The following is a 113904-nucleotide window of genomic DNA, read 5'->3' on the forward strand; positions in this document are numbered from 1 at the left end:
TGCGCCGCTATTTTTCAGGTATCCGCTGAAAACCCCGGAAACCTTAGCTGGCCGGGCAGTCACCAGTTAGCTGGCTTTCAGCGGCAGCCTGCCGAAACCTTTATCCGGTTACGCCGCGGCGCGCGCATTTTGCCCGCCGCAGCCGACTGAACAGAACACACCCGAGGGGGAACCTTTGCAAGGTAAAGCGCTCCAAGATTTCGTCATCGATAAAATCGATGACCTCAAAGGCCAAGACATTGTCGCTCTGGACGTACAGGGCAAATCCAGCATCACCGATTGCATGATCATCTGCACCGGCACGTCGACTCGCCACGTGATGTCGATCGCCAGCCACGTGGTGCAGGAATCCCGCGCCGCGGGCATGGAGCTGTTTGGCATGAAAGGCCAGGAAGCCTCCGACTGGATCGTGGTCGATCTGGGCGAAGTGATCGTGCACGTGATGCAGGAAGAAAGCCGTCGCCTGTACGAGCTGGAAAAACTCTGGAGCTAAGCGGTGAAACTGCAATTGGTGGCGGTCGGCACCAAAATGCCAGACTGGGTGCAAACCGGCTTTATGGATTACCTGCACCGCTTTCCCAAAGATATGCCGTTTGAGCTGACCGAGATCCCGGCCGGCAAACGCGGCAAAAACGCCGACATCAAACGCATTCTGGACAAGGAAGGCGAACAAATGCTGGCGGCGGTGGGCAAAGGCAACCGCATCGTTACGCTGGATATCCCAGGCACGCCGTGGGAAACGCCGCAGCTGGCGCAGCAGCTTGAGCGCTGGAAGCAGGATGGCCGCAACGTCAGCTTGCTGATCGGCGGCCCGGAAGGGCTGGCGCCCGCCTGCAAAGCCGCTGCCGAGCAGAGTTGGTCGCTTTCTCCGTTGACACTGCCGCATCCTTTGGTGCGCGTCCTGGTGGCCGAAAGCCTCTACCGCGCCTGGAGTATTACTACAAATCATCCTTACCACCGGGAATAGCCGGTGGTGACCGTGACAGAGTGAAATAAAGCAGCGGGATGAAAATAGAACGTAACCCTTTTCGCGACTATACGGCTGAATCCGCCCTGTTTGTACGCCGCGCCCTGGTGGCGTTCTTGGTCATCCTGGTGCTGTCCGGCATCCTGATCGCCAACCTGTATAATCTGCAAGTGGTCCGCGTCGAGGATTACCGCACCCGCTCCAACGAAAACCGCATCAAGCTGGTGCCCATCGCGCCCAGCCGCGGCATTATCTACGATCGCAACGGCACTCCGCTGGCGCTCAACCGCACCATTTATCAGCTGGAACTGATGCCGGAAAAGGTCGACGATCTCAAAGCCACGCTGCAGGCGCTGCGCCCGGTGGTCGACTTGACCGATGACGACATCACCAATTTCGAAAAAGAGCGCAAGCGCTCGCGCCGTTTCGTCTCCATTCCGGTGAAAACCGCGCTGACCGAGGTGCAAGTCGCCCGTTTTGCGGTCAATCAGTTCCGCTTCCCGGGTGTGGAAGTGAAAGGCTACCAGCGCCGCTACTACCCCTACGGCTCCGCCCTCACCCACGTCACCGGCTACGTGTCCAAGATCAACGATCGCGACGTCGAGCGACTGGACAAAGACGGCAAACTGGCCAACTACGCCGCCACCCACGATATCGGCAAGCTGGGCATCGAACGCTATTACGAAGACACGCTGCACGGCAAAACCGGCTATGAAGAGGTCGAGGTCAACAACCGCGGCCGGGTGATCCGCCAATTGCACGAACAGCCGCCTTCCGCCGGTCAGGACGTCTACCTGACGCTCGATCTTAACCTGCAGCGCTATATCGAACAGCTGTTGGTCGGCAGCCGCGCCGCGGTGGTGGTGAGCGATCCGCGCACCGGCGCCATCCTGGCGATGGTCTCCAACCCGAGCTACGATCCGAACCTGTTCGTCGACGGCATTTCCAGCAAGGACTATCAGGGGTTGCTGAACGATCCGAATCGCCCGCTGATCAACCGCGCCACCCAGGGGGTCTACCCGCCCGCCTCGACGGTGAAGCCTTATATCGCGGTGTCGGCGCTGAGCGCCGGGGTGATCACCAAAAACACCGTGGTGTTCGATCCCGGCTGGTGGCAATTGCCCGGCTCGGAAAAACGCTTTCGCGACTGGAAGAAATGGGGCCACGGCCGCCTGAACGTCACCAAGGCGCTGGAAGAGTCCGCAGATACCTATTTCTACCAGGTCGCTTATGACATGGGGATCGATCGGCTGTCGACCTGGCTGACCAAATTCGGTTACGGCCAGTACACCGGCATCGATCTGTCCGAAGAGCGCTCCGGCCTGATGCCGACGCGCGAATGGAAGCAGAAACGCTATAAAAAACCGTGGTATCAGGGCGACACCATTCCGGTAGGCATCGGCCAGGGTTACTGGACCGCGACGCCGATCCAGATGGCCAAGGCGCTGAACACCCTGATCAACGACGGCACCGTCAAAACGCCGCACCTGCTGCAGAGCACCCGCATCAACGGCGCGCTGGTGCCGTTCAAACAGGAAGAAAACACGCAGATCGGCGATATTCACTCCGGCTTCTGGGAAATTGCCAAAGACGGCATGTACGGTGTGGCCAACCGTCCGAACGGGACGGCGCGCAAATACTTTGCGGACGCACCTTATAAAGCCGCGGCGAAATCGGGTACCGCACAGGTATTCGGCTATGAAACCTACAACGCCCACAAACTGGCGGAGCACCTGCGCGATCACAAACTGATGACCGCCTTCGCACCGTTCAACAACCCGACGGTGTCGGTCGCCATCATTCTGGAAAACGGCGGCTCCGGTCCGGCGGTGGGGACCATCACCCGCCAGATCCTCGACCACATTCTGCTGGGCGACAACAATACGCAATTGCCAAGCGAGGCCCCGCTGCCGCCTGGCGTAGAAGGTGACTAAGGTAGAACATGACTGAAAGCCAACAAAAAGGCTCGATCTGGACCAAAATCCACATCGACCCGACGTTCCTGCTGCTGATCCTGGCCCTGTTGGTCTACAGCGCCTTCGTGATGTGGAGCGCCAGCGGCCAGGACATCGGCATGATGGAGCGCAAGATCGGGCAGATCGTCATGGGGCTGATCGTGATGGCCGTCATGGCGCAGATCCCGCCGCGCGTGTACGAAAGCTGGGCGCCCTATCTGTATATCTTCTGCGTGATTTTGCTGATCCTGGTGGACGCCTTCGGGCAGATCAGTAAAGGCGCGCAGCGCTGGTTGGATCTCGGCGTAGTGCGCTTCCAGCCGTCGGAAATCGCCAAGATCGCCGTGCCGCTGATGGTGGCGCGCTTTATGAACCGCGACGTCTGCCCGCCTTCGCTGAAAAACACCGCCATCGCGCTGGTGCTGATCTTCCTGCCGACGCTGCTGGTGGCCGCGCAGCCGGATCTGGGCACCTCTATCCTGATCGCCGCTTCCGGCCTGTTCGTACTGTTCCTGTCCGGCATGAGCTGGAAGCTGATCGCCGTCGCCGCCGTCGCGCTGGCGGCCTTCATCCCGGTGCTGTGGTTCTTCCTGATGCACGGCTATCAGCGCGACCGCGTCATGATGCTGCTCGATCCGGAGAGCGACCCGCTCGGCGCCGGTTATCACATCATTCAATCCAAGATCGCCATCGGCTCCGGCGGCCTGTCCGGCAAGGGCTGGCTGCACGGCACCCAGTCTCAGCTGGAGTTTCTGCCGGAGCGCCATACCGACTTTATCTTCGCCGTCCTGGCCGAAGAGCTGGGGCTGATCGGGGTGCTGGTGCTGCTGGCGCTTTACCTGCTGGTGATCATCCGCGGGCTGATGATCGCCGCCAAGGCGCAAACCACCTTTGGCCGCGTCATGGTCGGCGGCTTGATGCTGATTTTGTTCGTTTATGTCTTTGTTAACATCGGTATGGTCAGTGGCATTTTGCCGGTAGTTGGCGTACCTTTGCCTCTGGTCAGTTACGGGGGTTCGGCGCTGATAGTGTTGATGGCCGGTTTCGGCATCATCATGTCGATCCACACGCATCGGAAAATGCTGTCTAAAAGTTTATAAGAGGTGAGTAATGCGTAAGGAATGGCTTTGGATCGGCGTCGCGGCGGTGTTGCTCTCCGCCTGTACCGCCCCGACCACGGAACAGCAAGCCCCTCCGCAGCCGTACAACGGCCCGGTGGTGGAAATCGGCGGCGTCGAGCCTCAATATGAACCCTATAACCCTAATAACATGCAGGATTATAAGGTTAATGGCGATACTTACCGCATCGTAAAAGATCCGCAGAACTTCTCGCAGACCGGCCTGGCGGCCTGGTATGGCGAGGAGGCCAACGGCAACACCACGGCGCTGGGCGAGCAGTTTGACCCCAACGGCCTGACGGCGGCGCATCCGACCCTGCCAATCCCAAGCTATGTGCGCGTCACTAACCTGGCCAACGGCCGTCAGCTGGTGGTGCGCGTCAACGATCGCGGGCCATATACCAAGGGCCGCATCATCGATCTGTCGAAAGCCGCCGCCGACCGCCTCAACCTGTCCAACAACACCAAGGTCAAGGTAGATTTCATCAACGTGGCGCCGGACGGCACGCTGAGCGGCCCCGGCACCATCGGCACCATCGTGGCGAAACAGAGCTACGCCCTGCCGGCGCGCCCGGATCTCGGCTCCAGCGGCATGGGCACCCCTATTCAACAGGAGGCGCCGATCGCCAGCGGCGCGGCGGTGCGCCCGATCGATAACAGCACCCTGCGCACCGACGACAACAGCGCCCCTGCAGCCGGCGGCAATGCCGCCAACGGCCGCAGCGGTTTCCTCGGCGCGCCGAGCGCGGTGCCGGCCGGGGTGCTGGAAGGTTCCGAACCTGAAGTCGCCGCGGTGGCCGCACCGGTCGCGGCTGGCGCGGCGGCTGTCGGCACGGCTGCTGCCGCCTCTTCCGGCGGCTACGTGGTGCAGGTCGGCGCGCTGAGCAGCGCCGAACGCGCCCAGAGCTGGCAACAGAGCCTGAGCCAACAGTTTGGCGTGCCGGGCAAAGTGGCGGCCAACGGCAACGTTTACCGCGTCCAGCTTGGCCCGTTCAGCAGCCGTCAGCAGGCGGCCCAGCTGCAGCAACGCCTGGCGAGCGAAGCGCAACAACAGTCTTTCGTTACTGCTGCACCCTGAGCGTTAAGCCCGGCGGGCATTCACGGCCGATAAGCGGTTATTTAGCTGAAACATTTTCTTGCAGCTAAAAGGGCACTAACCGCAATTAGTCAGATGAATGGGTAATGCCTGCCGGGATCGCATCTGCTATAGTGTGGCTCGTTTTTTAACTTTACTTTCACGGATGTTGTAGTCCCGATCATGAAACAAGTAACTTCTTTTCGCTTAATCAAAAGCATCGCCCTCGGCACCGTTATCGCAATGAGCGCAGCCTCCGTTGCGCACGCCGATGACGTTAACATCAAAACCATGATCCCAGGTGTCCCGCAGATCGATGCGGAAGCGTACATCCTGATTGATTACAACTCCGGCAAGGTGCTGGCCGAGATGAACGCCGATGCGCGTCGCGATCCGGCCAGCCTGACCAAAATGATGACCAGCTACGTCATCGGCCAGGCGCTGAAAGCGGGCAAAATCGGCCAGGACGATCTGGTGACCGTCGGCCAGGACGCCTGGGCGACCGGCAACCCGGTGTTCAAAGGCTCCTCGCTGATGTTCCTGAAGCCGGGCGATCGCGTGCCGGTCTCCAAACTGACCCGCGGCATCAACCTGCAGTCCGGTAACGACGCCTGCGTGGCAATGGCCGACTACGTCGCCGGCAGCCAGGATGCGTTCGTCAACCTGATGAACACCTACGTCAGCAAGCTGGGCCTGCAGAATACCCACTTCCAGACGGTGCACGGCCTGGATGCGCAGGGCCAATACAGCTCGGCGCGCGACATGGCGCTGATCGGCCAGGCGCTGATCCGCGACGTGCCGGAAGAATACGCGATCTACAAAGAAAAAGAGTTCACCTTCAACAATATCCGCCAGATGAACCGCAACGGTCTGCTGTGGGATAACAGCCTGAACGTCGACGGCATCAAAACCGGCCATACCGACGCGGCGGGTTACAACCTGGTGGCTTCGGCGACCGAAGGCCAAATGCGCCTGATCTCCGCCGTGATGGGCGGCCGCACCTACAAAGGCCGTGAAGCCGAAAGCAAGAAACTGCTGACCTGGGGCTTCCGCTTCTTCGAAACCGTGGCGCCGCTGAAAGTCGGTAAAGAGTTCGCCTCCGAGCCGGTCTGGTTCGGCGATGCCGACCGCGTTGAGCTGGGCGTGGACAAAGACGTCTACCTGACCATTCCGCGCGGCCGCATGAAAGACCTGAAGGCCAGCTACGTGCTGAACACGCCGGAAATTCACGCGCCGCTGGCGAAAAACCAGGTGGTGGGCAGCATCAACTTCCAGCTGGACGGCAAAACCATCGACCAGCGTCCGCTGGTGGTGATGAACGAAGTGAAAGAAGGCGGCTTCTTCAGCCGCATCGTGGACTACATCAAACTGATGTTCCACCACTGGTTCGGTTAACGGTTGAAACGGGCGAAATCGTCCCCATATAGTGAATAACACTAACTCCCGCCCCGGCGGGAGTTATACTTTATAGATTAGCTAGCACTCTGGAGCGCACGCACATGCAAAAAACTAAACTGAACGAACTGCTCGAATTCCCTTGCTCGTTTACCTACAAGGTAATGGGCCTGGCGCAGCCTGAGCTGGTTGACCAGGTGGTTGAAGTGGTGCAGCGCCATGCGCCGGGCGATTACAACCCGCAGGTCAAGCCAAGCAGCAAAGGCAACTACCACTCCGTCTCCATCACCATCAACGCCACTCACATCGAGCAGGTCGAAACCCTGTACGAAGAGTTGGGCAACATTGAAATTGTTCGCATGGTGCTGTAATTCCAGCATAAACCCCTGCTTATCAACCCGGGATGGCGCAGCGTCTTCCCGGGTTGCGCATTTTTGGTCAGCGAAAGGCTGGTCGCAGGCCGGAGCGCCCGGTATAATGGCTTTACCACTTCTGTAACCTGACGATGACTCTTTTGCAACCAGACAAGATCATTTTGCGTCAGCTGGGGTTGCAGCCCTACGCGCCTGTATCCCAAGCCATGCATAACTTCACCGACAGTCGTACCGAGACCACGCCGGACGAGCTGTGGCTGGTGCAGCATCACCCGGTGTTCACCCAGGGTCAGGCCGGCAAAGCCGAACACGTGCTGATGCCCGGCGACATCCCGGTTGTCCAGAGCGATCGCGGCGGCCAGGTGACCTACCACGGGCCGGGTCAGCAGGTGATGTACGTGATGGTCGATCTGAAACGCAACAAGGTCGGCGTACGTCAGTTGGTCACGGCGATAGAAGATACGGTTATCAACACTCTCGCCCACTTCCGCCTCGCATCGCGCGCCCGTCCGGATGCGCCCGGCGTGTACGTGGGGGAGCAGAAAATCTGTTCGTTGGGTTTGCGGATCCGCAAAGGCAGCTCATTCCACGGCCTGGCCCTGAATGTGGCAATGGATCTCAGCCCCTTCCAACGCATCAACCCTTGCGGTTACGCCGGTATGCAGATGACGCAGGTCAGCGCGCTGGCGCCCGGCGTTGGCATTGAAGACATACACCCAATCCTGGTACAGGAATTTGTTCATTTACTCGGCTACCAGACGGTCGAGCTTCGTAACTGGAACCTGCACGATTATGAGTAAACCAATTCAGATGGAACGCGGCGTCAAATACCGCGATGCTGACAAAATGGCGCTGATCCCGGTCAAAACGGTGGTCACCGAACGGCAGGAGCTGTTGCGTAAACCCGAGTGGATGAAGATCAAACTGCCTGCCGACTCAACGCGCATTCAGGGCATCAAAGCCGCGATGCGCAAGAACGGCCTGCACTCCGTCTGTGAGGAAGCCTCGTGCCCTAACCTGTCCGAGTGTTTCAACCACGGTACCGCCACCTTTATGATCCTCGGCGCCATCTGCACCCGCCGCTGCCCGTTCTGCGACGTGGCCCACGGCCGCCCGATCGCGCCGGACGCCAACGAGCCGGAAAAGCTGGCGCAAACCATCGCCGACATGGCGCTGCGTTACGTGGTGATCACCTCGGTTGACCGCGACGATCTGCGCGACGGCGGCGCTCAGCACTTTGCCGACTGCATCTCCGCCATCCGCGCCAAAAGCCCGAACATCAAAATTGAAACGCTGGTGCCGGACTTCCGCGGCCGTATGGACCGCGCGCTGGAGATCCTCACCGCCACGCCGCCGGACGTATTCAACCACAACCTGGAAAACGTGCCGCGCGTCTACCGCCAGGTGCGTCCGGGCGCCAACTACGAATGGTCGCTGAAGCTGCTGGAGCGCTTTAAAGAAGCGCACCCGGATATCCCGACCAAATCCGGCCTGATGGTCGGCCTGGGCGAAACCAACGCGGAAATCATTGAAGTGATGCGCGATCTGCGTCGCCACGGCGTGACCATGCTGACGCTGGGTCAGTACCTGCAGCCGAGCCGTCACCACCTGCCGGTGCAGCGCTACGTCAGCCCTGCCGAGTTTGACGAGATGAAAGAAGAAGCGATGGCGATGGGCTTCACCCACGCCGCCTGCGGCCCGTTCGTGCGTTCGTCTTACCACGCCGATCTGCAGGCCAAAGGGATGGAAGTGAAATAACGCGTAATAGTTTGTTACGCTATAGACGGCGGAAACGCCAAAAAACGGATGTCCGCAAGGCATCCGTTTTTTATTGCGCGCAGTCAGACGGGGTTAAACGTCTTTCTTTTCGACGCTCTGCTGAGCGGACTGGCTTTCGGCGGCGTTGTTGCCGGCGGCCGGCGGCGTGCTGTCATCGCCCACGGCTTTTTTAAAGCCTTTCAGCGCCGCGCCAAGATCGGCGCCGAGCGTACGCAGTTTGCTGGTGCCGAACAGTAAAATCACCAACACCGCAATCACCAGAAGTTTGGTAATGCTGATACCTTCCATACTCACCTTCTTATCATAGAGCGCTGCGTGAACAGCGAGAAAAACTGACCTTGCCTGCGAATATTTAGCGACTTTCCTTCGGCTCGCACAACCGCAACATGTAACAGAGTGAGATCGGTCGCAGTAATGCCACAGGGCCTCTGGACGTGAATCCCAGACTATTCTTAGTTTATCACCCGCATGATACGCTGCCATGATACTCATCAGGGAGATGCCGGATGTATATTGCCCCACCCATTTTCGATGCCCGAAAATCCGGCCTCAGCTTCGCCAAACGCACCTACCTGCCCCGCGCCGTCGGTCTGGGGCTCGGCTTTATCTGCGTCTGCGCCGCGCTCTACCCCCTGGCTCCGCCCGCGGCGGTCTGGCTATTGCTGGCCTTTCACGGCTTTCTCTGGCCGCATCTCGCCTACCGCCTGGCCCGCCGCGCCAAAGATCCGTTCAAAGCCGAAATTCGCAACCTGTTGATCGACTCCGCTTTCGGCGGCTTCTGGGCGGCGATGATGGCGTTCAACGCGCTGCCCGCCATCGTCATCCTGTCGATGATGAGCATGAATAACATCGCTTCAGCCGGCAAAACGCTGTTTGTAAAAGGATTGGCCATGCAACTGGCCACGGCGGCGTTCACCGCCGCGCTGCTCGGCTTCCCGTTTCACCCGTACAGCACGCCGTTGCAGGTCTATCTGTGCCTGCCGATGATCTACCTTTACCCGACGCTGCTCGGGCTGGTGACTTACCGCACCGCCAAGCGGCTGGCGGAAAAGAAACAGGAGCTGCAGCGCATCAGCACCCGCGATGGGCTGACCGGCTTATACAACCGTCGCCACTGGGAGCATCTGCTGCATCGTCAGTTCGACAGCTGCCGTCGCTACCAGGATAAGGCCACGCTGATCCTGATGGATATCGACCGCTTCAAAACCATCAACGACACCTTCGGCCATGCTTTGGGGGATGAGGCCCTGGCGGCGCTGGCGGAAGAGCTGCTGATCGGCTTGCGTAACGTGGATATCGTCGGGCGCTACGGCGGCGACGAGTTTGGCGCGGTGCTGCCGAACACCAACGCCGAGCAGGCGGAAATCGTCCTGCGACGCATCCAGCAGCGGCTGGATGCGGTCAGCTTCAAAGAGGCGCCGCAGCTGCGGCTGCAGATCAGCGCCGGCATCGCCAACTACCACCCCGCGTTGGGCGGCTATCTGGACTGGCTGAAAGCGGCCGACAGCGCGCTCTATCGGGCGAAGCAAAACGGCCGCAACCGGCTGGAAACGGCAGTGCCGCCAGGGGAGTAACTTACTGACTTAATAACTTGGCAAAATACTTCGGCGCTTCAACAAAGCCTTCACGCAGGTAAAACGCATGGGCCCGCTCGCGGCGACTGTGGCAATGAACCTCCAACCGATCGCAGCCGCGACGGTGCGCCAGCGCCTCTCCCTCCGCCAACAACCGCCGCGCCGCGCGCCCGATCGTCGACGCAAAAATAGCTGATGCGGCCAATGTCGCCGGCCAACGCCAGCTGCGGCAGGAAATGCAGCGACAACACGCCCAGCACCTGCGCCCCGTCCGCCGCCACCAGCAGCGCCTCGTCCGGGTGCGCCAACAGTTGCTGCATGCGCTGCGTCAGAAACGCCTCGGTGCCAGGATAGCCCAACACCGTCATCAATTCGGCGATAGCATGCCGGTCGCCCAGACGCGCCGCTCTGATTTCCATCGGTTTTACCTCGCAGGGGGTCGATACTACAAAATAGACGGCGTTAGGTGTAACATCCATCGGGTACGGTGAAAAAGGCCGTGCGGCACGCTGGAGATGACATTCCTCCCTAACCGCCTTCACAGGCTGATGATGTCTACGTAACCTCTCGGAGAGAGGCGCGTAGCGTTACGCCTGTCCCTTTCCGAGCCCGTGAATTTCTCTGTTTGAAAGGGAGTTGCCCCATGTTGAGTTCTTTACTGGCCGTCTTTATCGGCGGCGGCGTCGGCAGCGTTTTGCGCTGGGCGGTAAGCATGAAAATGAATCCGCTGAACGCCCACATTCCGCTAGGGACGCTGATGGTCAATCTGATCGGCGGTTTTATCATCGGTCTGGCGATGGCGATTTTCACCCGCATGACACACCTGGATCCCACCTGGAAACTGCTGATCACCACCGGCTTCTGCGGCGGCCTGACCACCTTCTCCACCTTTTCGCTGGAGGTGGTGTATCTGATGCAGGACGGCCGCTTCGGCTGGGCATTGGCCAACATGCTGCTTAACCTGGCCGGCTCGCTGGCGATGACGCTGCTGGCCTTCATGCTGGTGATGTGGGTCAACGGGCGCTAAGCCCTTAATGTTTCCTTAATCTTGCATGCGCATAATCTCATCCAGAACTCCTGACTGGATGAGAAATCGCTATGTTTAGCCTGCCGAAAACCACCGCCGAAGCGATCGCCGTTGCGCTGTGCGTGCTGATCGTCGCCGCCTTTATCAACGCCTACCTGTTCGCCTAAACACCTTTTCCCCGCAACGCGCGTTCATCTTGCGTCCTCCCCATCCGTTACACTACAATTGAGAATGAACGTTCACACCCAAAATTGTGAACCCGGCTCACGCGCAGCAAAGGATCGGGCAGATGCTCTCCCCCAACGACAGTAAACAGGCCAAAGTGCAGGCGCGCCGCGATCAGATCGTCGAAGCGGCGAAAACCAGCTTCCGCCGCCACGGCTTCCATGCCGCCAGCATGGCGGAGATTGCCCAGGGCTCGCAGCTCAGCGTCGGGCAAATCTATCGCTATTTCGCCAATAAAGACGCGATTATCGAAGAGATCGTCAATCGCATCATCACCAGCAAGATGCAGCGCCTGGAAAACCTTGGCGATCACATCAACCTGATCGCCGGCACGCTGGCGGCGCGCACGCTGTTTCAGCAACCGGGCGAGAGCGAAACCGATCACATGCTGATGCTGGAAGTGACCGCCGAGGCCACGCGCAACCCGGTGGTGGCCAAACTGCTCAGCGATGCGGAGGCGCGGCTGTTTCGCCACGTGTGCCACAACCTGCAGCGGCTGTATCCCGATTTCAGCGCGGAAGAGATCGCCGCGCGGGTGGAGTTTATCGCCGTCATGAGCGAAGGCACCGGTTACCGTATCCTTACCACGCAAAAAGCCGATGCGTCCCTGCTGCGCGATCTGTATCAGCAGGCCATTTCTCACCTGTTCAGGAAATCTTAATCTCCCATGACCAAACACTTAGCCAGACAACGTCTGGTGTACGCCGTCGTGCTTGGCCTGTTGGCCGCGCTGGGGCCGCTGTGCACCGATCTCTATCTGCCCGCCCTGCCGGAAATGGCGGGCGAGCTGAATACCTCCACCGCCGCCGCGCAGCTCAGCCTGACCGCCGGGCTGCTCGGCCTGGGCGTCGGCCAGCTGATTTTTGGCCCTTACAGCGACAAACTGGGCCGTATGCGCCCGCTGCTGCTGTCGCTGATCCTGCTGCTCGGCGCTTCGCTGTGGTGCGCGCTGGCGCCCACCATTGACCAACTGCTGATCGCCCGCCTGCTCCAGGGCATCGCCGGCGCCGGCGGGGCGGTGATTTCCCGCGCCATTGCTCGCGATCTGTACGCCGGCCACGAGCTGACCCGTTTCTTCGCCCTGCTGATGCTGGTTAACGGCCTGGCGCCGATCGTCGCGCCGGTGCTGGGCGGCGTCATGCTGCAGGTGATGAACTGGCGCGGCATCTTCGGCGTGCTGGCGGCCATCGCCGTGCTGCTGTTCAGCCTGTCGGCGCTGAAGCTGCGCGAATCCCTGCCGGTCGAGCGCCGCAGCCAGGGCGGCATTCTGGCGATGCTGATGTCGCTCGGCGGGTTGCTGACCCAGCGCTATTTCATGGGCCTGTGCCTGACGCAGGGCTTCGTAATGGCCGGCATGTTCGCCTATATCGGCGCTTCGCCTTTCGTCTTGCAGCAGATCTACGGCCTCAGCCCGCAGATGTTCAGCCTGTGCTTCGCCATTAACGGCGTCGGGCTGATCATTGCGGCGCAGCTGGCCAGCCGTCTCAGTTCACGTTGGGGGGAACGCCGGGTATTGAGGGGCGGGTTAACGCTGGCGGCCGTCGCATCGCTGTTGCTGCTGTTGGCCGCCGCGCTGCATGCGCCGCTGGTCGTGTTGCTGGTGCCGCTGTTCTTCTCGGTGGCGGTGATCGGCATCGTCGGCCCGACCGCCTCGTCGCTGGCGATGCAAAGCCAGGGGGACAAAGCCGGCAGCGCGTCGGCCTTGATCGGCGTGTGCATGTTCGCGCTCGGCGCCTGCGCCGTGCCGCTCACCGGGCTGGGCGGCACCTCGGCTCTGTCGATGGCGCTGACCATCGTCGGCTGCTACGCCATCGCCATCCTGCTGTTCAGCCTGTTGGCCCGCCGCAGCGACGCATAACGCGCCCAATAAAAAACCCGCTCAATGAGCGGGTTTTAAGAAATTCAGCTACGCAGCTTAGATAGCAGTAACGTTAGCGGCAGATGGGCCTTTGGCACCGTTCGTGATTTCAAATTCTACACGCTGGCCTTCAGCAAGCGTTTTGAAACCGTTGCTAACGATGGCAGAGAAGTGAACGAAAACGTCCTTGCTACCATCTTCCGGAGTAATGAAACCGAAGCCCTTGGATTCATTAAACCACTTAACGCTACCTTTAATCTTAGACATCAAACTTACCTTTAACGTGAATGAAAGACACAAAACCTGTGTCGATTACAGTACAGCAAGCAGGCAGGATTTTGTCCACCACCGCGATCACAGAAATCCGATAAAGAGTGAAAAAATCCGTGTTGTCCGGTGTAAATGAATGACACCGGTTGCAGTAAGTTACCGTTCCAGGTCAATCCTCTCCCTGCGCCGGCGAACAACGCGCGAACGCCTAAACCTGCCCCTTTCCCCCATCGTTGACGCGCCGTGCAAACACAATCGCTATGAAATATAACCAGATGGTCTTTTTGCTTCGGCGGCCCCTGCACTAGGGTTAGGGTTTATTTCCCACTGTGAGCCAAGCCTATGACCAGCCAGTTGGCAGACAAGATCATCGCCTATCGGCGTGAACTGCACCAAAACCCGGAGCTTTCCAATCACGAATTCGCCACCACCGCCCGCCTGACCCGCTGGCTGCAAGAGGCGGGCATTCGCCTTCTGCCGTTGGCGCTGAAAACCGGCGTCGTGGCGGAGATCGGCAGCGGCCAGGGGCCGATCATCGCGCTGCGCGGCGACATCGACGCCCTGCCGATCGACGAAATCGCCGACGTGCCCTTCAGCTCGCAAAACAGCGGCGTGATGCACGCCTGCGGGCACGACTTTCACACCTCGGTAATGCTCGGCGCCGCACACCTGCTCAAAGCGCGTGAAGCCGAACTGGCGGGCACGGTGCGCATCTTCTTCCAGCCGGCGGAAGAGACCTTCAACGGCGCCCGGCACCTGATCGACGCCGGCGCGCTGGATAACGTCGCGGCGATATTTGGCCTGCACAATGCGCCGGAGCTGCCCACCGGCACCTTCGCAACCCGCGCCGGGCCGTTCTACGCCAACGTCGATCGCTTCCAGATCCGCATCACCGGCAAAGGCGCCCACGCCGCCAAACCGGAACAGGGTGTCGATACCATCGTCACCGCCAGCCAGATCGTCGGCGCGCTGCAAACGCTGCCCAGCCGCAGCTTCAGCTCGCTGGAATCGCTGGTGGTGAGCGTGACGCGCATCGAAGGCGGCAATACCTGGAACGTGCTGCCGCAAACCGTCGAGCTGGAAGGCACGGTGCGCACCCACAGCGATGCGGTGCGCCGCCAGGTGCCGGATAAAATTCGCCAGGTGATCGACGGCGTTGCCGCCGCGCTCGGCGCGCAGGCCGAACTCCACTGGCAGCCGGGGCCGCCGGCGGTGATCAACGACGCCCATTGGGCGGCGTTCAGCAAAACCGTCGCCGCCGAGGCCGGCTACCGGGTCGAAGAGGCGGAGCTGCAGATGGGCGGCGAGGATTTCGCGCTGTATCTGCATCACGTGCCGGGCGCGTTCGTCAGCATCGGCTCCGCCAGCGAATTCGGCCTGCACCATCCGCGTTTCAATCCCGATGAGCGCGCCCTCTTTCCTGCCGCCCACTATTTTTCGCTGCTGGCGGAGCGCACGCTGCAGCAATTAACCCCCGCAGCGAAAAAAGCCCTCAGCAACGCCTGAATAACGTGAAATAGTATTTCCCCGACGCCGCTGATGCCGCGCCGGGGATTATTATTTTCGCTCGCCGTGATATTTGCAGTTTTCAACATTTGAATATGCTGTTTTGTTGTTTTACATCCCGCCAGCGCTCATCAATAGTGGACGCATCAGACACCGCGCGCCTTTCGGCGCATGACAGGATAATCACGATGAGCGACAACGCGAATAATCAACGGCAATTACGGCTGGGCGCCATTCTGCACGGCGCATCGGGAAATATGTCCGCCTGGCGCCACCCGGACGCCACCGCCGACGCCAGCATCAACCTCGAATTTAATATCGCCTCGGCGAAAAAAGCCGAACAAGGGAAATTCGATTTCGTCTTCGTCGCCGATGGCTTATATATCAACGAAAAGTCCATTCCGCATTTTCTTAACCGTTTCGAGCCGTTGACCTTATTGGCCGCGCTGTCCGCCGCCACCGACAAAATTGGCCTGGTGGGCACGCTCTCCACATCCTACAGCGATCCGTTCACCGTCGCCCGCCAGTTCGCCAGCCTCGATCACCTGAGCAACGGCCGCGCGGGCTGGAACGTGGTGACGTCGCCGCTGGAAGGTTCGGCCAAAAACTTCTCGCGCGCCGAACACCCGGAGCACAGCCTGCGTTACCGCATCGCCGGCGAGTTTCTCGACGTCGCCAAAGGACTGTGGGACTCCTGGGAGGACGATGCCTTCGTGCGCAATAAGGCCAGCGGCGAATTTTTCCGCGCCGGGAAACTGCACACCCTCAATCATCAGGGGGAGTTCTTCTCGGTGCAGGGGCCGTTGAACATCGGCCGCACGCCGCAGGGCCGCCCGATCCTGTTCCAGGCCGGCGCCTCCGAAGACGGCAAACGGCTGGCGGCCAAGCACGCCGATGCGATCTTCACCCATCACGACACGCTGGAGCAGGCGCAGGATTTCTACCAGGACGTGAAGCGGCAGCTGGTGGAACAGGGGCGCGAACCGGACGACCTGCGCATCTTCCAGGGCGTGAGCGTGATCGTCGGCGACGACGATGCGGACGTCGAGCGCCAGTACCAAGAGACCGCCCGTCTGGTCAGCATCGAGAACGCCCTCAACTACCTGGGCCGCTACTTCGAACATTACGACTTTTCCCGCCATCCGTTGGACGCGCCCTTCCCGGACATCGGCGATCTGGGGCAAAACAGCTTCCGCAGCACCACCGACGCCATCAAGCGCAACGCCCGCGAGCGTAACCTCACGCTGCGCCAGGTGGCGCTGGAGGCCGCCTCGCCGCGCCCGGTGTTCAGCGGCACGCCGGAAGCGGTGGCGGACGGCCTGCAACGCTGGTTCGACGGCGAAGCCGCCGACGGCTTCATCATCAGCGGCGGTACGCCCAACGCCTTCGGGCACTTCGTCGATCGGGTGGTGCCCGTCCTGCAACGGCGCGGCCTGTTCCGCCAGGCGTACCACGGCGATACGCTGCGCGAGCACCTGGGCCTGAAACGTCCGTTGAACAGATTCACCCAATAATAAGATCGTTTTCAGGGATACCCGCTATGCAGAAAACCGTTACCGCCGCTCTCGTGGCGGCCTTGCTGAGCCTGACCGGCGCCGCGCAGGCGGGCACCGGCATCGATTTGCAGGCCAATGAAACCCCTATCCATGCGCCGAAAAACCCGCAGGCGATCGCCAAGCTGCCGGCCGATTTCCGCTTCGTGAAGCCGGGCCGGTTCACCGTCGCGATCGCCGCGCTCAACACGCCGCCGCTGGCGCTGTTCGCCGCCGACAACCGGCGGCTTATCGGCAGCGAAGTGGATATCGCGCAGTTGGTGGCCGACAGCCTGGGGCTGGAACTGAACGTAGTGCAAACCTCGTGGGAAGACTGGCCGCTGGGGGTGGTTTCCGGCAAGTATGACGCGGCCATCACCAACGTCACCGTCACCAAAGAGCGCAAAACCCGCTTCGACTTCGCTACCTATCGCATCGACTCGCTCGGCTTTTATGTCAAAACCGGCGGCAAGATAGCGACGATCAAACAGCCTGCCGATATCGCCGGATTAAAGATCATCGTCGGCTCCGGCACCAACCAGGAAGCCATCTTGCTGGCATGGGACAAGCAGAATCGGCAGCAGGGGCTCAAACCCTTCCAGCCGATCTACGTGACCGACGATGCGGCCGCCACGCTGGCGATCCAGTCCGGCCGGGCCGACGCCTATTTCGGGCCCAACGTGCTGGGCGCCTATAAAGCGGCGCTGAATGGCCGTACCCGGCTGGCGGGCACGGTGGAAGGCGGTTGGCCCAAGGCGGCGCACATCGCCGTCACCACCCGTAAAGGCAACGGGCTGGTGCAGGCGGTGAATGAAGCGCTGAACGGCGCGATCCGCGGCGGACAGTACGATCAGGTGCTCAACCGCTGGGGCGAGAGCGTCGAACGCCTTGCGCAGTCGGAAATCAACCCGCCCGGTCTGGGCGATTAGGAGCGCGCGATGACGCAAGACACTTTCATTCAGACGCTGCCGACCGATCCGCTGATCGCCCCGGTGATCGAGGGGCTGTTCGGCGAATATCGTCAGCGCTACGGCGACTATTTTGGTGACCAGGAACCGGAACCGCTGGACCTGTACGCGCCGCCGCAGGGCGCCTTCATCGTGCTGCTGCGCGCCGGTACGCCGATCGCCATGGGTGCCTTCAAGCGCTATGACGGGCAAACCGCCGAGCTGAAGCGTATCTGGACGCGGGGCGATCTGCGCCGCCAGGGCCTGGCGCAACGGGTGTTGCAGCAGTTGGAAACGCTGGCGCTGGCGCAGGGTTATCGCCGACTCTATCTGACCACCGGCTTTCGCCAGCCCGAAGCGGTGGGCCTGTACCTGAGCAACGGTTATCAGCCGCAGTTCGATCCCACCGTCGACAGCGAGGTTTACAGCCGCCCGCCCTACGATGGCCGCCTGCCGTTCCGCAAAAGCCTGATTGCAGAAGACGCCTGTTGTTGCGCGTCGGAAAGGAAAATCGCCTAAGGCCCCTTTATCTGTATCAGGAGACATGACATGTCCAAACAAGAAGTCTTGAAAGTGGTGCCCGCCCGCTATCCGCTGCGGCTGATCGGCGCGCTGTTTTCGCTGTTTATTCTGGCCGCCATCGTGCAATCGGTGGCGGGCAACGCGCGCTGGGAATGGGGCGTGTTCGCCGAGTGGTTCTTCGCCCCGGCGGTGCTGGCGGGGCTGGGACAGACCCTGCTGCTGACGCTGCTCGGCACGCTGTTCAGCATTCTGTTCGGCACCCTGCTGGCCCTGGCGCGGCTGTCGCGTTCTTACCTGCTGGCGTCGCTGGCCTGGGGGTATATCTGGCTGTTTCGCTCGCTGCCGCTGATCCTGGTGCTGATCATCCTGTATAACTTTTCCTATCTGTACGATGCCATCTCGCTGGGCATTCCCTTTACCTCGGTGGTGTTCGCCAGCTACCCGACCATCGATATCCTCGGCCAGTTCGCCGTGGCGGTGCTGGGTCTGACGCTGGTGCAGTCCGCCTATACCGCCGAGATCATCCGCGGCGGCATCCTGGGCGTGGATTACGGCCAGCACGAAGCGGCGGCGGCGCTGGGCCTGCCGGGCTATCGCCGCACCTTCCGCATCATTCTGCCGCAGGCGCTGCGATCCATTATTCCGACCGGATTCAACGAGATCATCAGTCTGGCGAAAGGCACCTCAATCGTTTATGTGCTGGCGCTGCCGGAGCTGTTTTACACCATCCAGGTGATCTATAACCGCACCCAGCAGGTGATACCGCTGCTGATGGTGGCCACCGTCTGGTATCTGTTCATCACCACCGCCCTGTCGGTGATCCAATACTACATCGAACGCTATTTCGCCCGGGGTGCGGTGCGCGAACTGCCGCCGACGCCCTGGCAGAAACTGGCCGGCTGGCTAAAACGTTAGGAGACCCGCATGTCTGAAGCCATTGATTATTACGCCTTGCCCGAACAGCCGGCACGCAACCTCACCCCGGTGCCGGCGCGCGGCCTGATCGAAATCAGCAACGTCAGCAAATTCTTCGGCAAACACAAGGCGTTGGACGACGTCAGCCTGACGCTGCAGCCGGGCACCGTGACCGTGATCCTCGGGCCTTCCGGCTCCGGAAAATCGACGCTGCTGCGGGCGATCAACCATCTGGAGCGCGTCGACGAGGGCTTTATCCGCATTGACGGCGACTACGTCGGCTATCGCCGCAAGGGCAACCGGCTGTACGAGCTGAAGGAAAAGGCCATCCTCCGGCAGCGCATCAACGTCGGCTACGTGTTCCAAAACTTCAACCTGTTCCCGCATCTGACGGTGCTGGAAAACATCATCGAAGCGCCGGTGGTGCACAAGATCCACTCCCGCGAACGGGCGAAAGCGGTGGCCTATGAGCTGCTGGATACGGTCGGGCTGCGCCACAAGGCGGACGCCTACCCGCGCCACCTCTCCGGCGGCCAACAGCAGCGCATCGCCATCGCGCGCGCGCTGGCTCTGAACCCGAAGGTGATCCTGTTCGATGAGCCGACCTCCGCGCTCGATCCCGAGCTGGTCGGCGAAGTGCTGGACGTGATTAAAGGGTTGGCGGATCTGGGCGTCACGCTGGTGGTGGTGACGCATGAAATCGGCTTTGCGCGCGAAGCGGCGGATCGGGTGGTGTTTATGGTCGACGGGCAGATCGTCGAGCAGGGCGATGCCAGACAGGTGCTGGCTCAGCCGCAGCACCCGCGCACCGTCAACTTCCTCAACAAAGTACTGTGAGCGTCGGGGCGCCGATGCGCCCCGCGCAGGAGCAGGTTAGAGGCCGGCGAAACGCCGCTTCTCGGCGGCGAAATCCAACGGGCGGATCCCCTGCTGGTTTTTGTCCTCTTCGGTCAGCAACGCCGGGGGAATAAACCAGGTCACCTCAAACAGCAGCCCGTCCGGGTCGTGACCATAAATGCTTTTGTGCACGCCGTGATCCTCTTCCAACCCGAGAATGCCGCGTTCGGCCAGCTGATGGCGAATGCGCTCCAGCTCTTCCAGGCTGTCCACTTCCCAGGCCAGATGATACAGCCCGGCCGGCGGCTCATGCTCCGCCGGCGGCTCGCCGTTGGCGCGAAACACCCCGGCGCGCTGCTGGCCCAGGTTCTTGCTGAACAACGCCAAATCGTGATCGTTGTCCGAGTCGGCGGCCTGGGTAAATACCGCCCGATCGGGGCTGTCGGACGGCTTCAGCTTGAAGCCCAATACCTGATGATAAAAGTCGGCGCTCTGCCGCACGTCGCTGACGTACAGCACGGCGTGATTGAGACGTTTGATGCCCATCGCTATTCCTTTTTGCGCATTGAATAAAGTCAGCATGAACATAGCATGTCGCTGGGAAGCCGCTAAATGCCGTTATCGCATGACTAAATGCCGCCCGCGCAATCTGTCGCTGCAAGGCATTCCGCGCTATCATAAGCGCTGTATTGAACCTTTTTGTGAGAATAGCGATGAACGGCAAGATAACGACTTTTTTTGAAGACAAAGGCTTCGGCTTTATTACCGACGAGAACGGAGAAAATCGTTATTTTCACGTGATTAAAGTGCAAAACCCGGAGCTGATTAAGAAAAACGCGGCGGTGACCTTCGAACCGACCAACAACACCAAAGGCCCGTCGGCTTATGCGGTCAAAGTGTTGGCGCCCAGCAAATACATCATTATCGCCAATGAAAGAATCAAGATCACCAGCATCAAGTCTTTCAATACCTTCACCAAGGAAGTGCCGGTCAAAGCCGACGTGGATAAAGAGAACACCGTGCTGTCAGTCGGCCTGCTGATGAACCGCATTCGCCCGCAGTCCGAAGACCAGGCGCAGGCCATGCAAACGCTGCGCATGCTGACCATCACCACCTTCCAGAACACCACCCATACCTTCTCCGAGCACGAGATCGACATGGATGAGACCATCAAGGCGCTGAAAAGCCTGTAAGCCTCTGCGTACAGAAAATAACCAACGAAATGTGTCGTCGCCTGTGTTAGCGTGAGTTTTCACCTGACACAGGCTATTGATATGTCCGATTCCAGCAGCGTTAAAGGTTTTATCAACCGCTCCACCCAAATCGTCTGCCCTAAATGCGGCTATGTTACCCGGCAAAAATGCGCGGCAATGCTGCAAGACGTGATACTGATTTGCCCTAATTGCGAAACCCGCTTCGAGCCCAGGCAAGGCTGAAAACGGTTAGCGGAACAGGATATGCTCAACGCTGTTGCCGTTCACCACGTTGAACGACTCCACCCGATTACGCCCCTGCGATTTGGCGCGATACAGCGCGATATCCGCCATGTTCATCAACTGCTCCAGCGATTTCACCTCGTTCATCGCCAAACTGGCGACGCCGACGCTGATGGTGATTTTCAACGTCTGCTTGCCTTCCGCCTGCAGCTCCGTCTGCTCCACCAGCCGGCGCAGATGCTCCCCCAGCGCCACGCCCTGCGCCGCCAACGCGCGCGGCAGCATGATGGCGAACTCTTCCCCGCCCAAGCGGCCGAATAGCTGATCGTGCCGCAGCTCGCGCCGCACGATGTGCGCGAACGACGCCAGCACCTGATCGCCGGCGCTGTGGCCGTGCGTATCGTTGATCTGCTTGAAATGATCGATATCGATCAGCAGTAACGACACCGCTTCTTTGGAACGGTGCTTGTGCTCCAACAGCTCGCCCGCTTTGCGCGTCATCGCGCTGCGCGCCAGCACGCCGGTCAGGAAATCGTGGTTGGCGCTGTGCTCCAGACGCCGCATAAGCTTACGGTTGGCCGCGATGGAACTGGCGAGGATCAGCGGCCCCATCACCAGCATGGCGATACCCAATCGGGCGGACATCAGCGTGTCGAGGAAGGCATTATGGTTGTTCGGCGTTTCATACAGCACCAGGTTGGCGGAGATGCTGCTGATCTCGGACATACCGGTCAACAGCGTCAGCAACGTCACGGGGAACAGCTGGTAGCGCACCGCGCACCACAGCAGCGCCGGGATCGGGAAGGCGATCGCGCCCGGCCCGCCGATATAGACGCTGAACGCCAACGACAGCAGCAGCGCCAGCAGCGGCAGGCAGCCTTTCAAGCGCCAACGCACCTGCATGCGTAACAGCTGTTTCAACCGCGGCGCCGCCATCAGCACCGGCAACAGCAGCAGGGTCGTCGAAAACTGTTCGCTGAACCAGGCCAGCCAGGCGACCACCACCGTGTTGTTGTACAGGCTATCGTTGCGCAGCACGGACAGCGTCGACGCCACCGCCGCACCGGCCAGGCTAGCGCTGAACATATAGAGTATCGCCTGGGGTTTACCCATGCGCCGTTGAGATTGCGGCAGCATCAGCATGATGCCGTAACCGACGACGATCAGCGACATGTTGCAGGCGTTCAGCCACAGCGCCAAAGACCAGCCCTCGCCGGTGCTGAGATCGGCGGCAACCATGCCCAGGTAGGTCGTGAGCCAGCCGAGTGGCGTGGCGTAAGCGGGTTTGCGCAGCAGCAGGCCGAGCAGAATCGCATTCACCGGCCAAAATAAAGAAAGCGAGCCAATCGGCCGGCTAAGAATGCCCACCAGGGAAAGTAAAAAGGCCAGCATGAAAAGATTGATAAGCTGAACCGTAAGCGGCAGGCCATGCCTGGCGTTTATTCTGGCGTTCATCGCCTCGCCCATATTTTGCTAATAACCAGAATAATAATGTGCATACTCTCTCGCCCGGCCAGTGAGGGATAATCAACCCGGATTTCAACCAAAAAAGCCAGACAAATCAATAATAAAAAGCATTAACAATTAATTAACAGACTTTTCTTAACCTAATGTGGCGGCGGCGGACTCCCCCGCATACCGTCGGAAAATAATGCTCAGCTCTGCTGACAGCATAGCGCAAAGCGTAATAGGCCGCCGACCGACGTTAATTACATTAATAAGATTGTGGTTATTGCTCGTTGAATGATATTTGAATAACTACGCGATTATTTTCCTGCAACTGGGCCGCCCGTGCAATAACAACCTAAAAAAAGCCCGCCTAAAGCGGGCTTGCTTGAACAACAGCAAATCGACAGTTACGACACAGCCATTCATTGCATGCCTGTGCTGCCATGCAGTGTAGCGGCGAAAGCTTAAGCAGACCTTAGCAACAAAAAACCCGGCCTAGGAACCGGGAATATTTGTACGAAATGCAGCGTTAGCCCAAGCAGGCTAATAACATTTCGCAGCTTACACGCCAAATGTGCAGAGAAAATGAACGCTGCACGCGGCAAGGCCTTACGCCAGTTTGGCGGCAAAGCCCGCCACGCGTTGGCCATAGAGCTTGGCGGTCGCCAAATCGCCCGACAGCATCTCGTCCACGCCGGCATCCGACGGCGTCTGCACCAACAGCCCCACCGAACCGCCCAGGTTGTTGACATCGGTACGCTGCGCCGATTTGGTGTTGGCCGGCAGCAGCCCCAAGCTGACCCACAGGCCGCCATGTTGAGAAGCCAGCGTTTGCAGCGCAATCAGCGTAACCTGCTTGTCGCCGTTCAGGCTGGCGCTGTTGGTAAAGCCGCCGAACACTTTGTCCTGCCACTTGCGGCCGAACCAGGCTTTGGAGCTGGCGTCGGCGAATTTCTTGAACTGCCAGGACGGGCCGCCCATATAGGTCGGTGAGCCAAAGATGATGGCGTCCGCCTCATCCAGCTTCTGCCACGCTTCATCGCTGATATCGCCTTCCTGATCGATAGCGATCAGTTCGGCCCCTGCGCCTTCCGCCACCACTTTCGCCAAACGCTCGGTATGGCCGTAGCCGGAATGAAACACCACTACTGTCTTCGCCATAGAAATTCTCCACTCATTGCACAGAGGCGCCGACGACGCCCATCTCGCGTTCAATCTAATCAAGCGCGCAACGGCTGAATACTGAATAAAACTGACGGTGTTATTCAAAAAAATCGCGCTACGCGCCGCCGGGTATGCGCAGATAAAAAAAATCCCGCACAAGGCGGGATAAACTTAACAGGGATGGGGTAATACACTACAGGGAATGGATAACACACAACATCATCGGGTAGAGCTACAGTACCAATCCCAATGTATAGAACTGTCATCCCCGCGTAAGTTTGCTCGGCCAGATGTAACGCCGAATGGGAAATATGACATTCCGCTCAAGGCACCACGAACAGCCTCGACTCGAAACCGCCGCTTTTGAAGGTGCCGGTGTTGACCCACCCCGGCGGCGAACGGCCGAAGTCCAGATTGAAATCCCCGCCGCTGACCAGCCAGACCCGGCGATGGCCTTTCGCTAACGCGCTGAGGTTATCGACGTAGGTCTGCGCCGCCCGATCGTGGAAAAAGGTGCCGAAGCCATAGGCATTGGGCTTGCCCGAAATGCCGTTGGGCCTGGCGGGGGTATACAGCAAGGCGCGATAGCCCTTCTTGTTGTAATACACATAGCTCAGGTAGTTGAACATGTTGCTGACCACCACCGCATCGTTGGGCTGATAGTTACTGTTGATGTAGTTCACCATCACCTTGAACTCATCTTTCTCGACCGGATAGTCGTTGCGCACGCCGCAGCCGAACAGCAGGCTGAAGAACAGCAGCAAAGAGATCCCGCGCACCCGGCTTTTCGTACCGGCGATCAGCACGCCCAATACCAGCGGAATGCCGAGCGCGGCGGAATAAAGGTAGCGATCGACAAACAGCGGCGAACGCCAGGAAATGGCGAATACCAACGTCACCGGGATCAGCATGCCGCCAAGCAGCAGCAGCGCATATTTTCTCGGCATCTGGCGCCGCCACAGCAGCAGTGAACATAAGGCGACAAACATCGCCGGCAGCAGCCAGAGAATGATCGTGGGATAGTTGCTGCCATCATGCCCGGTGAGAAAACGCCAATACATCGCCGGCAGATCGCCCCAGGCAACCTGAGGGATCCAACCGACGTCGCCGCCGACCCGCAGTTCGGCAATATGCGCCAGCAGATTGAGCAGCACCAGCAGCCAGGGAATATAGGCCACGCCAATCGCCGCATTGGCCACCCACCACGCCGGCTGCCTGATGTAACACTCGCCTTCTCGGCGGCACGACAGTGCCAACACCACCAGCCAGTGCGCGATTAGCGTGAAAATCGTGAAGTAGTGAGTATAAAAGCTCAGCGTTATCAACAGCGCATACAGCGCCAGATATCGGCGGTTATCCGGCGTTTTCAGCCACTTCGCCAGCGCCATGGCGGCGGCGATCGCCAACAGCCCCATCAGCGCATACATGCGCGCCTCCTGGCTGTAACGCACCGCCATCGGCATGATCGCCATCAGCCATCCCGCGGTCAGCGCCGCCCGCTCGTTGGCCAACCAACGGGTAAAACGCATCGCCAGCGCCACCGTCATCACGCCGAACACCAGGCTCAGCGCGCGGGCCGCCATAATGCCGTCGCCAAACAGCACCATCCAGCCATGCAGCAGCAGGTAATAAAGCGGCGGGTGAACATCGAAGGAAGCATGGTACAGCAAAGCGCCCACATCATAGCGGCTGGTCAGCACGCTGGAGGCCTCGTCGCACCAAAAATACCGATCCGTTAAGGAAATACACCGCACGATCGCCGAAAACGCCACGATCGCCAACGCGTAATGTTTGTAACCGATGCCTTTTAAGCCGTTATTGCTCAAAGAAACATTCGATACCTGTTGCAGTGACATAACCGCATTCCGCCCAAGAGAACCACACAGTGTGGAGACGCAGCGTCATCATTGCCGACGGCGGGTAAATGGCGGGTAAATCAGTGCGAAAAAATCGGCGCAATCACCGCGGCGGCGCACGGCCCTCAGCGGATTTCAACGGTGATGTCCGGGTAGGCCTTCTCCCCGTCGCTGAGGTAATGCCCCAACGCCCGGTAAGCCATGACGTACAGCACGGCGGCGCCGCACAGGCACAGCAAGGTCACGAGAAAGAATCTGGATTTGCGCACGATAGGCTCCATGGGGAAATTTTCACCTATTGTAACGCGGCAAAATAAACGAAGGTTCAATTGGCGGCGGGTCGTTTGCCTCACGCTCATTCAGAGAGACGGCAGCACGCCATATCTTCAGCATGTAGATAAGGCGTCACCCCGGCAATGGTAACGCTGGCAGCCCTCCGTTCATAGCCATCGTCTTCAAACGTACCAAGAGTCGGTCAGTGCTTCACGAGGTTCATAGAGCGGAACAGAAAACCGTTCTCTCGATTGTTGCTGTTATCCAGCCCAACGCCTGGGAGCCCATTTCGTTGCTCCAACCTTCGTTAAGCAACGAGCCGCCGATCGCTTCCATAATGTACGCATTTTTCTCTCCGCTACTCACTGAAAGTTAGCGAAGTAACACAACATGACAACGAACGCGTCTCGTTCGTGAAGAAAGATTAAGTTACCTCGTCAAAATGACTTTGAACACAACATCACTCTACCTTGTGCCGGAGACATCTTTATATACCTGATATCTCCGGCCAGTATCATACGACAACGAATCAATCAAAAATCGTTTTGAACATCGGCACCAACAGTTTATTCCCGTATTCACTTACATGATTATCATCATAATAAATAGGGCGCCCGCTATATGTGCTTTCACATTTCCCACCACTACAAATTAGTGGTAATGGATTCAGAATTTTCACGCCACATTTTTCTGCAGCTTCGTCCTGTGCTTGCCATACGAACGAATGACGTTTCATATAGTCAGCCTCCGACAGATAAATATGCGGAGCATCCTTCCCAAACATCATGGCCCGTGACAGGGTTTTAGGGACATTAGACATCATTTCCGGCATAGGCCGCATCATGAAAACAGGATGTTTGGCCGCTAACTCACAGGCAGACTCAACCAAAGATGACTTGAATTCCGCGAGGAATTCAGGCTTCGGATTCGAGCTGACCTCAGAGAAATAGACGATCGGCGTACGCATTTTTTCTTCGACATTATGCCGTCCAAAGGCATATACCGAGGTTCTGTTGATGATCACGATAGGAATAGAACTATCCAGGCTTGCCAGTTTTTTCCGTTGCCATTGATTGAAGCCATAACAATCCTGATGATCCTCAGCTTCACCAGGTACTGTTTTTGCCCGGTAGAGCGTAGGACAACCCGCATAGGTAAGATTCAACACGCCATCGTCTTTGCTTGGCAATGCCGCTTCCACGGCTGTAACCATAGCATTACCATGGCTATCACCGACGACTACCGCCTTAATTTCACTGCCGCCGAATACGCATCCCGGGGAGGTCGTGCCCGTCGTAGCGAAGCAGTCGGCGTGCTTGGGGTTGGAATTGAGACTTTCATTAGCGATAAGATCGATCTGTTCCGGTACGCGGTTGATAAAATGGTGTTTAAACATGACGACAGTAGCGGCGCAGATAATCACCATACAGGAACCGATACTGAAAACATTCCCCCAATCGCTTTGCTTAGCTAATTTCTTACGAGCCGGATTTTCAATAAAACGCAGAGAAAGCTCACCTAAAACCAAACTGAGCAGCAATCCCCCCAGCATCCATCGCCAATCTCCCGCGGTGTTGTTGTAAGCAAGAAAAACCACTATGGGCCAATGCCAAAGATAAATAGAGTACGACGAAACGCCCACCCGCTCTGCAATATAGTTAGATGTAAAAATTGATCCCTGTCTGGCCGCAGCGAGCACCAGCATCGCCCCTGCTACTGGAACCATCGCATAAGCCCCCGGCCACGCAAGCTTAGGTGTGAAAAACACGATTGCAACAACGATTAGGATGAAACCCACCAGTTCCATTATTTGAGCTTTAATTTTCGAGAAGTGACTATTCCGAGTCAACCACCATACTGCTCCACCAGCCAACATCTCCCACGCCCTTGTCGGCAACAAAAAGAACGCGGCGCTGGGTAAGGTGACAGCTAAATAGCAAGCGAGAGCAAAGGAGAGCAAAAAACCACCAAACAGGGTGAATTTCACCCCTGACGTTTTCCAAAAACGCCACACAACCAACAAAACGACGGGAAGTGCAATATAGAATTGCCATTCAACCGATAATGACCAGGTATGAAGCAACCACTTTTCATGCGATGCAGCATCAAAATAGCCAGATTCTTTCCAAAACTTTACGTTTGAAATGAACAGTACGGCAACTAACACATGCTTTGAAAGGGTATTGTAGTCTACAGAGGTGAGGAAAAACCAACCGAGAATCAGTAGGGTAAAACTCAAAGCCAACAATGCGGGAATGATTCTGCGTGCGCGAGCCAGATAGAAACGCCAAAGGGAGAAGTTGCCACTTTCTATACCAGAAACAATTATTTGCGTCATCAGGAAACCTGAGATCACAAAAAACACATCCACCCCTACAAAACCACCAACAAAGCCAGGAACGCCAAAATGGAACAGAACGACAGCGATTACTGCCCAAGCGCGAAGCCCATTGATATCATGCCGGAAAACCCTTGCATTAGAAGACATAGCAACACTCATTAATGAAGATTTATGCAGATAGCGAAGACGTCGCATTTTGCACCATGAGTAGAATTTTACCTATAGTAGCCCTCCATTAATCGGATTTTTACCACTCCGCAGGGAACCACTTTTGATAGAGGCAGCATGGCAATGGAACCTCGTCTGAGAATAAGGGCATCCTCTTAGTGAGGTTTTCTCCTAACGCTCTCTCTGCTCGCGTATGGCGCTGCATAAAAGACTTCGACGAAGTGCTCCTCCCTCAGAGACATCAGCGATAAGTTTATTTGGGTATAACCGAGTTCCCAGTAGGGTTACTAACAGAAAATACAATAAGTTGAGGGAAAGATAAGGATAAGAAGGCTTCGTAGAGATGTGTTGACTTCAAAATGGCACGCCCTATAGGATTCGAACCTATGACCTACGGCTTAGAAGGCCGTTGCTCTATCCAACTGAGCTAAGGGCGCATTGAGATGCGGCAACCTGTGGTTGCGGGTTGCGATTATACGGTCAGAGGTTAGCGAGTCAATGCCTTTTCATGACGTTACGGCGGCGACGGTGCTTTATGGCGTTTTTTCCGCCAGCGCCCGTGCGGCGGCCCGCGCTATGCTGCGTTGCGCCAGGCCGACAGCGGTATCGCCTGGCGTGCGTTCGGCCCCTTGCCGCCCATCGCCCCGCCGCAGGCAAAGGCGCGCGGACTGAACGACCGCCGTAATGTCGCCCCAATCGGCATGCTCAACCACCTGCATGTTGCAGGTCGCCTCCCCTCTTTTCCCCAGAGCGGAGTCAGGGCGTGCGCTGTTTAAAGAAGCCTGGCTCCACGGCGCCCAAGCCAGCAATAGCGCGCACCCTATCCATGCGCTGCCGTTCATGCGCACAGCTTCCGCCACAGGGCGCTCAGGCGCGCCCGCCACGACGGCGTCGCCTGGTGCTGACAAAGCTGATGCAGCGCGGTGAGTTGCTCACTGTCCGCCGGATGCAGCGAAGAGTCGAACACCGTCTCGCCAACGTGCTTAGGCTGCGCCAGTTGCTGATCAGGCTGATGATGCAACGGATAAAGCCGGGTTATCGCTCTCATGATCCTACCCTCTTTCGCCCTGTGTATGGCCCCAGCGTATGCAAATGCCGGTAAAAATGGCGTAGAGGTTCCTGAAGCCGGCATAAAAAAAGCGTAAATCGGTCTCGCCGACGGCGGCGAGGGTGATTCTGCGCCTGACAGCGCGCTCAGCTTCTGCCAGAATAGCGGCATCCCCGCTTTTCTTAATTGATGGATTTCCACACTGATGTCAGCAAAGATTATTGATGGTAAAACGATTGCGCAGCAGGTTAGAAACGAAGTGGCTGAGCAAGTGAAACAACGTCTGGCGGCCGGCAAGCGCGCGCCAGGGCTGGCGGTTGTGCTGGTCGGCGAGAATCCGGCTTCGCAAATTTACGTCGCCAGCAAGCGCCGCGCCTGCGATGAAGTCGGCTTTCTCTCCCGCTCCTACGACCTGCCCGCTGCCACCAGTGAAGCCGAGCTGCTGGCGTTGATCGACCAGTTGAACGCCGATGAGGAAATCGACGGCATTCTGGTGCAGCTGCCGTTGCCGGCCGGCATCGATAACGTCAAGGTGCTGGAACGCATCCATCCGGACAAAGACGTCGACGGCTTCCACCCGTACAACGTCGGCCGCCTGTGCCAGCGCGCGCCCAAGCTGCGCCCATGCACGCCGCGCGGCATCGTCACCCTGCTGGAGCGTTATAACATCGATACCTACGGCCTGAACGCCGTGGTGGTCGGCGCGTCCAACATCGTCGGCCGCCCGATGAGCATGGAGCTGCTGCTGGCCGGCTGCACCACCACCGTCACCCACCGCTTCACCAAGAATCTGCGTCATCACGTCGAGAACGCCGATCTGCTGGTGGTGGCGGTCGGCAAACCGGGCTTCATTCCGGGCGACTGGATCAAACCGGGCGCCATCGTAGTGGACGTCGGCATCAACCGCCTGGAAAGCGGTAAAGTGGTGGGCGACGTCGATTTCGACGCCGCCAGCGAGCGCGCCGCCTACATCACCCCGGTGCCGGGTGGCGTTGGCCCGATGACCGTGGCTACACTGATCCAAAATACCTTGCAGGCCTGCGAGGAATATCACGACGTTCAACCTAAATAAGTAAGGCAGTATGGAAATTTTCAATCTGGACAATCATCCCCATGTCGAACTGTGCGATCTGCTGAAGTTCCAGGGCTGGTGTGAAAGCGGCGGCGCCGCCAAAGAAGTCATCGCCGAAGGGCAGGTGAAAGTCGACGGTAAGGTCGAAACCCGCAAGCGCTGCAAGATCGTCGCCGATCAGGTGGTGGAGTTCGGCGGCGGCAAGGTCATGGTTAAACCCTAACCCGCAGCCATAGAAAAAGGCGCTGAATTCAGCGCCTTTTTTGTTTCCTTCTGCCGGATTACTTACGGCGCCAGGTGGTGCCCTGCGGACCGTCTTCCAGCACGATGTTCATCTCGTTCAAGCGATCACGCGCGGCATCCGCCAGCGCCCAGTCCTTGGCGGCGCGCGCTTCGTTACGCTGTTTGATCAGCGCTTCGATCTCCGCCACTTCACCGTCGTCAACCTGTGCGCCCCCTTGCAGGAACTGCTCCGGCTCCTGCTGCAGCAGGCCAAGCACGTTCGCCAGCTTGCGCAGTTCCGCCGCCATGCCGCTGGCCGCCGCCATGTCTTCCCCCTTCAGGCGGTTAACCTCGCGCGCCAGATCGAACAGCGCCGAGTAGGCTTCCGGGGTGTTGAAGTCGTCGTCCATCGCTTCGCGGAAGCGGGCTTCGAACGCCTCGCCGCCGGCCGGCGCGGCATTGGCGTCGGTGCCGCGCAGCGCGGTATAGAGGCGCTCCAGCGCGGTGCGCGCCTGCTTGAGATTCTCTTCACTGTAGTTCAGCTGGCTGCGATAGTGGCCGGACATCAGGAAGTAACGCACCGTCTCCGCATCGTAATGGCCGAGCACGTCGCGAATGGTGAAGAAGTTATCCAGCGATTTGGACATCTTCTCTTTGTCGATCATCACCATGCCGGAGTGCATCCAATAATTGACGTACGGGCCGTCGTGGGCGCAGCTCGACTGCGCGATCTCGTTCTCGTGGTGCGGGAACATCAGATCGGAACCGCCGCCGTGGATGTCGAAGTGGGTACCCAGCTGTTTGCAGTTCATGGCGGAGCATTCGATGTGCCAGCCCGGACGGCCCGGCCCCCACGGCGACTGCCAGCTCGGCTCGCCCGGCTTAGACATTTTCCACAGCACGAAGTCCATCGGATTGCGCTTAACGTCGTCGATCTCCACGCGCGCGCCGGCCTGCAGCTGCTCCAGATCCTGGCGCGACAGCAGCCCGTACTGCGGATCGCTGTCGATGGAGAACATCACGTCGCCATTGCTGGCCACATAGGCGTGATCGCGATCGATCAGGCGCTGGGTGATCTCGATGATCTCGGCGATGTGTTGGGTCGCGCGCGGTTCGCTGTCCGGGCGATCGATCAGCAACGCGTCGAAGTCGGCATGCATTTCCGCCAGCATGCGTTCGGTCAGCTGGTCGCAGGTCTCATGATTTTCCGCCGCGCGGCGGATGATTTTGTCGTCCACGTCGGTGACGTTGCGCACGTAGTTCAGCGAATAGCCGAGATAGCGCAGGTAACGCGCCACCACGTCGAAAGCGACAAAGGTACGACCGTGGCCGATGTGACACAGGTCATAGATGGTTACCCCGCACACGTACATGCCCACTTTCCCGGCATGAATGGGTTTGAATTCCTCTTTTTGACGACTCAGGGTATTAAAAATCTTTAGCATCGGGAGATTCCGTGGTGTGCGTGATAACAAAAAAGATAACCGGGCTTCAGGTTTAACGCCCGGTAGCGTATTGAAACCTGAAGCCTGATCTATTGCAAGGTTAAGGCCATGCTTTGCTGACTTCACGCGAAGAAAAAGCGCAAAATTCGCCGGCCGGCGCAAACGTTATAATATAACACAAATACAATTACCACAGACAGTGCGCGGTTGAGCCGCTGCTGACTCGCTGGGGCGGATATGTTATAAGGGCGGTCTGAATGTTCACTCGCTTTACGTGACGTCTCACTTCACCTTGTTAGGATTAAAACTATGGTTACTTTCCACACCAATCACGGCGATATCGTTATCAAGACCTTTGCTGACAAAGCGCCGGTTACCGTTGAAAACTTCCTGAACTACTGCCGCGCCGGTTTCTACGACAACACCATCTTCCACCGTGTGATCAACGGCTTCATGATCCAGGGCGGCGGTTTCGAGCCGGGCATGAACCAGAAAGCGACCAACGCAGCCATCAAGAACGAAGCCAACAACGGTTTGAAAAACACCATCGGCACCCTGGCAATGGCGCGCACCAACGATCCGCACTCCGCCACCGCACAGTTCTTCATCAACGTGGCTGACAACGACTTCCTGAACTTCCGCGGCGAAAACGTGCAGGGCTGGGGCTACTGCGTGTTTGCTGAAGTGGTTGAAGGCATGGACGTGGTCAACAAGATCAAAGGCGTGAAAACCGGCCGCAGCGGCATGCACCAGGACGTACCGGTAGAAGACGTGGTGATCAACAGCGTGACCGTCAGCGAGTAATCGCGGCTGCATGAGTACGCTGTTCATCGCAGATCTGCACTTGTGCGCACAGGAACCGGCAATCACTGCCGGTTTTCTGCGTTTTTTACGGCGCGAAGCGGTGCACGCCGACGCGCTGTACATCCTCGGCGACCTGTTTGAAGCCTGGATCGGCGACGACGATCCCGAGCCGCTGCACGCGGAGATCGCCGCGGCGCTGAAAGCGCTGCAACAGGCCGGCGTGCCCTGCTATTTCATCCACGGCAACCGCGATTTTCTGCTCGGCAAGCGCTTCGCCCGCGCCAGCGGCATGCAGCTGCTGCCGGAAGAAAAAGTGCTGGAGCTGTACGGCCGCAGGATCCTGATCCTGCACGGCGACACCCTGTGCACCGACGATCAAGCCTATCAGCAATTCCGCCGTAAAGTGCACAACCCGCTGACTCAAAAACTGTTCCTCGCGCTGCCGCTGCGCTGGCGACTGAAGATCGCCGCCAAGATGCGCGCCCGCAGCCAGCAATCCAACCAGTACAAGTCGGACGCCATCATGGACGTCAATCCGCAGGCGGTCGAGCAAACGATGCTGCGCCACGATGTGCACTGGATGATCCACGGCCATACCCATCGCCCGGCGGTGCATCGGCTGGCGTTGAGCAACGGCGAAGCCCATCGCGCGGTGCTGGGCGCCTGGCACGTCGAAGGATCGATGATCAAAGTCAGCGCCGACGCCGTCGAGCTGATCCAATTCCCGTTCTGAGTTCCGTACTGGCGCGCGGGTGAAAATTCGCGCTTTCGCCGGTGAAAACCGGCGACGCAACCGTTTTCCTCGCCGTGCGCTCATGGTATGCTCTACGCCCTCATTCGGCCCTCAGCCGACGCCAGACAAATCACAGGAGCCTTACACCCATGGGAGCCAACGCCGCTTCAGCCGCCAATGCCGGGGCTAAAATCGCAATTGTAATGGGATCGAAAAGTGACTGGGCCACCATGCAGTTCGCCGCCGAAGTCCTGACCCAGCTCGATGTCCCCTTCCATGTCGAAGTCGTTTCCGCTCACCGCACGCCGGACAAGCTGTTCAGCTTCGCCGAGCAGGCTGCCGCCAACGGCTTTGACGTGATCATCGCCGGCGCCGGCGGTGCCGCGCATCTGCCGGGCATGCTGGCGGCGAAAACGCTGGTGCCGGTGCTGGGTGTGCCGGTGCAAAGCGCCGCGCTGAGCGGCGTGGACAGCCTCTACTCCATCGTGCAGATGCCGCGCGGCATTCCGGTGGGGACGCTGGCGATCGGCAAAGCCGGCGCCGCCAACGCCGGGCTGCTGGCGATGCAGATCCTGGCGCTGCACGACGCCGCGCTGGCGCAGCGTTTGGCGGACTGGCGTCAGGCGCAGACTGAAGACGTTTTGAACCACCCCGATCCGCGGGAGGACGCATGAAGCCGGTTTGCGTATTGGGCAACGGTCAGCTGGGGCGCATGCTGCGCCAGGCCGGCGAACCGCTGGGCATCGCCGTCTACCCTGTCGGCATCGATGCCGAACCTGAGGCGGTGCCGTATCAGAACAGCGTCATTACCGCCGAGATTGAACGCTGGCCGGAAACCGCGCTGACGCGCGAACTGGCGACTCACAGCGCCTTCGTCAACCGCGACATCTTCCCGCGTTTGGCGGATCGCCTGACGCAAAAGCAGCTGCTCGATCAGCTCGGCCTGGCGACCGCGCCGTGGCAGCTGCTGGCGAGCGCCGCCGAATGGCCGCAGGTGTTCGCTGCGCTGGGCGAGCTGGCGATCGTCAAACGCCGGGTCGGCGGCTATGACGGCCGCGGCCAGTGGCGCCTGCGTCCGGGGCAGGAAGCCGAACTGCCGGCCGATGCCTATGGCGAGTGCATCGTCGAGCAAGGCATCAATTTCTCCGGCGAAGTGTCGCTGGTGGGCGCGCGCGGCCACGACGGCCGTTCGGTCTTCTACCCGCTGACCCACAACCTGCATGAAGACGGCATCCTGCGCGCCAGCGTGGCGCTGCCGCAGCCCAATCCGGCGCTGCAGCAACAGGCCGAGCAGATGCTGGCGGCGATCCTGAACGAGCTGAACTACGTCGGCGTGATGGCGATGGAGTGCTTTATCGTCGGCGATCGACTGTTGATCAACGAACTGGCGCCGCGCGTGCACAACAGCGGCCACTGGACGCAAAACGGCGCATCCATCAGCCAGTTCGAGCTGCACCTGCGCGCCATCCTCGGCCTGCCGCTGCCGCAGCCGGTGGTGAGCACACCGTCGGTGATGGTCAACCTGATCGGCACCGCCGTCAACGAACAGTGGCTGTCGCTGCCGCTGGTGCATCTGCACTGGTATGAGAAAGAGGTGCGCCCGGGCCGCAAGGTCGGCCACCTCAATCTGAACGACCCGAGCGCCGCCGATCTGCATCAGGCGCTGCAGGCGCTGGCGCCGCTGCTGCCGGGCGAATACCAAAGCGGGCTGGCCTGGGCACAGCAGAAGCTGGCTTAACGGTTTACACCGCCGAAAAGAAGAAGGTTCAGCCCAGGCTGAGCCTTTTTTATTGCCGCAAAGATCAACGCGAGCCGATATTACGCAACGGTTTGCCGGCCATCAGATTGCGCTCAATGTGTTCCAGTGAAATATTTTTGGTTTCCGGGATCAGCGCCAGCGTGATGAAAACAAACAGCACGTTAAGCCCCGCGTAAACCCAAAAGGTGTGAGCGCTGCCCAACGAATTCAGCATGGTCAGGAACGTCGCCCCCACGATCATATTGGCTATCCAGTTAGTGGCGGTGGAACAGGTGATGCCGAAATCGCGGCCTTTCAATGGCTGGATCTCTGAGCACAGCACCCAAATCAGCGGGCCGGCGCTCATGGCAAAGCCGACGATAAACATCAGCAGCATGACGATGGCGAAATATTGCTCCGCCGCCGAGTTCATGCCGATGTTCATCATGGTGCCCAGCGCCCCCATGCCGACGGCCATCACGATAAACCCAAGGATCAAAGTGGGCTTGCGGCCCCAGCGGTCAACCAGCCCAATAGCGATAAAGGTGGCCAGCACGTTGACCAGACCGACGATCACCGTGCCCCACATCTGCTGTTCCGTACTGGCGAAGCCCGCCAGACCGAAAATCTTCGGCGCGTAATACATGGTGACGTTCATCCCGGTAAACTGCTGCATCACCTGAAGAAGAATGCCAAGGAAAACCGCGCGGCGGAAATTTTTATTGCCTTTGAACAACGCCCAACCGCTTTGCTTCAGTTTGAGGCTTTCACGAATTTCATTCAGCTCATACTGCGCCTGGGCACTGCTGTCGCGCAGCTTCTCCAACACCTGACGCGCTTGCTCATGGCGATTACGCGAGGCCAACCACCGCGGGCTGTCAGGCAAAAAGAACACGCCGACCAACAACAGCCCGGCCGGGATGGTGATGACGCCCAACATCCAGCGCCAGGCGCCGGTATAGCTGAATGCCGTATCAGACAGGTAAGCGGCCAGAATGCCGATGGTGATCATCAATTGATACATCGAGATCATGCTGCCGCGGATTTTCTCCGGCGCGATTTCAGAAAGATAAATCGGCGCGGTATAAGAAGCGATCCCCACCGCCAATCCCAGCAGAATACGTGAAACGATCAACACCTCCACGTTGGGAGCGAACGCAGAACACAGCGATCCCGCCACGAAGAGGATTGCGCCGATCATCAAACTGTATTTGCGCCCCAGCCGGAAGTTCATCCAGCCGCTGCCGATGGCGCCGACGGCGGCGCCAAACATCATTGAGCTGACCACCCACTCCTGCTGAGAGCTGGTGATCTGAAAAGTATCGGTAATAAACGGCAGGGCGCCGGCGATCACGCCGATATCAAGACCGAACAGCAGGCCGGCCAAGGCGGCTAAAAAACAGACGAAAAAAGTCATGCCGACATGAGTCGGGCTTTTCTCCGCCGGTGTCACTTTGACGGTATCGCTCATACAGCCTCCAGGAGAAAACGGTCATCAGTGTGCGACATGATAGGAGGCAATGCGTCGGAGATAAGTGAGTGCGATCACATTAGTGAAAACGGTTACATTCCATTAAATCTTTTTAGGCCGTTTTTTATGGCGGATGAATTCACTTAATACATGCGTAACCCTCTAAATCAATGCGTAAAACAGGCGAAGTCAGCCAACTATCCGCTACACCGATGACCAATGGCAAACGTATCGATATGACATAAATGTAATCGATTTCACAATGAATGGGCATGAAGAGGAATTGCGCCAGTGACGCGCGAAAGAAAATCGGCAGGCCCGGCCACGCTTGGCGGCAACGGGCCTGCGATCGCCAGATCAGCCATCATAACTGCGGAACAGCGCCCGGCCGCGCAGCAAGCGCACGCCCAGCCAGCCGCCGCACAGCGACAGCAGCAGCGCGCTGGCCAGCGGCAGCGCCCACCACAGCACCGGCGTCGGCGTCCACGGGAAGTCGAACACCCGGCTTTGCAGCAGCCACAGCGCCGCCTCGGCCCCCACCGCCGCCGCGATGCCCGCCACCAGCCCCAGCAGGGCAAACTCGCACCACAGCGTGCGGCGCAGCAGCCGTTTACCGGCGCCCAGCGTGCGATAGACCACCAGCTCCTGCCGCCGCTGACGCATGCCGACCTGCACCTGCGCCAGCAGCAGCAGGCCGCCGCACAGCACCACCAGCACCACCATCACCTCCAGCGCGCGGCTGACCTGTTGCAGCACGCCGCCGACCTGTTTCAGGATCGCGCCGATGTCCAGCAGGCTGAGCGTTGGGAACTGGCGGTTGAGCTGGGTCAACATCCGGCCATCGCCGTCGTAGCGGAAGCTGGTGAGCCAGGTCTGCGGCTGGCCGTCCAGCGCGCCCGGCGGGAAGATAAAGTAAAAGTTCGGCTTCAGGCTTTCCCAATCCACCTGGCGCAGGCTGGTGACTTTGGCGCTGAACGCCTGGGTATCGCCGCTGAAGGTCAGCGTGTCGCCCAGCTTGATCTTCAGCCGCCCGGCGATGCCTTCATCCATCGAGACTTCGCCGCTTTTCGGCGGCCAATTGCCCGCCACCAACGGATTGTGATCCGGCAGCTCGGCCAGCCAGGTCAGGTTCAGCTCACGGTTCACCGCCTCGCCGCCCGGATCGTCCTCATGCACCCGTTCGGTCGCCACCTGCTGGTTTATCTCGGTCAGGCGCACCCGGACGATCGGGTAATAGGTTTCCGGTTTGATCTGGTGCTGCTGCAGGAAAGTTTTCACCTGCGGCACCTGCGCCTCGGTCATGTTGAGTAGGAAATAGTTCGGGCTGTCCGGCGGCAGCTGTTGCTGCCAGCGTTCGAGCAGATCGCCGCGCAGCACCAACAGCAGCGCCAACAGCATGAACGACAGCGAGAACGCCGCCAACTGGCTGATGGTCACCCACGGCTGATGCAGCAGGCGGTTGACCGCCAGCCGCAGCGCCAGACTCTTGAGCGTGATGCGGCGCAACAGCAGCAGGCTGCCCCACCCTATACCGCCCAGCAGCAGCGCCAGCACCGCCATGCCCGCCAGGATCGCCCACAGCAACGTGCTGGCTCCCATCAGCAACACCAACAACGCGACCACGATCGCCGCCGTCACCGGCAGGAAGTAGCGCAGCGGCCAGACGTTGGCTGCCACATCGCGACGCAGCACCCGCAGCGGCTGGGTGGCCAGCAACTGGCGATACGGCCGCAACCCGACCAGCAGCGAAATCAGCACCAGCGCACCGAGCGCCCACAGCCACGGCCAGACGCCGGCGGCGGGCAACGCGGCCGGCAACACCGGCTTCAGCAGGCGAATCAACAGCGCCTCGAACGCCAGCCCGATCGCCCCGCCGCACACCGCCGCCAGCGCCATCACCGCCAGCCACTGGCCGACGATCAATTTGCGCAGCGCGCCGCGCCCGGCGCCAAGGGTTTTCAGCACCGCGATCAGATCGTAGCGGCTGCGGCAATAGTGGCTCATCGCCACCGCCACGGCGGCGATCGACAACAGCAGCGTCAGCAGGGCCGACAACAGCAGGAACTGTTGGGAGCGCTGCAGCGACTTGCCGAGCGCGCTGCCGGACTCCTGCAGCCCGAACCAGCGCTGATCCGGCGTCAACTGCGGCGTCAGCCGTTCTTCGTAACGTTGAATATCCGGCTCGGCGCCGGCGAACATGTAGCGGTAGGTCAGGCGGCTGCCCGGCTGCACCGCGCCGGTCTTATCGACGTCCGCCAGGTTGATCATGATGCGCGGCGCGGTCTGGAATGGATTGAAACCGGCGTCCGGCTCCTGAATGATTTCACCGGCGATGCGCAGCGTGGTGTCGCCCACCTCCAGCGAATCCCCCACTTTCACGTTCAGCAGCGCCAGCAAACGCGGCGCCACCAGCACGCTGCCCGGTTCGGGCTGGATGTTGGCCGGGCGCGTTTCCAGCTTGCCGTACAGCGGATAGGCCAAATCGGTGGCTTTCACGTCCGCCAGCTGCGGCCGATCGCCGGCATAGGTCATGGTGGTGAACGACAGCTGACGGCTCACCTTCAGCCCTTGTTGCTGCGCGTCCAGCAGCCAGCCTTCCGGCACCGGATGCGCGCTGCGCAGCACCCGATCGCCGGCGATAAAATCGCGGCTCTGCTGGCTGAGCCCTTTGTCCATGCGATCGCTGATGCTGCCCAGCGCCAGCACGCAGGCGACGGAGAGCGTCAGCGCCAGCCACACGATCAGCAGCGACGGCGAGCGCCATTCGCGCCAGAACCAGCGCCAGATCATGCTTCCTCCCACAGCTTGCCTTCGCGCAGCCGCAGCCGCCGCTGGCAGCGCGCCGCCAGGGTTTCGTCATGGGTCACCAGGATCAGGGTGGTGTCAAAATCGCGGTTGAGGGAAAACAGCAGGTCGGCGATGCGATCGCCGGTCTGACGATCGAGGTTGCCGGTCGGTTCATCGGCGAACAGCACCCGCGGTCGGCCGCTGAAGGCGCGCGCCAGCGCCACGCGCTGCTGCTCGCCGCCGGACAGCTGCGCCGGCAGGTGATCGAGCCGTTTCCCCAGCCCCAACTGCTCGAGCAGCTGCACCGCCTGCTCGCGGCTCTGTCTGTCGCTCTCGCCGCGCAACAGCGCCGGCAGTTGCACGTTCTCCAGCGCGTTCAGCGTCGGCACCAGCATGAACGACTGAAACACGAAGCCGACATTCCTGGCGCGCAGCGCGGCGCGCCCCTCTTCGTCCAGCGCGGTCAGCGACTCGCCGAGCAAGCGCACCTCGCCTTCGCTGCCGTCATCCAGCCCGGCCAAAATGCCCAGCAAGGTCGATTTCCCCGATCCGGATTCGCCGATCAGGGCGATCGTCTGCGCGGGTTTGACAAGCAGCTCGACTCCGGTAAGGATGGTGAGCTGATGCTCACCCTGACCAACGTGTTTACTAAGATGATGAACTTCAAGAACGTTTTCCGCTGGCATCTTCCCTTCCTTTTGCTGTTGGGATTATTCAGTTTACGCGCTGCCGCCGCCGATACCTTGTTGATTTTAGGCGACAGTTTAAGCGCCGGTTACCGCCTGCCGATCGAGCGGGCGTGGCCGACGCTGTTGGCCGAACAGTGGCAGAAAAAACCGGGTGCGCCGCAGCTGGTCAACGCCAGCATCAGCGGCGACACCGCCGCGCAGGGGCTGGTGCGTCTGCCTGCGCTGCTGAAACAGCATCAGCCGCGCTGGGTGCTGATCGAGCTGGGCGCCAACGACGGCCTGCGCGGCTTCCCGGCGCAGGACGTACAGCGCGATCTCGGCCAAATCATCACGTTGGTGCAGCAGGCCGGCGCGCAGCCGCTGCTGATGCAGATCCGCATCCCGCCGAACTACGGCCGCCGCTATACTGAAGCGTTCGCCGCCGTCTACCCGGCACTGGCCAAGCAGTTCAACATTCCGCTGCTGCCGTTCTATATGGAACAGGTGGTGGTGAAGCCGGAATGGATGCAGGATGACGGATTGCACCCCAATGGGGACGCCCAGCCGTTTATCGCCACCTGGATGGCGGAGCGCCTGGAGCCTCTAGTAAAGCATGAGTCTCACTAAATTAGGGTCGTACACTAGGTAAAGTTATGCAAAAAGCGGTATTGATAACCGGCTGTTCCAGCGGGATTGGCTTGATTGCGGCGCAGGATCTGCGCAACCGCGGCTACCGGGTGCTGGCCGCCTGCCGCAAGCCGCAGGACGTGGAAAACATGCGCCAGCTCGGGCTGGAAGGCATCGAGCTGGATCTGGACGACAGCGCCAGCGTCGAGCGCGCCGCCGCCGAGGTGATCGCGCTGACCGACGGCCGGCTGTACGGTCTGTTCAATAACGGCGGTTTCGGCGTTTACGGCCCGCTCAGCCGCATTTCGCGCAGCCAGCTGGAACGGCAGTTTGCCACCAACCTGTTCGGCACCCACCAACTGACCCAGCTGCTGTTGCCGGCGATGTTGCCGCACGGCGAAGGGCGGATCATTCAGACCAGTTCGGTGATGGGCCTGGTCTCCAGCGCCGGGCGCGGCGCCTACGCCGCCAGCAAGTTCGCGCTGGAAGCCTGGTCGGACGCGCTGCGCATGGAGCTGCACGGCAGCGGCATTCAGGTCAGCCTGATCGAACCGGGGCCGATCTCCACCCACTTTAGCCAGAACGTCAACCAGGCGCAGAGCGACAAACCGGTGCACAATCCCGGCATCGCCAAGCGCCTGACGCTGCCGCCGGAGGCCATTCTGCCCAAACTGCGCCACGCGCTGGAAAGCCCGCGCGCCAAACTGCGCTATCCGGTCACCCTGCTGGCGCACGCGATGAGCGTGCTGCGCCGCATTTTGCCGGGCCGCTGTCTGGATTGGCTGCTGCGCAGCAACGCTTAATTCGCCCGACGGGGTTGAAGAATGGCGGCGCGCCCCCATCTACACCCCATGGCTCCGCACGATCAGAGAGAAAAAAGATGCTAGCTCAAGCTGTTGTTGATATTAACGAAACTAACCTGCACCAGACGCTGGAACAATCGATGTCCACACCGGTGCTGTTCTACTTCTGGTCCGAGCGCAGCCAACACTGCCTGCAGCTCACGCCGGTGCTGGACAAGCTGGCGGCGGAATACGCCGGTCAGTTCATTCTGGCCAAGGTGGACTGCGACGCCGAACAGATGATCGCCTCGCAATTCGGGCTGCGTTCTATTCCGACGGTCTACCTGTTCAAAGACGGTCAGCCGGTCGACGGCTTCCAGGGCCCGCAGCCGGAAGAAGCGATCCGCGATTTGCTGCAGCGTTTCCTGCCGAAGGAAGAAGATCTGAAACTGGCACAGGCGCAGGAGCTGCTGGCCGCCGGCAACGCCGCCGAAGCGCTGCCGCTGCTGAAAGACGCCTGGCAGAGCAGCCAACAGCGCAGCGACATCGGCCTGACGCTGGCCGAAACTCAGATCGCGCTCAGCCGCAGCGAAGACGCTGAAGCGGTGCTGGCGACCATCCCGCTGCAGGATCGCGATACCCGCTATCAAGGTCTGGTGGCGCAGATTGAATTGTTGAAGCAGGCGGCGGACACGCCGGAAATCCAACAGCTGCAACAGCAGGTGCAGCAGCAGCCGGACAACGTCGAACTGGCGGTGCAGCTGGCGCTGCAACTGCATCAGGTCGGGCGTAACGAAGAAGCGCTGGAACTGCTGATGGGGCATCTGAAGAAAGATCTGGCCGCCGCCAACGGCAGCGCGCGCAAAACCCTGATGGACATTCTGGCCGCGCTCGGCACCGGCGACGCGCTGGCCGCTAAATATCGCCGCCAGCTGTACTCCCTGCTGTACTGATATCCGTCATACCTGAAGCTGCATCCAGGCGGCAAATGTGAAAAGCCCTGGGCGCTTAGATAACTAAGCGACCAGGGCTCGAACGTGCAGCCAGCTTGAAATATGACGGGGATTAGCGATAGACCCGCACCCCGCCCTCCACGCCCGCCGGGCTGAACAACACCTGCCACAGCTGAATGTTGCGCGAACGGAACGCGCCGGCGCAGGCGTTCAGGTAATAGGTGAACATGCGTTCGAAGCGCTCGGAATAACCGCCCATCAGATCCGGCCACGCCCGTTTGAAATTCTCCAGCCAGGCCATCAGCGTGCGATCGTAATCGGCGCCAAAGTTGTGCCAATCCTCCATCACGAAACGCCCTTCGCTGGCCTCGGCGATATGCCGCACCGAAGGCAGGCAGCCGTTGGGGAAGATGTATTTGTCTATCCAGGCGTCGACGTTGAGATCGGTTTGATTGGAACCGATGGTGTGCAGCAGGAACAGACCGTCGGGCTTCAGGTTGCGCGCCGCGACGCTGAAGTAGGTCTCATAGTTTTTCGGCCCGACGTGCTCGAACATGCCGACCGACACGATGCAATCGAACTGGCGATCCAGATCGCGGTAATCCTGCAGCAAGATCTCGACGTCCAGCCCGGCGCAGCGTTCCTGCGCCAGCTTCTGCTGCTCGGCGGAAATGGTCACACCGTGCACCGAGACGCCGTAGTTTTGCGCCGCAAACTGCGCCAATCCGCCCCAGCCGCAGCCGATATCCAGCAGCGTCATGCCCGGTTTCAACTGCAGTTTTTCGCAGATCATCCTGAGCTTGGCCTGCTGCGCCTGCTCCAGCGTCTGCGCCTCTTTCCAGTAGCCGCAGGAGTATTGCATATAAGGATCGAGCATCGCCCGAAACAGGTCGTTGCCGATGTCGTAGTGCTCTTTGCCCACCTGCCAGGCGCGCTTGCGCGATTGGCGATTGAACAGCCGGGCATAGGCGATGCGCGCGATGTCGCTCAGGCTTTTCGGCAGCCGTTCATCGACGCCGGCCTGCAGAATGCGGGTGAACAGCATGTCCAGCCGTTCGCACTCCCACCAGCCGTCCATATAGCTTTCGCCGAAGCCGAGCGAGCCTTCCTGCAAAATGCGTTTGAACAGCGCCGGGTTATGCACCCGGATATCCCAGGCGCGCGGGCCGTTGATGGCGACGCCGGCTTCCGCCAACATCTCCTCCACAATGCGATACCAGCGATCGTTCTTCTGGGCGAGTTCATCAACACTGAGCGAATCCATAACAATCCTTGGCCGAAATGTCATTTCAAAAAGCATAGTCGCAAATGAAAATGACAAATTTTTGACGGTAAACACGGGGGTGTTTTTACTCTAGCCAAGGCGAGCAACATCATGAAATGAATAAAAATTATTGAAATCATGCCATTTAGGCATACTTATCCGCGCCAACGCGGGCGCGGATCAACCGAAGGCGGCTAAGGTAAAATAGAGGTGCCGGCCTGGCCCGCCAGCACCGCGTCGATATCCTGCAGGCCACCGATATGCGCCGTTCGCCCGGTGCGATCGACGAAGCGGCTGACCGCCATGATCTTCGGCCCCATGGCGCCGTCCGCCACCGCCATCGGCGCCAGCTCCTGCGTGGTGGCGCGCCGAATGGCACGCTGGCGCGGCGTGCCCCACTCCTGGTACACCGCGTCGGCATCGGTGAGGATCACCAGATGATCGGCCCCCACCTGCTCCGCCAACAGCGCCGCCGCCAGATCTTTGTCGATCACCGCTTCGCTGCCCGTCAGCCCATGCTCGCCGGCGATCATCGGGATACCGCCGCCGCCGTTGCAGATCACGATGTGCCGCTGCGACAGCAGCAGCGTGATCGCCTCGATGTCGAGGATTTTTTGCGGCGCCGGCGAAGGCACCACCCGGCGAATGTAGTTACCGTCCGCCTTCAGCGTCCAGCCGTATTTGGCCTCCAGCGCCTGCCGCTGTTCCGGCGCATACACCGGCCCGATGAACTTGCTCGGCGCCTGATAATCCGCATCCTGCGCGTCCACCAGCACCCGCGTCAGCAGCGTGGACACCGGCTGCTGCGGATGGCTGGCGCTCAGCTGCTGCGCCAGCATATAGCCGATCATGCCCTGGCTTTCGGCCACCAGAATATCCAGCGGATAGGGCGGCACATCGCGGTACGCCAGGTTCTGCAATGCCAGCAGCCCCACCTGCGGGCCGTTGCCGTGCACGATGGCGATGCGGTATTTCTGCGCCAGCTTGCCGATGGCATCGGCGATGAGGGCGATGCTCTTATACTGATTTTCCGCAGAGAGCACGGCTCCGCGCTGCAACAGGGCGTTGCCGCCCAACGCAATGACCAAGGTTTTCATGGTTTGCACCCGTAGTTGAAATCATACCGTCCCGGCCGGATCCGCGATCCGGCCCTCGTGTTCACACCGCGCGCCGCACAGTGCGTTAATCGTCGTCACCCCCAGCCACACGCCCAGCAGCGTGTCCGCTCCCGAAAAGTGCCCCAGGCTCAGCACCGCCTCCACCGCCGCCGATACGTCTTCAGGCGCCCGCAGCCCCTGCGCCAACGCATGCAGCGGCGTGGCGAACACGCCCTGCTCGGCGTAGCGCAGGTAGTGCGCGCTCACCAGAGTGGTCAGCGCGTCCAGCGGTGGCGTCTGGGCGAAAAACGGCGCCAGTCCGGCGATCCGGATTCGGCTGTCGAGGTGCGCGCTCAGCAGCAGGCCGAGCAAGGTGTCGTCGTTGCTCGGCGTCAGCCCCGGCCCCTTGCCCAACACCTGGCGCCAGTCGACCACGCCGCCCCGCAGCCAACGGGAGAACTCCCGCACCAGCCCGGCCGGTTCCGGCGTTAACGGCTGCTTCACCAATCGGCCCAGCTCGCCGTGCAACCCGCACTGCGCCGTGCAGCGCTGCAATACTGTCGTCAGCGGCCGATCGGCGATGACCGCCGGCGGCGCCAGTGCCAGATCCCGCGCCGCCGCGTCGGGCCGGACAAGGAGCGCATCCAACGTGATGCCTGCGGCGGAAAAAGCGCAGCGACGCGCGGACGGCGCCGCATCACGCACGCGGTCGAAATCCCGCGTACCGAGCTGCCAGCCCATCGGGCTCAGGCCACTGCCGGCGCGGTGCAGCGTCAGCAACTGCGCGTTTTCCGTCAGGAAATTGATCGCGTTGTTGAAGCTGCCGACGCAGCGCAGCGCGCCGTAATCCTGCGTCGCATGTCGGCTGCCGGCCAACGCGATAATGTCCATACGCGCCTCCGTTCGCTTACGCCGTGATGCCGAGCTTGTCGGCCAGCGCTTCGATCGCTTTCTCGAAGCAGCCGAGCGGTGCACGCACCGTGCCGGCACCAATTTGCCCGACGCCGGCTTCGCGGTGGGCGATGCCGGTGTTAATCAGCGGCGTGATGCCGGTTTCCACCACCCGCCGGGCATCCAGCCCCAGGCAGGCGCCCTGGAAGTCCCAGGTCGGGATCTGCAGCATCATGTTGCGCTCGAGGTAGATCTCCGCCATTTCCTCAGAGATGTCGGTGGCGGCGCTCATGCCGCCGGAAGCCCCGACGAAGCGCGTCACGCCCGGGGCCGCGACCATCGCCGCGCCGCCAATGCCGAAGGTTTCGGTGATCGCGCTGTCGCCGATGTCCGGGTTGGCGTCCGCCTGGCTGAAGCCGGAGAAGAACAGCCCTTCCGGCGTATTGACGGGGGCGGTGAACCACCGATCGCCCATGCCGCTGATCTTGATGCCGAAGTTCTTGCCGTTGCGGGTCATTACCGTGACGATGGTGCCCTGCTCAATTTCCGCTCCCGCATCCATCGCCGCCTTGCAGTAAGCCATCGCCAGATTGAGGAAGAACTGATCGGTGATGCTGAGGAATTGCATCACCTGCGCCAGCTCCGCCTTATCGCGAGGCAGCAGGCTGATCTCCGGTGCCAGCCTGCGCATCAACAGCGCCGAGGCCGCGATATTGCGCTGGTGGAATTCGTCCCCCATGCTGATCGCCTGCGCCATCAAGGCGGTCAGATCGATCCCTTCGTCCAGCGTCGCCAGCACCGCTTTCAGCACCGGGGCCAGCGAGTCGCGCATCCAGCGCAGGCGCTGCTGCACGTCCTCACCGTAGGCGCCGAAGCGCATCACTTTGCCGATGCCTTCGTTCATGTTGCAGTAGGCGTAATTGCCGTGAACGGTGTTCCTAACCACCACCATCGGCATGTGGGCCGAGGTGATACCGCCCATCGGCCCCACCGCACTCACGCTGTGGCACGGGATAAACTCGATTTCCCCCTGCTCCAGCAGCGTCAGCGCCTGCTGCTCATCCTGCGCCCAGCCTTCAAACAGGCAGGCACCGATGCAGGCGCCGCGCACCGGGCCGCTCATTTCTTGCCAGGTGACCGGCGGGCCGGCGTGCAGCAGCTTGCGCCCTTCGGCCAGCTGCGGGATCAACCGATGCGCCAGATCCACATCCTGCCAGTGCGGGCGCGCCTCGCGGATACGGGCGATAACGGCGGCGTTTGCTTGCTCAATCGTTGCGTACATAGCGGTTCCTCACTTTAATTTTTTCAAGATGTTGGCTAATCGTTGATCGCCACCGGCCACCGGCGCCCACGGGTAATGCACCACCGGGATATCGCTGGTTTGCAGGTCATCGGCGAAGCTGCGCAGCCCGGCGTTGATCACCGCGACGCCGTCCAGCAAGGCCGGCCGTTCGCGTTCAGGTGCGGGTAAGACGGGGGTAATCAGCTGATGCGCCAGCGCGACCGCCGCCGGCAGCGACGGCATTACCGCGATGCCGGCCTCCTGCAGGGTGGCGATTTGCCGCGAGCGCTGCTGCGGATCCTGTTCGGTGCCGGTGACGGTGGCGATCGCCGCCAGCGGGTGAGCCGCGCCGCGCGCCATGCGCACGTTGGCCACCTCGGCCGCCAGCGACGCCGCCGGATCGTCCTGGGCGCCGAAGCCGATCACCACGTCCAGCAGCAATACGCCGGTCTGCGGCTGCTGCGCCAGGCGGGCGATCTCTTGATTGCGCGCGGTCGGGTCAATCATCGGGTGCGGTCGCCCCTGGGTATAAAAGTCATCGCCCATGTCGATGATGCGATGACCGTCGGCCACCAGCATGGCGCCGCGCGGGTGCTCGCTATCCACCGGCAAGCGCAGTTTTTCCGCCAGCAACATCGCGCATTCGGCCGCCAGCGTGCCGCCGGCGTACAGTCCGGCGATTTTTCCGCCGGGCACCGCGGGCTGTTGCGCCGCCTGTTGCTGCACGCAGCCCAGCATCGCCGCCAGGCGCGCCGCTTCATCCAGCGTGGCGGCGAACGTGATGTTGCCATCCTGGCGCACGGCGTACTGCGCGCCGAGGAACAGCGCCACCACCGGCTTGCCGAGCGCTTTCATTTCGTCGATCACCCGCTGGCGCACTTCGGGCGCCGGCGGTTTGGACACGAACGCCAGCACAAGACTCTGCGGATCCGCCGCCAGCATACGCAGCGCGCTGATGGCGCTGATGCCGCCGATCTCCGCCGTCAAATCCCGCCCGCCGAGGCCAATGGCGTGCGAGATGCCCTGGCCTGCCAGCGTAATTTGCGAAATAAGCTCCTGAATGCCGGTGCCGGAAGCGCCGATCACGCCGATGGATCCGGCGGGCGCCACGTTGGCGAACGCCAGCGGCGCACCGGCGATGCAGGCGGTGCCGCAGTCCGGCCCCATCACGATCAGCCCGCGTTCACGCGCCTTGGTTTTCAGCGCCACTTCCTGCGCCGGGCTGACGTTGTCGGAGAACATCATCACGTTGCAGCCGTCTTCCAGCGCGCTATCCGCCAACTCCGCCGCGTATTCGCCGGCGATCGAGATCAGCGCCAGATTGGCGGCGGGCAGCTTCTGCCTGGCGGTGCGCCAGCTGCGCGCCCGCAGCAGTTTTTTGCCGCCCTGGCTCCCCTGCGCAATCGCCTTGAGCGCCGTCTCCAGCGCCGCACCGATCTCCTCGGCGATCGTCTCGTCGGCGGACTCCGCTTTGATCGCCACGCAAATATCGTTCGGCGTCGCTTCGCTAAACTGCGGGTGCCAGAAACCGGTCACCTCCAATAAGGATTTATTGGCCGGCGTCCCCATCATGACGGATATTTCCTCGACCTTGGGAGATTCACTGAGTTTGCGGGAGATCAACATCAGGCTGACGGAATCCTGAAAGCTCCCCTTTTTAATAAAAGCATGGATCATGGTGATATCCTTAAGACAGCATTTAATAATATCGGCAATATTTCCCGCACCGGCGGCACGGCGATGCATTGAATCCAGCGAAAAGGTTAATTATCAAGCTACAAATTAAAATCACGCCCTGAGGTGAGTACGGTCACACTTTATCTATTGTTAGAAAAAATAACTTAATCACCTGAATATTAATTAATCCAGACGGGAAAAATCATTTATAAAAAAACTTCTAACAATGGCAATTTAATTCAACGAATTTTTAATCCAATCGGATAAAACGCATCTGGATCACATTATTCCCCCCCGGTATTTATACATTACAACGCAGAGGCGAATTAAATAAACCGTAGTGATAAAAGGACTGTATATGAAGGTCTCTAAACAACAATTACATCAGCTTATCCAGCAAAAAATTCACGCTGCCGGCCTGAGCCAGGAACACGCCGGCATCGTCGCCGATGTGCTGGTTCATGCCGATGCGCGCGGCATCCACTCCCACGGCGCGGTCAGGGTCGAATACTATTCCGAACGCATCAGTAAAGGCGGCACCAACAATCACCCGCATTTCACCTTTGAAAAAACCGGCCCCTGCAGCGCCATTTTCGACGGCGACAATGGCGCCGGGCACGTGGCGGCCAAGCTGAGCATGGATCGCGCCATCGAGATGGCGAAAGAGAACGGCGTGGCGGTGGTGGGCGTGCGCCGCATCGGCCACAGCGGGGCGCTGTCGTACTTCGTGCAGCAGGCGGCGCGCGCCGGCATGGTCGGCATTTCGCTGTGCCAGTCCGATCCGATGGTGGTGCCGTACGGCGGCGCCGAAGTCTACTACGGCACCAACCCCATCGCCTTCTCCGCGCCGGGCGAAGGCGACGAGCTGATCACCTTCGATATGGCCACCACCGTGCAGGCCTGGGGCAAAGTGCTGGACGCCCGTTCGCGCAACGCCGCCATTCCCGACACCTGGGCGGTGGACGCCGAGGGCAAGCACACCACCGATCCGTTCGCCGTCAGCGGGCTGCTGCCGATCGCCGGGCCGAAAGGCTACGGCCTGATGATGATGGTCGACGTGCTGTCGGGCATTTTGCTCGGCCTGCCGTTCGGCAAACACGTCAGCTCGATGTATCACGATCTCAGCGCCGGCCGGGAATTGGGCCAATTGCATATCGTGCTGAACCCGGGTTATTTCACCAACGAATCCGCATTCCGTAAAAATATCAGTCAGGTCATGAAAGAATTGAATGCAGTTAAACCGGCGCCGGGCGTCAGCAAAGTGCTTTACCCGGGGCAGAATAGCCATGCGCGTGAAATGGAAAGCGAGAAAAACGGTATCGAAATCGTCGACGATATTTATCAATACTTAATTTCAAATGCTATTTACCAGCGTTCTTACGACCATAAAGATCCCTTCGCCAGTTAACGCACTCTTATTATCGTGGGCTTTTTGCGCCGCGGCTCGCGGTTGATATGTCAGAGCCGGGGAGAAAAAGAAAACCTTCATCAGCGCGCTCAGCGCAATAGGTCGGCCGGCGGCGAATATCATCCGCCCTGGCCGCATCGCCGCTGAGACACAACATGCGGGCAGGTAAACATGAAAGACTTCCAACAAGAAATCCGTGATATTTCCGGCTGGTTATCGAAAATCGGCGCCGACCCCAGCGGCGGCATGACGCGTTTGCTTTATACCCCGGAATGGATCGAAGCGCAGCACGCGTTGAAAAACGCCTTCGAGACCGCCGGGCTGAACACCCATTTTGATGCGGTCGGCAACCTGTTCGGTCGGCTGGAGGGCAGCAAATACCCCGACCAGGTGATTCTCTCCGGTTCGCACATCGACACGGTGGTCAACGGCGGCAACCTCGACGGCCAGTTCGGCATCGAAGCCGCCTTCATGGCGATCAAACACCTCAAGGACACCTACGGCCCGCCGCTGCGCAGCCTGGAAGTCATCGCGCTGGCGGAAGAAGAAGGCAGCCGCTTTCCCTATGTGTTCTGGGGCAGCAAGAACATCGTCGGCCTGGCCCGGCGGGAAGACGTGCAGCACATTACGGACGCCAAGGGCGTCGGCTTCGTCAACGCCATGCGCGACGCCGGCTTCGATTTCCCTCCGCCGCATCAGCCGCTGCGCAGCGACATCGCGGCCTTCGTCGAGATCCACATCGAGCAGGGCAAGGTGCTGGAAACCGAAGGCAAAACCATCGGCGTGGTGACCAGCATCGTCGGCCAACGACGCTATGACGTGCGGCTGCAGGGCGAAGCCAACCACGCCGGCACCACCCCGATGAGCTACCGCCGGGATACCGTGCACGCCTTCAGCCGCATCTGCTGCGAATCGATCGCCAAGGCGCGCGCCGAAGGCGATCCGCTGGTGCTGACCTTCGGCAAGGTGGAGCCGAAGCCAAACACCGTCAACGTGGTGCCGGGCTTCACCCACTTCACCCTCGACTGCCGCCACACCGACCAAGCCGCGCTGCTGCGCTTCACGCAGGAGATCGAGCAGGATATCCAGCGCATCTGCGCCGAGATGGGCATCGAGGTCGAGATCGATCTGTGGATGGACGAAGCGCCGATCCCGATGAACGAACAGCTGGTGGCCTGCGTCAGCCGCCTGTGCGAAACGCAGCGGCTGAATTACCGCATGATGCACAGCGGCGCCGGGCACGACTCGCAAATCTTCGCCCCGCGCGTGCCGACGGTGATGATGTTCGTGCCGAGCATCGCCGGCATCAGCCATAACCCTGCGGAAAAAACCGCCGTCGCCGATCTGAACGAAGGGGTGAAAATCCTGGCGCAGACGCTGTATCAGCTGGCCTACACCGAACAGGGGGCCGAGGCATGAGCAACGACATCGACCCGCGCTACTGGAAAAAGATCGTCGTCGTGCTCTGTCTGGGCTGGGCGGTGATCTGGATCTACCGCACCGTCCTGACGCCGATCTTCCCCGAGATCCAACAGACCATCGGCGCGCACTCCAATGCGGAAATGGGGCTGATCGCCAGCTTCTACTTCTTCGCCTATACCGGGATGCAGATCCCGGCGGGCATCCTGGTGGACAAATTCGGCAAGAAGGTGGTGCTGATCCCGGGCTTCTGCCTGTTCATCATCGCCACGCTGCTGATCGGCAACGCCACCAGCCTGACCATGGTCTATGCCGGCAGCCTGCTGGCGGGCATGGGCTGCGGCTCTTATTACGGCTCGGCTTACTCCCTGTCGTCGGAGAATATCCCGCTGGAACGCCGTGGCCTGGCGACCGCGGTGATCAACAGCGGCTCGGCGCTCGGCATGGCGATCGGCCTGATCGCCTCCAGCCTGCTGGTGAAAAGCTTCAACATGAACTGGCAGATCATGCTGTTCATCATCACCGGCCTGCTGGTGGTGATGACGCTGGTGTTCGCCGTGGTCATCAAAGGCTCGCAGCCCCAAGCCCCGGTGGCCGTCAGCCAGACCGTTGCGCCGACGGCGATCGCGCCCGAAGAGGACGGCCAGGCCAGCGGCCTGTTCAGCCTCCGCATGATCTCCGCCTACGCGATGTACTTCGCCACCTGCTACGGCTACTACATGATAGTCACCTGGCTACCCTCGTTCCTGCAGCAGGAGCGCGGCTTTGAAGGGGTGGCCATCGGCTTCTCCTCCGCCCTGGTGGCATTCGCCTCGGTGCCGGGCGCGCTGTTCTTCAGCCGCATGTCCGACCGTTTCCGTAACAAGAAGGTGCAGCTGATCATTTTCCTCGAGCTGTGCGCGGCGGTGATGCTGGTCTGCACCGTCATTTCGCCGGACTCCACCATGCTGCTGATCAGCCTGATCCTGTACGGGTTGCTGGGTAAGCTGGCGGTCGATCCGATCATGATCTCCTTCGTCGCCGACAACGCGCCGAAGAAAGGCTATGGCACCAGCTTCGGCGTGTTCAACTTCTTCGGCATGTCCTCGTCGGTGATCGCCCCCTTCCTCACCGGCGTGATCTCCGACAGCACCGGCTCCAAGGTGATGGGCTTTTACATCTCCGCCGCCATCCTGCTGGTGGGCACCGCCATTTTCTTCACTGTCAACGTCTTGATGAAACGCACTACGCCAACCCGAACGGCCACCGAGGCCTGACGGCGCTTTTTTACCGGGCGCCGCCGCGGCGCCCTTTCAACGATCAGGAGAATCAACGTGGGTTACTTCAACAATCAAACCGGTTATCCAACCGACATTCTGTCAACGCGCGCCATCATCAAACGCGGCAACTATGCGCTGATCCCGCCGAACGGCCTGGTGCGCAACGTCATTCCCGGTTTTGAAAACTGCGACGTCACCATCTTGTCGACGCCGAAACTGGGTGCCACTTTCGTCGATTATCTGGTGACGCTGCACGACTGCGGCCGCAACACCAAAGGCTTTGGCGGCGAAGAGCTCGAAACCTTCGTGTACGTCATCGACGGTGTCATCACCGCTTCCGCCGACGCCACCGACTACCCACTGACCGCCGGCGGCTACCTTTACTGCCCGGCGGGCGTCACGATGCGGTTGGAAAACGCCAACGGCGGCCAATCCAGCCGCCTGTTCCTCTACAAGCGCCGCTATCAGCGCATCAAGGGTTACGAGGCGCACGTGGTCAGCAACAACGTCGCCAACCTGGAGCAGATCCACTACGAGGGCATGAGCGAGGTGATCCTGCAGGATCTGCTGCCGAAAGATCTGGGCTTCGACATGAACATGCACATCCTCTCCTTCGCCCCCGGCGCCAGCCACGGCTACATCGAGACCCACGTGCAGGAGCATGGCGCCTACATTCTCAGCGGTGCCGGCGTGTACAACCTGGACAATGAATGGATGCCGGTGAAGCAAGGCGACTACATCTTCATGGGCGCCTATGTGCAACAGGCGGGCTATGCGGTGGGCCAGGAAACCTTCAGCTACATCTACTCCAAGGACTGCAACCGCGACGTCGAGCCGTAAGCGCTTCGCCGCCAAAACCAAGGCCACCTGCTCGCGCAGCGTGGCCTTCTTTTTTATCCCAAGCGCCGGCCGATGCGCATTGCGCGGGCGACGTTGGCAGCGCTGCGCTGCAGGTTGAGTTCCCCTTGCGACAGCGCGACCTCCAGCGTACTCAGACGCGGCAGAATGCTGAACATCGCGTCGATTCCCTGCGCGTGCAGCGCCTCTGCCCCTTCCTCCACCACGCCGGCCAACGCGATAACCGGCAGGCCGCGTGCCCGCGCCAGACGAGCGACGCCGGACAGCGCCTTGCCACCCAGCGTTTGGCTGTCGATGCGCCCTTCGCCGGTGACCAGCAGATCGGCCTCCGCCAGCGCCTGCTCCAGGCCCAGCGCCGCCATCACGATCTCGATGCCCGGCTTCAGCGTTGCACCGAGGAACACCTGGCAGGCGATCCCCATGCCGCCCGCCGCCCCGCCGCCGGCGACCTGCCGCACGTCGTGGCCGGTGCTCTGGCGGATCACCTCGGCATACTGCGCCAGCCCCTGTTCCAACTGCGCCACCATCACCGCCGTCGCGCCCTTCTGCGGCCCGAACACCGCAGCAGCGCCGCGCGGTCCCACCAGCGGATTGTCTACGTCGCAGGCGACCTCAATCCGGCACTGCCGCAGGCGTGCGTCCAGCATGCTGAGATCGATTCCGCTCAGCGTCACCAGCTCGCCGCCGCCCCACGGCAGCGTCTTGCCGTCCGGGCGGTAGAAACGCCCGCCCAGCGCCTGCACCATGCCGACGCCGCCATCCACCGTGGCGCTGCCGCCGATGCCGAGGATCAGGTGGCGAATGCCCTGATCCAGCGCATGCAGGATCAGTTCGCCGGTGCCGTAGCTGGTCGCCAGCAGCGGGTTACGGCGCTCCGCCGGCGTCAGCATCAGCCCACTGGCCGCCGCCATTTCGATCACCGCCGTCTTACCGTCGCCGCTGACGCCGTAAAACGCCGCCACCCGTTCCCCCAGCGGCCCCGTGGCGGTCACGCTCACCTTGCGCCCGCCGGTGGCGGCCACCAGCGCGTCCACCGTGCCTTCGCCTCCGTCGGCGATCGGCAGGCAGACGCACTCGGCCTCGGGATAAACTTCGTGAAAGCCGCGCGCGATCGCCCGCGCCGCCCGTTCTGCGCTGACGCTTTCTTTAAATGAATCCGGTGCAATAACAATTTTCATGATGCATCCTTTATTCGAGACGAAATAAAAATGGCCATGCCTTCCCCCGCTGAAATAATCAGATGAGAAATGCATGGCAAAATAAAATAAAACTGTTGCCGACTATTTAATGAAGATGAAGGAAAGTGTTATTTATTGACCCATTTCGCCGGCACGCTGTAGGTTAATAATGCTCCCAGTATCATCATTGTCGACAAAACGCACATCGCCGCCAAATTACTGTGTGTCAGCTGTTTGAAATAGCCGATGATATAAGGCGAAATAAATCCGCCGATATTGGCGATGGAATTGATGAGCGCAATGCCCGCCGCAGCGCAGGTGCCGGTAAAAATGGCGTTCGGCAGGCTCCAGAACAGCGGCGACGGCACCAGGCTCGAGGCCACCGCCACGCACAGCGCCGCCATCACCACGTGCTTATTGTCCGGGAACAGGCCGATAAAGATCAGCGACACCGCGGCGATACAGAACGGCACGATGATGTGCCAACGCCGCTCGCGATGCTTGTCCGAACTGCGCGCGGCCACCAGCATTGCCACCACCGCCAGCATGTACGGCAGCATGGTCAGCAACCCGATATCCATCACCGAGGTCACGCCGGTGTCGCGAATGATGGTCGGTACCCAAAACGCCAGCCCGCCTTGCCCCATCACGGTACAGAAGCAAATCAGCCACATTTTGGTGAACGCGGACGACCTCAGCATGCTTTTCATCGTCCACTCCTGCCCGCCGGCGGCGCCCTGACGCGGCGCGCTCTGCACCATATCCTCCTTGATTAGCGCCTTCTCCTGCGGGCTGAGCCACTTGGCGCTCTGATAGGTATTATCCAGGAAGTAAAAAATGACGATCGCGATCAACAGCGCGCGCGGGCCGCTGATAAAGAACAGCCACTGCCAGCCGGAGAGGTTCATCAGACCGTTCATGTGCTCGATGATCCAGCCGCACAGCGGGCCGCCGAGGATGTTGCTGACCGGGATGCCGCATACGAACAGCGCCGTCATCTTGGCGCGCTGGCTGGAGGGGAACCACAGCGTCAGGTAGAGGATCACGCCGGGGTAAAAGCCGGCTTCCGCCAGCCCCAGCAGAAAACGCGCCAGGTAGAATTGCCAGGGGTTAGTGATGAAGATGCTCAGCATCGAAATCGCCCCCCACACCACCATCAGCAACGCGATGATCTTTCTGGCGCCGTAGCGGCTCAGCAGAATATTGCTGGGCACCCCGGCGATGATATAGCCGATGAAAAATACCCCGGCCCCCAGCCCGTAAACGGCTTCAGCCATCGAGACGTTGCCGTTCAGAATATCGGGCATCATTTGGAATTTCGAAAACGAAATCCCCACCCGATCGAGATAACCGACGATATAGCTCACTAATAAAATGGGCATAATGCGCCAGGCGATTTTTCGATATAAACGTTTTTTGTCAGGGGCGGTAAGAATATCTTTGTCAATAACAGCATTATCGGTTGCCATATTCAGTGTCTCCTTGGGTTGGCATCCTGCTTTTTACTTTTTATTGTGCTGAATCATTTTTTTATTGGATTGGCGGGAACCCTCTTTATTTATCATAAAGAGGGCGTTATTAATGTCGAACATCTCTGATTCTAATGATAAGCCGGCGAATGAAACGCCGGCGGGCGCCTTAGCCGGCCACCCGGTGGTTGCCCATAATTTCCAGCGCCCGCACCAGCGCGGAGTGATCCAATTCGCCGTCGCCATTGGCGGCGCAGACGTTGAACAGCTCCTGGCAGGTGGCGGTATTCGGCAGGCTGAGCGCCAGCGCCTTCGCGCCCTGCAGCGCCAGGTTGAGATCCTTCTGGTGCAGCGAGATGCGGAATCCCGGCGCGAACGCCCGTTTGATCATCCGCTCGCCGTGCACCTCCAGAATGCGCGACGAGGCGAAGCCGCCCATCAGGGCTTCACGCACCCGGGCCGGATCGGCGCCAGCGCGCGAGGCGAAGACCAGTGCCTCGGAGACCGCTTCGATGGTCAGCGCCACGATGATTTGGTTGGCGACCTTGCAAGTTTGTCCGTCGCCGTTGCCACCGATCAGCGTGATATTCTTGCCCATTAGCGCCAGCAGCGGTTGCACTCGTTCGAAGGTCGCTTCCTCGCCGCCCACCATGATGGTCAACGTGCCCTGTTTGGCGCCCACTTCACCGCCGGAAACCGGCGCGTCCAGGTACTGGGCGCCCAGCTGGTTGATGCGCTGCGCGAACCGCTTGGTCTCCAGCGGTGAAATGGAGCTCATGTCCACCACCACTTTGCCATTCAGCTTGCCGGCGGCGCAGCCGCGTTCACCAAACAGCACCTCCTCCACCTGCGGCGTATCCGGCACCATGATGAAGATCACGTCCGCCTCATCCGCCACCTGCTGCGGATCGCGGCAGGCGATGGCCCCTTGCTGTAACAGCGCCGCCGGTACCTCATGCCGGGTATGGGCATAAAGCGTATGCCCGCCCGCCAACAGCTTTTCCGCCATTGGCGCGCCCATGATGCCCAGACCGATAAATCCCACGTTCATTTTCATCTCCTCAAGACAGGTATTTTTTAATCCATGACAGGCCGCTTTCCGTGGTGGCGAGCGGTTTGTATTCGCAGCCGATCCAGCCGCGATACCCCATGCGATCCAGCTGCGCGAAGATAAACTCGCAGTTGATTTCGCCGGTGCCCGGCTCGTGCCGCCCCGGGTTGTCGGCGACCTGAATGTGGTCGATCTTCGCCAGCAGGCGCTCAAGGGTCTGCGTCAGCTCTCCCTCCATGCGCTGCATGTGGTAAAGGTCGTACTGCAGATACAGGTTGGGGCTGCCGATCGCTTCGATCAGTTCGATCGCCTGCCGGGAGGTTTGCAGGTAGAACTGCGGCATGTCGTAGCGGTTGATCGGTTCGATCAGCAGACGGATATTCTGCCGCGCCAGAGTGTCAGCGGCGTAGCGCAGGTTCTCCTTCACCCGTTCGTCGGTGGTGTGGCGGCTGACGGCGGGATCCGGATTGCCGATCAGGCAGTTGATCCGATCGCAGCCCAGCGCCTGCGCATACTCGATCGCGCGCCCGACGCCATCGCGGAACTCCGCTTCACGCCCCGGCAAACAGGCGATGCCCCGTTCGCCCGCCGCCCAGTCACCGGCCGGCAGGTTGAACAGCACCTGATTCAGGCGATGCGCCTCCAGTTCGCTGCGCAGCGCGGCGATCGGGTAGTCGTAAGGGAACATATATTCCACCGCGCTGAAGCCCTGCTCTTTCGCCCGGCGGAAGCGCTGCAGGAAATCGACTTCGGTGAACAGCATGGACAGATTGGCTGAAAATTTCGGCATGGCGAGATTCCTCAACGGTAATCAAAGAAGTTGACCGAGGTCGGTGCGTCTTCCGGCGTTGCCGCCACCGGCTCAAACTCATTGACGTTATCCAGCTCGGTACCCATGGAGATATTGGTGACGCGCTCCAGGATGATTTCCACCACCACCGGCACCCGGTGCTGCTGCATCAGTTCCTGGGCCTGACGGAACGCCGGCGCGATCTCTTCCGGTTTGAACACCCGCAGCGCCTTGCAGCCCAGCCCTTCCGCCACCTTGACGTGATCGACACCGTACTCGCCAATTTCCGCGTTGTTGATGTTTTCAAACGACAGCTGCACGCAGTAATCCATATCGAACCCGCGCTGCGCCTGGCGGATCAGCCCCAGATAGGCGTTGTTCACCAACACGTGGATATAGGGCAGCTTGAACTGCGCGCCGACCGCCAGCTCTTCAATCATAAATTGGAAATCATAGTCGCCCGACAGCGCGACCACCTTGCGCTGCGGATCGGCGGCGCATACGCCCAGCGCCGCAGGCAGCGTCCAGCCCAGCGGGCCGGCCTGGCCGGCGTTGATCCAGTGACGCGGCTCGAAAACGTGCAGCATCTGCGCGGCGGCGATCTGCGACAGCCCGATGGTGGTGACATAGCAGGCGTCACGGCCGAAGGCGCGGTTCATCTCTTCATACACCCGCTGCGGCTTGACCGGCACGTTATCGAAGTGGGTTTTGCGCAGCAGCGTTTGCTTGCGCTGCAGACAGGCGGCGCACCAGGCGTCGCGATTCGGCAACTCGCCGCGCTCGAAGCGGCGCTGCGCCGCGTCCACCAGCATTTGCAGCGCGATGCGCGCATCGGAAACGATGCCCAGATCCGGACAGATCACCCGGCCAATCTGCGTCGGCTCGATATCGATATGCACCACCTTGCGCCCGGCGGTGTACTTGTCCACCGACCCGGTGTGGCGGTTGGCCCAGCGGTTGCCGATGCCGAACACCAGATCAGAATCCAGCAGGTTGGCGTTGCCGTAGCGGTGCGAGGTCTGCAGACCCGCCATGCCCGCCATCAGCGGATGATCGTCCGGAATGGCGCCCCAGCCCATCAGCGTCGGGATCACCGGCACGTTGCAGATCTCCGCCAGTTGCTGCAGCAGATCCGCCGCATCGGCGTTGTGAATGCCGCCGCCGGCGATGATCAGCGGCTTTTTCGCCGCGCACAGCAGATCCAGCGCTTTGTCGATCTGCGCCTGCGTAGCCGCCGGCTTATAGGCCGGCAACGACGAGTAGGTGTCCGGATCGAACTCGATCTCCGCCATCTGCACATCGAAAGGCAGGTCGATCAGCACCGGGCCCGGCCGGCCGGAGCGCATCAGGTGGAACGCCTGTTGCAGCACGCGCGGCACCAGCGCCGGTTCCTGCACGGTGACCGCCATCTTGGTCACCGGCTTGGCGATCGATTCGATGTCTACCGCCTGAAAATCTTCTTTGTGCAAACGCGCGCGCGGCGCCTGGCCGGTAATGCACAGGATCGGGATCGAATCGGCGGAAGCGGAGTAAAGGCCGGTGATCATGTCGGTGCCCGCCGGGCCGGAAGTGCCGATACACACGCCGATGTTGTCGGCGGCGGCGCGGGTGTAACCTTCCGCCATGTGCGAGGCCCCTTCCACGTGCCGCGCCAGATAATGTTTGATGCCGCCGTGCCGCCGCATCGCATCGTAGAACGGGTTGATCGCCGCGCCGGGCACGCCGAACGCGGTGGTGATCCCTTCTTTTTCCAGCACGTGCATTGCCGCGTCTACCGCTCGCATAATTGCCATGTGATGCTCTCCTTAATTTATTGGAAAATTTTTCCAACTTAAAATTGCGGTCAAAAAAACCCGTTTGCTCATCAAACGGGGTGTCTTGCTCCGCGCCGGTTCAGCCCGGCGCGCGACGTTTACGCCTTGCTGCGCGATTCGCCCAGCGCGGCGCTGATGTCTCTGGCCACTTCCCCCACCAGTTCGCCCAACTCCTTGAACCGCTCCTTGCCGACCCGTGAACTGGGCCCGGAGATGGAGATGGCGGCGATCACGTTGTTGTTACGATCGAAAATCGCCGAAGCCAGGCAGTTCAGACCAAGCGCGTGCTCTTCATCATCGATGGTGTAGCCCTGCGCCAGCGACTGATGCAGATCCTTGCGCAACAGGTTCACGCTGGTCAGTGTCTTCGGCGTATAGGATTGCAGCCCCGAACGCACGATCAGATCCAGCATCTCTTCTTCCGCCAGCGGATACAGCAGCGCCTTGCCGGCGCCCGAGGCGTGCAGCGGCAAGCGGCTGCCCAGCGGCGCGCACATGCGCACCATCGCCTGACATTCGCATTGGCGAATCAGCACCGCATCAAAATTGTTGCGGATCGCCAGGTTGGCGGTCTCGCCGGACAACAGCATCAGCCGCCGCATGAACGGCCCGGCCACCGATACCACGTCGCGATCGTTCATGTAAGCGGAACCGACGGTGAACGACTGAATGCCGATATGCCACCAGCCCAGCTGTGGATCCTGAAAGACGAATTCCGATTTCTCCAGTACTTTCAATAATCTGAAGGTAGTGGACAGCGGCAGCTCCAGCTTTTCGGACAGCACGGAAACCGACGAGCTTCCCCCGGCGTTGGCCAGGTACTGGAGGATCTCCAGCCCGCGGTCCAACGCTTGCGCGCCTTTGGTGGCGCCGGCTTCGGTGGCGGGTCGTCCTTTCCTGCGTAATTCGGTCATTCAAGCTTCCTTTGTCTGTGACGGCATGGGTGACGCTATGATAAACGCCCTGCGCGGCGTGCGGCCAGCGCTATCCCAAAACTATGCGATACGGCTCCGGCAAGCGGCTAACCACGCAGTTGTCGGCGCCCGCTCGATCGATAGTGAAAAAGTCGGTGACCTTCGCATAGGCGAACAGCGGGTGATGCCAGACATTGCGATGATAGTTGATCCCCTGCTTGCCGTTGGTGATAAAAGCGCGCAGCGTGCCGACGGGGATGGTTTCGCCCGGTTCGGCGACGATCACTACGAAGCGTTCGCCGTTCATCGGCACAAAGGCCTGCGACGAGAGCGGATGCTTTTCCAACAGCGAAAAGGTCATCGGTAGCTCGCTGGGTTCCGCCCGGTTGATGCTGGCCAGCACCCGGTTGCCGTCGGATACCTCAATCTTGGCGAGGTCGTGATAACGCTCGGTTTTCCCGTCATTGATATGAAAGAAGCGCGAGCCCTCTATCTGCAATACATCGCCATAAGGCGCAAAGGCCGCCGGCGTTAATTCTTCGATGACTAAATCCATGTGATTCTCCAAAACGCATGACCCAGACGACGATTGAACGGCGATATTTCACCCAACGCCTTCACTCTAGACAGCGCGTGATGAATTTGACAGCATTTTTTTGGAAAATTTTTCCACAACAAGATCATCAGCACACTTTACGATCGAATAGACATATTAGTTGCCTTAAATCAATGAATTAAAAAAACGCCTCATTCATCATCGAGCGGAATGGGGCCGCGCACGTTCATCGCTATCGGATGATTCTGTGACCGGGATCGTGGGGTTGGGCTTTGCCGCTGCCTATCGCGCCGCAACATCAGTAGATTCTTCTCACCGATAACCGAAAAGGCGGTGTCAGCCAAGGACCCCACATGCTGGATCACGAAACCATTCGTTCGTTTATCAAAGTTGCCGAGTGCCAAAGCTTCTCGCGCGCGGCAGAATTGCTGCATAAAACCACCGCCACCATCAGCTACCGCATTAAAACGCTGGAAGAGAGCATCGGTACGCAGCTGTTTATCCGCACCACCCGCACCGTCAACCTGACGCCGGCCGGAGAGTATTTGCTGGAGCGCTGCCGCCAGTGGCACACCTGGCTGGACGCCATGCCGGGCGAACTGCGGCAAATCAACGACGGCGTAGAGCATCAGGTGAATATCGTGATCAACAACCTGCTGTACGACGCCGCCGCCGTAGCCGGGCTGTTGGCCCACCTGCACGACAAATACCCGTTCACCCAATTCCACATTTCCCGCCAGGTGTACATGGGCGTGTGGGACGCGCTGCTGAATGAGGACTGCCATCTGGCGATCGGCGCGGCGGGCAATGAATCGCTGGAAAACAGCATCAAGGTGCTACCGTTGGGCAAGATCGATTGGGTGTTCGCCATCTCGCCGACGCACCCGCTGGCCGCTGCCGCCGATCCGTTGAACGAAACGCAGCTGCGCCCTTACGCCGCGATCAACGTCGAAGATACCGCACGCCATCTGGCTAAACGCACCGCCTGGCTGCTGTCGGGCCAACAGGAGATCAAGGTGCCGGATCTGCGCACCAAGCTGGAGTGCCATCTGCGCGGCCTCGGGATCGGTTTTCTTCCGCGCCAACTGTGCCAAACTTATCTTGATAGCGGCGAGTTGGTGGCCAAGCAGCTCAAATATCCGCGCCAGCCCTCTCCCCTGTCCCTGGCCTGGTCCGACGCTCGCGGCGGCGAAGCGGTGCGTACCCTTATCAGCCTGTTCCAGACGCGGGATCCGCTGATCGCGGGTTTGGTCGGTGCCCTGGATTAAGTCGCGGTATCAGTAGGCATTTTTCCGGCGCTGTCGTAATATCTGTTTACATATGTCTGACAGGAGGTTTGCATGCTTACTTTTATTCCCATCGTGATCGTCGTCGCACTGATTGTGGTGTTCGCCGGCGTCAAAATTGTGCCGCAGGGGTTCCAATGGACGGTAGAACGCTTCGGCCGCTACACCAAGACGCTGATGCCGGGCCTGAACCTGGTGGTGCCGTTCATGGACCGCATCGGCCGCAAAATCAACATGATGGAGCAGGTGCTGGACATTCCTTCGCAGGAAGTGATTTCCCGCGATAACGCCAACGTCGCCATCGACGCGGTGTGCTTTATCCAGGTGGTCGATCCGGCGCGCGCCGCCTACGAGGTCAGCAACCTCGAACAGGCGATCGTCAACCTGACCATGACCAACTTCCGCACCGTGCTCGGCTCGATGGAGCTGGACGAAATGCTGTCGCAGCGCGACAGCATCAACAGCCGCCTGTTGCACATCGTCGATGAAGCGACCAACCCTTGGGGGGTGAAAATCACCCGTATCGAGATCCGCGACGTGCGGCCGCCGGCGGAACTGATCGCCTCGATGAACGCCCAGATGAAGGCCGAGCGCACCAAGCGCGCCGATATCCTCGAGGCGGAGGGGGTGCGTCAGGCGGCCATTCTGCGCGCCGAAGGGGAGAAGCAATCGCAGATCCTGAAGGCCGAGGGCGAGCGCCAGTCGGCGTTCCTGCAGGCGGAAGCGCGTGAACGCGCCGCCGAGGCCGAGGCGCGCGCCACCCAGTTGGTGTCCGACGCCATCGCCAGCGGCAACATTCAGGCGGTGAACTACTTCGTGGCGCAGAAATACACCGATGCGCTGCAGAAGATCGGTTCCTCCAACAACAGCAAGGTGGTGATGATGCCGCTGGACGCCAGCAGCCTGCTCGGCTCGATCGGCGGCATTACCGAACTGCTGAAAGAAAGCAAAGGCAAATAATCATGCTCGAACTGATCGCGGCGAATCCGCTGTGGTTCTGGCTCTCCCTCGGGGGCGTGTTGCTGGCGGCGGAAATGCTCGGCGCCGGCGGCTACCTGCTGTGGAGCGGCGTGGCGGCGCTGTTGGTCGGCGCCTTGATCTGGCTGCTGCCACCGCTTTCCTGGGAATGGCAAGGCGTGATCTTCGCCGTCCTGACCGTCGTCGTCGCCTATCTGTGGTGGTACTGGCTGCGTCGCCGCCCGGCGGCCGCATCCGGCGGTTCGCCGGTGCTCAACCAGCGCAACCGTCAGTTGATCGGCACCCGCGCCACGCTGACGGAGCCGATGCACAACGGCATGGGGCGCATTAATATCGGTGACAGCAGCTGGCGCGCGCAGGCGGCGGAAGATCTGCCCGCCGGCACCGAAGTGGAAGTGGTGGCGGTGGAAGGGGTCACGCTGGTGATCCGCGCCATCAGCCGTTAATTAGAACGACAACACCCCGCCAGGTTATTGATGATGGGGCACTCCGCCCCCTCGTCGCCCGGGCATTGTTCCGCCAGCGTCAACAGGCGCTGGCGCATGTTTCCCAGCTCGCTGATGTGCTTTTCGATCTCCGCCACCTTCTGCAGCGTGCGCGCCTTCACGTCGGCGCTGTGGCGGGCCGGATCGTTGAACAACGCTACCAGCTCGCGGCACTCGTCCAGGTTGAAGCCCACCTGCCGCGCCTGACGCAGCAGCGTCAGCTCGTCGACATGCTTGGCGGAATAGTGGCGGTAACCGTTGTCGCTGCGGATCGGAGCGGTAATCAACGCTTTCTCTTCGTAAAAACGAATCGTCTTGCTGGTTAAACCGGTTTTTTTCGCGACGTCGCTAATATTCACTTTCCCTCCTTGACCTTACCCTTGCTGGAAGGTTTAAGCTCCATTCTTAGTGAAAACAGGTCCGGCGGTCAACCTTTAAACACCGCCTTTACGCAAGGAGTTCAATCATGTCACACACCACTATGCTGGCATTGCAGGGGCTGTCCTGCATGAACTGCGCGCAGCGGGTGAAAAAAGCCCTGGAAAGCCGCAGCGATGTCGAACAGGCGGAGGTTAACGTCCATTACGCCAAAGTGACCGGCGAAGCGCCGGACAGCGCGCTGATCGACAGCGTGATCGCCGCCGGTTATCAGGCAGAAGTCGCGCCGCGCGCCGACACCGAATTACAGCTGAGCGGCCTGAGCTGCATGCACTGCGTCGGCAGCACCCGCAAGGCGCTGGAAGCGGTGCCGGGGGTGTTCGCCGCCGACGTCGAGATCGACAACGCGAAAGTGTACGGCGATGCCGATCCGCAGGCGCTGATCGCCGCGGTGGAACATGCCGGTTATCACGCCAGCGTGGCGGGCGCCGTCGTCCCAAAAACTGAGCCGTTGACTGACGCAACACCTTCGTTGCCGGACGTTCAGCCAGCGGCGCAGCCTTCTCTTCCGGCAACCGACAGCGCGGACGACAGCGTACAGCTGCTGCTCAGCGGCATGACCTGCGCCAGCTGCGTCAATAAGGTGCAGCAGGCGCTGCAAAGCGTTCCCGGCGTGGAGCATGCGCGCGTCAACCTGGCGGAGCGCAGCGCGCTGGTGACCGGCGCCGCCGATGCGCAGGCGCTGGTGGCGGCGGTGGAAAAAGCCGGCTACGGCGCCGAGATGATTCAGGACGAAACCGAACGCCGCGAACGTCAGCAACAGACCGCACGCGCCAACATGAAGCGCTTTAGCTGGCAGGCGGCGCTGGGGCTGGCGTTGGGTATCCCACTGATGGCCTGGGGGCTGTTCGGCGGCAGCATGACGCTGACGCCGGAAACCCAGCGCCCCTGGCTGCTGGTCGGCGTCATTACCCTGGCGGTGATGGTGTTCGCCGGCGGGCACTTCTACCGCAACGCCTGGCGCGCATTGATGAACGGCAGCGCCACCATGGATACCCTGGTGGCGCTCGGCACCGGCGCCGCCTGGCTCTATTCGATCGCCGTCAACATTTGGCCCGATTTCTTCCCGATGGAGGCGCGTCACCTCTATTACGAGGCCAGCGCGATGATCATCGGTTTGATCAACCTCGGCCATGCGCTGGAACAGCGCGCCCGCCAGCGTTCTTCGCAGGCGCTGGAGCGGCTGCTCGATCTGACGCCGCCCACCGCGCGGCTGGTGACTGACGACGGCGAGCGCGATATTCCGCTGGCGGAGGTGCAGCTCGGCATGACGCTGCGGCTGACCACCGGCGATCGCGTGCCGGTCGACGGTGAAATCGTGCAGGGCGAAGTCTGGCTCGATGAAGCGATGCTGACCGGCGAAGCGGTGCCGCAGCAAAAAGGCCCCGGCGACACGGTGCATGCCGGGACGGTAGTCGACGACGGCAGCGTGCTGTTCCGCGCCGCCGCCATCGGCAGCCAAACCACGCTGGCGCGCATCATCAAACTGGTGCGTCAGGCGCAGAGCAGTAAACCGGCGATTGGCCAACTGGCCGACCGCGTCTCGGCGGTGTTCGTGCCGGCGGTGGTGGCGATCGCCCTGTTCAGCGCGGCGGTGTGGTACTTCTTTGGTCCGCAGCCGCAGCTGGTCTATACGCTGGTGATCGCCACCACGGTGCTGATCATCGCCTGCCCATGTGCGTTAGGATTGGCGACGCCGATGTCGATCATCTCCGGCGTGGGCCGCGCGGCGGAATTCGGCGTGCTGGTGCGCGACGCCGACGCCCTGCAGCAGGCCAGCCAGTTGGATACCCTGGTGTTCGATAAAACCGGCACCCTGACCGAAGGGAAACCGCAGGTGGTGGAGATCCTGACCTTCAATCAGGTCAGCGAACAGCAGGCGCTCGGCTGGGCCGCCGCGCTGGAACAAGGCTCCAATCACCCGCTGGCGCGCGCCATCATGGAACGCGCCGCCGGGCAAACGCTGCCGCAGGTGGCGCAGTTCCGCACCCTGCGCGGCGCCGGCGTCAGCGGGGAGATCGATGGCGTGCAGGTGCTGCTGGGCAACGCCGCGCTGCTGAAACAACATCAGGTCGCGGCCGACGAACTGGAGGCGCCGATGCGTGCCCAGGCCGAACGCGGCGTGACGCCGGTGCTGCTGGCCGTTGACGGTAAACCGGCTGCGCTGTTCGCCATTCGCGATCCGCTGCGCGAGGACAGCGTAGCGGCGCTGCAGCGCCTGCACCAGCAGGGATATCAGCTGGTGATGCTGACCGGCGACAACCCGGTGACCGCCAACGCCATCGCCAAAGAGGCCGGTATCGATCGGGTGATTGCCGGCGTGCTGCCGGACGGCAAAGCGGCGGCGATCAAACAGCTGCAGGCGCAGGGCCAACGCGTGGCAATGGTCGGCGACGGCATCAACGACGCCCCGGCGCTGGCGCAGGCCGACGTGGGCATCGCGATGGGCGGCGGCAGCGACATCGCCATCGAGACCGCCGCCATCACCCTGATGCGTCACAGCCTGCACGGGGTGGCGGATGCGGTGGAACTGTCGAAGGCCACGCTGCGCAACATGAAGCAGAACCTGTTCGGCGCCTTTATCTACAATACGCTGGGCATTCCGATCGCCGCCGGCGTGCTCTATCCGCTGACCGGCACGCTGCTCAGCCCGGTGGTGGCGGGCGCGGCGATGGCGCTGTCGTCCATTACCGTGGTCAGCAACGCCAACCGGCTGCTGCGTTTTAAACCCAGGAAGTAAGCTCCGGGGCGTCGTCAAGGCGCCCCGCTGTTTTCCGGGCTTCCCTGCGCGGCGGATAGCGTTTAGCATGAATGACGATTTTCCCTCGCCTTGCACGCGAAAACGCGCACCCGTTATTCAGGAGCCACGCCGTATGGGTCAACTGTTACGCCGCCTCGCCGCCTTTCTCGGCCTGATCTCGCCCAAAAGTTACGCTTATCCGGCGCTGGACATCACTCTGCCGGGCGAGCGTCGGCTCCATCTGGTGGGCAGCATCCATATGGGCACCGTCGATATGTCGCCGCTGCCGCCCCGGCTGGCCGCCCGGCTGCAACAGGCCGACGCGCTGATCGTCGAAGCCGATATCACCGATTCCGCCTCGCCTTTCGACCACGCCGAGCTGCAGCCGGCGCTGGAACAGCGCCTGTCCGCCGAAGAATATCAACAGCTGCTGGCGCTGTGCCACGAATTGGGCGCCGATCCGCACGCCTTCGCCACCCTGCCCGGCTGGCAGGTGGCGCTGATGATGCAGGCGCGGCAGGCTCAGCGTCTGGGGCTGCGCGCAGAGTACGGCGTAGATTATCAGCTGCTGCAGGCCGCCAGAGCGCAGGACAAACCGGTGATCGAACTCGAGGGGGCGCAGCAGCAGTTGGCGCTGCTGGAACAGCTGCCGGAAGGCGGCATCGCGCTGCTGCGCGATACGCTGGAGCACTGGCATACCAACGCGCGGCTGCTGCAAACCATGGTGAGCTGGTGGCTGGACGCCAAACCGCGCGGCACGCTGGACACGCTGCCGGCCACCTTCAGCGCCGGGCTTTACGACGTGCTGATGCATCAACGCAATCGCGACTGGCGGCGTCAGCTGGAGGCGCTGCCGGCCGGAGACTATGTGGTGGCGGTTGGCGCATTGCACCTGTATGGCGAGGATAACCTGCCGGCGATGCTGCAGCCGCAGGGGTAAAAAAGTGGCCAATATCGCTATTGGCCAGTCAAAGAGGAATTTCTTGTATTCTAGTTATACGCATAGCAACCGTGTTAACGGTTACAGTAAACAGGGTAGCAACCCGGTGAATATCTTGGCAACCCGCTTTATGTAACAGCCGCTCAGGTTGCCGGGCTGGTTGGATTTTTGTATTTTTAAGGCTGGTTATCACCCTTTCCCCACCGGGGACATTTTGGACAACACATCATGACGCCCGCAGTCGTTCTGCTTGAGAAACAAAAGGTCGCCTTCACCCTCCATCCTTATCACCACGACAGCGACGAAACCAACTTCGGCGATGAGGCGGTGAGAAAGCTGGGGCTGGATGCCGATCGGGTTTACAAAACCTTGCTGGTGGCGCTGAACGGCGACGCCAAACACCTGGCGGTGGCGGTCACGCCGGTCGCAACCCAGTTGGATCTGAAAAAGGTTGCCCGCGCCCTCGGCGCCAAAAAGGCCGAGATGGCCGATCCGCAGCTGGCGCAGCGCGTCACCGGGTATCTGGTGGGCGGCATCAGCCCGCTGGGGCAGAAAAAACGGCTGCCGACGGTGATCGACAGCCCGGCGCAAGCGTTCGCCACCATTTACGTTTCCGGCGGCAAACGCGGGCTGGATATTGAGCTGGCCGCCGCCGATCTGTGCCGCCTGCTGGCCGGCAGCTTCGCCGACATCGCCAAACGCGACTGACGCCGCGTACTCAGCGGCACACCACCGTGTCGTCACAGGCCGCCAGCGTTTCCACCAAGCGGTCCTCCAGCGCCTTCACCTGCGCGCCGGGCACCAGATAGTTATTGCTGATGATGGCGAACGCCAGCGGCCGCCCGGTAGCCGAATCAACATAGCCGCTGAGCGACGATACGCCGGTCATGGAACCGCTCTTGGCGTGAGCGCGCCCCGCCGCCGCGCTTTTCACCATGCGGTTACGCAGCGTGCCGCCCACCAGCAACCCCGGCTCGCCCGCGACGGGCAAGGCGCGATACCAGTCGGCGAACCACGGCTGTTTTCTGGCCGCCAGCAGCAGCGTCGTCAGCTGTTGCGGCGTGATCTGGTTCATGCGCGACAGCCCTGAACCGTCCACCTGGCGATACGCGTCGGCCGCGATGCCCTGGCTTTGCACAAATCCGTTTATCGCCTGAAGGCCGGCGGCCCAATCCCCTTTGCCCTGCGTCTTGAGGCCCATCGCCTTGGTCAATATCTCGCCGTAGCCGTTATTGGACACTTTCAGGAAGGTGACGACCAGGCGGGAGAGCGGCGGCGAGGTTTTTTGCGCCAGCAGCTGTGCGCCGGCCGGTGTCACGCCCTCTTCAGCGTTGCCGCGCAGGGTGATGCCGTGCGCGCGCAGAGCATGTTGCAATAAAGCGCCGACGACGAGGGCCGGTTGATCGACGGTAATCAATCGCGAGCTGGCCTCCGCCTGTGCGGCGATGGTGCCGCTGACCACGATCCGGTTGCTGCCCGGCCGGCGCTCGTACGTCAGCGCGGTGTCACTGCCGGTGGTGGTGCGATTGACCAGCGTCACCGCGTCATTGGCGGGATAGAAGCTCGCCCGTCCCGGCGCGCCGGCGCGAGCGCCCGGCCGCACATCCACCTGCACCACGTTGATATCGCCACCGGGGGTAAAGGCGTAGTTCAGCGCCGAGATCGGCGCAGCGAAGGCGAAGGGTTCATCGTCCCAGCTCCAGCCGGCGCCGAATGGCGTTTGATCGAAGGCGCCGGCGTCCAGCAACAACCGCCCCTGTATATGACGGATGCCGCGCTGCGCCAGCGCCGCGGCGAAGGTGTCGAGATCGTCCGGATGCAGCGTCGGATCGCCGCTGCCCTGCAGATAGAGATCTCCCCGCAACGTGTCGCCGCGCTGCTCGCCGGCGGTCAGCAGCCGGGTTTCAAACCGGTAATCCGCCCCCAGCACGCCGAACGCCGCCAAAGAAGTGAAGATCTTCATGTTGGAAGCCGGCGCCAAACGCTGCTCCGCGTGCGCCTGATACAGCACGGTGCCGCTCTCGGCATCGCGCACCATTACGCCACTCGACGCGCCAACCAGCGCCTTGTCCTGGCTAAGGACCACCAGCGCCTGGCTGAGCGTTTGCTCATGGCGTTGGCCGGATGACGAACACCCCGCCAGCGCCAGGATGGCGGGCAGTAGCCAGCCTGCGGTTTTCAACATGTCATCTTCCTGTTTGCGTTATCAAAACCAAATTGTCGCTCAGGCTATCATTGGAAGGCGGCGGCGTCCTGTTTTCCATTCACTGAACAACGATTTTTGCCTGCTGATATTATAAAACAAACAATAATAAGAATTGCTAAACAATCCAGGCGATAAAGTTTAAATATGAACTATATTATGTGAAATAACCTTTAATATAATGTTAATGTTTTTAATGTGTCGTGTTGACAATATACAAAGCCAAAGCTATCGTTACTCCCCATTAAAACTGACAACCTATTATTAATAACAATTTACCTATATGAATTTTAAAATGTGATCTCACTCACTGACTTCCATAGGGAATAACACGCCATGTCTGCAAAAACAGGGCCCGATGGTCATCAAGTTATTTTTGATGGCGCGGGCATCGGTGACTTTTGTCCTGAAACGTCGCTGCTTGAAAACTTTGAAAGATTAAATATCGACATTCCCAACCTATGCCGCAAGGGGAGGTGCGGCTGTTGCAAATTACTTCTTGTCAGCGGAAATATACGCCATGAAAAACAGAGTGCCTTATGCGAAGAGGAGTTAGAAGAGAATATTATTCTGGCCTGCTGCGCCTATTCACAATCGGATATTGAAATAGAACTCTATTAATAAGGATCCACCGATGAGCCTCATTGAAACCACGTTGAAAAAATGGGATCGCGCCGCGATTGTCCGCTCCCGTCCCCGCCGCCTTCTCAACGAACAGGACAGCCAATCAACCCTTTTCTTCCCCCTCGAACGTCTGCCGCTGTGTCTCCATCCGCGCGTTGCCGCACTCGGTGAACAAGCATTGCGCTATATCCAGGTACAAACCCTCTACCACTACCTGAATGGCATCGCCAACATCGAGTTGGATATCATCAATGATTCCAGTTACAAGCTCTACAAAAACGCGGTCGGCGTAGACTTTCCGCTTGAAATGCGCTTAGACGCGCTGACCGTGGTCGTGGATGAGTCCTATCACGCCCTGGTGGCGCTGGATCTGATCAATCAGGTAGAGCAGATGACATCCATTGCGCCGCTGCCGATGCCAAAAGACACCGAGGCCTCCTATGCCCTGGCGCAATCGTTGGCAATGGGGGACGAACGGCTGCGCGAACTGCTGCGACTGGTTTGCGTGTCCCTGTCGGAGCAGGCGCTGACGACCGATCTGATCGATGTGATCAACAACGAAGATATTTTCCCGACCTTCTATCTGGTGATGAAAGATCACGTTGCGGATGAAGGCCGCCATGCTCGCTTCTCACAGCAGGTGCTGAGCCATATCTGGCGCCACAGCGACGCGGCGACCAAGCAAGCGTTGCAACAACCGATTTTGGCTTTCCTGGAAGGCTACGCAACCGACGCTATCGCCAAAGATTTCAGCGCCTGCATGTTGCGCCAACTCGGACTGACAGAAGCGGAAATTATCGACATCATCGCAGATACTTATCCAGCAACGCATGTTAAACCGTGGGAAACCAATAATATCGTCACGGAGCAAATGTTGGTGGCGCTGAATAAATCGGGCATTCTGGCTGATCTGCCTATCGCCGATGCGCTGCATGCAAAAATCTAATTGACCGATATAAAAACTCAGCATCTTTGATATTCCGCAAGGGAAACCATTATTCTCAGGAAGCAAAAATGGAATTACTTAATATTGGCTATTTCGGCGACAGCGCCTGCGGTAAATTATTAACCGACGAAATCCAGGAATACGGCCATCAGGTTAGCTTTATCAGTCTCGAACGCCGTCCAACCGAAAAGCTCGACCTTATTATCACCACTGAAAATAACGCTGAAACAATACGACGGCTGCAACAGCAGGGGAAAAACCTGCTGACGCTGGTAACCAATAAAAAAAATATTAACGACATTGACACCCTGCAAAACCAAGAACACTTTTCTCTGTACTTTAGCTCCGCCGGCCAAGCCGCTTATCTGTGCGACGCGCTGTCCGATCTGGCCGCTGACGCCCAGCTTCCCCTGCTGCAGGAAAGGCTTGTCGACATTGTAGTCGAGCTGTCGCGTGGCGGTATACCGCCGATACAAGAACTTCCCTACCGCTTGGCGCGTAAATACTATGCCGAATCACCGACGCGCATGCGCGAATTGACCGCATTGCTGATGGAACGCCTTGGCGATCAGATGCAGGGACGTTGCGGCAGCGATCTCTGCCATCTCACCTGGCAACCCGGCGCCGACTTCCATACGGTACCGGTGGCGGACATCACGACCCCCGCACAGTTGCAACATTTCTTCTTTAATGAAACCGGCGCGCTCAAACAGGGACGCTATGCCCAGCCACGAGCGATGGTCGACGTCGCGGCTTGCGGTGACGGCACTCAGCTCACCCTGTATGGCGACGACATGCGTTTCAACGCGTTCACCGACTATCTTGACGCGCTATTGGCAGATCCGGCCGATCCCGCCGCCGCGCCCATTGTTACTCAACCTCAAACGTTGGATCGTCTGAGCCAATTCAACGCAACCGACGATGCCGAGCTCCTGGCGCACGACGTCATCGCGTTGTTCCGTCATGCCGCCACCGCTCATCCGCAACAGGCCGCGCTGCATGCCGATGGCCAGACATACAGCTATGGCGAAATCGATCGCGCCTCGGATCAGTTTGCCTGTTGGCTGCTTGAACACAGCAGCGCCGCCAGTGCGGTCGTCGCCGTCTCGATGGACAAGTCAGCGACGCTGCTGATCGTGCTGTTGGGGATACTGAAAAGCAATAAAACCTATGTACTGCTCGACCCGCAGGCGCCAGCGGCGCGCAATCAAAGCATTCTTGACGACGTGCAGCCTGCGCTGATTTTGGCCGACTCGCCGTTGCACTCCGGCGACGTGCCGTGCATTGCGCCATCAAGCATTGATTACCGTTCGCTGAACATCCATGCGGAGCAACTCCCTCAATCGCGAGACGCACTGGCCTACGTCTGCTATACCTCCGGGACGACAGGCAAGCCCAAAGGCGTCATGATCGGGCGTGAAGGCCTGAGCAACGTGGCGCAAAACCACCGCAATTTCATTGGACTGGCGCAAGGCAGCCGCGTGCTGGCCATTGCCTCGCTGGGTTTCGACGCCTTCGGCTGGGACGTCTATGGCGCGTTGGTCAGCGGCGCGACGCTTTATCTGGCGCCTTCGGAGCTGCATACCGATGTCGGCGCGCTGCACGACTATCTGACTCAACACGATATCGGCCATATCACTATTACACCGGCAATTCTGGAATTGTTGCCCCGCGAAATGTGGCCGGGGCTGCGGACGATGATTGTCATGGGAGACGCCCCGCCTGCGGACGTCGTTGCCTGGTGGGCCGAACGCACCCGATTGTGCAACGGTTACGGGCCGACCGAGGCTTCCATTGCCACTTCGCTGTGCGAGTATCGTCCCGGCGTTCCCTGGAACTGCATTGGCAAACCGCTGAAAAACTACCGTTGCCACATCCTTGATCCCCACCATAATCCACTGCCGGTCGGTTTTGAGGGCGAACTGTGCATCGCCGGCAGCGGCCTGGCGCACGGTTACCTGCATCAAGAGGCGCTGAACGCAGAGAAGTTCATTACCTGTCGGCTACCGTATATGGCGGCCGAAGAGCGTCTTTATCGAACCGGCGACATCGCCAAATGGGACGAACAGGGCAACATTATTTTCGTCGGCCGCCGCGATCACCAGGTGAAGATACGCGGAGTGCGCATCGAGATGGGAGAAGTGGAAAGCGCCGTCCGCAGTCACCCACTGGTTGAAAGCGCCTGCGTGGTCGCTCGCAGCCAGCCCTCGGGCAAAATTCTCGCCGCCTTCGTGCAACCCGTTTCGCCTGAGCTGACGATCGACGCGCTGCGTCACGCGTTGGTCACACAGCTCCACCCCGCCGCGATCCCCAGCGTTTTTATTTTCTTGCCGGCGCTGCCGCTGACCATCAATGGCAAGATCGCCCGTCAACAGTTGGAAAACTGGCCGTTGGATGAGCGCAATGAGCGCTTGACGCCGCCGGAAACCGAAACGGAGGCTATTCTCGAGCGCATCGTGGCCAACGCCATCGGCTGTCCGCAAGCCGACGTCACACAGGAGTTCATCAACCTGGGTGCGCACTCGCTGACTATGAGCAAAATCGTCGCGCTCGTCGCACGCGATCTTTGCTGCCACCTGAGCATCGCCGATCTGTTCCGCCACAATACGGTGCGCAAATTGGCCGAATATATCGAGAATAAGGCCGTTGCCGCGGAGCGCGCCATCGCGATCTGCGACGAACGCCGCGCGCCGCTCAGCCCGCAGCAGAACCTGCTCTGGTACCTGAGCGCATTGAATCCTGACGACTGCAGTTACAACCTGCCGCTGGCGGTAGACATCCAGGGCCCGCTCGATCTGGCGCGCTTTGAGCAGGCGATCAATTTTATTTATGAAAAACATGAAAGCCTGCGCACTCGTTTCGCCGAAACCGACGGTGTCGCCTATCAGTTGGCAGAACCGCATGCTCCGATTCGCCTTGCCGACCACTGGGTGGACGGCCAAACGCAGTCGGCAGAAAAGTGGGTGCGCCAACTGTGTGCTACGCCTTTCGACATCACCGCTCGGCCGCCACTGGCGCTTCGGCTGGTACAGTATCATCAGCAGCACCATGTTTTGATTTGGGTAAAACACAACATTATTACCGATGCCTGGAGCGAACAACTGATCCTTAACGATCTGTGGCAGCGCTATAACGAGCTCGACAATCACAACGGCTTCGACGCACCGCAACCGCAGATTCAAACTATCGACATCGTCAATAGCGGCATCGCGTCACCCGCGCCGGCGGATGTTGCTTATTGGCAACAGCAACTGCAAGACTGCCGCGAACTGGACTTCCCGCTGGATAAACCGCGCCCGCTAATGCCGACGCACGCCGGAGAGCGCATCCATTATCAGCTGCAGCCCGACGTCGCCGATCTGCTGGCGTCACGGGGCAAAGCGCTGGGCGCCACGCCTTTCGCCTTGCTCTGCACGGCATTAAGTTTGCTGCTCAGCCGTTATACTCAGCAGCAGGATATCGTCATCGGCACCGCCATCGCAGCGCGGGACAACCTGGATCAGGCGCAAGTCAGCGGCTTCCATGTCAATACCGTTCCGCTGCGTATCCAACTGGGCGAACAGGACACCCTCGCCGGGCTGATCGGTAACATGATGGAAACCTGCATCGGCGCCTATCAGCATCAGCAGCTCTCGTTCGACCGGATCTTGCACCAGATCGAATACGAGCGGATGTCGAACAAAAATCCGTTATTCCAAATCATGGCGATCCTGCAGAACGCCGGCGACGTATGCCAACAAAACCTGCGCGATTGCACGCTGCATCGCTTGCCGCTTTCATCGGGCTTCTCGATGTTCGATATGACCTGGAACTTCAGTGTGGAACAAGGCGCCGTCGCCATCGAACTCGATTACGCCAGCGAACTGTTTTATCCCGCCAGCATGCAGATGCTGTTGGACAACTATCAGCAAACGCTGCAACAACTGCTCACCCTGCCGGCCAATACGGCGCAGCATGCCCTTAACCCGCTATGCGAACGGGAACAAGATTGGCTGCAACAGTTGGCCGTCAACGCGGACGCAGGCTCACGTGACTCGCTGCTGGTGCAAATTGGCCGGTTGGCACATACCCAGCCTGACAGCCTCGCCGTCAGCTGCGAACGGCATCAGTACAGCTACCGTCAGCTGTGGGCGCAGTCTGAACGCGTCGCGCATGCCTTGCTGCGCATCGACAGCCGGCCTTTCTCGGTCGGCGTCATGATGGAGAAAAGTTGCCACGTCGCCGTGCTCCTGCTCGGCGTGCTGAGAGCCGGCAAACACTACGTGCCGATTGACGTACACTACCCGGCCGACCGCGTGAGCTACATGATCGAGAACGCGCAAGCCCGGTTGCTGGTGACCGATGGTGAGCCAGAGCAAGGTTGGGCCAGTCCCGCCGTCGGTTTCGACTCGCTGGTTTCTCATCCTGCAGCGGCCGACGCGTTGCCGATCCCAGCCGACGATACGCTGGCCTATATCATGTACACCTCAGGCTCAACCGGTAACCCCAAAGGGGTGATGATCACGCATGGCAACCTGAACAATTTCACCAACGACTTCGTCGGGCGGCTGGCGCTGAGCGCGCGCGATAAGGTGCTCAGCCTGACCAGCATCAGTTTCGATATTTTTGGGTTGGAACTGTTCTGCTCGCTGGCCGGCGGCGCGCACGTCACGCTGTGTCCACGAGAAACCGCCATGGATCCGGTCAAGCTGTATCACTTTATCGAGCGACAGCAGCCCAGCGTGATTCAAGCGACACCTACCGTCTGGAGTACCATCGTCCACCACCTGCCGGCGGCGAGCCAACGCCCCCTGACCGTGCTATGCGGCGGCGAGAAAATGCCGGCGGCCCTGTTGACGCAATTGCGACGCATCGCGACACGGGTGCTGCAGGTGTATGGCCCGACGGAAACCACCATCTGGTCGACCTGCGCCGATCTGACTCACGAAGGCGCAAGCGACTGTATCGGCACGCCGATCCAGGCGACTGAGGTTCTGGTCATGGATCAGGCCGGCAACCCGATGCCAAGCGGCGCATTGGGTGAGCTGTGGCTGGGCGGCGCAGGGGTATCGCCGGGCTATTGGCGCAATCCGACGCTGAGCGATAAGGTCTTTCTACGGCGTCAGGCGTTCGGCGCCGAGCGCTATCTGTACCGCACCGGCGACATTGTGCGTTTTAATCGACAGGGACAGTTGGAGTATCTCGGCCGGAACGATCACCAGGTCAAAATTCGCGGTCACCGCATCGAGTTGAGCGAAATCGATCTCAGTTTATCGTCTCTCGACAATATCGAGCGATCGCTCAGTTTAATTGTCGGTGAAGACCAGCAAGCCCGCATCGTCAGCTACCTGCAGTTAACGCCGGGAGCAGAGCTGAATGAAAAAGCGGTGCGCGCGGCGCTGAAAGCCCGTTTGCCGAATATCATGATCCCGTCCGGTTTTGTGGTGCTGTCGGCCTTCCCGCTCACCAACAACAACAAAATCGACATTCGTCGGTTACCGGCACCGGAAATCCGCTATTCGGCTTCGGAAGCGGACTACACGCCTGCGGCCAACGAGGCGGAAAGCGCCATGCAGCATATCTGGCAACAAGTCTTGTCACAGACGCAGATCAGCGTCTGCGACAGCTTCTTCAGCCTGGGTGGAAATTCACTGCAGATCCCGCAGCTGCTGCACGCCATTCGTCAACAGATGGGCGTCTCGCTGACTATCCGCGAATTCATCATGCACAGTCAGATCCGCGAACTCACCGCGCTGGCCTTGAGCAAAACTGCCGAGGCCGCCGATGAAACGCATTGAGGTGTACCACCAAGGGCGTTGTCATCACCTTGACCACCGAGAGCCGCTGCGGCTCTCGGCCAGGCTGGACTTCGCCGATAACCCAACCAACCTTTATGGCGTGGCTCCCGCCGACTCGGCGCCGCTGAGTTACGGCGATACCGTCGCCAGCGTGCGTCATGGCGGGGTCTGCAACGCCGAGCGCATCAGCCTGGTGCCGCACTGCCACGGCACACACACCGAATGCATCGGCCATATTCTTCCTGAAACGCACAACGTGGCGGATTTGCCGCTTGAACCGTTCATCGCCGCCACCCTGATTCGCGTCAGGCCGCAGCGAGCGGACGCAACTGCAGAGAGCTATAACGCCAGCGCTGCCTGTGAAGATTGGCTGATTACCCGGGCGGCACTCGATGACGCGTTGGCGCCGTTGTCGGGCGACTACCTGCAGGCTTTGGTGATAGCAACCGAGGCGCCGAGCGATTTCCGCGCCGCGGCCTGCGCCCCCTACTTCAGCCATCAAGCCCTGGCGCGCATCGTCGAACTCGGTGTCCAGCATCTGTTGGTGGATATTCCATCAATCGACCGGCTATACGACGGCGGACGCATGGACAACCATCGCCGTTTTTGGGGGCTTGAGGCCCCCGACAGGCCGCAAACAGGGCGCAAATACGCCTCCGTGACCGAGCTGATTCAGGTTCCCGCGCAGGCCGCGACGGGACACTATTTTCTGACCATTCAACTGCCGGATCTGAGCGGGGATGCCCTTCCCAGCCGGCCCATCTTATTTTCGTTTTCTACAGGGAAAGTGACATCATGAATTACGCCAGCTATCTGCAGCTAAACCAGCTGCTGTCGCTGCAACAGCCAGCCTCGCCGTCTGCGGAACACCGCAATGAAAATTTGTTTATCATCACTCATCAAACCTACGAGCTCTGGTTCAAGCAGCTGATCGATGAGCTTCATCTGGCGATCGCGCAGATCGAAGAAGGAGATATACCGGCGGCGATCGAAACGATGACGCGTGTCAATGCCATTACTCAAACCGTGGTGAATCAGATCGCCGTGATTTGCACGCTGAAGTTTCACGAATTCCAGCGTTTTCGCAGCTATCTCGGCACCGCCAGCGGTTTTCAATCCTACCAGTTCGCCGGTATAGAAGCGCTACTCGGCAAGGAAAATCCGAAGAAACTACAGCAGTATCAAGGTGATGAAGAGGTACAACGCCGACTGGCGGCTATCATCCAACCGGTTTCCCTATGGCAGGCAATACGCGGCCATCTGATGCGTCTCAATGACCAGCCCAATCAGGCGGCACAAGGCTTCGACGACATCATCAGGCAATCGCTGACACGTTCGAGCTGCGAGTCGCTGCTGCTCAATCAATTGCTGGATTTGGATTCACTGCTGCAGGAGTGGCGTTACCGCCATGTGAAACTGGTGGAACGTACTATCGGGCAGCGGAAAGGTACCGGCGGTTCATCGGGTTCGGATTATCTGAAATCTACGCTGTTCACGCCGATCTTCGATGAATTGTGGAACGCCATCAACTGAATGCGTTCCTTAACGCCAAGGAGGCTCAGGCTTCCTTGGCCCCCTGAAAATACGGATTTCGCCATGCATTGCACCCACTTCCCCAACGCCCCACGCAGCTTGAAACCGCTGACGCCGGGACGCCAGGGCAGCCTGCGGCTGATCGCTTTTCCCCACGCCGGCGCCGGCGCCACTGCCTTTCAGGGGTGGAGCCCCTCGTTGCATCAGGACATCGAACTCTATGCCGTGCAATACCCCGGTCGAGAGGAGCGGGCGAACGAAGCGCCGCTCTGCCACCCCCAATCACTCATCAATCAACTGATCCCAGCACTGCAGCCACTGCAGGATAAACCGCTGATCTTTTTCGGCCACAGTCTTGGCGGACGGGTTGCGCTGGCGTTAGCGACGGCGCTGCCTCAGCCGCCGCTGCAGTTGATCATTTCCGCCAGTTCATCGCCCTTCCTGGCGCGCCACAGTTCGTTGCTGAGAATGCCGCGTGCCGCTTTGTTGAACGCGCTATGTGCCGGTGAGGGTCTGGATGCGTCGCTCATCGGCGACAGCGCGCTGCTCGATTACTATCTGCCGCTGATCCGTGCCGATCTGATGCTGTCCAGCCAATTGCTTTTCCCTGCGCAATCGGGTTACCGCGCCCCGCTGGCGATGTTTTATGGTGAAAACGACGAGTTGATCGATCGGCAGGATTTGCTCGATTGGCGCCGGATCGCGCAAGGCGACTTTCAGCAGCGCACTTTTGCCGGCGGGCATATGTATATCACCACGCAGCGCGACGCCGTGATAGCCGGCATTCACCAGTTGCTGGCAGGCCACCTGAGTGAACCGGCCAGCCGGTAGCACTTAGGCGTTTTCACTCTCAGGCAACGCCAAACGACGCTCGTTATACACCACCCGCCACGCCAACAGCAGCACGCACAGGCTGCAGAGCGACAGCACGGCGCCCAGGTGCTGCGACAGCCCCGCCAGCACCAAGCCACCGCCGAGCATCAGGTAATACATCAGACCCAGGATGGCGCCGGCGGTGCCCATGCAGTCTTTATAATGGCGCAGCGCGCGCGCCAGAATATTGGGAATGGCGATGCCGTACGCCATCACCACCAGCATCATCGGCAGAACGAACCACAAGGTCCCTTCCAGCAGCAATACCAGCAGGCCGCCGGCCAGCGACAGCGTGCAGGCCAGCATCAACAGCGCGGGGAACAGCCAGTGCTTGCCGATCAAAAACTTGTTGATCGCCGCGCCGATACCCACCCCGGCCGCCAACACCAAACCGGTATAACCGAACCACTGTGCCGGCAGCGCCAACGCCGAGAAGTGGAATGGCGCCAGCTGGTAATAGCTGAACATGCAAATATTGAACAACGCCACCAACAGCGCGCTGAGCCAAATATCCCCGTCCTTGACCATCCGTCCCAACGTGCCGAAAAATGAATTCTTCACCACCTGTTGCGGACGCGTCTCCGGCAGTTGCCAACCGGCATAGCCCAGCAACAGCGCCGCCAACAGCGCCAAACCGCCGAACACCCCCTGATAGCCCCAATAGTGAGTCAGCACTGCGCCGCTCAACACGCCAACCGCCGGGCTGATCGCCATGGCGATCCCCATCACCGAGAACACCCGCGCCAATTCATAACCGTCGAAGCGATCGCGAATCGCCGTTTGCGTCCCGACCGAACCGACCGCCGCGCCAAAGGCGGCCAGCACCCGCGCGGCCAGCAGTACGCTGAAGCTGCCGCTGAACAGCGCAACAAGAGAAGCCAGCAGATAGAGCGTCAGCCCGGCCAAAATGGTGGGACGGCGTCCGATGACGTCACACATCCGTCCCCATACCACCACGCCCAGCGCAAAGGCGAAAAAGTAACAAGAGAGCGTTTGCGCCGCCATTTCCGCACTGACCCGGAAACCGTGCGCAATGTGCGTTAATGCCGGGCTGTAGATGGTCTCCACCACCTGGGGAAACATCATCATCGACGTCGCCAATGTCAGCGTCAGTTTACGTTGCATAACAGATCCTGTAGCCAAGAATAAGCTGCACAAGGTAGCATCTGCTCCCCGGTACCGATTACAATATAAAAGACAATAAATTTACAAAATCGGACATACTATGGCGTGGCTTCAGGCGCAGGACAGTTTTAATCCGGATACGCTCGACAACGGCGTGCTCGGGATCGCCGCCGAACTGGCGCAGCACGACTCGGGCACGCATTGGCATGACAGGGGGCAGTTGCTGTTCTGTCAGCAAGGCAGCATGCGTATCACGCTCAACCAAAGCATCTGCATGCTGCCGCCGGGCAGAGTGGCCTGGATCCCGCCGCAGGTGGCTCACCGCGTTCAGGTCAACGGCGTCGTCGGTTACCGTTCGCTTTATCTCGACGCCGATCGCTATGCCTGTCTGCCTGCGCAGCTTGCCGTACTGACAGCCTCGCCGCTGCTGCGCGAGGTGTTGGAACGCATCGCGTTCGCCGCCTTCGACACCGACTGGCAACATGGGCCTTACGCCAATATTCTGGCGGTCTGCCTGGACGAGATCGCCGCCGCGCCGCGCGAACTGACGCTGCTGCCGCTGCCCAGCGACCGCCGCCTGCGCCATCTGGCCAATCTGGACATGCTTCCGCCGCTGCACGAGCTATCGCGCTATAGCGGCGCTTCCGAGAAAACCATCAGCCGGATTTTCCGCCGTGAAACCGGGCTCGGTTATCAACAATGGCGTCAGCAATGGCGCCTGATCAAAGCGATAGAGATGCTGGCCGCAGGGATGAGCCAATCCGACGTCGCCGGTCGGCTGGCGTTTTCCAGCGACAGCGCCTTCGCCACTTTTTTCAAGAATATGGCGGGCTGCCCGCCGAGGGCGTATATGGAGAGAAGGAAGTAAGACGCCGTTTAAAACGGCAACGCTGACAAAAGGCGTTGATGCAGAGGAGAAAAGCGAGGGGGGGAACGGCGCCCCCGCGACAAGCGAGAGCGCCGTTCCGCGGCGCCTCTAGCGATAGACGATTTCGCCCTTCGGCTCGTAGGCCGCCGCATCCAGCGGCGAGTGTTTCTCGATGTACTGCTTCAGCACTTCGGCATCGATAAAGCCGGTGTTGACGTAGCTCGGCAGCCCGTCCAGCTTCGGATAGCCGTCGCCGCCCAGCGCGTTGAAGTTCAGCGTCGCCATGCGGTAAGTTTTATCCGCCTGCAGCGGCTGGCCGTTGATCTTCACCTCGCTGACGCCCTTGCCGTCCGCCACCAGACTGACATTGGCGAACTGGGCATAGGCGCCGGAATCCGGCTTCATGTTGGCCACCACCGCCAGATACTGTTCAACCTCGCGCCCTTTCATATCGACATGCACCAGCGTGTTGCCGAACGGCTGCACCTTGAGCACGTTCTTGTAGGTGATATCGCCGCTTTCAATCGAATCGCGCACCCCGCCACCGCTCATCACGGCGAAGTCGGCGTCGGCGCGCTCCCTCTGCGCCGCCAGCATCACCCGCGCCAGGTTGGTCTGCACGAAACGCACCTTGCTGCGATCGCCTTCAAGCTTGCCGTTGACGCTGCCGATCTTCACGCCCAGCTGCGCCTTGCCCTTATCCTGGAACGGCGTCAGCAGCTTCATCATGGTCGGATCTTCCGCAATCTGCTGGGTGTAGTACACCCGCTCGCTGGTGCCGTCGGCTTTCTCCACCTTCTTCTTCAGGTTCACCGGGATCAGCTGATAATGCACCAGCTTCAGCTCGCCGTTGCGGAATTCGAAATCGGCGCGCCCGACGTATTTGCCCCACTCGTGCGCCTGCACGATCCAGGTGCCGTTCTGACGATCCGGCGAGCATGGCGTGCCCGGTACGTAATCCGCCTGTTTGCGGTTGTCACCGGCCATGCACACCGGATCCTGCGAGTGGCCGCCGACGATCATGTCGAGATATCCCGCCGGCAGGCTGCGCGCCATCTCCACGTCGCCCGGCGCGTTAGAGCCATGCTCGCCGTTGTCGTAGTGCCCCATATGGGTGGCGGCGATGATCACGTCCGGCTTCTCGTCCTTGCGCAGTTGCTCCACCACCTGCTTCGCTTCCTGCGCCGGCACGCGGAACTCCATGTCGGTGAAGTACTCCGGATTGCCTATCTTGGCGGTGTCGTCGGTCGTCAGGCCGATCACGGCAATCTTGATACCCTGCTTGTCGAACAAGGCGTAAGGCTTGAACAGGCGCTGGCCTGTGCTTTTCTGGTAGATGTTGGCGGACAAGAGCGGGAAGGTCGCCCACTTCTCCTGCTGGCGCAGCACGCTCAGCGGGTTGTCGAATTCGTGGTTGCCGATCGCCATCGCGTCGTAACCCACCAGGTTCATGCCGCGGAAGTCCGGCTCGGCGTCCTGCAGATCCGATTCCGGCACGCCGGTGTTGATATCGCCGCCGGACAGCAACAGCACGCTGCCGCCCTGCGCCGCCACTTCGCGGCGAATGCCGTCCACCAGGGTTTTCTGCGCGCCCAGACCGTATTCACCGTGATCGTTCTGCCAGAAGTGACCGTGATGATCGTTGGTATGCAGAATGGTGATGGCGTAGGTCTTATCCTTTTCCCAGGCACTGGCGGCCCCCGACAGCAGCGTCAGGGATACGGCCAACGCGCATGCGGTGGTTTTCAGCGAAAAACGCATGGCGGATCTCCGTGTATTAAATGGCTTTTATGATGAGGGCGAAATTGTAGCGCGAATTAATGACAGCTGATTTCAATTTTTTGCGATGTGAGTCTGATTATTTCAGATATGGTAAAAATTGAACGCCCTGCCTAAGATGTCATCTCTGTGCTCAACAACTTATCAGGCTAATAATAATATGACCGACAGTAGCCAAAGCGCGATGCCGCCCGCCAAGGGCAGTACGGTAAAGAGGACCGCTTTCTCCATCCTTGGCGCCATCAGCGTGTCTCACCTGCTCAACGATATGATCCAGTCGCTGATCCTGGCGATTTATCCGATCCTGCAAGCCGATTTCCACCTCAGCTTCGTGCAGATCGGTATGATCACCCTGACCTATCAGCTAACGGCTTCCCTGCTGCAACCGCTGATCGGCTATTACACCGATAAACACCCGCAGCCTTACTCACTGCCTATCGGCATGGGCTTTACCCTGTCCGGCCTGCTGCTGCTGTCGGTGGCGAACACCTTCCCGCTGGTGCTGCTGGCAGCGGCGCTGGTGGGCACCGGCTCATCGGTATTCCACCCGGAATCCTCGCGCGTGGCGCGCATGGCCTCCGGCGGACGACACGGCCTGGCGCAGTCGCTGTTCCAGGTCGGCGGCAACTTCGGCAGCTCGCTCGGCCCGCTGCTGGCCGCGCTGATCATCGCGCCTTACGGCAAAGGCAACGTCGCCTGGTTCACGCTGGCGGCGCTGCTGGCGATCGTGGTATTGCTGCAGGTCAGCAAGTGGTACCAACATCAGCATCGGGCGGCGAAAGGGCAGCCGAAAAGCCCCGCAATGCTGAAACCGCTGCCAAAACGTACCGTCGCCTACTCGCTGGGCATTCTGCTGGTGCTGATTTTCTCTAAATACTTCTATCTGGCCAGCATCAGCAGCTATTACACCTTTTATTTGATACATAAGTTCGGCGTTTCGGTGCAGAATGCGCAAATTCACCTGTTCGCCTTCCTGTTCGCGGTGGCCGCTGGAACCATCATCGGCGGGCCCCTTGGCGACAAGATAGGGAGAAAATACGTTATTTGGGGCTCAATCCTTGGTGCGGCGCCATTTACGCTTATTTTACCCCATGCATCCCTGTACTGGACCGGCATTTTGACGGTGATCATCGGGGTTATTCTCGCCTCGGCGTTCTCCGCCATCCTGGTCTACGCACAGGAGCTGATCCCCGGTAAAGTCGGCATGGTTTCCGGTTTATTCTTCGGTTTTGCTTTCGGTATGGGCGGGTTAGGCGCGGCAGTTCTTGGTTATGTCGCGGATTTGACCAGTATCGAGCTGGTCTACCAAATCTGTGCTTTCCTGCCGCTGATCGGCATTATTACCGCGCTACTGCCCAATATGGAGCATAAACCGCAATAACCCCGCGAACTGCCCGGATGAAAGTATTTATTCATCCGGGTTATCCTACGGATAAATCAATGTTATTTGGTTTATCTGGCACAAAACCCCCTCATTGCCGCGCCTTAAGAGAAATCCTCTGCTTTTTTACAAAAAAGGCCAAATTAGCCAAGCAAGCCGCGAACAAATGCAATAAACTAAATGTATCTTTTCGTAACTTTGTTGCGTTTCTCCCGTGCCGCGATGCATAGCCAGAAGGAGTATGGATGCATAATTCAACACCGCTCATCACCACCATCGTCGGAGGGTTAGTACTCGCCTTCCTCCTCGGTATGCTGGCGAACCGCCTGCGCATCTCACCCCTGGTGGGGTATCTGGCCGCAGGGGTGCTCGCCGGCCCGTTCACCCCCGGTTTCGTCGCCGATACCTCACTGGCGCCGGAACTGGCGGAAATCGGCGTTATCCTGTTGATGTTCGGTGTTGGCCTGCACTTCTCTTTGAAAGACCTCCTCGCAGTAAAATCTATCGCCATACCCGGCGCCGTGGCGCAGATAGCCGTCGCTACCCTGCTCGGCATGGGGCTGTCCAAGCTGCTCGGCTGGGATCTGATCTCCGGCCTGGTGTTCGGCCTCTGTCTCTCCACCGCCAGCACCGTGGTGCTGCTGCGCGCGCTGGAGGAGAGGCAATTGATCGACAGCCAGCGCGGGCAAATCGCCATCGGCTGGCTGATCGTCGAAGATTTGGCGATGGTGCTGACGCTGGTATTACTGCCCGCTTTCGGCAATATGCTGGGCAACGATAACGCCAGCAGCAGCCAGCTGCTGATGGAACTGGCGCTGACCATCGGTAAGGTCATCGCCTTCATTGCGTTGATGATCGTGGTCGGCCGCCGTTTGGTGCCGTGGATCCTGTCGAAAACCGCCAGCACCGGCTCGCGCGAGCTGTTCACCCTGGCGGTATTGGCGCTGGCGCTCGGCATCGCCTACGGCGCGGTGAAGCTGTTCGACGTCTCCTTCGCGCTGGGCGCCTTCTTCGCCGGCATGGTGCTGAACGAGTCCGAGCTGAGCCACCGCGCGGCGCACGACACCCTGCCGCTGCGCGACGCGTTCGCCGTGCTGTTCTTCGTCTCGGTTGGCATGCTGTTCGATCCGATGATCGTGATTAACGAACCGCTGGCGGTGCTGGCGACGCTGGCGATCATCGTGTTCGGCAAATCCGCCGCCGCGTTCCTGCTGGTGAAAATGTTCGGCCACTCCAAGCGCACCGCGCTGACCATCTCCGCCAGCCTGGCGCAGATCGGCGAGTTCGCCTTTATTCTGGCGGGCCTCGGCATCGCGCTCGGCATGATGTCGGAACACGGGCGCAATCTGGTGCTGGCCGGCGCCATTCTGTCCATCATGCTCAACCCGCTGCTGTTCACCCTGCTGGAGCGCTATCTGGCCAAAACCGAAACCATCGAAGAGCAAATCCTCGAAGAGGCGGTGGAAGAAGAGAAGCAGATCCCGGTGGACATGTGCAACCATGCGCTGGTGGTCGGCTACGGCCGCGTCGGCAGCCTGCTGGGCGGCAAACTGGCCGAGGCGGGCATTCCGCTGGTGGTGATCGAGAACTCCCGCCCGCGGGTGGAAGCGCTGCGCGAACAGGGCATCAAGACGGTGCTGGGCAACGCCGCCAATCCGGAAGTGATGGATCTGGCGCGGCTCGACTGCGCGCGCTGGCTGCTGCTGACCATCCCCAACGGCTATGAGGCCGGCGAGATCGTCGCCTCGGCGCGCGCCAAGCGGCCGAACATCGAGATCATCGCCCGCGCCCACTACGACGACGAAGTGGCCTACATCACCGATCGCGGCGCCAATCAGGTGGTGATGGGCGAACGGGAGATCGCCAACAGCATGCTGAACATCCTGCAGTTGGATACCCTGAGCGAAGAAGAAAAAATGGGGGGCTGCCCGATCTGAGGCACCGCGCATTAAAAAAGGTCCGGCATGCCGGACCTTTTCTTTTTCAGCGGATTAACGCTCCCAATAGGACTCTTCCAGGCTGTCTTCGCGCTCCGGCAGGCCACGAGTGAGACGCGGCGAATGCTGGTTCAACACCTGGTAGCTGACGCGGTTGGCGTATTTGCACACCTGCGCCAACGAAGAGTATGTCAGGTAACTGCGCACGTGCTTGCTCGAGTTCGGCACGTTGTGGCGGTGATAACCGTTGGCGGCGATATCGTGCAGCAACGCCGACAGCGCGCCGTCGCCGGCGCCGTTGGTGTTCATGATCTTCTCCGGCCCGCCCATATACGGCGCGATGTGCGAGTAAACGCGCAGCGGATGCTCACAGTGTTCGCGGCGCATGGCGCGGCTGAACTCGTAGCGGTTGAACTCGGCGATATGCCCCGGCAACAGCGGGTGCTGAGTCTGACGCTTGTTGGCCTCTTCGGTGTAGCCCGCCATATACAGGCCGTTCGGTCCGGCGGTGCACAGCACCAGATCCACCCACTCCAGCGCCATGTCCGAGGCGGTCAACGGATCGCTCAGCCCGGTCAGCTCCAGCGCTTCGTCTTCGTTCATCGCCAGAATGGTCACATTTTCCTTCAGGAAGTCGCGCCACCACTGCGGGTTGTCGGCGATCACGTACTTGGTGCCCAGGGTTAGCACCACCGGCACATCGTGCTTTTTGGCATACTCGATCGCTTGCAGGGTAGCCTCCTTTATCGGCTCCCCTTCCTTGCAGCGCACCAGATAAGAGCTCAGCACCAGCGCCGACGCGCCGGCGATCACCTCTTCAGGGATGCTTTCCGGGCGCAGCTGGTTCATCTGGCCGGGGTTGATGGCGAAGGTGCGCTCGCCGCTTTCGCCGATCAGCGTGAAACAGCGGCCGATGGCGCCGTCAACGCCCTGCAGATAGTTAAGATCGGTGCGGCTGGAGGTATTGCACAGATAACGGTAGGCGTAGCTGCCGATTTTCACGTTGCTGCACATCACGCCGAGCAGCACCGAGCGATCGTCCGCCAGCACCGAATAGTTGTGCATGGTGTTGCCGATGGTGCCGCCGGCGAACTGATGGGTGACCAGGTTGTTTTCATTCAATTCCTGATACAGCGCCTCGGCGACGTCATCTTCGATCACCAGAGAGTGGCCCAGGCTCAGGCCGTAGCGCTGGACAAAAGCGTCGTCCACTTTCGCCTCGATATCCACCAGCGTCTGGTCGATGCCGACGATATACGAGGTGCTGATTTCACTTTCGGGCTGGGCCTGCTGCAGAAGCGGATCGCGGGCGCTCACCGGGAAATAGTGTTTGGACTTGCGTTTACCAGGAAATTTCATGTGATTGGTGGTGGTGGCGGTTTAACAAGCGGAGAATGTTAACACATCCCCGCCCGATCACGATGCATCTAATAGACAGATTATGGATGATTACAGACGCTGCGCCACCAGTTGCTGCATCATGTCAATATGCGCCGGCTCGTCGTTCAACGCTGAGATGTATTCAAACTTCTCGCCGCCGGCCTTAAGGAAGATCTCGCGGTTCTGCTCTTTAATCTCTTCCAGCGTTTCCAGGCAGTCCGCCGAGAAACCGGGGCAGATCAGCTGAATGTGCTTCACGCCCTGCGCCGGCAGCCCCTTCAGGGTTTCATCGGTGTACGGCGTCAGCCAAGGCTCGCGGCCGAAGCGCGATTGGTACGTCATCATCACCCGCTCCGGCGCCAGCGGCAGCGTGGCGCTCAGCGCACGCAGCGTATCCTCGCAGCGCTGCGGGTAGTCGTCGCCCAGCCGCGCATAACGTTTGGGGATGCCGTGGAAAGACAGCACCAGCCGGTCCGGCTGGCCGTGCTCGGCGAACGAGCGCTCCACGCTTTGTTGCAGCGCGGCGATATAGGCCGGGTGTTCGGCGTAATCGCGAATGAAGGCCACAGAAGGCAAGCGGCGATAGCCTTTCAGCACCCGCGCCACGCCATCCCATACCGCCGCGCTGGTGGAACAGGAATATTGCGGATAGAGCGGCAGCACCACCAGGTTGGTCACGCCCTGCGCCAGCAGCTTGTCGATGGCTTCCGCCAGGCTCGGCGAACCGTAGCTCATGCCCAGCTCCACCGGCGTATTCGGCATGCGCGCCGCCAGCGCCCGCTGTTGGCGGCGGCTGTACACCAGCAGCGGCGAACCCTCTTCCATCCACACCGACTGATAGAGTTTAGCCACGCGCGGCGAACGGATCGGCAAGATCGCGCCGTTGAGGATCGGCCACCAGATCAGCGGCGCCGTGTCGACCACGCGATCGTCACTGAGGAATTCCTTCAGATAGCGTTTGACCGCCGACGAGGTCGGCGCATCTGGCGTGCCCAGGTTCACCAGCAATACGCCGTGTTTCTCTTGCTTCATCTCAGTTCCCCTCATTTCCTTTCCGGCCGGCATTCCGTTCTGGGTCGGGATGTCAGCAGCCATTAATGCCGGCTATTGTAACGGAAAAGTCCTGCGTCGAAACCGATAACAGCAACAGGCTATGCCTGTGGGCATCTTCCTTGCGCCAGCTGCCATACCGCCGCCACGTTGCGCGCCGTCACCTGCAGATTGCGATCGGCGTCCGCCAGCGCGTCTTCCAGCGTCACGATGCGATCGAGCACCGAAAACGCCGCATCGATGCCGTGCTGATGCACCACCGGATAATCCGGCGCCAGGCTGCCGGCAATGGCGATCACCGGCACGCCGTGACGCTTGGCTACCCGCGCCACGCCGATCGGCGTTTTACCGTGGACAGACTGGCTGTCCAGCCGCCCTTCGCCGGTGATCACCAAATCGGCATCGCGCACCGCTTCATCCAGGCGCAGGGTTTCAGTGACGATTTCGATGCCCGGCCGCAAACGCGCGTTGAGCATGCCAAGCAGCGCCGCCCCCATGCCGCCCGCCGCGCCCGCCCCTGGCTGGGTCAGCACGGCGCGGCCGGTTTCCCGTTCCAGCAGTTCGCCATAGTGGTGCAACGCCGCATCGAGCTGCGCCACCATCTCCGGCGTCGCCCCTTTCTGCGGCCCAAATACCGCCGACGCGCCCTTTGCACCGCACAGCGGATTATCCACGTCGCAGGCGGCGGTTACGCTCACCCGCTGCCAACGTGCGTCCAGTCCGGCGAGATCGAGGTGCGCCAGCTGCGCCAGCGCCGCGCCGCCCATTGGCAGCGGGCGACGATCCTTATCCAGCAATTTAACGCCCAGCGCCTGCATCATTCCGGCGCCGCCGTCGTTGGTGGCGCTGCCGCCGATGCCGAGAATGATCGCCTTCACGCCGCGATCCAGCGCCGCCAGCATCAGTTCGCCAGTGCCATAACTGGTGGTGATGCGCGGATCGCGCCGGTTGGGCGGCGCCAGATGCAGCCCGGAGGCGGCGGCCATTTCAATCACCGCGGTTTCGCCGTCGCCCAACAAGCCATAGAACCCCTGCACCGGCTCACCCAGCGGGCCGGTGACCGTCACCTGAACGATTTCGCCGCCGGTGGCCGCCACCATCGACTCCACCGTGCCTTCACCGCCGTCCGCCATCGGCAGCTTCACGTAGTGCGCCTGCGGGTAAATCTGACGGAATCCCCGCTCGATGGCGTCGGCGACGCCGAGCGCGCTCAGGCTCTCTTTGAAAGAATCCGGGGCAATAACCACTTTTTTCAGCGTTTTCATCACTGTTCCTTATCCCGCCAGGTTAAATACGCCAAACATCAGCGCCGAGATTGCCGCGATGGTGAACCCCACCAGCGTTTCATACGGCAACAGTTTGAGCCGCTCGTGCACCGCCATATTGACGCTGCCGCCGGTGGCGTGGAAGAAGCTGCCGTGCGGCAGGTGATCCAGCACCGTGGCGCCCGCATGGATCATCGCCGCGCCGGCCAATCCGCTCACCCCCAGCTCAAGCAGCGTGGAGCTGAACACCCCGGAGGCGACGGCGGTGCCGGCGGTGGTCGAGGCGGTCGCCATCGACATCAGCGCGCCGGACAGCGGCGCCAGCAGCCAGGCCGGCAGCCCGGTGTGCGTCAAACCGGTAATCAAGACATCCTTCAGCGCCGAGTTGGCGATAATGCCCGCCAGCGTGCCGGTGCCGAGCAGCATGATCGCCACCGGCGCCATGCGCGACAGGCCGGAGACCATAAACTGATTGCACTGACGAATGCGCCCCATCAGCAGCGCGCCCGCCAAACCGCCGGCCGGCAGCGCGATCAGCGGATCAACGGCGATACCGGCGATCGGCCGCAGCGACAGCAGCAGGATCGCCACCAGCGGCGCGCTGATCGCCGCAGCGAAGCCCGGCCGCGCCCCTTCGGCATGCTGAGTCAGCTCTTCAGCCATCACCCTGCCGCCTTTATCGCTCAGGCGACGCGCCAGCAGATAGGCCACCACCAGGCCGCACAGCCCCGGCACGATGCCGGCCATCATCACCGAGGTGAGCGGCACGTGGAAGTTGTCCGCCGCCGCGATGGTGTTCGGGTTGGGCGACATCACGTTGCCGGCCTTGCCGCCGCCGATCATCGCCAGCAGGATCGCCGCACGAGAAATGCCGGCCTTTTGGGCGATCGACAGCGCGATCGGCGCGACGGTGATCACCGCCACGTCGATAAACACCCCCACCGCCGTCAGGATCAGTGTAGCCACCGCCAGCGCCAGCAGCGCGCGGGTTTCCCCCACCTTGCGTACGATAGTTTCGGCGATGGTGTGCGCCGCGCCGGATTCGATCAGCACCCCGGCCAATACCCCCGCCGCCAGAATGCGCATCACGGCGTTGGTGATGCCCTGCGCCCCGCCGATCATCAGCGTCACGGTCTGCACCAGATCGGCGCCGCCGCACAGCCCACCCGCCAGCGCGCCGGCAATCATGCCGTAAGCCGGTGGAACCTTGCGTAGAATCAGGACGATGGCGACGGCTAACGCCACCAGCGCCCCCAGAGTGGATACGGTTGTCATTGTTGTTTTCTCCGTGGTTGATGTGCAGGCCAACATATCCCGCGCGCCCGGCGTTGGCCTGAGGGGAAACAACAAAAAATCGCCGAAGGAACGGCGCGGAATTTGTGGGTTGGCACAACTCAGTCGTGCATCAGCATGCCGATATACAACCGCAGAGAGTCAGTTAATTGATTGATTTTCATACCGGTTATGGCTTCGATGCGCTGCAGGCGATAGCGCAGGGTATTGACGTGAATATGCAGCTGCGCGGCGGCCTGCGTCTGATCACAATTCTGCGAAAAATAGTGGCGCAGCGTGGCGCGCAGCACGCCTTTTTCATCCTGTTCCTCCAGCGTCCGCCAGGGGCGCCCCAGCTCTTGCGCTCGCCAGTCCTCCCCGAGATCGCACAGCAGCGACGGCAGCGGATAGTCGTGGTAGAACAGCGTGGCGTGGCGCAATTTCAGGCGCTGCGCCATCGCCTGGGTGGCGCGCGCGGTCAGGCTGGAGCGGTAGGCGCTTTGCGGATCGTCGTAGAAACCGCCGACGATCAGCCGCACCCGAAAGCGGTGCTTGAGCTGGTTTTGCAGACGCTGCGCCTGTTGGCGCTCCAGCTTCAGGCTCCACTCGCCTTGCGCCATGCTGGCCGGGCGCAGCAGGGTCATTTCATTGAAGCCGGTAATGGCGATCAACGCATCGCGCTGGGTGGCCTCCAGCTCAGCCAGCAGTTCGCGCAGCAGGTGCGGCTGCGCCTCTTGCAGCTCGACGATCCAGACGATGCGCGCCTGGCGCAGATCCAATCCCAGATACGCCGCCATCGCTTCCAGCGACGCCGTGTTCGGCTGCGGCTGCAACAGCTGGTTCGCCAGCTCTTCCCGGTAGCGTTTTTCCCACTGGTGCTGATCCAGCAGCGCCGCCTGCTCCACCATCATCTCCGCCGCCATTTTGACCAACTCGGCGTAGGCGCGCACCTCGGCCGGCTCGCCGGAAATGCCGATCACTCCCACCCGCTGATTGCGAAAGCTGAACGGCAGGTTGATGCCGGGCCGCACGCCCTTCAGGTGTTCGGCGGTGGCGCGGTCGATTTCCACCACCCGATTCTCCGCCAGCGCCAGCACCGCGCCTTCATGACGCTGGAACAGACGCTGTGGGTTGCCGGAAGCGATGATCACGCCGTTGCTGTCCATCACGTTGACGGAATGGCTGATGATGCCCATCGCCCGCTGGACGATCTGGCGCGCGGTGGCTTCCGCCAGAAGTTTGGTCTGTCTGAGCATGCCCGGCTCCCTGCTGAGGATGAAAACGCAGGCTTGTTATACGCCATTTGGCGCGGGCGATTAACGGTCACGGCCGCAACAAGCCGCCGCGATCACAATTTAACGGGAAAACGGCAAAAAAAACGCCGGGCCACAGGCCCGGCGTCATGCACAGCCAGCTTGCTATCAACCGAGGATAGTCGCCAGCTCTGCGCTCACTTCGGCCACCTTGCGGGTGCCGTCGATTTTGCGGTATTGGGTGTTGCCCGCTGCCGCTTCTTTGCTGTAGTAAGAAATCAGCGGCGCGGTCATCTGATGGTATTCCACCAGGCGCTTGCGCACGGTCTCTTCCTGATCGTCCTTGCGCGTGGTCAGCTCTTCGCCGGTCACGTCGTCTTTGCCTTCCACCTGCGGCGGATTGAACTTCACGTGGTATACGCGGCCGGACGGCGCGTGCACGCGGCGGCCAACGATGCGGTCAACGATCAGCTCGTCCGGCACGTCGAACTCCAGCACGAAGTCAACGTTGATGCCGGCTTCTTTCATCGCGTCAGCCTGCGGAATGGTGCGCGGGAAGCCGTCCAACAGGAAGCCCTTGCGGCAATCTTCCTGAGCGATGCGCTCTTTGACCAGCGCGATCACCAGCTCATCGGTCACCAGCTTGCCGGCGTCCATGATCTCTTTCGCCTGCTTGCCCAGTTCACTGCCGGCCTTCACGGCTGCGCGCAACATATCACCGGTGGAGATTTGCGGAATGCCGTATTTCTCCATGATGAATTGAGCCTGAGTACCTTTACCAGCGCCCGGAGCGCCCAGCAGAATGATACGCATTGCGTAAATCCCCTTGCTATGTAGTTTTTATAAAATTGCGAAAACGCTCAACGATACCATTTCAGGGGGGGCAGGCTCAAGGCGCGCGAAGGAAATCGATTGCGGAACATGCAAAAATTCAAGCGAACAAAAGAGGGGAAAATGCGGGGAAAAACCGGAAATGCGCCCCTAACGGTGCCGTTAAGGGCGCATATAATCAACTTCAGGCGGACAGCAACTTGTTCATGCGGCGGATGAACAGGTTCGGATCCTCCAGCGTGCCGCGTTCAACCAACAGCGCCTGATCCAAAAGCAGGTCGATCCACTCGGCGAAATGTTCGTTATCGCCCACGTCGGATGCGCGTTTGACCAACGCATGCTCAGGATTAAGCTCGAAAATGTACTTCACTTCCGGCGCCTGCTGGCCCGCAGCGGCGAACAGCTTGGCCATCTGGGTGCTCATCTCGTCGGCGTCGGTCACCACGATCGCCGGCGTATCGGTCAGGCGGTGCGTCAGACGCACATCCTTCACGCGGTCGCCCAGCAGGGTTTTCACGCGTTCGATGAACGGTTCCAGCTGCTTCTCGGCCGCCTTCTGCTCTTCGGTTTCATCCGCCAGTTTATCCAGCGTTTCATCCGCCTTGCTGACCGACTGGAACGGCTTGCCGTCGAACTCGGTCAGGTAGCTCATCATCCACTCGTCAATGCGATCGGACAACAGCAGCACTTCGATGCCTTTCTTGCGGAACAGCTCCAGATGCGGGCTGCTCTTGGCGGCGGCGTAGCTGTCGGCGGTGATGTAGTAAATCTTTTCCTGCCCTTCCGCCATGCGGCCGACGTACTCTTCCAGCGACACGGTCTGCGCCGAGCTGTCGCCGTGGGTGGTCGCGAAGCGCAGCAGTTTGGCGATCGCTTCCTGGTTGCCGTTATCTTCCGCCGGGCCTTCTTTCAGCACCAGACCGAACTGCTGCCAGAATTTCTGGTAGCCTTCGGCGTCGTCTTTGGCCAGCTTATCCAGCATCTGCAGCACGCGCTTGGTCAGCGCGCCGCGCAGGTTCTGCGTCACGCGGCTGTCTTGCAGGATCTCGCGCGATACGTTCAGCGGCAGATCGTTGGAATCGATCAGGCCGCGCACGAAGCGCAGGTAGTTCGGCATGAACTGCTCGGCGTCGTCCATGATGAACACGCGCTGCACGTACAGCTTCAGGCCGTGCTTGTGATCGCGGTTCCACATGTCCCACGGCGCCTGCGCCGGGATATACAGCAGGCTGGTATATTCCTGCTTGCCTTCCACTCGATTGTGGCTCCAGCTCAGCGGATCGGTGAAATCGTGGGCGATGTGCTTGTAGAACTCTTTGTACTCTTCGTCGGTCACGTCAGCCTTGCTGCGGGTCCACAGGGCCTGCGCCTTGTTGATCTTCTCCCAGGTGACGGTGCCGTCTTCTTCGTTCTTGCTTTCGATCTCTACCGGCAAGGCGATGTGATCGGAATATTTGCCGATCACCGAGCGCAGGCGCCAGGCGTCGAGGTACTCATCTTCGCCTTCGCGCAGATGCAGGGTGATTTCGGTGCCGCGGGTCTCTTTGGTGATGTCGGCGATGGTGTAGTCGCCTTCACCGGCGGACTCCCAGAACACGCCCTCGTCATCGGCGGCGCCGGCCGCGCGGGTGCGCACGGTCACTTTGTCCGCCACGATGAACGCCGAGTAGAAACCAACGCCGAATTGGCCGATCAGTTGGCTGTCTTTCGCCTGGTCGGAACCGATGGATTCCAGGAACGCTTTGGTGCCCGATTTGGCGATGGTGCCGAGGTTTTCGATCACTTCTTCGCGGCGCATGCCGATGCCGTTGTCGGCAATGGTCAGGGTGCGCTGCTCTTTATCGAAGGACAAACGCACGCGCAGCTCGCCATCGCCGGCATACAGCTCCGGCGCGGACAGAGCGCGGAAGCGCAGCTTGTCGGCGGCGTCAGAGGCGTTGGAGATCAGCTCGCGCAGAAAAATTTCTTTGTTGGAGTACAGCGAATGGATCATCAAATGAAGCAGCTGTTTTACTTCAGACTGGAACCCGCGGGTTTCTTGACCTTTCATACTCATTGATTACCTCAAAAGACAATGGCTACCAAAATCGAACAATGAGGATCAGATGAGGGTCAGGGTCTTGTTTTTCAAGCGGACGGCGGGAAATTTTTGGCAAAAAACAATGGGGCCGGGCGGCCCCATCCGGGAAAACATCAGAACTTGATGGCGTGGCGCCCCGCCAGCGAATGCGACAGCGTGGTGCCGTCGACCATCTCCAGCTCGCCGCCCACCGGCACGCCGTGGGCGATGCGGCTGGCGAGCACGCCATACTGGCCACACATCTCGGCGATGTAGTTGGCGGTCGCCTCCCCTTCCACCGTCGGGTTGGTGGCGAGGATCACTTCGGTGATGCTTTCCTTTTCCAGCCGTTGCTCCAGGCGATCCAGACCGATATCGCCCGGCCCGATGCCGTCCAGCGGCGACAGATGCCCCATCAGCACAAAGTAGCGCCCGGCGAACTGGCCGGTCTGCTCGATGGCGTGGATATCCGCCGGGCTTTCCACCACGCAAATCTGGCCGTTTTGCTGGCGGCGCGGATTGGCGCAGATGGTGCAGACGTCCTGCTCGGTGAAGGTGCGGCAATCGGCGCAGTGGCCGATCTCCGACATCGCGCGCGTCAACGCCTGCGCCAGACGCATGCCGCCGCTGCGATCGCGCTGCAGCAGCTGAAACGCCATGCGCTGCGCCGATTTCGGGCCGACGCCCGGCAGGCAGCGCAGCGCCTCCATCAGGGATTCAAGGAGCGGGCTGGTTTGCATCAGAACGGCATCTTGAAGCCAGGCGGCAACTGCATGCCGCTGGAGACGGAGGCCATTTTCTCTTTCTGGGTCTCTTCGATGCGGCGCGCGGCGTCGTTAAACGCAGCGGCGATCAGATCTTCCAGCATCTCTTTGTCGTCTTCCATCAGGCTTGGATCGATTTCCACGCGGCGGCAGTTGTGCGCGCCATTGATGGTGACTTTCACCAGGCCGGCGCCAGATTCGCCGGTCACTTCCAATTTGGCGACTTCTTCCTGCATCTGCTGCATTTTTTCTTGCATTTGCTGGGCTTGCTTCATCAGGTTGCCCAGACCGCCTTTACCAAACATAGTCGTCTCTCGTCGCTAGGGCCGCGCACATCGCGCAGCATTTAAAGGGGGCGAATACTCTCTTCATCCAGATCCGCGTCGAAGAATCGGCGCAGCGTCTGAATGTTGGTATCCGCTTCGATGGACTGGCGCGCCTGCGCCAGCTTTTCCTCATAGATGGCTTGTCGCCATTCCAGCGGGGTGCGCTCCGCCGGATTATCGTCCTCCACCACGGTCAGCTCGATCGGACCGCCGTACAGCTCACCGAGCGCGTCGGCCAGCGTCTTCTGCGCCGAAGGCGAATTCAGATGGCGCTGCGAAGACCGCAGATGGAGGCTAATCTTGCCCGGCTCCGGCTGCTGCTTGAAGGCGTTCAACGCCAGCTGCTGCACCAGTTTCGGGATCTTCAGCTTATCGATTTCCGCCGCCCAGGCGTCGCGCTCCAGCGACTCCACCACCAGCTTGGCGGCCAGCTCCGGCGTTTTCTCGTGCTCCAACGCCGTGCGCAGCGCTTTCGGCGTTGCCAGCGGTTCCGGCGCCGCCTCGGGCTCGGTCTGCGCGCGCCAACGATAGGCTTCCGGTTTCGCCGGTTTTTCCGGCACCTTCTTCTCCGCCAGGCGCTGCTGGCTGCGCTCGGTCACGGAAGCCAAACGCCCCAGCGCCGAGTTTGCCGGCCGCGCTATTCCTGGCGCCGCCGGCTCATTCTTTTTTGGTGTGGATGCTCCCTGCTGCCGTTGCAGCTGGGACCGCGCTTTCAACAGCTGGGCGGTGGCATCCGGTAAAGGAGTCGATGATTGTCGCTGCGGCGCGGCCGGCTGCCCTAGCGGCGGCGGCGCGTCCTGAAACTGCGGCGGCTGTGGCGATGCGGCCTGCTGCGGCTGCGCCATCGGCGCCGGCGCGGTCTGCACCAACGCCACCGGCTCCGGGATCACCGCTTTCGGGTGAAACGCCAGCGCGCGCAGCAGGGTCATCTCAACCCCCATGCGGCGATCCGGCGCATAGGCCAGCTCTTTGCGGCCCACCAACAGCGTCTGGTAATAGAGTTGCACATCGGCCGGCGGCAGGGTGCGCGCCAGCTCGCGCAGCCGTTGTTCCACGGCGGCGTAGTGGTTGTCGAGCATCGAAGGCAGCAGTTGCACCATCGCAATGCGATGCAGCAACGCCAGCGTCTCCACCAGCAGGTTTTCCCAATCCACGCCGCGCGAAGCGGCCTGCGCGACCTGCGCCATCACCTTTTCACCGTCGGCGCTGACCAGCGCTTCGAGGATCGCCAGCGGCTGCTCGTCATCGAGCGTGCCGAGCATCTGGCTGACGGTGGCGGCCGTCACCTGCCCCTGCCCCATGGCGATCGCCTGATCGGTCAGGCTCAGCGCATCGCGCATGCTGCCGTCGGCGGCGCGCGCCAGCAGCTGCAGCGCGCGGGCGTCGCTGGTGATCTGCTCCGCCGTCAGCACCGTTTCCAGCTGCTGGCGGATCTGATCGACGTCCAGCGCTTTGAGGTGAAACTGCAGGCAGCGGGAAAGAATGGTCACCGGCAATTTTTGCGGATCGGTGGTGGCCAACAGGAATTTGACGTGCGGCGGCGGCTCTTCCAGCGTCTTCAGCAACGCGTTGAAGCTGTGGCGCGAGAGCATGTGCACTTCATCGATCAGGTAGACCTTGAAGCGGCCGCGCGCCGGCGCGTACTGAACGTTGTCCAGCAGATCGCGGGTATCTTCCACCTTGGTTCGGGAAGCGGCGTCGATCTCGATCAGATCGACGAAGCGCCCCTGCTCGATCTCGCGGCAGTTGTCGCATTGGCCGCACGGCGTGGCGGTGATGCCGGTTTCACAGTTCAGGCCTTTGGCCAGCAAGCGGGCGATGGTGGTTTTCCCCACGCCGCGCGTACCCGAGAACAGATAGGCGTGATGGATCCGCCCCAGCGAGAGGCCGTTGGCCAGCGCGGTCAGGACATGTTCCTGGCCGACCACGTCTGCGAACGTTTGAGGGCGCCACTTACGGGCGAGAACCTGATAGCTCATTAATACCGGAGAAGTCGAGTAATCTGGAGGGTCATGCTAACACAGCCCCGCGGCAATCCGCGAGGCCGTTGTGCCCAAGGGGCGATGCCGCATCAATGACCGGCGAAGTCCACCAGGCAGTAGCAGTCGATGCCCAGCTTGTTCAGTCGCGCTTCTCCGCCCAGATCCGGCAGGTTGATGATGAACGCGGCGTCTTTCACTTCACCGCCCAGACGGCGGATCAGTTTGGTGGTCGCTTCAATGGTGCCGCCGGTCGCCAGCAGATCGTCCACCACCAGCACTTTGTCGCCCGCGGTGATGGCGTCGGTGTGGATCTCCAGCTTGTCGGTGCCGTACTCCAGCTCATAGCTTTCGCTGAGCGTGGCGCGCGGCAGTTTGCCCGGTTTGCGCACCGGCACGAAACCGACGCCCAACGCTAACGCGACGGGCGCGCCGAACAGGAAACCACGCGCTTCGGTACCCACCACCTTGGTCACGCCCGCTTCGCGATAGCGCTCAACCAGCAGCTCGATGCTGGCGGCGTAGGCCAACGGGTTTTCCAGCAGGCTGGTCACGTCGCGGAACAGGATGCCCGGCTTCGGATAATCCGGGATGGTTTTGATACTGTCTTTAATAAACTGAAGCTGCTGCGCAGTAGCGGTCATAATTGTTGCCTGATAAAACTGCCTGAAAACCGGCGCGCCGCTCACCCGCCGCCCCCGGGTGAAACACACCGGAGAAAAAATGGCAGGCGATCCGCGCACGAAAACGCCCAAATCTATGCAAACTGGCGGACAAATGCAACTCTCCCCTGCATCTTTCAACCCGCAGCGTTGTTGACCGCACACATTACTTACCTAAGTAAGCTCCCGGGGATGCCTGCGTTTGTCGCCTAGCTGCGGCTTGAAAGCTATTGAGGAGTTTAAGGTACAATCAGCGCTGTTTTTGTTGCGGCAGATCAATAACCGGCAGGCGCAGCATAAAGGTCAGCAAAATGGCCAACATCAGCAGCAACAGCCCGCGCACCCACCAGATTTTCACCAGCCACAGCGAACAGGCGAAGGTCAGCACGATCACCAGCACCGCTTTCCACTTCGCCCCCGGCGGCAGCGCGCGATGCTGCTGCCAATGGCGCAGATAAGGGCCAAACCAGGAACGGTACAGCAGCCAGTGATGAAAGCGCGGCGAGGAGCGGGCGAAGCACCAGGCGGCCAACAGCAGGAACGGCGTGGTCGGCAACAGCGGCAACACCACGCCCAACGTCGCCAGCACCACCGCCAACCAGCCCAAAATGATCAATAACCCACGCGTCATGCGGTTCTTCGCTCCTCAATCGGTTGCGGCTTACTGTAGCATCGGCGCCGCGCCGGCGGAATATGCATGCGGCGCTTGTTTCAGGACGGCTTCGCGGGCAAGCTTACGCCTGTTGAAATCAAGAGGGAGCTTATGTGAGCACTCAGCGTCTATTACAGGTGTTGGCACAGCAGATTGCGGCGCTGGCGGCCGAAGTCAGCCCGCGCGGCGACGCCCCGATCCCGCAGGCGCGGTTCGACGCCGCCCTGTTCGCCAACCGCGGCACGCGGCTGCGCGACTACCTGGCCGAAGTGGAGAAAAACTTCGCCCAGCTGCAAAACGCCGCTAACGACAGCCGCGCCAGCCAGGTGGCCTTTCTGGCCGAAAAACTGGTGGCTCAGATCGCCGCCCTGCAGCGCGAGCTGGCGACCCAGGCGCTGCGGCGCAAGAATCAGCCGAAGGAAGCCCCCGAGGTCGATCTCTACCACAAGCTGGCCGAGCATCAGGATTACGAACGCCGGCTGATCGCCATGATTCAGGATCGGGAAAGCCTGCTGGGGCGCCAGACCACGCTGGCGGCGCAGCAAAAGCTGCAGCACGAGCTGGCGGCGCTGGAGGGGCGGCTGATGCGCTGTCGTCAGGCGTTGGCGCGCATCGAGCGCAATATCGAGCGTAAAGAAAACGGTTTTTGAAGATTTATCACAATATTTTAATGATTATTCCCCGGTTGCGCGCCGGGTTCACTATACTCTGCCGATACCCGAGTTATTCATCCCATTAATTAAATAAGCGCAGGTGCTATGTCTCTGGAAAACGCCTCACCCGAACTGCAGCTGGCGGTAGACTTGATTTACCTGCTGGAATGCAACGAGATCGATCCGGCCACCGCGCTGGCGGCGCTGGATATCGTCAAACGGGATTATCAGGAAAAGCTGCAGCGCGCCGGCGTCACCTCTCCCTATCTGCCTGCCGGACAGTAACCGGGGACAGCGCCGCTGTCCCTTTCGCCTCTCATTACTTATCCGCCGCCGTCTGGCCGCCGTCGTCCGGCGACAGCGTTCTTTTCACTTCCTGCACTTCATTGCCCTGCTGGTTATGCAGATACACCTCCAGCTGGTTGAAGGCGATGTCGATGCCGTTTTCCCGGCACAAGCGGTCGATTGAGCGATTCAGTTCGTCCACGGTGTAGCTGCGATCGCGCAGTTCCCGCACATAGAGCCGCAGTTCGTGATCCAGCGTGCTGGCGCCGAAGTTGAGGAAGAACACCTGCGGTTCGGGATCGGTCATCACCCGCGGGTTGTCGTGCGCCGCCTGCAGCAGCACCTTTTTCACCTTGTCGAGATCGGAGCCGTAGGCCACGCCGACCTTGATCAGCACGCGGGTGATGGTATCGGACAGCGACCAGTTGATCAGCCGCTCGGTGACGAACGCCTTGTTCGGAATGATCACCTCTTTGCGATCGAAGTCGGTAATGGTGGTGGCGCGAATGCGGATCTTGCTGACCGAACCGGAGAAGGTGCCGATGGTGATGGTATCGCCGATGCGGATCGGGCGTTCGAACAGAATGATCAGGCCGGAGACGAAGTTGGCGAAGATCTCTTGCAGGCCGAAGCCCAGCCCGACCGTCAGACCGGCGGCCAGCCATTGCAGTTTGTCCCAGGATACGCCGAGCGATCCCAGCGCAACCACGGCGCCCACGGCGGTAATCAGGTAAGTGAGCACGGTGGTGATGGCGTAAGACGCCCCCTGCCGCAGTTGCAGCCGCGACAGCACCACCACCTCCAGCAAACCGGGCAAGTTGCGGGTGAGCACGTAGGCGACAATCACTGCGGCGATCGCCACCATCATGTTGCCCAGCGTCACCGCCTGCGACACGCTGCTGCCCGCCACGGTGCTGGTGTAATGCCACAGCGTGATGCTGTCCAGATAAGCGATGACCGTCACCAGATCCGACCAAATGGCGTAGAAAGCGCTGGCGAAGATGGCGAACAGCACCAGGGTGGTCAGGCGCAGCGACTGCTGGTTGATCTGATCGAGCGCCAGCGGCGGCTCTTCCACCACCGGTTCGCCGCCTTCGGCTCCTTCTTTCGCCACGTTTTGCCGCCGCGCCAACGCGCGCCGGTAAGCCAGACGCCGCGCCGCCACGCTCAGGCCGCGCAGCGCGGTCAGGTATACGATATTCCACAGGAAAAACAGATACAGGCTGTCTATCCAGCGGCTGGCCAGCCGCAGCGTGGTATAGAAGTAGCCGGCGAACATCAGCCCCAGCAGGATCAGCGGCGTGGCGGCCAGCGCGGTGACCACCACCAGCCGCACGGCGTGCGAGCCCTTTTCACGCCAGCTGTCGCGACACAGCGGGAACACCAGCACCGTGAGCAGCGCCAGCGTCAACATCACCACGATCTGGCCGATCACGTCTTCCACCAGACGCAGCGGCGCTTTCTCGCCCAATACCGACCAGAAGATCAACGGCTGCAGCGCCAACCCCAGCCGCAGCGTCTGACGGCGGTAATGCGCGCACAGGTTGGCGCCGAAGTTGAAATGCCGCTCGGCGATGCCGCCCGGTTTCAGCATGCGATAGCTGAAGCCGAACACCAGCCACGACAGCGCCAGCTGCTGCGACAATGCCCATATAAAGTCGCTGATGCCGAAATCCGCGCGATACATCCAGAAACCGACGCCGAGGAGTAACGCGGCGCCGGGCAACACTTTCAGCAAGGTCAGCGCGATGGCCTTCGGCGTGTGCAGTTGGCCGTCGCGCTTAAGTTGCCCCACGTCGTTGGCCAGCTTTTGCAAATGGCCGTCGATCAGCCGGTAGCGCCAGCGCAATACCCCGATCGCCAACAGCATCGGGATCAGGAACACCAGCGCATTCAACCCGCCCTGCACCAGCTTGCCGCCGTCGAATTTGAGATCGAGCCCGGCAATCTGATCGCGCACCGCCTCCGGCATCGCCTTCAGCCACGCCAGATCGACCGGCTTGTTGCTGTTGACCCAGAAAATCTGCTGGGTCAGCGTATCTTGCAGCGAACCGTAAACGCTGGTCAGCTGCTGCTGATTGATCTGCAGGTTGATCGACAGCGACAGCTGGTTGCTGAGCTGCTTGTTCAGCTGATCCAGCAGTTCACGGCGCATATCGACGATCTCGTTTAACGCGTCGATCACCTCCGGGCCGGCCTTTTCCTTGCTTTCGGCCACCAGCTGGTTGATGTAATCCTCTCCCTTGAACAGATCGTCGCGTTGCTGATTGATATCGAACTGCTCCAGCCGCAAATCGGCGATGCGCGTGTCCATATCCGCCAACAGCGTGCCCTGCGGCAGGCTCTGCTGCTGCTGATACAGGATGCGCGACAGCACCAGGCTGCCCTTCAGCACCTGGATCTGTTCTTTCAGGTTACGCTCCGCCTGCAGCCCGCGGTCGAGCCAGTTTTTGACCCGAATGTTCTGCTGGAACAGGGTGTTGCTCTCTTCGGTGGCGGCGATCAGCCGCTGGCTCAGCTGGCGGTTGACGTCCAGTTGCTTGCTGACCAGCTGATCGTGCTGAATATCGGTGGCGTCTTCCGGGTTCTGCGCCTCTTTGGCGGTCTTTTCAGACAGCGTCAAACGTTTGCTGTTGACGATCTCCTGCAGCAACTGTACCGAGCGATCCAGCGCGTCGATATGCGCCGTGGTGTAATCACGCTGTTTTTGCAGCAGATCCTGCAGCGTGGTATTGGCTTCCAGACTTTTGCGCTGCAGCTCCAGCTGCGCGTTGAGCAACGCCTGCTCGGTGGTCAGCATCACCTGCTGGCTGTTGCGCAGCGAATCTTGCCCCGGCGTCTGGCCGCTGAGCTGGCTGCGGATCTCCTGCAGGCGCTGCGAAGCGGCGTACATGGTGCTTTGTACTCGTTCAGGCTGGGTTTGCAGCGACACCAGTTGGCTGTTGTAAGTAGAGAGGCTCTCCTGCGCGCTTTGCAGCTCGTCGAGCGTTTGATACAGCCGGCTTTCCAGCTGACGCAGCGACAGCGGCAACAGCGCGGCGCGCGCCGCCGCATTGTCTACCGGCTGCTTCAGCGCATCCAGTTCGGCGGTCACCTGATTGAGCTTCGCCGGCGCCTGCTGCACCTGCTGTTTAAGCTGCGCGGCGTCCTGCCGATTGCGCTCGATGGCGTCCAGCAGCTCCAGCGTGCGGGTTAAATCCTGTTGGGACAGCTTTTCGACCGGCGTCAGGGCTTTTTGCTTGCTCAGCGCTTCCAGCTGGCTTTGCACTTCGCTGCGCTGCGGCAAATCGCCGTTCAGCGCCGCCTGCACCGGCAAGCTCAGCGCGCAAATCAGGAAAAGGAGTGTCGCGGCGGCGATGCGCCGCCGGCATGCGCCGACAAACGAGCGCGGCGTCAGAGAGGGCAGAGTCAACCAGCGATGCATGATTTAGCTTCGGATCGGTTAAGAAGCCTGAAGATTATCACGATCGCCGGCGGGCAACGAACAACAAAAACGTTGCCGGTGATGTCCCGTTGTCGCGAAATCAGAAAGTGAGCACTTTCTCCGCCGCCAGCGTCCACTGCGCCAGTTCGACCAGCGTGCCGATCTCCACGCCGTCCGCCAGCGGCAAGCGGCTGACGCCGCGCGCGTCGGCGCAGGTCTTGCACAGCTTGACCGGCACCTGCTGCGCGGTGAGGATCTCCAGCATCTGCTGCAGATGGTATCCTTCGTGCGGCTGCTGTCCTGCCAGCCCGGCCACCACCGCGTCGGACATCAGAAACAGCCGCAGGTCGAGATTGCTTTGCTGCTCTTTCAGCGCGATGGCCAACCGCAGCGCATTGAACAAGGATTCATGGCCATAGGCGGCGCCATTGGCAATAAGAACAACTGATGACATGAAATCTCTCCTTATAAAGGAAGGCGGTCGACGTCGGGGTTGAGGCGCAAGGTGGGGCAAAACTGCAGCATCTCCAAAAACGCATCGACCAGCGCTTCGGCTTCGGCCCGCAGATCGAAACTTTCCGGCATAAACAGCCAGTTTTCCATCAGGCCGGTGATATAACCGCGCAGGATGATCGCCGCACGGCGGGTATGCAAATCGGCGGGCAATTGCTCGTGGTGAATGCAGTTATACAGCACCGCTTCGATGCGTTCGTAGCCGGCGAGGTACAACACCTTGCGCGAATCCAGCAGCGGCATCATTTCACCGACAAACTCGCATTTGTGGAATATAATCTCCATCAACGCCCGCCTGCGGCCGTCTTCAACCGTAGACGTCAGAATGTAAATCAGAATTTCCCGGATAACCCGCAGTGGATTATCGGGAAACTTTGCCTGATACTCTGTTTCGAGCTGGTCAATTTTCGGCTCGGTAGATTCCCAAACTTCATTAAACAGGTCTACCTTATTTTTGAAGTGCCAGTAAATGGCTCCACGCGTAACCCCGGCAGCGGTGGCAATATCTGTCAGTGACGTTGCAGCAACGCCACGTTCAGAGAACTCTCTCACCGCAGCATCGAGGATTTGCTGCCGGGTTTCTTGCGCCTGCTGTTTGGTTTTTCGTGCCATGGCATTGTTATTTAGGGGGAGTGTGATTTACATACATTCGCGAATGTATGTACCATAGCACGCACATATAATTAACGCAGCAATGGGTTTTAAAGCTTGTGATCCATTGATCATTTTGAAATCGGACACTTGAGGTTTTTCTATGAACAAAAACAGAGGGTTAACGCCTCTGGCGGCCGTTCTGATGCTTTCAGGCAGCTTAGTGCTAACAGGATGTAACGATAAAGAAACCCAACAGCAAGGCGCCCAACAGCAGGCTCCTGAAGTGGGCGTAGTCACTTTGAAGGCCGAGCCTCTCAATATCACTACCGATCTTCCTGGCCGCACCGCTGCGTATCGCATCGCCGAAGTTCGCCCTCAGGTCAGCGGCATCATCCTGAAGCGTAACTTCGTTGAAGGCAGCGATATCAAGGCCGGGACGTCTCTGTACCAAATCGATCCCGCGACCTATCAGGCCAGCTACGACAGCGCGAAAGGCGATTTGGCCAAAGCGCAGGCCAGCGCTTCCATCGCACGCGTGACGGTAAACCGCTACAAGCCATTGCTGGGCACCAGCTACATCAGCAAGCAGGACTATGACAACGCCGTGTCCACGCTGCAGCAAGCGGATGCCGCCGTGGTGGCCGCCAAGGCCGCCGTGGAAACCGCGCGCATCAACCTGGCGTACACCAAGGTGACCTCTCCGATCTCCGGCCGCATCGGCAAATCCGCCGTGACCGAAGGCGCGCTGGTCAGTAACGGCCAGGCAACCGCCCTGTCCACCGTGCAGCAGTTGGATCCGATGTATGTCGACGTCACCCAGTCGAGCACCGACTTCCTGCGCCTGAAGCAAGAACTGGCCAGCGGCGCGCTGAAGCAGGAAAACGGCAAGGCCAAAGTGAAACTGATGCTGGAAAACGGCACCGAATACGCGCAGGAAGGCACGCTGGAGTTCTCCGACGTCACCGTCGATGAGACCACCGGCTCCATCACCATTCGCGCCCTGTTCCCTAACCCGAACGATACGCTGTTGCCTGGCATGTTCGTGCGCGCCCGTCTGGACGAAGGCGTACGCAGCGATGCATTGCTGGTGCCTCAACAGGGCGTCACCCGCAACCCGCGCGGCGACGCGACGGCGTTGGTGGTAGGGGCAGGCAACAAAGTTGAGCTGCGCACGCTGAAGGCGGACCAGGCGATTGGCGACAAATGGCTGGTTACCGATGGCCTGAAAGCCGGCGATCGCGTCATCGTCACCGGCCTGATGAAAGTGCATCCGGGCGCGCAGGTAAAAGTGCAGGAAGTTGACACTCAGGCGCAAAAACAGCCGCAGTCTGAAGCGCAGAAGTCATAAAAAGGAGCCTGTAATACATGGCTAAGTTCTTTATAGACCGCCCAATTTTCGCCTGGGTAATCGCCATCATCGTCATGTTGGCGGGGGTGCTTGCAATAATGAAACTGCCAATCGCGCAGTATCCCACTATTGCACCGCCGGCGGTGAGTATTTCCGCCAACTACCCGGGCGCAGATGCCAAAACGGTGCAGGATACCGTCACACAGATTATCGAACAGAACATGAATGGTATCGATAACCTGATGTACATGTCCTCCACCAGTGATTCCTCTGGTAGCGTCACCATTACCCTGACGTTTGAGTCCGGCACCGATCCTGACATCGCGCAGGTTCAGGTCCAGAACAAACTGTCGTTGGCCACCCCGCTGCTGCCGCAAGAAGTTCAGCAGCAGGGCCTGAAAGTAGAAAAATCCAGCAGCAGCTTCCTGATGGTGGCCGGCTTCGTTTCCGACGATCCGAACATGACTCAGGACGATATTGCGGACTACGTGGCGTCCAACATCAAGGACCCGATCAGCCGTTCGTCCGGCGTGGGTGAAGTGCAGCTGTTCGGTGCCCAGTACGCGATGCGTATCTGGCTGGATCCGAACAAGCTGAACAACTACCAGCTGACGACCACGGATGTGACCTCCGCCATCACCGAGCAGAACAACCAGATCGCCGCAGGCCAGCTGGGCGGCCTGCCGCCGGTGCCGGGGCAGCAGTTGAACGCCTCGATCATCGCGCAGACCCGTCTGACTTCGCCGGAAGAGTTCGGCAAGATCCTGCTGAAGGTCAATACCGACGGTTCCCAGGTGCGCCTGCGCGACGTCGCTCACATCGAGCGCGGCGCGGAGAGCTATGCCGTTACCGCGCGTTATAACGGCAAGCCTGCCGCCGGCCTGGGTATCAAACTGGCGACCGGCGCCAACGCCTTGAACACCGCCAAAGGTGTGAAAGACGAGCTGGCCAAGATGGCGCCATTCTTCCCGCAAGGGATGAAAGTGGTTTATCCGTACGACACCACCCCATTCGTTAAGATCTCTATCAACGAAGTGGTGAAAACGCTGATCGAAGCCATCATCCTGGTATTCCTGGTGATGTATCTGTTCCTGCAGAACTTCCGCGCGACGCTGATCCCAACCATCGCGGTGCCGGTGGTGTTGCTGGGGACCTTTGCGATCCTCGCGGCGTTCGGCTTCTCGATAAACACCCTGACGATGTTCGGCATGGTGTTGGCGATCGGCCTGCTGGTGGATGACGCCATCGTGGTGGTGGAAAACGTCGAGCGCGTTATGTCCGAAGAGGGGCTGCCGCCGAAAGAAGCTACCCGTAAATCGATGGGCCAGATCCAGGGCGCGCTGGTGGGTATCGCCATGGTGCTGTCGGCGGTATTCGTGCCGATGGCGTTCTTCGGCGGTTCAACCGGCGCTATCTATCGCCAGTTCTCGATCACCATCGTGTCCGCGATGGCGCTGTCGGTGCTGGTGGCCTTGATCCTGACGCCGGCGCTGTGCGCCACCATGCTCAAACCGATCCCAAAAGGCGATCACGGGGTTAAAACAGGCTTCTTCGGCTGGTTTAACCGCATGTTCGAGAAGAGCACGCATCACTATACCGACAGCGTGGGCAACATCCTGCGCAGCACCGGTCGCTACCTGATCATCTACCTGCTGATCGTGGTTGGCATGGGCCTGCTGTTCCTGCGCCTGCCTTCCTCGTTCCTGCCGGACGAAGATCAGGGCATCCTGTTGACCATGGTGCAGTTGCCTGCCGGTGCCACCGAGTCCCGTACCAACAAAGTGCTGGAAGAAGTCTCCGACTACTTCCTGAACAAGGAAAAGGACAACGTGGTTTCGGTGTTTACCGTCGCGGGCTTCGGCTTCAACGGTAACGGCCAGAACAACGGCCTGGCATTCGTCAGCCTGAAAGACTGGGGTGAGCGTCCAGGGGCCGGGAACAAGGTGGAAGCGATCGCGGGTCGCGCCATGGGCGCCTTCTCGCAGATTAAAGAAGGCCTGGTGTTCCCGTTCAACCTGCCGGCGATCATCGAACTCGGTACCGCAACCGGCTTCGACTTCGAGCTGATTGACCAGGGCGGCCTGGGGCACGAGAAACTGACCGAAGCGCGTAACCAGCTGTTGGGCATGGTTGCTCAGCATCCGGACGTGCTGGTGGGCGTGCGCCCGAACGGCCTGGAAGATACGCCGCAGTTCAAACTGATCGTCGATCAGGAGAAAGCCAAGGCGCTGGGCGTCAGCATCACCACCATCAACAGCACGCTGAGCACCGCACTGGGCGGTTCGTACGTCAACGACTTCATCGACCGCGGTCGTGTGAAGAAGGTGTATGTACAGGCAGACGCGCCGTTCCGTATGCTGCCGGAAGACATCAACAAGTGGTACGTGCGCGGTACCAGCGGCCAGATGGTGCCATTCTCCGCCTTCTCTTCGGCGAAATGGGAATACGGCTCACCGCGTCTGGAACGCTATAACGGCTTGCCGTCGATGGAAATTCTGGGCCAGGCTGCACCGGGCAAGAGTACCGGTGAAGCGATGAACCTGATGGAACAGCTGGCGTCCAAACTGCCAAGCGGCATCGGTTACGACTGGACCGGCATGTCCTATCAGGAACGTCTGTCGGGCAACCAGGCGCCGGCGCTGTACGCCATCTCGATTCTGGTGGTGTTCCTGTGTCTGGCGGCGCTGTATGAAAGCTGGTCCGTACCGTTCTCGGTCATGCTGGTATTGCCGCTGGGGGTTATCGGTGCGTTGTTGGCCGCGACGATGCGCGGCATGAATAACGACGTGTACTTCCAGGTGGGGCTGTTGACCACCATCGGTCTATCGGCGAAGAACGCCATCCTGATCGTGGAATTCGCCAAGGATCTGATGGAGAAAGAAGGCAAAGGTCTGATCGAAGCGACGTTGGAAGCGGTGCGTATGCGTCTGCGTCCAATTCTGATGACGTCCCTGGCCTTCATCCTCGGGGTTCTGCCGCTGGTTATCAGCAGCGGCGCAGGCTCCGGCGCACAGAACGCGGTAGGTACCGGCGTAATGGGCGGGATGATCACCGCGACCGTATTGGCGATCTTCTTCGTACCGGTGTTCTTCGTGGTGGTTCGCCGCCGCTTCAGCAAGAAGAACGAAGACCTGGAACACAGCCACCCGGTAGAGCATCACTGATCGTTCAGTGAAGAGATTTCTACCCGATAATCGAAAAGGCCGCGCATGCGGCCTTTTTCTTTTGCTTCAGTTGCTTAATGCAAACCGTTCTCATTAATTCACTCGTGTGTGCAATTTACGCTTGATCGTGATGCCCGGTCGGCGCATAATTGTTGTTATAGTATAACATTACACGAGAGAGCCATTATGAAACCCGGCATCCATCCCGATTATCGCACCGTGGTGTTCCACGATGTCAGCGCCAACGCCTACTTCAAAGTGGGATCGACCATCAAAACCGATCGCACCATCGAACTGGACGGCGAAAGCTGGCCGTATGTCACCCTCGACGTCTCTTCCGCTTCGCATCCGTATTACACCGGCAAGCAGAAAGACTATTCCAAAGAAGGCAGCACGGCGCGCTTCCAGCAGCGCTTTGGCCGCTTTATCGGCAATAAGTAACAAGGAACCCCCATGCAGGTATTGAGTTCATTGCGTTCGGCGAAAAATCGCCACCCGGATTGCAAAGTCGTGCGTCGTCGTGGCCGCATCTATGTGATCTGTAAAAGCAATCCGCGATTCAAAGCGGTACAGGGACGTAAGAAAAAGCGTTAACTCCAAAGTGCCATCTGTCGCAAAGCCCCGTTGCTGCTCAACGGGGCTTTTTTTATGGCGAGAAAGTGCCTACAAGCTGCCCCCGCCGGCAAGCGGGGGCGGAGATTACTTCATGCTGCTCAGCAGCGCGTCGACATTGTGCTTGAACGCCTGCTCATAGGTGGCCGCCGGGCCGCCCACGCGCGAGAGCGCTTCAGGGTACAGCTCGCCGCCCGCCTTGGCGCCGGTGGCGGCGGCAATCTGTTTCACCAGCCGCGGATCGGTCTGGTTTTCGATAAAGTAAGCGTTAACTTTTTCCTGTTTGATTTGTTTGATCAGGCCGGCCACATCGCTGGCGCTGGCTTCGGCCTCGGTGGAAAATCCGACCGGCGCAAGGAAGGTGACGCCATACTCTTGCCCAAAGTAACCAAAGGCATCATGGCTGGTGAGCACCTTACGTTTCTGCGGCGGCACAGCGGCGAACTGGGTTTTGGCCCACAGATCCAGCTTTTGCAACTGCTGAATGTATTCGGCGCCGCGCTGGCGAAAATAGTTGGCATCCTCGGGATCGGCGGCGATCAGGGCGTTCATCACGTTGGTGGCGTACTGCACGCCGTTTTTCATGCTGTTCCAGGCGTGGGGATCGGTAATCGGTTTGCCGTCCTCCTCCATCTGGCGGGTGTTGATCCCCTGTGAAGCGGTGATCACCTGCCCTTTATAACCCGAAGCGCTGACCAGGCGATCGATCCACCCTTCCAGCCCCAGGCCGCTGACGAACACCACATCAGCCTGAGCCAGCTTCTTGCCGTCCTGCGGCGAAGGCTCGAAACTGTGCGGATCGCCATCCGGCCCCACCAGCGTGCTGACCTTGACGTGATCGCCCCCCACCTGTTTAACGATATCTCCCAGAATGGAAAAGCTGGCGACGGCGTCGACGGTCTTCGCCATCGCCAATGGGCTGGCCAGCAGAGCAGCGACCGCCAGCGATATAGGTAAACGTTTCATATTTTCTCCTTGCAAATGGCACTTCTCAACGGCGCGCAAAGGCGTAAATGCCTCCACGCGTTCCAAACAGGATCGAGACAAAGAAGATGACGCTGGCGCTGAGAACGATCGCCGGACCGGCAGGCAGCGAAGCGTAGTAGGACCACACCAGCCCAGTCAGGCTGGACAGCGCGCCGATGCCCATCGCCACCGCCAGCGTCTGCGGCAGATTGCGCGCCCAGAAGCGTGCGCTGGCGGCGGGCAGCATCATCAGCCCCACCGACATCAGGGTGCCGAGGATCTGGAACCCCGCCACCAGATTGACCACCACCAGCGCCAAAAACAGGCCGTGGATCAGCGCCAACCGGCGCGGCGCGTTAACGCGCAGGAAAGTGACGTCGAAGGACTCGATTACCAACGCGCGGTACAGCGCCGCCAGCGCCAGCAGCGACACCGTGGCGATCGCACCGACCATCAGCATCGCCTGCGCATCCACCGCCAGAATCGAACCGAACAGCACGTGCAGCAGATCCACGCTGGAACCGCGCAGCGAGACCAACGTGACCCCGAGCGCCAGCGACCCCAGATAGAATCCGGCGAAGCTGGCGTCCTCTTTTAACGGCGTGCGGCGGCTCACCAGGCCGGACAACATCGCCACCGCCAGCCCGGCGATAAAGCCGCCCACGCCCATGGCCACCAGCGACATGCCGGAAATCAGATAACCGATTGCCGCGCCGGGCAACACCGCGTGGGACAATGCATCCCCCACCAGGCTCATGCGGCGCAGCAACAGAAACACCCCCAGCGGGGCGGCGCTGAGCGACAGCGCCAGACACGCCATCAATGCGCGACGCATAAAACCGAAAGAGAGAAAAGGGTCGATAAGCCCATGCAACAGCATCATGGCGCCACCACCCGCAGGCTCGGCTGCCGTTCGGCGGCGAGATACCGCGGCACCTGTTCCAGCACGCGCTCGGCCGCGCCCCAATGACACGCCTGCGGGGTCAGCAACAGCACCTGCGGAAAATGCTCGGCGACCATCGACATGTCATGCAGGACGGCGATCACCGTTCTCCCCTGCTGGTGCAGCTGCGCGATCACCTGCAGCAGGATCTGCGTA

103 protein-coding genes, 1 tRNA gene, 1 pseudogene, 1 riboswitch and 1 other annotated feature (1 of these 107 running past the window's edge) are annotated in these 113904 nt (G+C 60.3%); of the genes and pseudogenes, 55 read left to right on the forward strand and 50 right to left on the reverse strand.

The window, feature by feature from the left end; genetic code table 11:
• Nucleotides 1-175 precede the first annotated feature (175 nt).
• From rsfS to lipA, 9 genes are all read left to right on the forward strand, one after another.
• Nucleotides 176-493: a ribosome silencing factor gene (gene rsfS / locus J0X03_RS18015; protein ID WP_004940001.1), complete on the forward strand. Its 318-nt coding sequence runs from the start codon at nt 176-178 to the stop codon at nt 491-493.
• A gap of 3 nt (nt 494-496) precedes the next feature.
• Nucleotides 497-967 carry a 23S rRNA (pseudouridine(1915)-N(3))-methyltransferase RlmH gene (rlmH, locus tag J0X03_RS18020; protein ID WP_004940002.1) on the forward strand — a complete coding sequence of 157 codons (471 nt, stop codon included), beginning with the start codon at nt 497-499 and terminating at the stop codon, nt 965-967.
• A gap of 38 nt (nt 968-1005) precedes the next feature.
• Nucleotides 1006-2901, forward strand: a complete 1896-nt coding sequence (mrdA, locus tag J0X03_RS18025; RefSeq protein WP_033642160.1) for a peptidoglycan DD-transpeptidase MrdA — start codon at nt 1006-1008, stop codon at nt 2899-2901.
• An 8-nt stretch (nt 2902-2909) separates the two neighbouring features.
• The gene (gene mrdB, locus J0X03_RS18030; protein WP_004940006.1) at nt 2910-4022 is read left to right on the forward strand and encodes a peptidoglycan glycosyltransferase MrdB; all 1113 of its coding nucleotides are present in this window, start codon (nt 2910-2912) and stop codon (nt 4020-4022) included.
• Nucleotides 4023-4032: 10 nt separating this feature from the next.
• Nucleotides 4033-5118, forward strand: a complete 1086-nt coding sequence (gene rlpA / locus J0X03_RS18035; protein WP_047025711.1) for an endolytic peptidoglycan transglycosylase RlpA — start codon at nt 4033-4035, stop codon at nt 5116-5118.
• Between the two features lie 180 nt (nt 5119-5298).
• On the forward strand, nt 5299-6510 hold the full coding sequence (gene dacA, locus J0X03_RS18040) for a D-alanyl-D-alanine carboxypeptidase DacA (protein WP_004940010.1): 1212 nt from the start codon (nt 5299-5301) through the stop codon (nt 6508-6510).
• Between the two features lie 104 nt (nt 6511-6614).
• Complete coding sequence (ybeD, locus tag J0X03_RS18045; protein ID WP_004940012.1) at nt 6615-6881, forward strand: DUF493 family protein YbeD; 267 nt, start codon at nt 6615-6617, stop codon at nt 6879-6881.
• Between the two features lie 134 nt (nt 6882-7015).
• On the forward strand, nt 7016-7684 hold the full coding sequence (gene lipB / locus J0X03_RS18050; protein WP_015376934.1) for a lipoyl(octanoyl) transferase LipB: 669 nt from the start codon (nt 7016-7018) through the stop codon (nt 7682-7684).
• The gene (gene lipA / locus J0X03_RS18055; RefSeq protein ID WP_004940018.1) at nt 7677-8642 is read left to right on the forward strand and encodes a lipoyl synthase; all 966 of its coding nucleotides are present in this window, start codon (nt 7677-7679) and stop codon (nt 8640-8642) included. Before lipB ends, lipA begins: the two co-directional genes overlap by 8 nt.
• A gap of 93 nt (nt 8643-8735) precedes the next feature.
• Here the strand turns inward: lipA and tatA are convergent, their stop codons facing one another.
• Nucleotides 8736-8951, reverse strand: coding sequence for a Sec-independent protein translocase subunit TatA (gene tatA / locus J0X03_RS18060; protein ID WP_004940019.1), 216 nt, complete (start codon nt 8949-8951; stop codon nt 8736-8738).
• Nucleotides 8952-9169: 218 nt separating this feature from the next.
• Here tatA and J0X03_RS18065 point away from each other — a divergent pair, with 218 nt between their 5' ends.
• Nucleotides 9170-10237, forward strand: coding sequence for a diguanylate cyclase (locus J0X03_RS18065; protein ID WP_129993238.1), 1068 nt, complete (start codon nt 9170-9172; stop codon nt 10235-10237).
• Nucleotide 10238: 1 nt separating this feature from the next.
• Here J0X03_RS18065 and J0X03_RS18070 read toward each other — a convergent pair.
• Nucleotides 10239-10656 (reverse strand): annotated as a pseudogene (locus J0X03_RS18070) (N-acetyltransferase family protein).
• An 83-nt stretch (nt 10657-10739) separates the two neighbouring features.
• Nucleotides 10740-10802: riboswitch (Fluoride riboswitch) on the forward strand.
• Between the two features lie 78 nt (nt 10803-10880).
• Between J0X03_RS18070 and crcB the strand changes: the two are divergent.
• The 3 genes from crcB (at nt 10881) to J0X03_RS18085 (ending at nt 13347) form a co-directional block, all read left to right on the forward strand.
• A complete protein-coding gene (gene crcB / locus J0X03_RS18075; protein ID WP_004940022.1) occupies nt 10881-11264 on the forward strand; it encodes a fluoride efflux transporter CrcB in 384 nt (127 codons plus the stop codon).
• 289 nt (nt 11265-11553) lie between these two features.
• On the forward strand, nt 11554-12150 hold the full coding sequence (locus J0X03_RS18080; protein WP_033642155.1) for a TetR/AcrR family transcriptional regulator: 597 nt from the start codon (nt 11554-11556) through the stop codon (nt 12148-12150).
• 6 nt (nt 12151-12156) lie between these two features.
• On the forward strand, nt 12157-13347 hold the full coding sequence (locus J0X03_RS18085) for a multidrug effflux MFS transporter (RefSeq protein ID WP_089194379.1): 1191 nt from the start codon (nt 12157-12159) through the stop codon (nt 13345-13347).
• Between the two features lie 57 nt (nt 13348-13404).
• Here J0X03_RS18085 and cspE read toward each other — a convergent pair whose 3' ends face one another.
• Nucleotides 13405-13614, reverse strand: coding sequence for a transcription antiterminator/RNA stability regulator CspE (gene cspE / locus J0X03_RS18090; protein ID WP_004940030.1), 210 nt, complete (start codon nt 13612-13614; stop codon nt 13405-13407).
• 345 nt (nt 13615-13959) lie between these two features.
• Here cspE and J0X03_RS18095 point away from each other — a divergent pair, with 345 nt between their 5' ends.
• The 6 genes from J0X03_RS18095 (at nt 13960) to J0X03_RS18120 (ending at nt 19876) form a co-directional block, all read left to right on the forward strand.
• Nucleotides 13960-15123 carry a M20 peptidase aminoacylase family protein gene (locus tag J0X03_RS18095; RefSeq protein ID WP_033651144.1) on the forward strand — a complete coding sequence of 388 codons (1164 nt, stop codon included), beginning with the start codon at nt 13960-13962 and terminating at the stop codon, nt 15121-15123.
• Between the two features lie 188 nt (nt 15124-15311).
• The gene (locus J0X03_RS18100) at nt 15312-16637 is read left to right on the forward strand and encodes an LLM class flavin-dependent oxidoreductase (RefSeq protein ID WP_042783837.1); all 1326 of its coding nucleotides are present in this window, start codon (nt 15312-15314) and stop codon (nt 16635-16637) included.
• 26 nt (nt 16638-16663) lie between these two features.
• A complete protein-coding gene (locus J0X03_RS18105; RefSeq protein WP_033642151.1) occupies nt 16664-17584 on the forward strand; it encodes an ABC transporter substrate-binding protein in 921 nt (306 codons plus the stop codon).
• Between the two features lie 9 nt (nt 17585-17593).
• Nucleotides 17594-18121, forward strand: coding sequence for a GNAT family N-acetyltransferase (locus tag J0X03_RS18110; protein ID WP_047025715.1), 528 nt, complete (start codon nt 17594-17596; stop codon nt 18119-18121).
• A 30-nt stretch (nt 18122-18151) separates the two neighbouring features.
• Nucleotides 18152-19039 carry an amino acid ABC transporter permease gene (locus J0X03_RS18115; RefSeq protein WP_004940038.1) on the forward strand — a complete coding sequence of 296 codons (888 nt, stop codon included), beginning with the start codon at nt 18152-18154 and terminating at the stop codon, nt 19037-19039.
• 9 nt (nt 19040-19048) lie between these two features.
• Nucleotides 19049-19876 (forward strand): amino acid ABC transporter ATP-binding protein, encoded by an 828-nt coding sequence (locus J0X03_RS18120; RefSeq protein ID WP_015376924.1) that lies wholly within the window; start codon nt 19049-19051, stop codon nt 19874-19876.
• A gap of 36 nt (nt 19877-19912) precedes the next feature.
• Here the strand turns inward: J0X03_RS18120 and J0X03_RS18125 are convergent, their stop codons facing one another.
• Nucleotides 19913-20422, reverse strand: a complete 510-nt coding sequence (locus J0X03_RS18125) for a VOC family protein (protein ID WP_015376923.1) — start codon at nt 20420-20422, stop codon at nt 19913-19915.
• Between the two features lie 167 nt (nt 20423-20589).
• Between J0X03_RS18125 and J0X03_RS18130 the strand changes: the two genes are divergently transcribed.
• A complete protein-coding gene (locus J0X03_RS18130) occupies nt 20590-21069 on the forward strand; it encodes a cold-shock protein (protein ID WP_004940042.1) in 480 nt (159 codons plus the stop codon).
• A gap of 81 nt (nt 21070-21150) precedes the next feature.
• Nucleotides 21151-21312, forward strand: coding sequence for a YnfU family zinc-binding protein (locus J0X03_RS24210; protein WP_015376921.1), 162 nt, complete (start codon nt 21151-21153; stop codon nt 21310-21312).
• Nucleotides 21313-21318: 6 nt separating this feature from the next.
• On the opposite strand, the gene J0X03_RS18135 is transcribed toward J0X03_RS24210, so the two are convergent.
• From J0X03_RS18135 to J0X03_RS18170, 8 genes are all read right to left on the reverse strand, one after another.
• Nucleotides 21319-22767, reverse strand: a complete 1449-nt coding sequence (locus J0X03_RS18135; protein ID WP_033644213.1) for a GGDEF domain-containing protein — start codon at nt 22765-22767, stop codon at nt 21319-21321.
• A 603-nt stretch (nt 22768-23370) separates the two neighbouring features.
• Complete coding sequence (locus tag J0X03_RS18140; protein ID WP_033642149.1) at nt 23371-23922, reverse strand: flavodoxin family protein; 552 nt, start codon at nt 23920-23922, stop codon at nt 23371-23373.
• Between the two features lie 326 nt (nt 23923-24248).
• Entirely contained in the window at nt 24249-25781 is a 1533-nt protein-coding gene (locus J0X03_RS18145; RefSeq protein WP_160204036.1) for a glycosyltransferase family 39 protein, read from the reverse strand.
• A 125-nt stretch (nt 25782-25906) separates the two neighbouring features.
• Nucleotides 25907-26050: a hypothetical protein gene (locus tag J0X03_RS18150; RefSeq protein ID WP_162837200.1), complete on the reverse strand. Its 144-nt coding sequence runs from the start codon at nt 26048-26050 to the stop codon at nt 25907-25909.
• 533 nt (nt 26051-26583) lie between these two features.
• Entirely contained in the window at nt 26584-28542 is a 1959-nt protein-coding gene (locus tag J0X03_RS18155) for an acyltransferase family protein (protein WP_160204035.1), read from the reverse strand.
• Nucleotides 28543-28923: 381 nt separating this feature from the next.
• Nucleotides 28924-29000 (reverse strand) — tRNA-Arg (locus J0X03_RS18160).
• A 96-nt stretch (nt 29001-29096) separates the two neighbouring features.
• Nucleotides 29097-29405 (reverse strand): hypothetical protein, encoded by a 309-nt coding sequence (locus J0X03_RS18165; protein ID WP_046688391.1) that lies wholly within the window; start codon nt 29403-29405, stop codon nt 29097-29099.
• On the reverse strand, nt 29402-29611 hold the full coding sequence (locus J0X03_RS18170; protein WP_033651127.1) for a hypothetical protein: 210 nt from the start codon (nt 29609-29611) through the stop codon (nt 29402-29404). Before J0X03_RS18170 ends, J0X03_RS18165 begins: the two co-directional genes overlap by 4 nt.
• Before the next feature lie 205 nt (nt 29612-29816).
• On the opposite strand from J0X03_RS18170, the gene folD reads away from it, so the two are divergent.
• Together folD and ybcJ are read left to right on the forward strand one after the other, a co-directional pair.
• The gene (folD, locus tag J0X03_RS18175) at nt 29817-30683 is read left to right on the forward strand and encodes a bifunctional methylenetetrahydrofolate dehydrogenase/methenyltetrahydrofolate cyclohydrolase FolD (protein WP_004940177.1); all 867 of its coding nucleotides are present in this window, start codon (nt 29817-29819) and stop codon (nt 30681-30683) included.
• A gap of 10 nt (nt 30684-30693) precedes the next feature.
• A complete protein-coding gene (ybcJ, locus tag J0X03_RS18180) occupies nt 30694-30906 on the forward strand; it encodes a ribosome-associated protein YbcJ (protein ID WP_033642141.1) in 213 nt (70 codons plus the stop codon).
• 58 nt (nt 30907-30964) lie between these two features.
• Here ybcJ and cysS read toward each other — a convergent pair whose 3' ends face one another.
• Nucleotides 30965-32350, reverse strand: a complete 1386-nt coding sequence (cysS, locus tag J0X03_RS18185; RefSeq protein WP_033642140.1) for a cysteine--tRNA ligase — start codon at nt 32348-32350, stop codon at nt 30965-30967.
• A 309-nt stretch (nt 32351-32659) separates the two neighbouring features.
• Here cysS and ppiB point away from each other — a divergent pair, with 309 nt between their 5' ends.
• From ppiB to purK, 4 genes are all read left to right on the forward strand, one after another.
• Nucleotides 32660-33154, forward strand: a complete 495-nt coding sequence (gene ppiB / locus J0X03_RS18190) for a peptidylprolyl isomerase B (RefSeq protein WP_016928800.1) — start codon at nt 32660-32662, stop codon at nt 33152-33154.
• A 10-nt stretch (nt 33155-33164) separates the two neighbouring features.
• On the forward strand, nt 33165-33887 hold the full coding sequence (locus J0X03_RS18195) for a UDP-2,3-diacylglucosamine diphosphatase (RefSeq protein WP_149543000.1): 723 nt from the start codon (nt 33165-33167) through the stop codon (nt 33885-33887).
• A 149-nt stretch (nt 33888-34036) separates the two neighbouring features.
• Nucleotides 34037-34561, forward strand: a complete 525-nt coding sequence (purE, locus tag J0X03_RS18200; RefSeq protein WP_004940188.1) for a 5-(carboxyamino)imidazole ribonucleotide mutase — start codon at nt 34037-34039, stop codon at nt 34559-34561.
• A complete protein-coding gene (gene purK, locus J0X03_RS18205) occupies nt 34558-35625 on the forward strand; it encodes a 5-(carboxyamino)imidazole ribonucleotide synthase (RefSeq protein WP_069100256.1) in 1068 nt (355 codons plus the stop codon). Before purE ends, purK begins: the two co-directional genes overlap by 4 nt.
• 64 nt (nt 35626-35689) lie before the next feature.
• On the opposite strand, the gene J0X03_RS18210 is transcribed toward purK, so the two are convergent.
• The 3 genes from J0X03_RS18210 to ybbA form a co-directional block, all read right to left on the reverse strand.
• Nucleotides 35690-37096, reverse strand: coding sequence for a sugar porter family MFS transporter (locus J0X03_RS18210; protein WP_033642138.1), 1407 nt, complete (start codon nt 37094-37096; stop codon nt 35690-35692).
• A 357-nt stretch (nt 37097-37453) separates the two neighbouring features.
• Nucleotides 37454-39886 (reverse strand): putative ABC transporter permease subunit YbbP, encoded by a 2433-nt coding sequence (gene ybbP, locus J0X03_RS18215; protein ID WP_033642137.1) that lies wholly within the window; start codon nt 39884-39886, stop codon nt 37454-37456.
• On the reverse strand, nt 39883-40569 hold the full coding sequence (gene ybbA, locus J0X03_RS18220) for a putative ABC transporter ATP-binding protein YbbA (RefSeq protein WP_004940192.1): 687 nt from the start codon (nt 40567-40569) through the stop codon (nt 39883-39885). The genes ybbP and ybbA overlap by 4 nt, the downstream gene beginning before the upstream one ends.
• Between ybbA and tesA the strand changes: the two genes are divergently transcribed.
• From tesA to J0X03_RS18235, 3 genes are all read left to right on the forward strand, one after another.
• A complete protein-coding gene (gene tesA / locus J0X03_RS18225; protein ID WP_160880182.1) occupies nt 40540-41178 on the forward strand; it encodes a multifunctional acyl-CoA thioesterase I/protease I/lysophospholipase L1 in 639 nt (212 codons plus the stop codon). The two genes, ybbA and tesA, sit on opposite strands and share 30 nt — an antisense overlap.
• 26 nt (nt 41179-41204) lie before the next feature.
• The gene (locus J0X03_RS18230) at nt 41205-41981 is read left to right on the forward strand and encodes an SDR family oxidoreductase (protein ID WP_004940195.1); all 777 of its coding nucleotides are present in this window, start codon (nt 41205-41207) and stop codon (nt 41979-41981) included.
• A gap of 77 nt (nt 41982-42058) precedes the next feature.
• Nucleotides 42059-42913: a co-chaperone YbbN gene (locus tag J0X03_RS18235; protein WP_033642135.1), complete on the forward strand. Its 855-nt coding sequence runs from the start codon at nt 42059-42061 to the stop codon at nt 42911-42913.
• A gap of 112 nt (nt 42914-43025) precedes the next feature.
• Here J0X03_RS18235 and cfa read toward each other — a convergent pair whose 3' ends face one another.
• The 5 genes from cfa to fdrA form a co-directional block, all read right to left on the reverse strand.
• Nucleotides 43026-44177: a cyclopropane fatty acyl phospholipid synthase gene (cfa, locus tag J0X03_RS18240; protein ID WP_149542998.1), complete on the reverse strand. Its 1152-nt coding sequence runs from the start codon at nt 44175-44177 to the stop codon at nt 43026-43028.
• Between the two features lie 194 nt (nt 44178-44371).
• Entirely contained in the window at nt 44372-45274 is a 903-nt protein-coding gene (locus J0X03_RS18245; protein ID WP_047025725.1) for a carbamate kinase, read from the reverse strand.
• A gap of 21 nt (nt 45275-45295) precedes the next feature.
• The gene (locus tag J0X03_RS18250; protein ID WP_052764897.1) at nt 45296-46165 is read right to left on the reverse strand and encodes an oxamate carbamoyltransferase subunit AllH family protein; all 870 of its coding nucleotides are present in this window, start codon (nt 46163-46165) and stop codon (nt 45296-45298) included.
• Between the two features lie 16 nt (nt 46166-46181).
• Nucleotides 46182-47447, reverse strand: coding sequence for a YlbE family protein (locus J0X03_RS18255; protein WP_116286602.1), 1266 nt, complete (start codon nt 47445-47447; stop codon nt 46182-46184).
• A gap of 9 nt (nt 47448-47456) precedes the next feature.
• Nucleotides 47457-49124 carry an acyl-CoA synthetase FdrA gene (gene fdrA, locus J0X03_RS18260; protein WP_103101552.1) on the reverse strand — a complete coding sequence of 556 codons (1668 nt, stop codon included), beginning with the start codon at nt 49122-49124 and terminating at the stop codon, nt 47457-47459.
• A gap of 358 nt (nt 49125-49482) precedes the next feature.
• Here fdrA and allD point away from each other — a divergent pair, with 358 nt between their 5' ends.
• The 4 genes from allD (at nt 49483) to allE (ending at nt 54050) form a co-directional block, all read left to right on the forward strand.
• Nucleotides 49483-50532: an ureidoglycolate dehydrogenase gene (gene allD, locus J0X03_RS18265; RefSeq protein WP_015376901.1), complete on the forward strand. Its 1050-nt coding sequence runs from the start codon at nt 49483-49485 to the stop codon at nt 50530-50532.
• A gap of 171 nt (nt 50533-50703) precedes the next feature.
• Complete coding sequence (gene allC, locus J0X03_RS18270; RefSeq protein ID WP_096241986.1) at nt 50704-51951, forward strand: allantoate deiminase; 1248 nt, start codon at nt 50704-50706, stop codon at nt 51949-51951.
• On the forward strand, nt 51948-53207 hold the full coding sequence (locus J0X03_RS18275) for an MFS transporter (protein ID WP_096241985.1): 1260 nt from the start codon (nt 51948-51950) through the stop codon (nt 53205-53207). The genes allC and J0X03_RS18275 overlap by 4 nt, the downstream gene beginning before the upstream one ends.
• Before the next feature lie 57 nt (nt 53208-53264).
• Nucleotides 53265-54050 (forward strand): (S)-ureidoglycine aminohydrolase, encoded by a 786-nt coding sequence (gene allE / locus J0X03_RS18280; protein WP_160204033.1) that lies wholly within the window; start codon nt 53265-53267, stop codon nt 54048-54050.
• A gap of 53 nt (nt 54051-54103) precedes the next feature.
• On the opposite strand, the gene J0X03_RS18285 is transcribed toward allE, so the two are convergent.
• From J0X03_RS18285 to J0X03_RS18315, 7 genes are all read right to left on the reverse strand, one after another.
• A complete protein-coding gene (locus J0X03_RS18285; protein WP_096241983.1) occupies nt 54104-55246 on the reverse strand; it encodes a glycerate kinase in 1143 nt (380 codons plus the stop codon).
• 128 nt (nt 55247-55374) lie between these two features.
• Nucleotides 55375-56628 (reverse strand): MFS transporter, encoded by a 1254-nt coding sequence (locus J0X03_RS18290; RefSeq protein ID WP_230358653.1) that lies wholly within the window; start codon nt 56626-56628, stop codon nt 55375-55377.
• A 256-nt stretch (nt 56629-56884) separates the two neighbouring features.
• Complete coding sequence (gene glxR, locus J0X03_RS18295) at nt 56885-57766, reverse strand: 2-hydroxy-3-oxopropionate reductase (protein ID WP_047025733.1); 882 nt, start codon at nt 57764-57766, stop codon at nt 56885-56887.
• 10 nt (nt 57767-57776) lie between these two features.
• A complete protein-coding gene (hyi, locus tag J0X03_RS18300) occupies nt 57777-58556 on the reverse strand; it encodes a hydroxypyruvate isomerase (RefSeq protein ID WP_096241981.1) in 780 nt (259 codons plus the stop codon).
• An 11-nt stretch (nt 58557-58567) separates the two neighbouring features.
• Nucleotides 58568-60349 carry a glyoxylate carboligase gene (gene gcl / locus J0X03_RS18305; RefSeq protein WP_160204032.1) on the reverse strand — a complete coding sequence of 594 codons (1782 nt, stop codon included), beginning with the start codon at nt 60347-60349 and terminating at the stop codon, nt 58568-58570.
• Nucleotides 60350-60468: 119 nt separating this feature from the next.
• Nucleotides 60469-61284 carry an HTH-type transcriptional repressor AllR gene (gene allR, locus J0X03_RS18310; protein WP_038875050.1) on the reverse strand — a complete coding sequence of 272 codons (816 nt, stop codon included), beginning with the start codon at nt 61282-61284 and terminating at the stop codon, nt 60469-60471.
• 70 nt (nt 61285-61354) lie between these two features.
• Nucleotides 61355-61840 carry an ureidoglycolate lyase gene (locus J0X03_RS18315; RefSeq protein WP_047025736.1) on the reverse strand — a complete coding sequence of 162 codons (486 nt, stop codon included), beginning with the start codon at nt 61838-61840 and terminating at the stop codon, nt 61355-61357.
• 353 nt (nt 61841-62193) lie between these two features.
• Between J0X03_RS18315 and allS the strand changes: the two genes are divergently transcribed.
• The 3 genes from allS to J0X03_RS18330 all read left to right on the forward strand — a co-directional run bounded on the left by allS (nt 62194) and on the right by J0X03_RS18330 (nt 64550).
• Nucleotides 62194-63108 carry an HTH-type transcriptional activator AllS gene (gene allS / locus J0X03_RS18320; RefSeq protein ID WP_096241979.1) on the forward strand — a complete coding sequence of 305 codons (915 nt, stop codon included), beginning with the start codon at nt 62194-62196 and terminating at the stop codon, nt 63106-63108.
• Nucleotides 63109-63180: 72 nt separating this feature from the next.
• A complete protein-coding gene (locus J0X03_RS18325) occupies nt 63181-64086 on the forward strand; it encodes an SPFH domain-containing protein (RefSeq protein WP_004940203.1) in 906 nt (301 codons plus the stop codon).
• Between the two features lie 2 nt (nt 64087-64088).
• Nucleotides 64089-64550 (forward strand): NfeD family protein, encoded by a 462-nt coding sequence (locus tag J0X03_RS18330; protein ID WP_033642133.1) that lies wholly within the window; start codon nt 64089-64091, stop codon nt 64548-64550.
• Here the strand turns inward: J0X03_RS18330 and cueR are convergent.
• Nucleotides 64547-64948 (reverse strand): Cu(I)-responsive transcriptional regulator, encoded by a 402-nt coding sequence (cueR, locus tag J0X03_RS18335; protein WP_033642132.1) that lies wholly within the window; start codon nt 64946-64948, stop codon nt 64547-64549. The genes J0X03_RS18330 and cueR overlap by 4 nt on opposite strands.
• Before the next feature lie 107 nt (nt 64949-65055).
• Here cueR and copA point away from each other — a divergent pair, with 107 nt between their 5' ends.
• The 3 genes from copA (at nt 65056) to ybaK (ending at nt 69415) form a co-directional block, all read left to right on the forward strand.
• Nucleotides 65056-67767: a copper-exporting P-type ATPase CopA gene (copA, locus tag J0X03_RS18340; RefSeq protein ID WP_033651123.1), complete on the forward strand. Its 2712-nt coding sequence runs from the start codon at nt 65056-65058 to the stop codon at nt 67765-67767.
• A gap of 133 nt (nt 67768-67900) precedes the next feature.
• Nucleotides 67901-68707, forward strand: coding sequence for a TraB/GumN family protein (locus tag J0X03_RS18345; protein ID WP_033642130.1), 807 nt, complete (start codon nt 67901-67903; stop codon nt 68705-68707).
• Between the two features lie 228 nt (nt 68708-68935).
• The gene (gene ybaK, locus J0X03_RS18350) at nt 68936-69415 is read left to right on the forward strand and encodes a Cys-tRNA(Pro)/Cys-tRNA(Cys) deacylase YbaK (protein WP_004940240.1); all 480 of its coding nucleotides are present in this window, start codon (nt 68936-68938) and stop codon (nt 69413-69415) included.
• A 10-nt stretch (nt 69416-69425) separates the two neighbouring features.
• Here the strand turns inward: ybaK and dacB are convergent, their stop codons facing one another.
• On the reverse strand, nt 69426-70892 hold the full coding sequence (dacB, locus tag J0X03_RS18355; RefSeq protein ID WP_160204031.1) for a D-alanyl-D-alanine carboxypeptidase/D-alanyl-D-alanine endopeptidase: 1467 nt from the start codon (nt 70890-70892) through the stop codon (nt 69426-69428).
• Nucleotides 70893-71246: 354 nt separating this feature from the next.
• Here dacB and J0X03_RS18360 point away from each other — a divergent pair, with 354 nt between their 5' ends.
• The 6 genes from J0X03_RS18360 (at nt 71247) to J0X03_RS18385 (ending at nt 80621) form a co-directional block, all read left to right on the forward strand.
• A complete protein-coding gene (locus J0X03_RS18360) occupies nt 71247-71531 on the forward strand; it encodes a 2Fe-2S iron-sulfur cluster-binding protein (RefSeq protein ID WP_074446852.1) in 285 nt (94 codons plus the stop codon).
• 13 nt (nt 71532-71544) lie between these two features.
• Nucleotides 71545-72480, forward strand: coding sequence for a diiron oxygenase (locus J0X03_RS18365; protein ID WP_033651120.1), 936 nt, complete (start codon nt 71545-71547; stop codon nt 72478-72480).
• A gap of 68 nt (nt 72481-72548) precedes the next feature.
• Nucleotides 72549-78257 (forward strand): non-ribosomal peptide synthetase, encoded by a 5709-nt coding sequence (locus J0X03_RS18370; protein ID WP_206975663.1) that lies wholly within the window; start codon nt 72549-72551, stop codon nt 78255-78257.
• The gene (locus J0X03_RS18375) at nt 78244-79056 is read left to right on the forward strand and encodes a cyclase family protein (RefSeq protein ID WP_047572412.1); all 813 of its coding nucleotides are present in this window, start codon (nt 78244-78246) and stop codon (nt 79054-79056) included. The genes J0X03_RS18370 and J0X03_RS18375 overlap by 14 nt, the downstream gene beginning before the upstream one ends.
• On the forward strand, nt 79053-79790 hold the full coding sequence (locus tag J0X03_RS18380) for a tryptophan 2,3-dioxygenase family protein (RefSeq protein ID WP_046688382.1): 738 nt from the start codon (nt 79053-79055) through the stop codon (nt 79788-79790). The genes J0X03_RS18375 and J0X03_RS18380 overlap by 4 nt, the downstream gene beginning before the upstream one ends.
• Nucleotides 79791-79853: 63 nt before the next feature.
• A complete protein-coding gene (locus J0X03_RS18385) occupies nt 79854-80621 on the forward strand; it encodes a thioesterase II family protein (RefSeq protein ID WP_047572414.1) in 768 nt (255 codons plus the stop codon).
• Between the two features lie 3 nt (nt 80622-80624).
• On the opposite strand, the gene J0X03_RS18390 is transcribed toward J0X03_RS18385, so the two are convergent.
• Nucleotides 80625-81788: a multidrug effflux MFS transporter gene (locus J0X03_RS18390; protein WP_123061429.1), complete on the reverse strand. Its 1164-nt coding sequence runs from the start codon at nt 81786-81788 to the stop codon at nt 80625-80627.
• A 100-nt stretch (nt 81789-81888) separates the two neighbouring features.
• On the opposite strand from J0X03_RS18390, the gene J0X03_RS18395 reads away from it, so the two are divergent.
• Nucleotides 81889-82656, forward strand: a complete 768-nt coding sequence (locus J0X03_RS18395; protein ID WP_033642122.1) for an AraC family transcriptional regulator — start codon at nt 81889-81891, stop codon at nt 82654-82656.
• Nucleotides 82657-82764: 108 nt separating this feature from the next.
• On the opposite strand, the gene ushA is transcribed toward J0X03_RS18395, so the two are convergent.
• On the reverse strand, nt 82765-84417 hold the full coding sequence (gene ushA / locus J0X03_RS18400; protein ID WP_033651116.1) for a bifunctional UDP-sugar hydrolase/5'-nucleotidase UshA: 1653 nt from the start codon (nt 84415-84417) through the stop codon (nt 82765-82767).
• A gap of 178 nt (nt 84418-84595) precedes the next feature.
• Between ushA and J0X03_RS18405 the strand changes: the two genes are divergently transcribed.
• Both J0X03_RS18405 and ybaL read left to right on the forward strand, forming a co-directional pair.
• Nucleotides 84596-85816, forward strand: a complete 1221-nt coding sequence (locus J0X03_RS18405; RefSeq protein WP_033651115.1) for an MFS transporter — start codon at nt 84596-84598, stop codon at nt 85814-85816.
• A 245-nt stretch (nt 85817-86061) separates the two neighbouring features.
• On the forward strand, nt 86062-87753 hold the full coding sequence (gene ybaL / locus J0X03_RS18410) for a YbaL family putative K(+) efflux transporter (RefSeq protein WP_004940247.1): 1692 nt from the start codon (nt 86062-86064) through the stop codon (nt 87751-87753).
• Nucleotides 87754-87807: 54 nt separating this feature from the next.
• Here ybaL and J0X03_RS18415 read toward each other — a convergent pair whose 3' ends face one another.
• The 12 genes from J0X03_RS18415 to J0X03_RS18470 all read right to left on the reverse strand — a co-directional run bounded on the left by J0X03_RS18415 (nt 87808) and on the right by J0X03_RS18470 (nt 101225).
• Nucleotides 87808-89112 (reverse strand): inosine/guanosine kinase, encoded by a 1305-nt coding sequence (locus J0X03_RS18415; protein ID WP_033651114.1) that lies wholly within the window; start codon nt 89110-89112, stop codon nt 87808-87810.
• A 90-nt stretch (nt 89113-89202) separates the two neighbouring features.
• Nucleotides 89203-90165, reverse strand: coding sequence for a ferrochelatase (hemH, locus tag J0X03_RS18420; protein WP_004940253.1), 963 nt, complete (start codon nt 90163-90165; stop codon nt 89203-89205).
• Between the two features lie 119 nt (nt 90166-90284).
• Entirely contained in the window at nt 90285-91448 is a 1164-nt protein-coding gene (locus J0X03_RS18425) for a glycerate kinase (protein WP_103101562.1), read from the reverse strand.
• A gap of 9 nt (nt 91449-91457) precedes the next feature.
• A complete protein-coding gene (locus tag J0X03_RS18430) occupies nt 91458-92723 on the reverse strand; it encodes a GntP family permease (RefSeq protein ID WP_033651112.1) in 1266 nt (421 codons plus the stop codon).
• 119 nt (nt 92724-92842) lie between these two features.
• On the reverse strand, nt 92843-93976 hold the full coding sequence (locus tag J0X03_RS18435; protein ID WP_033651111.1) for a sugar diacid recognition domain-containing protein: 1134 nt from the start codon (nt 93974-93976) through the stop codon (nt 92843-92845).
• A gap of 165 nt (nt 93977-94141) precedes the next feature.
• Nucleotides 94142-94786 (reverse strand): adenylate kinase, encoded by a 645-nt coding sequence (adk, locus tag J0X03_RS18440; protein WP_004940261.1) that lies wholly within the window; start codon nt 94784-94786, stop codon nt 94142-94144.
• A gap of 202 nt (nt 94787-94988) precedes the next feature.
• Nucleotides 94989-96854, reverse strand: coding sequence for a molecular chaperone HtpG (htpG, locus tag J0X03_RS18445; RefSeq protein ID WP_160880180.1), 1866 nt, complete (start codon nt 96852-96854; stop codon nt 94989-94991).
• Between the two features lie 143 nt (nt 96855-96997).
• Nucleotides 96998-97603 carry a recombination mediator RecR gene (gene recR, locus J0X03_RS18450; RefSeq protein WP_004940263.1) on the reverse strand — a complete coding sequence of 202 codons (606 nt, stop codon included), beginning with the start codon at nt 97601-97603 and terminating at the stop codon, nt 96998-97000.
• A complete protein-coding gene (locus J0X03_RS18455) occupies nt 97603-97932 on the reverse strand; it encodes a YbaB/EbfC family nucleoid-associated protein (protein ID WP_004940264.1) in 330 nt (109 codons plus the stop codon). The genes recR and J0X03_RS18455 overlap by 1 nt, the downstream gene beginning before the upstream one ends.
• A gap of 41 nt (nt 97933-97973) precedes the next feature.
• Nucleotides 97974-99932 (reverse strand): DNA polymerase III subunit gamma/tau, encoded by a 1959-nt coding sequence (gene dnaX / locus J0X03_RS18460; RefSeq protein ID WP_033651109.1) that lies wholly within the window; start codon nt 99930-99932, stop codon nt 97974-97976.
• Nucleotides 98577-98641, reverse strand: a sequence feature (DnaX frameshifting element). Its footprint overlaps the gene before it by 65 nt.
• A 92-nt stretch (nt 99933-100024) precedes the next feature.
• A complete protein-coding gene (gene apt, locus J0X03_RS18465; RefSeq protein WP_019454166.1) occupies nt 100025-100576 on the reverse strand; it encodes an adenine phosphoribosyltransferase in 552 nt (183 codons plus the stop codon).
• A gap of 268 nt (nt 100577-100844) precedes the next feature.
• Nucleotides 100845-101225 carry a DUF454 family protein gene (locus tag J0X03_RS18470; RefSeq protein ID WP_016928835.1) on the reverse strand — a complete coding sequence of 127 codons (381 nt, stop codon included), beginning with the start codon at nt 101223-101225 and terminating at the stop codon, nt 100845-100847.
• A 134-nt stretch (nt 101226-101359) separates the two neighbouring features.
• Between J0X03_RS18470 and priC the strand changes: the two genes are divergently transcribed.
• Both priC and rsmS read left to right on the forward strand, forming a co-directional pair.
• Nucleotides 101360-101896: a primosomal replication protein PriC gene (gene priC, locus J0X03_RS18475; protein WP_033642112.1), complete on the forward strand. Its 537-nt coding sequence runs from the start codon at nt 101360-101362 to the stop codon at nt 101894-101896.
• 108 nt (nt 101897-102004) lie between these two features.
• A complete protein-coding gene (gene rsmS, locus J0X03_RS18480) occupies nt 102005-102184 on the forward strand; it encodes a pleiotropic regulatory protein RsmS (RefSeq protein ID WP_016928837.1) in 180 nt (59 codons plus the stop codon).
• A 34-nt stretch (nt 102185-102218) separates the two neighbouring features.
• On the opposite strand, the gene mscK is transcribed toward rsmS, so the two are convergent.
• From mscK to acrR, 3 genes are all read right to left on the reverse strand, one after another.
• Complete coding sequence (mscK, locus tag J0X03_RS18485) at nt 102219-105608, reverse strand: mechanosensitive channel MscK (protein WP_160204027.1); 3390 nt, start codon at nt 105606-105608, stop codon at nt 102219-102221.
• A 100-nt stretch (nt 105609-105708) separates the two neighbouring features.
• Nucleotides 105709-106062 carry a DsrE/DsrF/TusD sulfur relay family protein gene (locus tag J0X03_RS18490; RefSeq protein ID WP_033642110.1) on the reverse strand — a complete coding sequence of 118 codons (354 nt, stop codon included), beginning with the start codon at nt 106060-106062 and terminating at the stop codon, nt 105709-105711.
• 11 nt (nt 106063-106073) lie between these two features.
• A complete protein-coding gene (acrR, locus tag J0X03_RS18495) occupies nt 106074-106733 on the reverse strand; it encodes a multidrug efflux transporter transcriptional repressor AcrR (RefSeq protein ID WP_033642109.1) in 660 nt (219 codons plus the stop codon).
• A gap of 142 nt (nt 106734-106875) precedes the next feature.
• Here acrR and sdeX point away from each other — a divergent pair, with 142 nt between their 5' ends.
• From sdeX to ykgO, 4 genes are all read left to right on the forward strand, one after another.
• Nucleotides 106876-108063, forward strand: coding sequence for a multidrug efflux RND transporter periplasmic adaptor subunit SdeX (sdeX, locus tag J0X03_RS18500; RefSeq protein WP_160204026.1), 1188 nt, complete (start codon nt 106876-106878; stop codon nt 108061-108063).
• A 17-nt stretch (nt 108064-108080) separates the two neighbouring features.
• A complete protein-coding gene (gene sdeY, locus J0X03_RS18505) occupies nt 108081-111227 on the forward strand; it encodes a multidrug efflux RND transporter permease subunit SdeY (protein ID WP_033642107.1) in 3147 nt (1048 codons plus the stop codon).
• 186 nt (nt 111228-111413) lie between these two features.
• Nucleotides 111414-111668 (forward strand): type B 50S ribosomal protein L31, encoded by a 255-nt coding sequence (locus J0X03_RS18510; RefSeq protein WP_004940303.1) that lies wholly within the window; start codon nt 111414-111416, stop codon nt 111666-111668.
• A gap of 12 nt (nt 111669-111680) precedes the next feature.
• Nucleotides 111681-111821, forward strand: coding sequence for a type B 50S ribosomal protein L36 (gene ykgO, locus J0X03_RS18515; protein ID WP_004940304.1), 141 nt, complete (start codon nt 111681-111683; stop codon nt 111819-111821).
• 105 nt (nt 111822-111926) lie between these two features.
• On the opposite strand, the gene J0X03_RS18520 is transcribed toward ykgO, so the two are convergent.
• The 3 genes in view from J0X03_RS18520 to J0X03_RS18530 are tightly spaced (at most 25 nt apart) and all read right to left on the reverse strand, a layout consistent with a single transcriptional unit that may run on beyond the window.
• Entirely contained in the window at nt 111927-112805 is an 879-nt protein-coding gene (locus tag J0X03_RS18520; RefSeq protein WP_033642106.1) for a metal ABC transporter substrate-binding protein, read from the reverse strand.
• 25 nt (nt 112806-112830) lie between these two features.
• Nucleotides 112831-113688 carry a metal ABC transporter permease gene (locus J0X03_RS18525; protein ID WP_033642105.1) on the reverse strand — a complete coding sequence of 286 codons (858 nt, stop codon included), beginning with the start codon at nt 113686-113688 and terminating at the stop codon, nt 112831-112833.
• Nucleotides 113685-113904 carry the 3' end of a metal ABC transporter ATP-binding protein gene (locus J0X03_RS18530; RefSeq protein WP_033642104.1) on the reverse strand. The gene runs 494 nt beyond the window's last position, so the window shows 220 of its 714 coding nt (coding positions 495-714); the start codon falls outside the window, past its right edge; the stop codon is at nt 113685-113687. The genes J0X03_RS18525 and J0X03_RS18530 overlap by 4 nt, the downstream gene beginning before the upstream one ends.

It is taken from the genome of Serratia ureilytica (genome assembly GCF_017309605.1).
Taxonomy (GTDB): domain Bacteria; phylum Pseudomonadota; class Gammaproteobacteria; order Enterobacterales; family Enterobacteriaceae; genus Serratia; species Serratia ureilytica.

What these genes read in the sequence shown, in the direction of transcription:
- mrdA (WP_033642160.1), top strand. Translation starts at nt 1,006, where the DNA reads ATGAAAATAGAACGTAACCCTTTTCGCGACTATACGGCTGAATCCGCC.
- mrdB (WP_004940006.1), top strand. Translation starts at nt 2,910, where the DNA reads ATGACTGAAAGCCAACAAAAAGGCTCGATCTGGACCAAAATCCACATC.
- rlpA (WP_047025711.1), top strand. Translation starts at nt 4,033, where the DNA reads ATGCGTAAGGAATGGCTTTGGATCGGCGTCGCGGCGGTGTTGCTCTCC.
- dacA (WP_004940010.1), top strand. Translation starts at nt 5,299, where the DNA reads ATGAAACAAGTAACTTCTTTTCGCTTAATCAAAAGCATCGCCCTCGGC.
- ybeD (WP_004940012.1), top strand. Translation starts at nt 6,615, where the DNA reads ATGCAAAAAACTAAACTGAACGAACTGCTCGAATTCCCTTGCTCGTTT.
- lipB (WP_015376934.1), top strand. Translation starts at nt 7,016, where the DNA reads ATGACTCTTTTGCAACCAGACAAGATCATTTTGCGTCAGCTGGGGTTG.
- lipA (WP_004940018.1), top strand. Translation starts at nt 7,677, where the DNA reads ATGAGTAAACCAATTCAGATGGAACGCGGCGTCAAATACCGCGATGCT.
- tatA (WP_004940019.1), bottom strand. Translation starts at nt 8,951, where the DNA reads ATGGAAGGTATCAGCATTACCAAACTTCTGGTGATTGCGGTGTTGGTG.
- J0X03_RS18065 (WP_129993238.1), top strand. Translation starts at nt 9,170, where the DNA reads ATGTATATTGCCCCACCCATTTTCGATGCCCGAAAATCCGGCCTCAGC.
- crcB (WP_004940022.1), top strand. Translation starts at nt 10,881, where the DNA reads ATGTTGAGTTCTTTACTGGCCGTCTTTATCGGCGGCGGCGTCGGCAGC.
- J0X03_RS18080 (WP_033642155.1), top strand. Translation starts at nt 11,554, where the DNA reads ATGCTCTCCCCCAACGACAGTAAACAGGCCAAAGTGCAGGCGCGCCGC.
- J0X03_RS18085 (WP_089194379.1), top strand. Translation starts at nt 12,157, where the DNA reads ATGACCAAACACTTAGCCAGACAACGTCTGGTGTACGCCGTCGTGCTT.
- cspE (WP_004940030.1), bottom strand. Translation starts at nt 13,614, where the DNA reads ATGTCTAAGATTAAAGGTAGCGTTAAGTGGTTTAATGAATCCAAGGGC.
- J0X03_RS18095 (WP_033651144.1), top strand. Translation starts at nt 13,960, where the DNA reads ATGACCAGCCAGTTGGCAGACAAGATCATCGCCTATCGGCGTGAACTG.
- J0X03_RS18100 (WP_042783837.1), top strand. Translation starts at nt 15,312, where the DNA reads ATGAGCGACAACGCGAATAATCAACGGCAATTACGGCTGGGCGCCATT.
- J0X03_RS18105 (WP_033642151.1), top strand. Translation starts at nt 16,664, where the DNA reads ATGCAGAAAACCGTTACCGCCGCTCTCGTGGCGGCCTTGCTGAGCCTG.
- J0X03_RS18110 (WP_047025715.1), top strand. Translation starts at nt 17,594, where the DNA reads ATGACGCAAGACACTTTCATTCAGACGCTGCCGACCGATCCGCTGATC.
- J0X03_RS18115 (WP_004940038.1), top strand. Translation starts at nt 18,152, where the DNA reads ATGTCCAAACAAGAAGTCTTGAAAGTGGTGCCCGCCCGCTATCCGCTG.
- J0X03_RS18120 (WP_015376924.1), top strand. Translation starts at nt 19,049, where the DNA reads ATGTCTGAAGCCATTGATTATTACGCCTTGCCCGAACAGCCGGCACGC.
- J0X03_RS18125 (WP_015376923.1), bottom strand. Translation starts at nt 20,422, where the DNA reads ATGGGCATCAAACGTCTCAATCACGCCGTGCTGTACGTCAGCGACGTG.
- J0X03_RS18130 (WP_004940042.1), top strand. Translation starts at nt 20,590, where the DNA reads ATGAACGGCAAGATAACGACTTTTTTTGAAGACAAAGGCTTCGGCTTT.
- J0X03_RS24210 (WP_015376921.1), top strand. Translation starts at nt 21,151, where the DNA reads ATGTCCGATTCCAGCAGCGTTAAAGGTTTTATCAACCGCTCCACCCAA.
- J0X03_RS18135 (WP_033644213.1), bottom strand. Translation starts at nt 22,767, where the DNA reads ATGAACGCCAGAATAAACGCCAGGCATGGCCTGCCGCTTACGGTTCAG.
- J0X03_RS18140 (WP_033642149.1), bottom strand. Translation starts at nt 23,922, where the DNA reads ATGGCGAAGACAGTAGTGGTGTTTCATTCCGGCTACGGCCATACCGAG.
- J0X03_RS18145 (WP_160204036.1), bottom strand. Translation starts at nt 25,781, where the DNA reads ATGTCACTGCAACAGGTATCGAATGTTTCTTTGAGCAATAACGGCTTA.
- J0X03_RS18155 (WP_160204035.1), bottom strand. Translation starts at nt 28,542, where the DNA reads ATGTCTTCTAATGCAAGGGTTTTCCGGCATGATATCAATGGGCTTCGC.
- J0X03_RS18165 (WP_046688391.1), bottom strand. Translation starts at nt 29,405, where the DNA reads ATGAACGGCAGCGCATGGATAGGGTGCGCGCTATTGCTGGCTTGGGCG.
- J0X03_RS18170 (WP_033651127.1), bottom strand. Translation starts at nt 29,611, where the DNA reads ATGAGAGCGATAACCCGGCTTTATCCGTTGCATCATCAGCCTGATCAG.
- folD (WP_004940177.1), top strand. Translation starts at nt 29,817, where the DNA reads ATGTCAGCAAAGATTATTGATGGTAAAACGATTGCGCAGCAGGTTAGA.
- ybcJ (WP_033642141.1), top strand. Translation starts at nt 30,694, where the DNA reads ATGGAAATTTTCAATCTGGACAATCATCCCCATGTCGAACTGTGCGAT.
- cysS (WP_033642140.1), bottom strand. Translation starts at nt 32,350, where the DNA reads ATGCTAAAGATTTTTAATACCCTGAGTCGTCAAAAAGAGGAATTCAAA.
- ppiB (WP_016928800.1), top strand. Translation starts at nt 32,660, where the DNA reads ATGGTTACTTTCCACACCAATCACGGCGATATCGTTATCAAGACCTTT.
- J0X03_RS18195 (WP_149543000.1), top strand. Translation starts at nt 33,165, where the DNA reads ATGAGTACGCTGTTCATCGCAGATCTGCACTTGTGCGCACAGGAACCG.
- purE (WP_004940188.1), top strand. Translation starts at nt 34,037, where the DNA reads ATGGGAGCCAACGCCGCTTCAGCCGCCAATGCCGGGGCTAAAATCGCA.
- purK (WP_069100256.1), top strand. Translation starts at nt 34,558, where the DNA reads ATGAAGCCGGTTTGCGTATTGGGCAACGGTCAGCTGGGGCGCATGCTG.
- J0X03_RS18210 (WP_033642138.1), bottom strand. Translation starts at nt 37,096, where the DNA reads ATGAGCGATACCGTCAAAGTGACACCGGCGGAGAAAAGCCCGACTCAT.
- ybbP (WP_033642137.1), bottom strand. Translation starts at nt 39,886, where the DNA reads ATGATCTGGCGCTGGTTCTGGCGCGAATGGCGCTCGCCGTCGCTGCTG.
- tesA (WP_160880182.1), top strand. Translation starts at nt 40,540, where the DNA reads ATGAACTTCAAGAACGTTTTCCGCTGGCATCTTCCCTTCCTTTTGCTG.
- ybbA (WP_004940192.1), bottom strand. Translation starts at nt 40,569, where the DNA reads ATGCCAGCGGAAAACGTTCTTGAAGTTCATCATCTTAGTAAACACGTT.
- J0X03_RS18230 (WP_004940195.1), top strand. Translation starts at nt 41,205, where the DNA reads ATGCAAAAAGCGGTATTGATAACCGGCTGTTCCAGCGGGATTGGCTTG.
- J0X03_RS18235 (WP_033642135.1), top strand. Translation starts at nt 42,059, where the DNA reads ATGCTAGCTCAAGCTGTTGTTGATATTAACGAAACTAACCTGCACCAG.
- cfa (WP_149542998.1), bottom strand. Translation starts at nt 44,177, where the DNA reads ATGGATTCGCTCAGTGTTGATGAACTCGCCCAGAAGAACGATCGCTGG.
- J0X03_RS18245 (WP_047025725.1), bottom strand. Translation starts at nt 45,274, where the DNA reads ATGAAAACCTTGGTCATTGCGTTGGGCGGCAACGCCCTGTTGCAGCGC.
- J0X03_RS18250 (WP_052764897.1), bottom strand. Translation starts at nt 46,165, where the DNA reads ATGGACATTATCGCGTTGGCCGGCAGCCGACATGCGACGCAGGATTAC.
- J0X03_RS18255 (WP_116286602.1), bottom strand. Translation starts at nt 47,447, where the DNA reads ATGTACGCAACGATTGAGCAAGCAAACGCCGCCGTTATCGCCCGTATC.
- fdrA (WP_103101552.1), bottom strand. Translation starts at nt 49,124, where the DNA reads ATGATCCATGCTTTTATTAAAAAGGGGAGCTTTCAGGATTCCGTCAGC.
- allD (WP_015376901.1), top strand. Translation starts at nt 49,483, where the DNA reads ATGAAGGTCTCTAAACAACAATTACATCAGCTTATCCAGCAAAAAATT.
- allC (WP_096241986.1), top strand. Translation starts at nt 50,704, where the DNA reads ATGAAAGACTTCCAACAAGAAATCCGTGATATTTCCGGCTGGTTATCG.
- J0X03_RS18275 (WP_096241985.1), top strand. Translation starts at nt 51,948, where the DNA reads ATGAGCAACGACATCGACCCGCGCTACTGGAAAAAGATCGTCGTCGTG.
- J0X03_RS18285 (WP_096241983.1), bottom strand. Translation starts at nt 55,246, where the DNA reads ATGAAAATTGTTATTGCACCGGATTCATTTAAAGAAAGCGTCAGCGCA.
- J0X03_RS18290 (WP_230358653.1), bottom strand. Translation starts at nt 56,628, where the DNA reads ATGCCCATTTTATTAGTGAGCTATATCGTCGGTTATCTCGATCGGGTG.
- glxR (WP_047025733.1), bottom strand. Translation starts at nt 57,766, where the DNA reads ATGAACGTGGGATTTATCGGTCTGGGCATCATGGGCGCGCCAATGGCG.
- hyi (WP_096241981.1), bottom strand. Translation starts at nt 58,556, where the DNA reads ATGCCGAAATTTTCAGCCAATCTGTCCATGCTGTTCACCGAAGTCGAT.
- gcl (WP_160204032.1), bottom strand. Translation starts at nt 60,349, where the DNA reads ATGGCAATTATGCGAGCGGTAGACGCGGCAATGCACGTGCTGGAAAAA.
- allR (WP_038875050.1), bottom strand. Translation starts at nt 61,284, where the DNA reads ATGACCGAATTACGCAGGAAAGGACGACCCGCCACCGAAGCCGGCGCC.
- J0X03_RS18315 (WP_047025736.1), bottom strand. Translation starts at nt 61,840, where the DNA reads ATGGATTTAGTCATCGAAGAATTAACGCCGGCGGCCTTTGCGCCTTAT.
- allS (WP_096241979.1), top strand. Translation starts at nt 62,194, where the DNA reads ATGCTGGATCACGAAACCATTCGTTCGTTTATCAAAGTTGCCGAGTGC.
- J0X03_RS18325 (WP_004940203.1), top strand. Translation starts at nt 63,181, where the DNA reads ATGCTTACTTTTATTCCCATCGTGATCGTCGTCGCACTGATTGTGGTG.
- J0X03_RS18330 (WP_033642133.1), top strand. Translation starts at nt 64,089, where the DNA reads ATGCTCGAACTGATCGCGGCGAATCCGCTGTGGTTCTGGCTCTCCCTC.
- copA (WP_033651123.1), top strand. Translation starts at nt 65,056, where the DNA reads ATGTCACACACCACTATGCTGGCATTGCAGGGGCTGTCCTGCATGAAC.
- J0X03_RS18345 (WP_033642130.1), top strand. Translation starts at nt 67,901, where the DNA reads ATGGGTCAACTGTTACGCCGCCTCGCCGCCTTTCTCGGCCTGATCTCG.
- ybaK (WP_004940240.1), top strand. Translation starts at nt 68,936, where the DNA reads ATGACGCCCGCAGTCGTTCTGCTTGAGAAACAAAAGGTCGCCTTCACC.
- dacB (WP_160204031.1), bottom strand. Translation starts at nt 70,892, where the DNA reads ATGTTGAAAACCGCAGGCTGGCTACTGCCCGCCATCCTGGCGCTGGCG.
- J0X03_RS18360 (WP_074446852.1), top strand. Translation starts at nt 71,247, where the DNA reads ATGTCTGCAAAAACAGGGCCCGATGGTCATCAAGTTATTTTTGATGGC.
- J0X03_RS18365 (WP_033651120.1), top strand. Translation starts at nt 71,545, where the DNA reads ATGAGCCTCATTGAAACCACGTTGAAAAAATGGGATCGCGCCGCGATT.
- J0X03_RS18370 (WP_206975663.1), top strand. Translation starts at nt 72,549, where the DNA reads ATGGAATTACTTAATATTGGCTATTTCGGCGACAGCGCCTGCGGTAAA.
- J0X03_RS18375 (WP_047572412.1), top strand. Translation starts at nt 78,244, where the DNA reads ATGAAACGCATTGAGGTGTACCACCAAGGGCGTTGTCATCACCTTGAC.
- J0X03_RS18380 (WP_046688382.1), top strand. Translation starts at nt 79,053, where the DNA reads ATGAATTACGCCAGCTATCTGCAGCTAAACCAGCTGCTGTCGCTGCAA.
- J0X03_RS18385 (WP_047572414.1), top strand. Translation starts at nt 79,854, where the DNA reads ATGCATTGCACCCACTTCCCCAACGCCCCACGCAGCTTGAAACCGCTG.
- J0X03_RS18390 (WP_123061429.1), bottom strand. Translation starts at nt 81,788, where the DNA reads ATGCAACGTAAACTGACGCTGACATTGGCGACGTCGATGATGATGTTT.
- J0X03_RS18395 (WP_033642122.1), top strand. Translation starts at nt 81,889, where the DNA reads ATGGCGTGGCTTCAGGCGCAGGACAGTTTTAATCCGGATACGCTCGAC.
- ushA (WP_033651116.1), bottom strand. Translation starts at nt 84,417, where the DNA reads ATGCGTTTTTCGCTGAAAACCACCGCATGCGCGTTGGCCGTATCCCTG.
- J0X03_RS18405 (WP_033651115.1), top strand. Translation starts at nt 84,596, where the DNA reads ATGACCGACAGTAGCCAAAGCGCGATGCCGCCCGCCAAGGGCAGTACG.
- ybaL (WP_004940247.1), top strand. Translation starts at nt 86,062, where the DNA reads ATGCATAATTCAACACCGCTCATCACCACCATCGTCGGAGGGTTAGTA.
- J0X03_RS18415 (WP_033651114.1), bottom strand. Translation starts at nt 89,112, where the DNA reads ATGAAATTTCCTGGTAAACGCAAGTCCAAACACTATTTCCCGGTGAGC.
- hemH (WP_004940253.1), bottom strand. Translation starts at nt 90,165, where the DNA reads ATGAAGCAAGAGAAACACGGCGTATTGCTGGTGAACCTGGGCACGCCA.
- J0X03_RS18425 (WP_103101562.1), bottom strand. Translation starts at nt 91,448, where the DNA reads ATGAAAACGCTGAAAAAAGTGGTTATTGCCCCGGATTCTTTCAAAGAG.
- J0X03_RS18430 (WP_033651112.1), bottom strand. Translation starts at nt 92,723, where the DNA reads ATGACAACCGTATCCACTCTGGGGGCGCTGGTGGCGTTAGCCGTCGCC.
- J0X03_RS18435 (WP_033651111.1), bottom strand. Translation starts at nt 93,976, where the DNA reads ATGCTCAGACAGACCAAACTTCTGGCGGAAGCCACCGCGCGCCAGATC.
- adk (WP_004940261.1), bottom strand. Translation starts at nt 94,786, where the DNA reads ATGCGTATCATTCTGCTGGGCGCTCCGGGCGCTGGTAAAGGTACTCAG.
- htpG (WP_160880180.1), bottom strand. Translation starts at nt 96,854, where the DNA reads ATGAAAGGTCAAGAAACCCGCGGGTTCCAGTCTGAAGTAAAACAGCTG.
- recR (WP_004940263.1), bottom strand. Translation starts at nt 97,603, where the DNA reads ATGCAAACCAGCCCGCTCCTTGAATCCCTGATGGAGGCGCTGCGCTGC.
- J0X03_RS18455 (WP_004940264.1), bottom strand. Translation starts at nt 97,932, where the DNA reads ATGTTTGGTAAAGGCGGTCTGGGCAACCTGATGAAGCAAGCCCAGCAA.
- dnaX (WP_033651109.1), bottom strand. Translation starts at nt 99,932, where the DNA reads ATGAGCTATCAGGTTCTCGCCCGTAAGTGGCGCCCTCAAACGTTCGCA.
- apt (WP_019454166.1), bottom strand. Translation starts at nt 100,576, where the DNA reads ATGACCGCTACTGCGCAGCAGCTTCAGTTTATTAAAGACAGTATCAAA.
- J0X03_RS18470 (WP_016928835.1), bottom strand. Translation starts at nt 101,225, where the DNA reads ATGACGCGTGGGTTATTGATCATTTTGGGCTGGTTGGCGGTGGTGCTG.
- rsmS (WP_016928837.1), top strand. Translation starts at nt 102,005, where the DNA reads ATGTCTCTGGAAAACGCCTCACCCGAACTGCAGCTGGCGGTAGACTTG.
- mscK (WP_160204027.1), bottom strand. Translation starts at nt 105,608, where the DNA reads ATGCATCGCTGGTTGACTCTGCCCTCTCTGACGCCGCGCTCGTTTGTC.
- J0X03_RS18490 (WP_033642110.1), bottom strand. Translation starts at nt 106,062, where the DNA reads ATGTCATCAGTTGTTCTTATTGCCAATGGCGCCGCCTATGGCCATGAA.
- acrR (WP_033642109.1), bottom strand. Translation starts at nt 106,733, where the DNA reads ATGGCACGAAAAACCAAACAGCAGGCGCAAGAAACCCGGCAGCAAATC.
- sdeX (WP_160204026.1), top strand. Translation starts at nt 106,876, where the DNA reads ATGAACAAAAACAGAGGGTTAACGCCTCTGGCGGCCGTTCTGATGCTT.
- sdeY (WP_033642107.1), top strand. Translation starts at nt 108,081, where the DNA reads ATGGCTAAGTTCTTTATAGACCGCCCAATTTTCGCCTGGGTAATCGCC.
- J0X03_RS18510 (WP_004940303.1), top strand. Translation starts at nt 111,414, where the DNA reads ATGAAACCCGGCATCCATCCCGATTATCGCACCGTGGTGTTCCACGAT.
- ykgO (WP_004940304.1), top strand. Translation starts at nt 111,681, where the DNA reads ATGCAGGTATTGAGTTCATTGCGTTCGGCGAAAAATCGCCACCCGGAT.
- J0X03_RS18520 (WP_033642106.1), bottom strand. Translation starts at nt 112,805, where the DNA reads ATGAAACGTTTACCTATATCGCTGGCGGTCGCTGCTCTGCTGGCCAGC.
- J0X03_RS18525 (WP_033642105.1), bottom strand. Translation starts at nt 113,688, where the DNA reads ATGATGCTGTTGCATGGGCTTATCGACCCTTTTCTCTCTTTCGGTTTT.